The sequence below is a fragment of the Humibacter ginsengiterrae genome (assembly GCF_054780115.1).
On the sequence record NZ_BAAGWY010000001.1, the window covers coordinates 341,960 to 457,302 of the forward strand.

Annotated in this window: 92 protein-coding genes and 1 tRNA gene (2 of these 93 running past the window's edge); 26 read left to right on the forward strand and 67 right to left on the reverse strand. The window is 68.2% G+C overall.

The window, feature by feature from the left end:
* On the forward strand, positions 1 to 1,334 hold the 3' portion of the coding sequence (glgB, locus tag ACYVII_RS01715; protein WP_460530523.1) for a 1,4-alpha-glucan branching protein GlgB. 856 nt of this gene lie to the left of the window's left edge; only the last 1,334 of its 2,190 coding nucleotides appear in the window; the start codon falls outside the window, past its left edge; the stop codon is at positions 1,332 to 1,334.
* On the opposite strand, the gene ACYVII_RS01720 is transcribed toward glgB, so the two are convergent.
* Both ACYVII_RS01720 and ACYVII_RS01725 read right to left on the reverse strand, forming a co-directional pair.
* The gene (locus ACYVII_RS01720; protein ID WP_460529997.1) at positions 1,335 to 2,294 is read right to left on the reverse strand and encodes a tetratricopeptide repeat protein; all 960 of its coding nucleotides are present in this window, start codon (positions 2,292 to 2,294) and stop codon (positions 1,335 to 1,337) included.
* Positions 2,291 to 4,213: a hypothetical protein gene (locus tag ACYVII_RS01725; protein WP_460530000.1), complete on the reverse strand. Its 1,923-nt coding sequence runs from the start codon at positions 4,211 to 4,213 to the stop codon at positions 2,291 to 2,293. The genes ACYVII_RS01720 and ACYVII_RS01725 overlap by 4 nt, the downstream gene beginning before the upstream one ends.
* A gap of 352 nt (positions 4,214 to 4,565) precedes the next feature.
* Between ACYVII_RS01725 and ACYVII_RS01730 the strand changes: the two genes are divergently transcribed.
* Positions 4,566 to 6,014, forward strand: coding sequence for a coiled-coil domain-containing protein (locus tag ACYVII_RS01730; RefSeq protein ID WP_460530003.1), 1,449 nt, complete (start codon positions 4,566 to 4,568; stop codon positions 6,012 to 6,014).
* A 22-nt stretch (positions 6,015 to 6,036) separates the two neighbouring features.
* Positions 6,037 to 7,077: an AI-2E family transporter gene (locus ACYVII_RS01735; protein ID WP_460530006.1), complete on the forward strand. Its 1,041-nt coding sequence runs from the start codon at positions 6,037 to 6,039 to the stop codon at positions 7,075 to 7,077.
* 10 nt (positions 7,078 to 7,087) lie between these two features.
* On the opposite strand, the gene ACYVII_RS01740 is transcribed toward ACYVII_RS01735, so the two are convergent.
* The 10 genes from ACYVII_RS01740 to ACYVII_RS01785 form a co-directional block, all read right to left on the reverse strand.
* Positions 7,088 to 7,384 (reverse strand): hypothetical protein, encoded by a 297-nt coding sequence (locus ACYVII_RS01740; protein ID WP_460530008.1) that lies wholly within the window; start codon positions 7,382 to 7,384, stop codon positions 7,088 to 7,090.
* A 49-nt stretch (positions 7,385 to 7,433) separates the two neighbouring features.
* Positions 7,434 to 9,170 carry a cation:proton antiporter gene (locus ACYVII_RS01745; protein ID WP_460530011.1) on the reverse strand — a complete coding sequence of 579 codons (1,737 nt, stop codon included), beginning with the start codon at positions 9,168 to 9,170 and terminating at the stop codon, positions 7,434 to 7,436.
* Positions 9,171 to 9,188: 18 nt separating this feature from the next.
* Positions 9,189 to 9,770 carry an aggregation-promoting factor C-terminal-like domain-containing protein gene (locus ACYVII_RS01750; protein WP_460530013.1) on the reverse strand — a complete coding sequence of 194 codons (582 nt, stop codon included), beginning with the start codon at positions 9,768 to 9,770 and terminating at the stop codon, positions 9,189 to 9,191.
* 278 nt (positions 9,771 to 10,048) lie between these two features.
* The gene (locus ACYVII_RS01755) at positions 10,049 to 10,591 is read right to left on the reverse strand and encodes a DivIVA domain-containing protein (RefSeq protein ID WP_460530016.1); all 543 of its coding nucleotides are present in this window, start codon (positions 10,589 to 10,591) and stop codon (positions 10,049 to 10,051) included.
* 84 nt (positions 10,592 to 10,675) lie between these two features.
* Positions 10,676 to 11,689: a phosphatidate cytidylyltransferase gene (locus ACYVII_RS01760; RefSeq protein WP_460530019.1), complete on the reverse strand. Its 1,014-nt coding sequence runs from the start codon at positions 11,687 to 11,689 to the stop codon at positions 10,676 to 10,678.
* Positions 11,690 to 11,696: 7 nt separating this feature from the next.
* Positions 11,697 to 12,251: a ribosome-recycling factor gene (frr, locus tag ACYVII_RS01765; RefSeq protein WP_460530022.1), complete on the reverse strand. Its 555-nt coding sequence runs from the start codon at positions 12,249 to 12,251 to the stop codon at positions 11,697 to 11,699.
* A 69-nt stretch (positions 12,252 to 12,320) separates the two neighbouring features.
* The gene (gene pyrH / locus ACYVII_RS01770) at positions 12,321 to 13,034 is read right to left on the reverse strand and encodes a uridine monophosphate kinase (protein WP_460530025.1); all 714 of its coding nucleotides are present in this window, start codon (positions 13,032 to 13,034) and stop codon (positions 12,321 to 12,323) included.
* 115 nt (positions 13,035 to 13,149) lie between these two features.
* The gene (gene tsf, locus ACYVII_RS01775; protein WP_460530029.1) at positions 13,150 to 13,977 is read right to left on the reverse strand and encodes a translation elongation factor Ts; all 828 of its coding nucleotides are present in this window, start codon (positions 13,975 to 13,977) and stop codon (positions 13,150 to 13,152) included.
* Positions 13,978 to 14,015: 38 nt separating this feature from the next.
* On the reverse strand, positions 14,016 to 14,987 hold the full coding sequence (gene rpsB / locus ACYVII_RS01780) for a small ribosomal subunit protein uS2 (protein WP_460530032.1): 972 nt from the start codon (positions 14,985 to 14,987) through the stop codon (positions 14,016 to 14,018).
* A 258-nt stretch (positions 14,988 to 15,245) separates the two neighbouring features.
* Positions 15,246 to 16,739 carry a sugar porter family MFS transporter gene (locus tag ACYVII_RS01785; protein WP_460530035.1) on the reverse strand — a complete coding sequence of 498 codons (1,494 nt, stop codon included), beginning with the start codon at positions 16,737 to 16,739 and terminating at the stop codon, positions 15,246 to 15,248.
* Positions 16,740 to 16,905: 166 nt separating this feature from the next.
* On the opposite strand from ACYVII_RS01785, the gene ACYVII_RS01790 reads away from it, so the two are divergent.
* Complete coding sequence (locus ACYVII_RS01790) at positions 16,906 to 17,496, forward strand: murein hydrolase activator EnvC family protein (protein ID WP_460530038.1); 591 nt, start codon at positions 16,906 to 16,908, stop codon at positions 17,494 to 17,496.
* A 201-nt stretch (positions 17,497 to 17,697) separates the two neighbouring features.
* On the opposite strand, the gene ACYVII_RS01795 is transcribed toward ACYVII_RS01790, so the two are convergent.
* The 12 genes from ACYVII_RS01795 to nirD form a co-directional block, all read right to left on the reverse strand.
* Positions 17,698 to 18,603, reverse strand: a complete 906-nt coding sequence (locus tag ACYVII_RS01795; RefSeq protein WP_460530041.1) for a tyrosine recombinase XerC — start codon at positions 18,601 to 18,603, stop codon at positions 17,698 to 17,700.
* A 45-nt stretch (positions 18,604 to 18,648) separates the two neighbouring features.
* A complete protein-coding gene (gene dprA, locus ACYVII_RS01800; RefSeq protein ID WP_460530044.1) occupies positions 18,649 to 20,025 on the reverse strand; it encodes a DNA-processing protein DprA in 1,377 nt (458 codons plus the stop codon).
* Positions 20,022 to 21,557, reverse strand: coding sequence for a YifB family Mg chelatase-like AAA ATPase (locus ACYVII_RS01805; protein WP_460530047.1), 1,536 nt, complete (start codon positions 21,555 to 21,557; stop codon positions 20,022 to 20,024). Before ACYVII_RS01805 ends, dprA begins: the two co-directional genes overlap by 4 nt.
* A complete protein-coding gene (locus ACYVII_RS01810; protein ID WP_460530050.1) occupies positions 21,557 to 21,922 on the reverse strand; it encodes a YraN family protein in 366 nt (121 codons plus the stop codon). Before ACYVII_RS01810 ends, ACYVII_RS01805 begins: the two co-directional genes overlap by 1 nt.
* A 168-nt stretch (positions 21,923 to 22,090) precedes the next feature.
* Positions 22,091 to 22,414, reverse strand: a complete 324-nt coding sequence (locus tag ACYVII_RS01815) for a DUF2469 domain-containing protein (RefSeq protein WP_170024148.1) — start codon at positions 22,412 to 22,414, stop codon at positions 22,091 to 22,093.
* Positions 22,415 to 22,511: 97 nt separating this feature from the next.
* Entirely contained in the window at positions 22,512 to 23,354 is an 843-nt protein-coding gene (locus ACYVII_RS01820) for a ribonuclease HII (protein ID WP_460530053.1), read from the reverse strand.
* Between the two features lie 10 nt (positions 23,355 to 23,364).
* Positions 23,365 to 24,129: a S26 family signal peptidase gene (gene lepB / locus ACYVII_RS01825; RefSeq protein ID WP_460530056.1), complete on the reverse strand. Its 765-nt coding sequence runs from the start codon at positions 24,127 to 24,129 to the stop codon at positions 23,365 to 23,367.
* 113 nt (positions 24,130 to 24,242) lie between these two features.
* Positions 24,243 to 24,590 carry a 50S ribosomal protein L19 gene (gene rplS / locus ACYVII_RS01830; protein WP_460530059.1) on the reverse strand — a complete coding sequence of 116 codons (348 nt, stop codon included), beginning with the start codon at positions 24,588 to 24,590 and terminating at the stop codon, positions 24,243 to 24,245.
* A gap of 213 nt (positions 24,591 to 24,803) precedes the next feature.
* Complete coding sequence (locus ACYVII_RS01835; protein WP_460530062.1) at positions 24,804 to 25,295, reverse strand: MFS transporter; 492 nt, start codon at positions 25,293 to 25,295, stop codon at positions 24,804 to 24,806.
* Between the two features lie 97 nt (positions 25,296 to 25,392).
* Positions 25,393 to 26,079, reverse strand: a complete 687-nt coding sequence (gene trmD, locus ACYVII_RS01840) for a tRNA (guanine(37)-N(1))-methyltransferase (RefSeq protein ID WP_460530065.1) — start codon at positions 26,077 to 26,079, stop codon at positions 25,393 to 25,395.
* Between the two features lie 31 nt (positions 26,080 to 26,110).
* Positions 26,111 to 27,748 (reverse strand): acyl-CoA dehydrogenase family protein, encoded by a 1,638-nt coding sequence (locus ACYVII_RS01845; protein WP_460530068.1) that lies wholly within the window; start codon positions 27,746 to 27,748, stop codon positions 26,111 to 26,113.
* A 101-nt stretch (positions 27,749 to 27,849) separates the two neighbouring features.
* A complete protein-coding gene (nirD, locus tag ACYVII_RS01850; protein WP_460530071.1) occupies positions 27,850 to 28,230 on the reverse strand; it encodes a nitrite reductase (NAD(P)H) small subunit family protein in 381 nt (126 codons plus the stop codon).
* A 327-nt stretch (positions 28,231 to 28,557) separates the two neighbouring features.
* Here nirD and nirB point away from each other — a divergent pair, with 327 nt between their 5' ends.
* The 7 genes from nirB to ACYVII_RS01885 all read left to right on the forward strand — a co-directional run bounded on the left by nirB (position 28,558) and on the right by ACYVII_RS01885 (position 38,920).
* On the forward strand, positions 28,558 to 31,182 hold the full coding sequence (nirB, locus tag ACYVII_RS01855; protein ID WP_460530074.1) for a nitrite reductase large subunit: 2,625 nt from the start codon (positions 28,558 to 28,560) through the stop codon (positions 31,180 to 31,182).
* A complete protein-coding gene (gene cobA / locus ACYVII_RS01860; protein ID WP_460530077.1) occupies positions 31,179 to 32,012 on the forward strand; it encodes a uroporphyrinogen-III C-methyltransferase in 834 nt (277 codons plus the stop codon). Before nirB ends, cobA begins: the two co-directional genes overlap by 4 nt.
* Positions 32,009 to 33,148 carry a uroporphyrinogen-III synthase gene (locus ACYVII_RS01865; RefSeq protein ID WP_460530080.1) on the forward strand — a complete coding sequence of 380 codons (1,140 nt, stop codon included), beginning with the start codon at positions 32,009 to 32,011 and terminating at the stop codon, positions 33,146 to 33,148. Before cobA ends, ACYVII_RS01865 begins: the two co-directional genes overlap by 4 nt.
* A 139-nt stretch (positions 33,149 to 33,287) precedes the next feature.
* Positions 33,288 to 34,679 (forward strand): MFS transporter, encoded by a 1,392-nt coding sequence (locus tag ACYVII_RS01870; RefSeq protein WP_460530083.1) that lies wholly within the window; start codon positions 33,288 to 33,290, stop codon positions 34,677 to 34,679.
* Positions 34,679 to 36,310, forward strand: coding sequence for an FAD-dependent oxidoreductase (locus ACYVII_RS01875; RefSeq protein ID WP_460530086.1), 1,632 nt, complete (start codon positions 34,679 to 34,681; stop codon positions 36,308 to 36,310). Before ACYVII_RS01870 ends, ACYVII_RS01875 begins: the two co-directional genes overlap by 1 nt.
* A gap of 71 nt (positions 36,311 to 36,381) precedes the next feature.
* A complete protein-coding gene (locus tag ACYVII_RS01880; protein ID WP_460530089.1) occupies positions 36,382 to 38,418 on the forward strand; it encodes a molybdopterin oxidoreductase family protein in 2,037 nt (678 codons plus the stop codon).
* A gap of 328 nt (positions 38,419 to 38,746) precedes the next feature.
* Positions 38,747 to 38,920, forward strand: coding sequence for a hypothetical protein (locus ACYVII_RS01885; protein ID WP_460530092.1), 174 nt, complete (start codon positions 38,747 to 38,749; stop codon positions 38,918 to 38,920).
* Positions 38,921 to 38,959: 39 nt separating this feature from the next.
* On the opposite strand, the gene ACYVII_RS01890 is transcribed toward ACYVII_RS01885, so the two are convergent.
* From ACYVII_RS01890 to aroA, 8 genes are all read right to left on the reverse strand, one after another.
* Positions 38,960 to 40,372 (reverse strand): PQQ-binding-like beta-propeller repeat protein, encoded by a 1,413-nt coding sequence (locus tag ACYVII_RS01890; protein WP_460530095.1) that lies wholly within the window; start codon positions 40,370 to 40,372, stop codon positions 38,960 to 38,962.
* Positions 40,373 to 40,601: 229 nt separating this feature from the next.
* Complete coding sequence (gene rimM, locus ACYVII_RS01895) at positions 40,602 to 41,261, reverse strand: ribosome maturation factor RimM (RefSeq protein ID WP_460530098.1); 660 nt, start codon at positions 41,259 to 41,261, stop codon at positions 40,602 to 40,604.
* 6 nt (positions 41,262 to 41,267) lie between these two features.
* Positions 41,268 to 41,495: an RNA-binding protein gene (locus tag ACYVII_RS01900; protein ID WP_460521038.1), complete on the reverse strand. Its 228-nt coding sequence runs from the start codon at positions 41,493 to 41,495 to the stop codon at positions 41,268 to 41,270.
* A 4-nt stretch (positions 41,496 to 41,499) separates the two neighbouring features.
* The gene (gene rpsP, locus ACYVII_RS01905) at positions 41,500 to 41,919 is read right to left on the reverse strand and encodes a 30S ribosomal protein S16 (RefSeq protein ID WP_460530101.1); all 420 of its coding nucleotides are present in this window, start codon (positions 41,917 to 41,919) and stop codon (positions 41,500 to 41,502) included.
* Positions 41,920 to 42,093: 174 nt separating this feature from the next.
* Positions 42,094 to 44,187, reverse strand: coding sequence for an FAD-dependent oxidoreductase (locus tag ACYVII_RS01910; RefSeq protein WP_460530104.1), 2,094 nt, complete (start codon positions 44,185 to 44,187; stop codon positions 42,094 to 42,096).
* A gap of 11 nt (positions 44,188 to 44,198) precedes the next feature.
* Positions 44,199 to 45,062, reverse strand: a complete 864-nt coding sequence (locus tag ACYVII_RS01915) for an SDR family oxidoreductase (protein WP_460530107.1) — start codon at positions 45,060 to 45,062, stop codon at positions 44,199 to 44,201.
* Positions 45,063 to 45,127: 65 nt separating this feature from the next.
* Positions 45,128 to 46,315 carry an acyl-CoA dehydrogenase family protein gene (locus ACYVII_RS01920; protein WP_460530110.1) on the reverse strand — a complete coding sequence of 396 codons (1,188 nt, stop codon included), beginning with the start codon at positions 46,313 to 46,315 and terminating at the stop codon, positions 45,128 to 45,130.
* Positions 46,312 to 49,422, reverse strand: a complete 3,111-nt coding sequence (aroA, locus tag ACYVII_RS01925; protein ID WP_460530114.1) for a 3-phosphoshikimate 1-carboxyvinyltransferase — start codon at positions 49,420 to 49,422, stop codon at positions 46,312 to 46,314. Before aroA ends, ACYVII_RS01920 begins: the two co-directional genes overlap by 4 nt.
* Before the next feature lie 246 nt (positions 49,423 to 49,668).
* Here aroA and ACYVII_RS01930 point away from each other — a divergent pair, with 246 nt between their 5' ends.
* Positions 49,669 to 50,835, forward strand: a complete 1,167-nt coding sequence (locus ACYVII_RS01930; RefSeq protein ID WP_460530117.1) for a glutamate--cysteine ligase 2 — start codon at positions 49,669 to 49,671, stop codon at positions 50,833 to 50,835.
* Positions 50,836 to 50,884: 49 nt separating this feature from the next.
* On the opposite strand, the gene ffh is transcribed toward ACYVII_RS01930, so the two are convergent.
* Genes ffh through ftsY form a run of 3 tightly spaced genes read right to left on the reverse strand, consistent with a single transcriptional unit; the run spans position 50,885 to position 53,907 of the window.
* Positions 50,885 to 52,480: a signal recognition particle protein gene (gene ffh / locus ACYVII_RS01935; RefSeq protein ID WP_460530119.1), complete on the reverse strand. Its 1,596-nt coding sequence runs from the start codon at positions 52,478 to 52,480 to the stop codon at positions 50,885 to 50,887.
* 33 nt (positions 52,481 to 52,513) lie between these two features.
* The gene (locus tag ACYVII_RS01940) at positions 52,514 to 53,014 is read right to left on the reverse strand and encodes a DUF2004 domain-containing protein (RefSeq protein ID WP_460530122.1); all 501 of its coding nucleotides are present in this window, start codon (positions 53,012 to 53,014) and stop codon (positions 52,514 to 52,516) included.
* A 20-nt stretch (positions 53,015 to 53,034) separates the two neighbouring features.
* Complete coding sequence (gene ftsY / locus ACYVII_RS01945) at positions 53,035 to 53,907, reverse strand: signal recognition particle-docking protein FtsY (protein ID WP_460530125.1); 873 nt, start codon at positions 53,905 to 53,907, stop codon at positions 53,035 to 53,037.
* 57 nt (positions 53,908 to 53,964) lie between these two features.
* On the opposite strand from ftsY, the gene ACYVII_RS01950 reads away from it, so the two are divergent.
* Positions 53,965 to 55,323 carry an FAD-binding oxidoreductase gene (locus tag ACYVII_RS01950; protein WP_460530128.1) on the forward strand — a complete coding sequence of 453 codons (1,359 nt, stop codon included), beginning with the start codon at positions 53,965 to 53,967 and terminating at the stop codon, positions 55,321 to 55,323.
* A gap of 10 nt (positions 55,324 to 55,333) precedes the next feature.
* Here the strand turns inward: ACYVII_RS01950 and smc are convergent, their stop codons facing one another.
* The gene (gene smc, locus ACYVII_RS01955; RefSeq protein ID WP_460530131.1) at positions 55,334 to 58,891 is read right to left on the reverse strand and encodes a chromosome segregation SMC family protein; all 3,558 of its coding nucleotides are present in this window, start codon (positions 58,889 to 58,891) and stop codon (positions 55,334 to 55,336) included.
* 138 nt (positions 58,892 to 59,029) lie between these two features.
* On the opposite strand from smc, the gene ACYVII_RS01960 reads away from it, so the two are divergent.
* Complete coding sequence (locus ACYVII_RS01960) at positions 59,030 to 60,103, forward strand: GNAT family N-acetyltransferase (RefSeq protein ID WP_460530134.1); 1,074 nt, start codon at positions 59,030 to 59,032, stop codon at positions 60,101 to 60,103.
* Positions 60,104 to 60,106: 3 nt separating this feature from the next.
* Here the strand turns inward: ACYVII_RS01960 and ACYVII_RS01965 are convergent, their stop codons facing one another.
* Positions 60,107 to 60,823: a hypothetical protein gene (locus ACYVII_RS01965; protein WP_460530137.1), complete on the reverse strand. Its 717-nt coding sequence runs from the start codon at positions 60,821 to 60,823 to the stop codon at positions 60,107 to 60,109.
* Between the two features lie 200 nt (positions 60,824 to 61,023).
* On the opposite strand from ACYVII_RS01965, the gene ACYVII_RS01970 reads away from it, so the two are divergent.
* Genes ACYVII_RS01970 through ACYVII_RS01980 form a run of 3 tightly spaced genes read left to right on the forward strand, consistent with a single transcriptional unit; the run spans position 61,024 to position 64,204 of the window.
* Complete coding sequence (locus ACYVII_RS01970) at positions 61,024 to 61,752, forward strand: response regulator transcription factor (RefSeq protein WP_460530140.1); 729 nt, start codon at positions 61,024 to 61,026, stop codon at positions 61,750 to 61,752.
* 1 nt (position 61,753) lies between these two features.
* Positions 61,754 to 63,157 (forward strand): sensor histidine kinase, encoded by a 1,404-nt coding sequence (locus tag ACYVII_RS01975; RefSeq protein WP_460530143.1) that lies wholly within the window; start codon positions 61,754 to 61,756, stop codon positions 63,155 to 63,157.
* 24 nt (positions 63,158 to 63,181) lie between these two features.
* Positions 63,182 to 64,204 carry an alcohol dehydrogenase catalytic domain-containing protein gene (locus tag ACYVII_RS01980; protein WP_460530145.1) on the forward strand — a complete coding sequence of 341 codons (1,023 nt, stop codon included), beginning with the start codon at positions 63,182 to 63,184 and terminating at the stop codon, positions 64,202 to 64,204.
* Positions 64,205 to 64,284: 80 nt separating this feature from the next.
* Here the strand turns inward: ACYVII_RS01980 and mutM are convergent, their stop codons facing one another.
* From mutM to ACYVII_RS02025, 9 genes are all read right to left on the reverse strand, one after another.
* The gene (mutM, locus tag ACYVII_RS01985; RefSeq protein WP_460530148.1) at positions 64,285 to 65,244 is read right to left on the reverse strand and encodes a bifunctional DNA-formamidopyrimidine glycosylase/DNA-(apurinic or apyrimidinic site) lyase; all 960 of its coding nucleotides are present in this window, start codon (positions 65,242 to 65,244) and stop codon (positions 64,285 to 64,287) included.
* Positions 65,222 to 65,965 (reverse strand): ribonuclease III, encoded by a 744-nt coding sequence (gene rnc, locus ACYVII_RS01990; protein WP_460530526.1) that lies wholly within the window; start codon positions 65,963 to 65,965, stop codon positions 65,222 to 65,224. The genes mutM and rnc overlap by 23 nt, the downstream gene beginning before the upstream one ends.
* A 58-nt stretch (positions 65,966 to 66,023) precedes the next feature.
* On the reverse strand, positions 66,024 to 66,227 hold the full coding sequence (gene rpmF, locus ACYVII_RS01995) for a 50S ribosomal protein L32 (RefSeq protein ID WP_022899781.1): 204 nt from the start codon (positions 66,225 to 66,227) through the stop codon (positions 66,024 to 66,026).
* A gap of 4 nt (positions 66,228 to 66,231) precedes the next feature.
* A complete protein-coding gene (locus ACYVII_RS02000; RefSeq protein WP_460530529.1) occupies positions 66,232 to 66,744 on the reverse strand; it encodes a YceD family protein in 513 nt (170 codons plus the stop codon).
* Between the two features lie 120 nt (positions 66,745 to 66,864).
* On the reverse strand, positions 66,865 to 69,231 hold the full coding sequence (locus tag ACYVII_RS02005; protein ID WP_460530151.1) for a transglutaminase family protein: 2,367 nt from the start codon (positions 69,229 to 69,231) through the stop codon (positions 66,865 to 66,867).
* Positions 69,224 to 70,558, reverse strand: coding sequence for a DUF58 domain-containing protein (locus ACYVII_RS02010; protein WP_460530154.1), 1,335 nt, complete (start codon positions 70,556 to 70,558; stop codon positions 69,224 to 69,226). The genes ACYVII_RS02005 and ACYVII_RS02010 overlap by 8 nt, the downstream gene beginning before the upstream one ends.
* Positions 70,559 to 70,568: 10 nt before the next feature.
* Positions 70,569 to 71,600: an AAA family ATPase gene (locus tag ACYVII_RS02015; RefSeq protein WP_460530157.1), complete on the reverse strand. Its 1,032-nt coding sequence runs from the start codon at positions 71,598 to 71,600 to the stop codon at positions 70,569 to 70,571.
* Positions 71,597 to 72,079, reverse strand: coding sequence for a pantetheine-phosphate adenylyltransferase (coaD, locus tag ACYVII_RS02020; protein ID WP_460530160.1), 483 nt, complete (start codon positions 72,077 to 72,079; stop codon positions 71,597 to 71,599). The genes ACYVII_RS02015 and coaD overlap by 4 nt, the downstream gene beginning before the upstream one ends.
* Positions 72,080 to 72,161: 82 nt before the next feature.
* Positions 72,162 to 74,390: an ATP-dependent DNA helicase RecG gene (locus ACYVII_RS02025; protein ID WP_460530163.1), complete on the reverse strand. Its 2,229-nt coding sequence runs from the start codon at positions 74,388 to 74,390 to the stop codon at positions 72,162 to 72,164.
* 163 nt (positions 74,391 to 74,553) lie between these two features.
* Between ACYVII_RS02025 and rsmD the strand changes: the two genes are divergently transcribed.
* On the forward strand, positions 74,554 to 75,150 hold the full coding sequence (gene rsmD / locus ACYVII_RS02030) for an RsmD family RNA methyltransferase (RefSeq protein WP_460530166.1): 597 nt from the start codon (positions 74,554 to 74,556) through the stop codon (positions 75,148 to 75,150).
* Here rsmD and thiL read toward each other — a convergent pair.
* On the reverse strand, positions 75,120 to 76,190 hold the full coding sequence (gene thiL / locus ACYVII_RS02035; protein ID WP_460530532.1) for a thiamine-phosphate kinase: 1,071 nt from the start codon (positions 76,188 to 76,190) through the stop codon (positions 75,120 to 75,122). The two genes, rsmD and thiL, sit on opposite strands and share 31 nt — an antisense overlap.
* Positions 76,191 to 76,235: 45 nt before the next feature.
* Here thiL and ACYVII_RS02040 point away from each other — a divergent pair, with 45 nt between their 5' ends.
* Positions 76,236 to 76,781: a DUF3515 family protein gene (locus ACYVII_RS02040; protein ID WP_460530169.1), complete on the forward strand. Its 546-nt coding sequence runs from the start codon at positions 76,236 to 76,238 to the stop codon at positions 76,779 to 76,781.
* 5 nt (positions 76,782 to 76,786) lie between these two features.
* On the opposite strand, the gene ACYVII_RS02045 is transcribed toward ACYVII_RS02040, so the two are convergent.
* The 17 genes from ACYVII_RS02045 to ACYVII_RS02125 all read right to left on the reverse strand — a co-directional run bounded on the left by ACYVII_RS02045 (position 76,787) and on the right by ACYVII_RS02125 (position 105,504).
* Positions 76,787 to 77,872: a D-alanine--D-alanine ligase family protein gene (locus tag ACYVII_RS02045; RefSeq protein ID WP_460530172.1), complete on the reverse strand. Its 1,086-nt coding sequence runs from the start codon at positions 77,870 to 77,872 to the stop codon at positions 76,787 to 76,789.
* Complete coding sequence (locus ACYVII_RS02050; protein WP_460530175.1) at positions 77,775 to 78,863, reverse strand: NAD(P)H-dependent glycerol-3-phosphate dehydrogenase; 1,089 nt, start codon at positions 78,861 to 78,863, stop codon at positions 77,775 to 77,777. Before ACYVII_RS02050 ends, ACYVII_RS02045 begins: the two co-directional genes overlap by 98 nt.
* Before the next feature lie 25 nt (positions 78,864 to 78,888).
* Positions 78,889 to 79,767 carry a lysophospholipid acyltransferase family protein gene (locus tag ACYVII_RS02055; RefSeq protein ID WP_460530178.1) on the reverse strand — a complete coding sequence of 293 codons (879 nt, stop codon included), beginning with the start codon at positions 79,765 to 79,767 and terminating at the stop codon, positions 78,889 to 78,891.
* Positions 79,768 to 79,945: 178 nt separating this feature from the next.
* A complete protein-coding gene (gene murA / locus ACYVII_RS02060) occupies positions 79,946 to 81,316 on the reverse strand; it encodes a UDP-N-acetylglucosamine 1-carboxyvinyltransferase (protein WP_460530181.1) in 1,371 nt (456 codons plus the stop codon).
* Complete coding sequence (gene leuD, locus ACYVII_RS02065) at positions 81,316 to 81,915, reverse strand: 3-isopropylmalate dehydratase small subunit (protein ID WP_460530183.1); 600 nt, start codon at positions 81,913 to 81,915, stop codon at positions 81,316 to 81,318. Before leuD ends, murA begins: the two co-directional genes overlap by 1 nt.
* A gap of 1 nt (position 81,916) precedes the next feature.
* A complete protein-coding gene (leuC, locus tag ACYVII_RS02070) occupies positions 81,917 to 83,437 on the reverse strand; it encodes a 3-isopropylmalate dehydratase large subunit (protein ID WP_460530186.1) in 1,521 nt (506 codons plus the stop codon).
* Between the two features lie 165 nt (positions 83,438 to 83,602).
* Entirely contained in the window at positions 83,603 to 84,088 is a 486-nt protein-coding gene (locus tag ACYVII_RS02075) for an FHA domain-containing protein (protein WP_460530189.1), read from the reverse strand.
* 7 nt (positions 84,089 to 84,095) lie between these two features.
* Positions 84,096 to 86,459: a transglutaminase family protein gene (locus ACYVII_RS02080; RefSeq protein WP_460530192.1), complete on the reverse strand. Its 2,364-nt coding sequence runs from the start codon at positions 86,457 to 86,459 to the stop codon at positions 84,096 to 84,098.
* Positions 86,460 to 86,539: 80 nt separating this feature from the next.
* Complete coding sequence (locus ACYVII_RS02085; RefSeq protein WP_460530195.1) at positions 86,540 to 87,829, reverse strand: DUF58 domain-containing protein; 1,290 nt, start codon at positions 87,827 to 87,829, stop codon at positions 86,540 to 86,542.
* An 8-nt stretch (positions 87,830 to 87,837) separates the two neighbouring features.
* Positions 87,838 to 88,806, reverse strand: a complete 969-nt coding sequence (locus ACYVII_RS02090) for an AAA family ATPase (protein WP_460530198.1) — start codon at positions 88,804 to 88,806, stop codon at positions 87,838 to 87,840.
* A 45-nt stretch (positions 88,807 to 88,851) separates the two neighbouring features.
* Entirely contained in the window at positions 88,852 to 94,116 is a 5,265-nt protein-coding gene (locus tag ACYVII_RS02095; protein ID WP_460530201.1) for an Ig-like domain-containing protein, read from the reverse strand.
* A gap of 204 nt (positions 94,117 to 94,320) precedes the next feature.
* Entirely contained in the window at positions 94,321 to 99,597 is a 5,277-nt protein-coding gene (locus ACYVII_RS02100; RefSeq protein ID WP_460530204.1) for an Ig-like domain-containing protein, read from the reverse strand.
* A 93-nt stretch (positions 99,598 to 99,690) separates the two neighbouring features.
* Complete coding sequence (locus ACYVII_RS02105) at positions 99,691 to 100,389, reverse strand: hypothetical protein (RefSeq protein ID WP_460530207.1); 699 nt, start codon at positions 100,387 to 100,389, stop codon at positions 99,691 to 99,693.
* Positions 100,386 to 102,125, reverse strand: coding sequence for a serine/threonine-protein kinase (locus tag ACYVII_RS02110; protein ID WP_460530210.1), 1,740 nt, complete (start codon positions 102,123 to 102,125; stop codon positions 100,386 to 100,388). Before ACYVII_RS02110 ends, ACYVII_RS02105 begins: the two co-directional genes overlap by 4 nt.
* Entirely contained in the window at positions 102,122 to 103,564 is a 1,443-nt protein-coding gene (locus tag ACYVII_RS02115; protein ID WP_460530213.1) for an FHA domain-containing protein, read from the reverse strand. The genes ACYVII_RS02110 and ACYVII_RS02115 overlap by 4 nt, the downstream gene beginning before the upstream one ends.
* Positions 103,565 to 103,625: 61 nt before the next feature.
* Positions 103,626 to 104,441 carry a PP2C family protein-serine/threonine phosphatase gene (locus tag ACYVII_RS02120; protein WP_460530216.1) on the reverse strand — a complete coding sequence of 272 codons (816 nt, stop codon included), beginning with the start codon at positions 104,439 to 104,441 and terminating at the stop codon, positions 103,626 to 103,628.
* Entirely contained in the window at positions 104,407 to 105,504 is a 1,098-nt protein-coding gene (locus ACYVII_RS02125; RefSeq protein WP_460530220.1) for a TerC family protein, read from the reverse strand. Before ACYVII_RS02125 ends, ACYVII_RS02120 begins: the two co-directional genes overlap by 35 nt.
* 246 nt (positions 105,505 to 105,750) lie before the next feature.
* Here ACYVII_RS02125 and ACYVII_RS02130 point away from each other — a divergent pair, with 246 nt between their 5' ends.
* A complete protein-coding gene (locus ACYVII_RS02130; RefSeq protein WP_460530223.1) occupies positions 105,751 to 107,184 on the forward strand; it encodes a lipase maturation factor family protein in 1,434 nt (477 codons plus the stop codon).
* A 35-nt stretch (positions 107,185 to 107,219) separates the two neighbouring features.
* Entirely contained in the window at positions 107,220 to 108,323 is a 1,104-nt protein-coding gene (locus tag ACYVII_RS02135) for an epoxide hydrolase family protein (RefSeq protein WP_460530226.1), read from the forward strand.
* A 20-nt stretch (positions 108,324 to 108,343) separates the two neighbouring features.
* On the opposite strand, the gene ACYVII_RS02140 is transcribed toward ACYVII_RS02135, so the two are convergent.
* Entirely contained in the window at positions 108,344 to 109,519 is a 1,176-nt protein-coding gene (locus tag ACYVII_RS02140) for an AI-2E family transporter (protein WP_460530229.1), read from the reverse strand.
* A 339-nt stretch (positions 109,520 to 109,858) separates the two neighbouring features.
* Between ACYVII_RS02140 and ACYVII_RS02145 the strand changes: the two genes are divergently transcribed.
* Positions 109,859 to 110,023, forward strand: a complete 165-nt coding sequence (locus ACYVII_RS02145) for a LysM peptidoglycan-binding domain-containing protein (protein ID WP_460530232.1) — start codon at positions 109,859 to 109,861, stop codon at positions 110,021 to 110,023.
* Positions 110,024 to 110,204: 181 nt separating this feature from the next.
* Here the strand turns inward: ACYVII_RS02145 and ACYVII_RS02150 are convergent.
* Positions 110,205 to 110,277: transfer RNA gene (locus ACYVII_RS02150), tRNA-Glu, on the reverse strand.
* Positions 110,278 to 110,375: 98 nt separating this feature from the next.
* Between ACYVII_RS02150 and ACYVII_RS02155 the strand changes: the two genes are divergently transcribed.
* Positions 110,376 to 111,014: an MBL fold metallo-hydrolase gene (locus ACYVII_RS02155; protein ID WP_460530235.1), complete on the forward strand. Its 639-nt coding sequence runs from the start codon at positions 110,376 to 110,378 to the stop codon at positions 111,012 to 111,014.
* Here the strand turns inward: ACYVII_RS02155 and ACYVII_RS02160 are convergent.
* Positions 110,987 to 111,628, reverse strand: coding sequence for a DUF998 domain-containing protein (locus ACYVII_RS02160; protein ID WP_460530237.1), 642 nt, complete (start codon positions 111,626 to 111,628; stop codon positions 110,987 to 110,989). The genes ACYVII_RS02155 and ACYVII_RS02160 overlap by 28 nt on opposite strands.
* A 264-nt stretch (positions 111,629 to 111,892) precedes the next feature.
* Here ACYVII_RS02160 and ACYVII_RS02165 point away from each other — a divergent pair, with 264 nt between their 5' ends.
* The 3 genes in view from ACYVII_RS02165 to ACYVII_RS02175 are tightly spaced (at most 2 nt apart) and all read left to right on the forward strand, a layout consistent with a single transcriptional unit that may run on beyond the window.
* The gene (locus tag ACYVII_RS02165; RefSeq protein ID WP_460530240.1) at positions 111,893 to 112,660 is read left to right on the forward strand and encodes an SDR family NAD(P)-dependent oxidoreductase; all 768 of its coding nucleotides are present in this window, start codon (positions 111,893 to 111,895) and stop codon (positions 112,658 to 112,660) included.
* A 2-nt stretch (positions 112,661 to 112,662) separates the two neighbouring features.
* The gene (locus tag ACYVII_RS02170) at positions 112,663 to 114,531 is read left to right on the forward strand and encodes a glycoside hydrolase family 15 protein (protein WP_460530535.1); all 1,869 of its coding nucleotides are present in this window, start codon (positions 112,663 to 112,665) and stop codon (positions 114,529 to 114,531) included.
* Positions 114,528 to 115,343: the 5' portion of an NAD(P)/FAD-dependent oxidoreductase gene (locus ACYVII_RS02175; protein WP_460530243.1), read on the forward strand. It continues 537 nt past the right edge of the window; the window shows 816 of its 1,353 coding nt (coding positions 1–816); it begins with the start codon at positions 114,528 to 114,530; its stop codon lies off the right edge, out of view. The genes ACYVII_RS02170 and ACYVII_RS02175 overlap by 4 nt, the downstream gene beginning before the upstream one ends.

Here is a 115,343-nt window from a genome sequence, read left to right on the forward strand (position 1 = left end):
TCCTGCCGTTGGCGGAGCATCCGTTCGGCGGCTCATGGGGCTACCAGGTGACCGGTTACTACGCACCGACCAGCCGATTCGGGCATCCGGACGATCTGCGCTATCTCATCGACCGGCTGCACCGCGCGGGCATCGGCGTCTTCATGGACTGGGTGCCGGGGCACTTCCCGAAAGATGCCTGGGCCCTCGCGCGGTTCGACGGCGAGGCGCTGTACGAGCATCCGGACCCCCGCCGCGGCGAGCAGAAGGACTGGGGCACGTACGTGTTCGACTTCGGCCGCCCCGAGGTGCGCAACTTCCTGGTGGCGAATGCGTTGTACTGGCTCGAGGAGTTCCACGTCGACGGACTGCGCGTGGATGCCGTGGCCTCCATGCTGTACCTCGACTACTCGCGGGCCGACGGCGAATGGCTGCCGAACGTGCACGGCGGCCGCGAGAACCTGGAGGCGATCTCGTTCCTGCAAGAGGCGACGGCCACCGCATACAAGCGCAACCCGGGCATCGTGATGATCGCTGAGGAGTCCACCGCCTACCCCGGGGTCACGGCTCCGACGAGCGCGGGCGGGCTCGGATTCGGGCTGAAGTGGAACATGGGCTGGATGCACGACTCGTTGCAGTACATGCACGAGGACCCGATGTACCGCTCGTACCACCACGGCGAGATCACGTTCTCGTTCGTGTACGCGTTCAGCGAGCACTTCATGCTGCCGATCAGCCACGACGAGGTGGTGCACGGCAAGGGGTCGCTGCTGTCCAAGATGCCGGGCGATCACTGGCAGCAGCTCGCGAACGTTCGCGCCTACCTGGCGTTCATGTGGGCGCACCCCGGCAAGCAGCTGCTGTTCATGGGCCAGGAGTTCGGGCAGCCGTCGGAGTGGAGCGAGGAACGCGGCCTCGACTGGTGGATCCTCGACCAGCCAGCGCACCGGGGCCTGTGGGACCTCGTGGCGCGGCTCAACGACATCTATCGCGACGAGCCCGCGCTGTGGCGTTACGACCAGGACCCGCGCGGCTTCCAGTGGATCGACGGAGGAGACGCGCAGGGCAACGTCGTCGCGTTCGCCCGTCGTGCCGACGGCGATCCGCTGGTGTGCGTCGTGAACTTCGCCGGGGTGCCGCACAACGGCTACCGCCTGCCGATGCCCTTCGCCGGGGACTGGGAGGAGCTGCTGAACACCGACGCCACCGAGTACGGCGGCTCGGGTGTCGGCAACCTGGGCGTCGTCAACGCGACGGATGCTCCGTGGGGCGGGATGCAGGCATCCGCCGTTCTCGATCTGCCGCCGCTCGGTGCCCTCTGGCTGCGCCCGAAGCGCACCATCGCAGCTGACTAGCTAGTACAGCAGCGACGCCAGGCGGCCGCGTGCCTTGATCACACGCGGGTCGGTGACGCCGACGATCTCGAAATAGTCGACGAGACGCGTGCGGATCAGATCGCGAGTGGCCGCGTCAGCGGTTGCGAACAGGTCGAGCAGCCGGCCGAAGGCGTCGTCGACGTGCCCACCCGAGAGGTCGAGGTCGGCGACCGCGAGTGCCGCGTCGGCGTCATCCGGGGCGGATGCGGCGGCATCCCGAACCTGATTCGCGTCGACGGTGGAGAGCCGCTTCAACAGGTTCACCTGTGCGAGCCCTGCCACCGCCAGATCGTCTGCCGGGTTCTGTGCGATCGCCAGCCGGTACTCGGCGATGGCGCCGTCGAAGTCGCCGCGCTCGATCGCGTCGTACGCCTCCTGGTGGTGCGGCGGCAGCGGTTCGGGCTCGGGCTCGGACGCCGTGTCCGCGCTCTCCGTGCCGACCGCGTCCTCGACGCTCACACTGCCGGTCACGCCGTTCTGCTCCGCGATCTGCAGCACCTGCTCGAACACCTCGCGCACCTGCTGTTCGGGAATGGCGCCCACGAACAGCGGTGCCGGCCGGCCTCCGATGATGGCGACGACGGTCGGAATCGACTGTGCCTGGAACGCCTGCGCCAGCTGGGGGTTCGCGTCGACGTCGACCTTCACGAGCACGAGACGGCCGGCGTAGTCGTTGACCGCGCGCTCCAGCGCCGGCGACAGCTGTTTGCACGGCCCGCACCATTCGGCCCAGAGGTCGACGATCACCGGCACGGTATTCGACAACTCGATGAACTGCGTGAAGTTCTGGTCCGTGCCGTCGTAGACGAGACCGGGCAGCGTCTGGACGGGCGCGGCATCCGCGCCGTCCGTTCCGGCGGGCTGCCCCGCCGGACGGTTCGCGAGCGCGGAGAGGTCGACGGCGCCGCGGAAGGATGCGGCATCAGGGGTGTTGGTCATCCGAGTTCCTTCGCACCGAGCAACGCCTGCGTGAAGCCGAGCATCACGATCTTGTGCTTCGACTCCGCGGGCGGCACGTAAAACAGTAGCTGGTAGCCGTACGTGGTCTCGAGGCCCTTCGTGCTGTCGGTCACGCCGGTGAGCGCCTGCACGTTCGGGTTGCTGGTCGACACGGTGGCACCGGCCTCCACCGGCTTCAGTGTGGACACCTCGTTCAGGCTGGTGGCGACGATGGCGCCCGAGTCGTTCGTCGCCATGGCGATCGGCCCGTCCGTGCCGGGCTGGCTCGCGAAGTCGAGCGACGCGGTCTTCGGCAGGTTCGTGATCTGCGACGCCTTGTACGCCGCTCCCACCTGGGGCGCCAGCTTGTCGGACTTCGAGTCGAAGAGGCTGTAGTACTTGCTCTTCTCGCCGTTCTGGAGCACGTCGCCGTAGTACTCCGCCAGCTTGTTCGGCGCGACCGACAGCAGCTTCGAGTCCGGCGGCACGATCGACGTGCCGATGTTGGCCGGTGGCAGGTCCGGCACATTCGCGTCGGCCTCCAGCGCGATCGCGTACTGCACCGTGTAGTTGTCACGTGGGGCCTTCTGGATCATCACCAGGTCGAGAGGAGCCGCCTTGGAGTCCTTCGGATCGTGCACGACGGCGCTGACCACGCGTGGCCAGTCGTTCGTGGCCTCTGGCAGGGCCAGCGAGACCGAGTTGCTCGGAATCGCCTGCTCGGCCGGTGCGTCCGACTTCTTCGCGCGCAACGCGTAGTCGCCGGTTCTGGCATCCAGTGCTGGACCACTGAACCGCGTCGCTGCGAGCGTTCCGTTCAGAGCGCTGTCCGCCTTGCTCGCCACTGCAGCGATCTTGTTCACGATGTTGTCCAGCTGCGGACCGGTGACCGCCGGCGGTGGCGTGTCCTTTCCCTGCCCGGGCAGGTTGGTGGCGATCGGCGTCGAGGTCGGAGTCGCCGTCGAGCCGCCGAACTGGGGCCAGTAGTCCGACGAGCATCCTGCGAGCACGAGCGTTCCTACCAGCACAACCGGAACTGCGACGAATGCTCGGCCGATCGAACGCCTGCCCTTCGGCGACCCCTCCACCTCGTTCGTCGGCTCGTAATCGCTGGGCTTCGGCGGCTTGGAGCCGCGTGGCAGCTTCGGCGGCTTGCCTCCCCCACGACGCGGCCCGCGCGAGCGCCGCATGTGGCGGATGGCGAGCACGTACATCAGCACTCCGAACGCGGCGACGACGATTCCCCCGACGATGAGCGGACCCGCGAACGGCGTGCGGCTGTCGAGCGGCCAGTTGATGGTGATCTTGTCGGGTGCCGGCTTCGTTCCGTCAGTGGCGACGATGACGCTGACCGTCCGCGGCACGTTCATCTTCGTGATCGAGGCGGCGTCACCGCTGAACTCCTCCAGCCACAGGTCCGATCCCGCCGGATTCGGGCCGGTGCGGTTCGAGTTGTTCGCGGAGTCGCTCGAGGTCGAACCGGAACCGGCCGTTGCGCTCGGTGTCGGTGCGGGGGTCGACGTCGGGGCAGGGGTCGACGTCGGCCCAGGAGTGGCCGTGTCGGAGGGCTTCGGCGTGGATGCCTTGCTCGGCTTTGCCCTGACCACGTGCGACGACAGGGTATTCGTAGCCGGGTTGTAGGAGACCTTCGCGTACTTCTCCGTGCCGAGCCAGGCGAGCACGTCGGAGGTGCGGCCGTAGGCGACGAACGGCTTGCCTCCGCCGGAGACGGTGAGCGTCTGCTGGCCAGGACGTGCACGCAGCACGGATCCGTCGATGACGGTGAACGGCGCTCCGCCCTCAACGACGGTGCCGGTGACGATGTTCGTGGGCGGAATCCAGATGGTCCGCTGAGCGAACCCCAGGCCGATCATCACGGCCGCGGCGATGAACGCCAGGATGGCGATCAGGAATCGCACGAACTCTCCTTCGCTGTCGCATCCGCACGCTCTGTGCCGTCGCGACGGGCGCAACCGGCGCCGATGAGTGGCGCCCGCAATCAGTGTTTCGGGTGACGGCCGCCGCGGGCGGCGCCCGGCAGGCATCCCACGATACCGAAACACCCCTGGGAACCCGCTCCCAGCGGCCGGAACGGCGGGTCGCGGAGCCGCGAATCGGACCCGGGCACCCCCCCAACGGATGCCAGGCCCGACTACACTCGAAACGCCCGGCGCGTCGTCGCGCTCGGCTTCGTGCCTCTGCCGGCTCCCCCATACGGCAGCGCCGCGCGCGAACATCCAACCCCCGATACCACCCGGAGAGAAGAAGCCCGTGGCCCCCGAAGAGACAGAGTTCACTCAAGTCTTCCGCGGTTATGACAAGGACGAGGTCGACAAGGCGATCCAGGATCTGCGGCGCGAGCTGATCCAGGCGAACGCGCAGACCGCGGATTCTGCCAAAGAGATCAAGCGCCTTTCCGCCCGCATCGATGAGCTCAACGCGGAGATCGAGGAGGTCGGCAGCCCGACGTTCTCCGGTCTCGGAACCAAGCTCGAGAACACGCTGCGCGTGGCGGAGGAGCAGTCCACGCGCATGATCGCGCAGGCCGACATCGACGCCGAGAAGCTGCGTTCCGCCGTCGCCGCCGAGGTCGAGAAGACCCGCCGCACGGCCGAGGAACAGGCCCAGCGCATCCTTGCCGAGGCGCACGCTCAGGCGGACACGACGTTGCAGGACGCCGGCATCGAGGCGAACGAGCTGGTAACCGAGGCTCGAACCAAGGCAGACACGCTGAACCAGGAGTCGCAGCGTCAGGCCGCTGCCGTGCGCGCCTCGGTCGCCACCGAGGTCGCCGAGCTGCGGGCGACGGCCAAGCGCGAGGCGGCGGCCATGCAGGCCGAGGCGGAGCACGAAGCGGCCGAGACGAAGGCCGCCGCCAACCGCGAGGCGGCCGAGGCGCGAACGGATGCCGAAGGGCTGAGCCGCGAGGTCGAGGAGACGAGGGCGGCACTCGCCAGGGAGGTCGAGGCGCGGCGTGCCGAGGTCGAGGCGGAACTGGCCGACCGTCGCACCGTGGTCGACCAGGAGATCGCCCAGGCACAGCGTGACCTGGCCGCCGACACCCAGCAGGCGCGCATCGACCTCGCCAACGAGATCGAGCAGGGCCGTGCCGCTCTGGCGCGCGAGCTCGATCAGCGCAAGGCAGAGGCCGCCGCCGAAGCGGAGAAGGAGCGCAAGGCGTTCCAGCGGGCCGCGGAGAAGGCACGGAAGGAACTCGAGGAGGAGCTCGCGGGCATCCGTTCGGAAATCGCCGCAGAGTCGGAGCGGTTGGCCCACGAGGCCGAGCGTGCGCGGATGGAGCTCGAGGTCGAGCTCAAGGCACGCCGCGACGAGTCCGAGAAGGAGCACCTCGCTCGTCATCAGGAGGCGGTCGCTCAGACGCAGAAGTACCTGGATGACGCGAACGCGGAGCTGGCTGAGGTCACGAGCCGCACCAACGAGGTGCGCTCGGAGGGCGAGGCCATCGAGCAGGAGATGCGTTCGGAGGTGAAGGCGGCACGCAAGGAGGCCGAGGCCTCGGCGCGCGAGATAGTGCGCTCGGCGGAGGACCGGGCGGCCGCTATCATCGACGAGGCTGAAGAGCGCACACGCGGGCTCGTGGCTGACGCGGAAGAGCGGCTCTCTCAGATTAGGATCGAACGCGAAGCCGTCGCCGGGTACTTCGAGAGCCTGCGTAGCGTGCTGAGCCAGGCGGAGCAGGTGACTGCCGTAGACGACTGACGGTGCAGGCGAGGGGGGCCGCGTGAAGATCCAGAACGCATTCCGGGTCGGACTGATCGGGACCCTCGGAGTCGGGCTCGGCGTTCTCATTCTCACGTCGATCGTCTCGTTGTCGACGATCCTCACCTATATCGGGGCGGCTCTGTTCCTTGCGCTCGGCATCGAGCCGATCGTGGCGTTCCTGGAGCGGCGCAAGATACCGCGCTGGGCGGCCATCCTGATCGTGCTCGTCGTGCTGCTCGTGCTGCTCGGCCTGCTGCTGTGGGCGATCATCCCGATCATCGTCAGCCAGGGCACGAGCCTCGTGAAGCAGATCACGAACTTCGTGGAGAAGGGCACGTATCAGGAGTGGTATCAGACGCTCCAGAAGCAGTTCCCGGCGGTCGACTTCGACAAGTCGCTCCAAGAGATCTGGGCGAACATCCAGAAGTCGGCCGGCAGTATCGGGGCGGGGCTCCTGTCGGTCGGAATCGCCATCGTCTCCGGCTTCTTCGGCGCACTGATCGTCATCATCCTGACGATCTACTTCACGGCGTCGCTGCCGAACATCAAACGGGCCGCGTACGAGCTGGTGCCTGCGAGCAAGCGCGGCCGGTTCGCCGACATCGCAGAGCAGATCACCGACTCTGTCGGCAAGTACGTGATGGGACAGGTCGCGCTGGCGCTGATCAACGGCATCCTCAGCTCGATCTTCCTCACGATCATCGGCGCGCCGTTCCCGATCCTGCTGGCCGTGATCGCCTTCCTGTTCTCGCTGATCCCGCTGGTGGGCACGATCTCGGGCTCGATCATCATCGCGCTGCTGTCGCTGCTGCTGGCCTCACCGGTGACCGCGCTCGTGGCCATCATCTACTACGTCATCTACATGCAGGTCGAGGCATACGTGCTGAGCCCGCGCATCATGAACCGTGCCGTGGCGGTGCCGGGCGCGGTCGTCGTGATCGCCGCGCTCGCGGGCGGCTCCCTGCTGGGCATCCTGGGCGCACTGATCGCTATCCCGGTCGCCGCGTCGATCCTGCTGATCATCAAGCAGGTCGTCATCCCACGGCAGAACGAACTCTGACCTCACGCCCTCACGCGATGCGCCAGCATCCGCTGTGCCAGTGCCGCCTGGCCTCGAGGTCCGCGGCGTCGCCCGTCACGCCGTCGGCGCGCCACACGACCACGTGTGCGACGCCGGGTGCGATGACGCCGCCGCATCCAGGGCACGTGTAGCTCTTCGCAGCGGATGCCTCGCCCACCGGCTGCACATTCCACTCGCGTCCCCTGCGCACCTCGGTGCGGCGCCACCCGTCAAGGAGCCGACTCAGATCCCCGTGCTCGGTGTGCGCCGGCGAGCCGCGCCTGCGGGATCGGTTGTTGCGCGGCATCCGCCCATTCTACGATTCGCCGGCCGGGCCGACCGGCAGCGGGCGTGCCTCACTCCCCCACGTCGCGGCGCTCCAGGCGAGCCTCCTCCTGGTCGAGCAACGCCTGCGCCTTGCCCAGCACCCGGGATGGATACGCGCCCTTCGAGCGCGCCTCCAGCAGAGCCTCGCGTTGCGCATCGATGGCGATCCGCAGCAGCAGCCCGTACTGGGCGTGCGGGCCCACCGGGCTTTCGCCCTCGCGAATGGCCGCGCGCTCCCACGTCGACTCCGCCAGCACACCGATGTCGTCGCGAAGCCGCTGCACGACATTCGGGTCCACCGACTGCCCCTCCGGCAATTCGATGTGGGCCTCGTCGATGGCGTGGTCGGCGGCCTCGGCGATCTCATCCAGAAGCGATGCCAGCTCCCGCGTGTCGGCAGTTGCGTCAGTTCCACGGATTCCGGTCAGCCTGATGATCCACGGCAGCGTTCCGCCCTGAGCCAGCAGCGACACGATCGCGACGACGAATGCGATCAGGATGAGCTGCGGCCGGTACGGCGTGTCGTTGGGCAGTGACTGCGCGGCCGCCAGAGTGACCACTCCGCGCATGCCTGCCCAGGTGAGCACCACCCCGTCGCGCCAGCCGACGTTGTTCTTCTGCAGGTCGACCATGTCGGCATCCCGCTGTGCTATCCGATGCTCGGCACGATCGGCGCGCTGCTGGATTCGATCGTCGTCGAATCGCTCCCGCCACGCCTTCATGCGTTCCCGGAGCGTCGACAACCGTTCGCGTCCGTCGTCGGCCCGGCCGGCCGCCCTGCGAACGCGCCACAGCACCGGGGCGACGACCAGGGCGCGCACGACCAGCAGCACGACCACGACGAGCAGGCCCAGCGCGAAGGTCTCGGGAAGTCCGATTTCCGGATGCTTCACAGATGCCTGCACCAGCCCGGTGAGCTGGCCGCCCATGATGAGGAAGACGCCGTTCTCGATCACGAAGGCGATCACGCGCCAGTTCACCTGCTCGCTGATGCGCGACTGCGCGCTGAACTTTCGCGCACCCTGGTGCCCCGAGTACAGGCCGGCCACGACGACCGAGAGCGCACCGGACGCCTGCAATGCCTCCGCCGGGATGAAGGCGGCGAATGGCACCACGAACGAGATCACGGTGTCGAGCACCGGCTCGGAGAACTTCGAACGCACCCACACGGTGACGAACCCGATCACCACGCCGACGACGATGGCCACGATCACCGACCTGGCGAAGTCGCCTACAACGCTCCACAGGCTGACGGATGCCGCGGTGGCGGCGATCGCGGACTTCAGCAGCACCAGCGCGGTCGCGTCGTTGACCAGGCTCTCACCCTCCAGCAGCGTGACGTCTCGCGCGGGCAGGCCCAGCCGCTTGGCGACCGCGGTCGCTGCGACGGCATCCGTCGGACTGACGACGGCCCCGAGCGCGATGGCCGCGGCGAGGTTCAGCTGGGGCAGCAGCGCGTACAGGATGAACCCGATGACGACAGCGGAGATGACCACCAGCACGACGGAGAGCATGCCGATGCCGCCGAGATTGCGCCGGAAGTCGACGATCGGCACCTGTACGGCCGCGGCGTAGAGCAGAAGCGGCAGGAGCAGCTCGAGCACGACCTCGGGGTTCAGCGCGAGATGCAGCGCCCCTGGGACGAGCGAGTAGCCGATGCCGATGACCACGAGCAGGATGGGCGTGGCGATGCCCATCTTCTTGGAGAACGCTGCCGCGGCGACGAGCACCACGATGCCGGCGATGACCAGAAGCGCGTACTCCATGCGGTCAGATTAGTGAGGCTAGTACCAGCCGGTCGACTCCGAGTGGTCCCAGGCACCGCAGGGGGTGCCGTAGCGGCCGTCGACGTAGCCGAGTCCCCAATTCACCTGGGTGACGAAGCTGTTCTGCCAGTCGGGGCCCGCAGACGCCATCTTGCTGCCAGGAAGTGCTTGCGGGATGCCGTAGGCGCCAGACCCCGCGTTGTACGCGTAGACGTTCCAGTGAGACTCGCGATTCCACAGCGCGACGAGGCAGTTGAACTGGTCGTCGCCCATTCCCTGGGACGCGAGCACGCTCTTGGCGTACGCCTGGGCGCTGCCGGGGTCTGGTGTGCCTGCAGCGGGTGCGCCACCCGACGATCCGCTGTCGGAGGCGGATGATGACGTGACGGTCGGCTTGACGACCGGCTTCGGCGCTTCCTTGGAGCTGAAGGTGTCGATGCTGACGGTCTCGGCCATGGCCTTGCCCGAAACGTCGAGCTTCTGGATGGGCTGGTCGAGGAATCGGGAGTGCGCCGATGCGAACTCGGGAGACGCGGCGGCGCCGGAGTACGGATCCACGATGTTCACCAGGAAGAAGCCGATGGCCGCGAGGAAGGCCACACCGACGACGACTGGACGAGCACCGCGACGGAAACGCGTCCGCGACCGCCGGCCGCTGGGACGGTGCCGCTCTACCGGCTCGGCGCGCTGAACCATCTGGGGTCGCTGAACAAACGCCTCCACCGTGTTTCGGGTCGGTGTTGGCGGCTCTGCTAGGTGTCGTACTCGCCTGCCCACGATCACACTACGATAACGAAGATCGTCCCGAGGGCAAAAGCGAAGTGCACGCGATTCGCTTCAAATCCGGGATTCTGGGTTTGCGAATGCTCTGATTCAGATCACCGCACGGCCAGCATCACGTCCACGACGGCATCCAGCAGAAGGTCCACCTGCGCCTCTCGGTACCCGTGCCGCTGCTGCCGGAAGACGACCGTGCGCACCTCCTCGACCGACATCGGCATGCCGTCCCGGAAGTAGCGCACCAACCGCTTCGCGAATCGGTCGACCTCGCGCTTGTTGTATCCGATGGTGAAGATGCTCGTGCGATCGAACCGGTGGGCTTCGGGGCGGCCCAGCCGGTTGAGGATGACCTGGGCCGTGCCGCGTGCGTCGTCGAGAAAGCGACGGTCCCCCAGCTCCTGGCGGGCCTCGGTGCGCTCACGTGCGGCGAAGGCGTCCTCGAGACGCTCCAGTGCCCCGTCGACCACGTCGGGCTGGTAGCCGCCGCGCTGCAGCGCGAAACCGGTGCGACGGATGTCCTCGGCCGTGAGAGGCACGTCGGGATCGCCCTCGTAGGCGCGCCGGGCGAGCCGCAGGAACCGGTCGACCTCTTCGGGGTCGTATCCGCGTTTGCTGCGCTTGACGGTGGGAAACGTGGCCACGGGCTCATTCTCTCAAAACGGATGGTGTGCACCTCACAGCGAGCCGTGGGCGCGTGGCGGCTCAGGGCATCCGGAGCCCCCGCGCTAGCGGAACAGCGGCTCGAAGACGACGTACAGCACGTAGGCGAGCGCGACAGAGGGCAGGATCGAGTCCAGGCGGTCGAGGAATCCGCCGTGTCCGGGCAGCCATGAACTCATGTCTTTGATGCCGATGTCGCGTTTGATCAGCGATTCCGTGAGGTCACCCACGGTCGCGGACACCAGGATCAGCGCACCGAACACGAGCCCGAACCACCAGGGCGCATGCAGCATGAAGATCGCGAGGACGACGCCGGCGACGAGTGCGGTCGCCGCGGCCCCGGCGAATCCCTCCCAGGTCTTCTTCGGGCTGATCGTGGGCGCCATCGGATGCTTGCCGAACGACAGTCCCGCGGCATACGCCCCGGTGTCTACCGAGACGACGACGATGAGCGCGGCCAGCGTCCACCACTGCCCGTCGGGTTGCGCGACGAGCAGCACGGAGAAGCACGCCAGGAACGGCACGTACAGGATGGCCAGCGCCGATGCCACGAGGTCGCGCACGAGTGCCGGTGCGCCCACCCGCCTGGTCGACGGCAGGCCCTCCGCGATGCGCCACAGCCAGAGGAACAGGATGCCGGCGATGGCCACCACCCACTCCCCCGACGCGTGCAGGTAGTAGGCGGCCGGCACGAGAACGACGCCGACGACCGTGAGAGCGATGCGCGGCACCCGGAGCCCCGCGATGCGCAGGGCCGTGACGAACTCGAACCCGGCGAAACCGGCCAACGCCGCGGCGAAGACCATGAAGATCTCCTTGACCACGATCAGGCTGACGAGCAGCAGTGCGCCGCCCACCAGACCGATCAGGATCGCGAAGATGAGGTTGCGGCCCGTGCGCTGCCGGATCTTCTCATTCGTGGCATCCAGCTGCGCCTTGGTCGCCTGCACCTGGGCCTGGACCTGGCGCTCGAGGTCGGCGCGGCGGTCGCGGATGCGGCGCCCGAACGGCGACGGTTCCCCGCTGTGACGCGCGCCGTCGTCCGGCGGTGGCGGGGATGCGTCGGGCGGCAGGGTCATCTCAGGCTCAGACCTCGAGGAGTTCGGCTTCCTTGCGCCCGAGGGCGTCGTCGACCTGGTCGATGTGCTTCTTCGTGATCGACTCCAGCTCCTTCTCGGCGCGCGCCACCTCGTCGTCGCCCACCTCCGACTTGAGCGCGTCGAGCTCGTCCTTCGCCTTACGACGGATGTTGCGGATCGACACGCGGGCATCCTCCGCCTTCCCGCGCACGATCTTCACGTACTCCTTGCGCCGCTCCTCGTTGAGCTCGGGCATCGTGACCCGGATGATCGTGCCGTCGTTGTTCGGCGTCGCACCGAGGTTCGGGGCGGCGACGATCGCCTTCTCGATCTCCTTCAGCGCCGACTTGTCGTACGGCGTGATGACGAGCGTGCGCGCCTCGGGGTTCTGCAACGAGGCCAGCTGCGCCAGCGGAGTGGGCGTTCCGTAGTAGTCCACGAGGATGCGCTGGAACAGCTGCGGGTTCGCGCGCCCGGTGCGCACGGTCGAGAAGTCGTCCTTGGCCACGTCGACGGCCTTCGTCATGCGCTCTGTCGCCGCGGCGAGTGAGTCAGCGATCACCTGTCGCTCCTTCGTTCGTAGGGGTCAGCTCAAGCTTAGGGCCGCCGGGGCCGGGCGTCGGGCGAGTGCTCAGCCGCCGACGATCGTGCCGATCTCCTTGCCCAGGATGGCCGCCGTCACGCTGCCCTCCGGCTCGATGCCGAAGATCTGCATCGGCATCGCGTTGTCACGGCACAGGCTGAGCGCCGTCGCGTCGATCGCCTTGAGATCGCGTACGAGGGCGTCCTGATAGGTGATGCGCTCGAGCTTGATCGCCTGGGGGTTCTTGCGCGGGTCGTCACTGTAGAGGCCATCGACGCCGTTCTTCGCCATCAGCACCGTGTGTGCACCGATCTCCAGGGCGCGCTGCACGGCGACGGTGTCGGTGGAGAAGTAGGGCAGCCCGGCGCCGGCGCCGAAGATGACGACACGGCCTTTCTCCAGGTGCCGCTCGGCACGGCGCGGGATGTAGGGCTCCGCGACCTGCGTCATGCTGATCGCGGACTGCACGCGCGTCTCGGCACCCGCCTGCTCCAGGAAGTCCTGCAGCGCGAGCGCGTTCATCACGGTGCCGAGCATTCCCATGTAATCCGCGCGTCCGCGGTCCATGCCGCGCTGGCTGAGCTCGGCGCCGCGGAAGAAGTTGCCGCCGCCGACGACGACCGCCACCTCGACGTCTTCGGCTGCACGTGCGATCTCGCGGGCGAGCGAGCTCACCACGTCGGGGTTCACGCCGAGGGCGCCGCCGCCGAACGCCTCACCGGACAGTTTGAGAAGGACCCTCCGTCTCGTGGCAGTTGGCATGTGGCGAGTCCCTTCTCGAGCGTGTACGGAATCTAACGTAATGGCGGCCGGCTAGACGAAGCGCACAGAAAAGGAGTCCGGATCGATGGACGATCCGGACTCCCGTTCATGCTGCTTAAGCGCCGACCTTGAACCGGGCGAAACCGGTGATCGTGATGCCCGCGTCGGACGCGACCTTTCCGACGGTCAGCTTGTTGTCCTTGGCGTAGTCCTGGTCGAGCAGCGAGACCTGCTTGAAGTAGGCACCGAGGCGGCCCTCGATGATCTTCGGCAGAGCGGCCTCCGGCTTGCCCTCGTTGCGCGAGATCTCTTCGACGATGCGGCGCTCGTTCTCGACCTTCTCGGCAGGAACGTCGTCACGCGTGAGGTACTCCGGGTTGGCGAACGAGATGTGCTGTGCGATGCTGCGCGCCGTGTCTGCGTCGTCGCCGGTGTAGGCGAGGATGACGCCTACCTGCGGAGGCAGGTCCTTCGACGTGCGGTGCAGGTAGATCGAGAACGCGTCGCCGTCGAGGCTCGCAAAGCGGCGCAACTCGACCTTCTCACCGAGGATCGCGGCCTCGTCGTTGATGACGTCGGCCACGGTCTTGGTGGCAGCAGGTGCTGCCAGCGCCTCCTCGAGCGTCGTGGCGCCCGCCTCGACGACGGCCTCCTCGACCCCGCCCGCGAGGGCGATGAACTTGTCGTTCTTCGCGACGAAGTCGGTCTCGCAGTTCAGCTCGAGCATGTAGGCGCGACCGCCGTGCTCGCGGGCCGTCACGAGGCCCTCGCTGGTGGAGCGGTCCGCTCGCTTGGCGTTACCCTTTGCACCCTTCAGACGCAGGATCTCGGTGGCCTTCTCGATGTCGCCATCGGCCTCCTCGAGCGCCTTCTTGGTGTCGACCATGCCGGTGCCGAGCTGCTCGCGCAGCGCCTTGATGTCGGCGATGCTGACGTTTGCCATGGTGGTGTGAACTCCTGAATGAAGAGAAAGAAGGTGGACTACTTGGCTTCGGCGGCTGCGCCCTCGGCAGCCTCATCCGCCTCGACGACGGCCTCGGCCTCGACATCCGCACCCTCGGCATCCGCCTCGGACTCGGTGGCCTCGACCTGCTCGGCCTCCTCGTCGACGATGGCAGCAGCGTCCGCCTTGCTCTCGGCGAGATCGGCGTCTGCGCGCCTGGCAGTCTCGGCGCTGGACTGCACCGCGCCGTCACCGGTCTCGAGCAGCTCGCGCTCCCACTCGGCCAGCGGCTCCGCGCCTTCCTCACCCTCCTCGGGCTTCTGGTGGCGCTGGATGAGACCCTCGGCCGCGGCGTCGGCGACGATGCGGGTGAGCAGCGACACGGAGCGGATCGCGTCGTCGTTGCCCGGGATGGGGTACTGCACCTCGTCGGGGTCGCAGTTGGTGTCGAGGATGGCGATCACGGGGATGCCGAGCTTGCGCGCCTCGTCGATGGCGAGGTGCTCCTTCTTGGTGTCGACGACCCAGATCGCGCTCGGGGTCTTGCTGAGGTTGCGGATGCCGCCGAGCGACTTGTGAAGCTTGTCGAGCTCGCGCTTCTTGATCAGCAGCTCCTTCTTGGTGAAGCCGCTGGTGGTGCCCTCGAAGTCGAGCTCCTCGAGCTCCTTCATGCGTGCGAGACGCTTCGACACGGTCTGGAAGTTCGTGAGCAGACCACCGAGCCAGCGCTGGTTCACGTACGGCTGGCCGACGCGCTGCGCCTGCTCGGCGATGGCGTTCTGGGCCTGCTTCTTGGTGCCGACGAACAGCACGGTGCCGCCGTGGGCGACGGTCTCCTTGACGAAGTCGTACGCCTTGTCGATGTAGGCGAGCGACTGCTGGAGGTCGATGATGTAGCTGCCGCTTCGCTCCGTGAGGATGAAGCGCTTCATCTTCGGGTTCCAGCGCCGGGTCTGGTGTCCGAAGTGCACGCCGCTGTCGAGCAGCTGGCGCATGGTGACGACGGCCATGGCCGTTCTCCTTGTCTCAAGGCTCTGCGGCGCGGGCCTGCAGCATGCCTTGGTCGGTTTCTTCGCGAGAGCCGGACGGCCCCGCGCCTAGCGCTCGACAGGAATCCGCCTCGACCGGAGTCGAAGACCGAAGGGTTCCTGTGCCGATTGGCGAAGGCTCCGAACGAATCGGGGCTCCGCCGGCGAACGGGCGCGCGTAGTCACCCCGACTCAGCGGGGTGCCCGACCATCATAGCAGCAGCGGGACGACGCCCGACTTCAGCTGGCTTCTGCGTGCTCTCGGTGCAGGCGCTTGAGCTTGGACTTGTCCTCGAGCTCGAGCCCGGTGATCTCCGGCAGGGCGGCGAACACGAACCAGAACGACAGTGCGGCGAACAGCGCGAAGCCCGCGTAGACCCAGTCCAGTCCGACCGCCTGGCTGAGGATCGGGAACAGCAGCGTGACGAGGAAGTTGAAGACCCAGTTGAAGGCCGCAGCGATGCCAAGGCCGAGGCCGCGGATCTTGTTCGGGAACACCTCGCCGAGCACGACCCACATCACCGGGCCCCACGTGGCGGCGAAGAAGATGACGAACAGGTTGGCGCCGATCAGGGCGATGACGCCCCACGGCTGCGGCAGCGTCACCGTGCCGCCGGAGGTGTGCGCCTGGGAGAACGAGATCGCTGCGAGCACGAGCCCGACGAACATGCCGGCGGAGCCCCAGAGCAGCAGTGCCTTGCGTCCCACCCGGTCGACGAACAAGATCGCGACGAACGTGAGCACCACGTTGATCACCGACGTGATCACGGAGGTGACGAACGAGTCGCTGGAGCTGAAGCCGACCGACTTCCACAGTGTCGTCGAGTAGTAGAAGATCGCGTTGATGCCGACCAGCTGCTGGAAGGCGGCCATGCCGATTCCCACCCAGAGGATGGGTTGCAGGCCCAGGGCCTTTCCGCGCAGGTCGCGGTAGCGGGCGCGGCGCTCACTCTCCAAGCTCTCTTCGATCTCATCGATGCGCTTGTCGATGTCGATTGCGCCGGTCACCTCCCGCACGACCGTTCTCGCGTCGTCTCGCCGCCCCTTGCGCAGCAGGTATTGCGGCGATTCGGGGATGGAGAGCGACAGGATGCCGTAGACCACGGCGGGGACGACGCCGACGAGAAGCATCCAACGCCAGGCCGGCAGCCCGAACCAGAGTGCGCGCATCGCGTTGCCTTCGGAGCCGGCAAGCGCGGCATCCGACAGAAGTGCCAGGAAGATCCCGAGCGTGATCGCCAGCTGCTGCAGCGAGCTGAGGCCACCGCGCAGCTTCGCGGGTGCGATCTCGCCGATGTAGGCCGGCGCGATGACGGAGGCGATGCCGATGGCGAGTCCGCCGATGAATCGCCACGACATCAGGAACCAGTCGGCGAATGCGAGCCCGGATGCGATCGAGCTCGCCACGAACAGGATGGCCGCGAGCAGCATGACGGACTTGCGACCCCAGGCGTCGGCCAGCTGCCCCGCGAACCACGCGCCGACCGCGCAGCCGATCAGGGTGATGGCCACTGTGAAGCCGATGGCCGCCGACCCCAGATTGAACGTGTGCTGGATCGAGTCGACCGCGCCATTGATCACGGACGTGTCGAATCCGAAAAGCAGTCCGCCCAGCGCCGCCGAGATCGTGACACCGAGCACCTTGCCGGTGTGCGCGGTGCCCATCTTGGAACTGGAGGCCGTGACCGGCCCGCTCTCTGCCTCGTCCTGCTCGTTCGTCTGACGGTCTGACATCGAGATCGCCCCCCTCGCTCTCTCGTTGGCACGCCAACAGTTAGCACGCTAACACCACGGGGTCCGGCAGGGCGTCTTCCCCTCCCCCGTGACCGTGCCCGGCGGTCCATCCACAGCGCGCCATCCACCGCCCTTTCCGGGCAGCGTTCGGTGTCAGGATCTCGTCATGTCGTCGCCGCGCCGTCTCATCGCAACCCGAGCGGTGAGCGCCGTCGCGGCGGCGACGCTGGCGCTCGCGCTCACCGGCACCCCCGAGCCGGCGAGCGCGAGTCCTTCCCCGTCTGGTTCCATGGCTCGCCCGCCTGCCGCCTCATCGACATCGGTCTCGACCCCGGCCGTCCATCAGGATGCCGGATGGGTGTGGCCCGTTGCCGGGCCCCGCACCGTCGTGCGCCCCTACGAGGCGCCGGCATCCCGTTACTCGGCCGGACATCGCGGTATTGACATCGCAGCGCCGCCCGGCGTTTCGGTGCTCGCCCCGGAGTCGGGAACCGTTCGGTTCGCCGGTGTCGTCGTCGACCGGCCCACCGTCACAGTGCAGGCAGGGCCTGGCGTGCTGATCAGCATCGAACCCGTCGCCACGACGCTGTCGGCCGGCGACGCCGTGACTCGGGGTGGTGCGCTCGGAGCGGTTGCGACGGGCGGGCATTGCGATACAAGGTGCATCCATCTCGGCGTGCGAGTCGACGGCGAGTACGTCTCGCCGATGCGGTACTTCGGCGGGGTGCCGCGCGCCGTGCTGCTTCCGTTGAGGTGACTGCCGAGCTTCCACCGCAGCGTCAGAGATCTCGCGGGACCGGCCGGCCGGACCGAGTCGAGTGCACCGGGCGGCCGGACCGAGTCGAGGCACCGGTTCTCGCGCGAGGGCGGCCCGCATTCGGACACGCGTGCAGCGGTTCAGGCGCGAGGGCGGCCCGCGTTCGGACATGCGTGCAGGTTGAGAGGCGAGGGCAGCGGTTCAGGCGCGAGGGTGCGCCCTCTGGTAGCTCTCCTTGAGTCGTTCCGCCGATACGTGGGTGTAGATCTGCGTCGTGCCCAGGCTGGCGTGGCCGAGCAGCTCTTGCACCGCCCGAAGGTCGGCCCCGCCGTCGAGGAGATGCGTTGCGGCTGTGTGTCGCAGAGTGTGCGGTCCCGAGGGTCCAGAGCCGGGGAGTTCCTCGAGCAGGGAAGAGACGAGCCGGTACACCGTCCGCGTGCCCAGTCGTCCACCCCGAGCACCGAGGAACAGCGCGGCGGCGTCGGACCCGGTCGCGAGTGCCGGGCGTGCGGTGCGCAGATAGTCCACGATGGCGTTCAGCGCGGGCACGCCGAACGGTACGACTCGCTCCTTCGACCCCTTGCCGGTGACACGCACCGTGAGACGGTCGAGGTCGACGTCGTCCACGTCGATGCCGGTCAGTTCGGAAACCCGCAGGCCCGACGCGTACAACAGTTCGACCACGGCGAGGTCGCGCAGGGCACCGGGCTCGCCGCCGGCGGCTCTCGCCTTCAGACTGTCGAGCAGAGTGGATGCCTGGCCTCGCGTCACCACTCGCGGGAGCCTCCGGTCTGCTTTCGGAGCACGGAGGCGACGACCGGCATCCGCCGAGGCCGCGCCCGACCGTTCCAGCCAGGCGGTGAAGCCGCGGGCAGCAGCAGCCCTTCGCGCTATCGACGCCTTCGCGAGGCCGTCCTGCTGAGACCTCCAGAGCCAGTCCCTCAGCAACGGAAGCCCGAGGTCGCAGGGTGACCCCGCTCCCGCGTGTTGCGCGAAACCGGCGAGCGACCCCAGGTCGGAGCCGTACGCCCGTACCGTGCTCGGGGAGTATCCGCGCTCGGTGCGCAGATGGGACTCGAAGTCTGCGATCGCCTCTTCCCACGACATGCTTCCAGCTTGGTCCCGCACGAACCCGCGGTCGGCGCGACACTCTCAGGCGCGACGTGGAACGGCCCGCCAGCCATCGGCATCCTCCCGCACTCTGGCCTCGACCTCGAGGGCGCCGAGCACGCCGACCACCACGCCCACCGTCAGACCGGATCGGGCAGCGATGTCTCCTGGCGGGCGCGACACCCTCGTGCCGAGCGCATCAAGTACGCGCACCGTTTCGGGGCTATCTCGCGTTGCGCCCTCGCCCATCGCATCGACTCCGTGGGAGCCGGCCCCGCTCGCAGGACCTTCCGATCCGGTGTGGTCGGCCGCTCCTCGGATGCCGCGCGGGCGCGGCGGGGCGAGTTCGGCGATCTCCCTGGCGTTGGTGACGCAGACGGCGTCGTACTCGCGCAGCAATCGGTGGCATCCCGCCGAAGCGGGCGATGTGACAGGTCCGGGAAAGGCGCCGAGCGGCCGGCCGAGGGCCGAGGCGTGCCCCGCGGTGTTGAGCGAGCCCGAGCGGGCCCCGGCCTCCACGACCACTGTGGCCTCGCTGCACGCCGCGATCAACCTGTTCCGCTGCAGGAACCTCCATTTCGTGGGTGCTGCACCGCACGGCAACTCGGACAGCACCACGCCGTCCTGGGTGATGCGACGCAAGAGGTCGTCGTGACCTGCCGGGTAGAAGCGATCGACCCCGCCGGCGAGGAACGCCATTGTGAGCCCGCCCGCCGCCAGAGCGGCGCGATGGGCCATTCCGTCGATTCCGTATGCGGCACCGGAGACGATCGCAAACCCGAGTTCGATGAGACCCGCGGATGCTTCGCCCGCCACGTGCTCGCCGTACCCGGTGGCCGCGCGAGCGCCGACGAGCGCCACGCCGGCACGCTCCTCGGCGATCAGGGCCGGATCCCCGCGCACCCACAGGGCAATCGGTGCGTGCGGGCCGAGGTCGTCGGCGCCCACGGGCCAGGGTCCGCGCTCGCTGCCGGGTACGAGCATTCGGGCGCCGACGTGTGCCGCCAGCAGCAGCGCGCGCTCGACGTCTCCGGAGCGCATCCGGGGACGCCAGCGGTCGAGCCCGGCCTTCAGCTCGGCCGAGTCGATCCCGGGCCCTCTCGCCGCGTCCGTCGCACTCTGCGGCTCATCAGTCACACCGCGTGAGGTGCCGGAGAGGTCCGGGGACCCGGGAGGTGCACCCGGGGTTGTGCGACTCCGTGCATCGCCCAGCGCGAAACGCAGTGCCTCGGCGGCGCCGCGCTCGGCGATCAACGCTCCCGCCGTGCCGTCACCGGGCTCTGTGATCACGGACCACGCTGCGCGTGCGAACCGATCCGCCACCTGCCGGTCATCGAGGTCGACGTCCTTCTCCCGAGACCAGCAGACGCTGGTGACGAGCTCCCTCACGTGTTCCCGATCGAGTCCGAAGACGGTCATGTCGCGATTCCCCTTCTGAGGTAGAGGGCAGTATGGATGTGCTCGGCGGTGGGCTGCTCCGCCCCCGCGACATCGGCGATCGACCAGGCGAGGCGCAGCGACCGGTCGTAGCCGCGCATCGTGATCGCGCCGCGCTCCAGCGCGCGGTCGAGCACCGAGGTCGCACCGCGTGGCAGCATCCGGACGCTCTCACGGAGCCATGAACCGGGCACCTGAGCGTTGGCACTCCACGGCGTGTCGGCCAGGCGGGCGGCGGCCGCTTCGCGCGCCCTCACGACCCTCGAGCGGGCCTCGGCCGTGCTGGTACGGGGAACGTCTGCAGCGAGCTTCAGTTGCGCCGCCGTCACCCGGCGGACATTGAGCCGGATGTCGACGCGGTCGAGCAGCGGACCCGAGATCTTGCCCAGGTACCGGCGGATGGCCGAGGGCGCACAGGTGCACTCGGCGTCGCCGACGTTGTACTGGCCGCACGGGCACGGGTTCGCCGCCATGATCAATTGGAAGCGGCCGGGGAACGTCGCCGTCGCGTTGGCGCGGTGAATGCGGATCTCGCCCGACTCGAGCGGCTGGCGCAACACGTCGAGCACAGAGCTCGGGAACTCTGGCGCCTCGTCGAGGAACAGCACACCGTGCGCTGCCCTTACGGCCGCTCCCGGACGGATCTGCCCGCTGCCGCCGCCCACGATCGCGGCAGCGGTGGCGGTGTGATGCGGAGCCTCGAAAGGCGGTCGGGTGACCAGGCCGGTGACGGAGCCTCCGGCCAGAGAGCGGATCGAGGTGGCCTCGAGCGAGGCATCCGTTTCGAGGTCGGGAAGGAGCCCTGGCAGCCGCTCCGCCAGCATCGTCTTGCCCGCGCCGGGCGGTCCGAGCAGGAACATGTGGTGCCCGCCTGCGGCAGCGATGATGAGCGCCTCGATAGCCTCTTCGTTGCCGACGACCTCGGCGAGATCCGCGTGTGCCGCACCGGTATCATCCAGTGCCGCCGTCGACGTCCACGCCTCGACCGGAACCGGGTCGAGGTCGGCTCCGTGCCGGATCGCCGCATCGCGCAGCGACGCCACAGGGATGACCTGCATTCCGGGCACGAGGCTCGCCTCATCCGCATTCGCGGTCGGCACCATCACCCGGCGGAGGCCGGCGCGAGCTGCCCCGATGACCGCCGGAAGCACACCGGGCGTCGGCCGCAACCTTCCGTCGAGTCCGAGCTCCCCGAGATGGACGGTGGATGCCACCGAGTCGGGCGGCACGTCTCCGGCGGCAGCGAGCGCGGCCAGCGCGACACCCAAATCGAACCCGCTGCCATGCTTGGGAAGCGCCGCTGGCGACAGGCTGACCGTGAGCTTGCGGGACGTGATCGGCAGGCCGGAGTTGGACGCGGCGGCACGCACACGATGACGGGACTCGCCGAGCGCCGCATCCGGAAGGCCGATGACCGAGAACGCCGGCAGCCCCGGCGAGATGTCGGCCTCCACGTCGACGATGTGTGGAGTGAGACCCACAAGGGCTATGCCCCTGGTGTGCGCGATCGCCATCAGCACACTCCGATCAGGTGCTCGATGACGACGTCGGCATCGGCGATGCCGGCGGGGGCCAGCACGGCAATGGCGTCGATGCGCAACGACCGCGGAGGGTGCGCGGATGCCTCGCACCAGAGCCCGGCAAGCAGGCGCAGTCTGGCGGCCTTCACCGGTGTGATCGCGTCGAACGGATGCCCGTACACGGTCGAGGAGCGCGTCTTCACCTCGACGACCGCCAACTCGCCGCCGCGCTCGGCGACGATGTCGATCTCACCCTGCGGGCAGCGCCAGTTGCGCTCTATGACGCGGTATCCGCGCGCCTTGAGGTATCGGGCCGCGAGCTCTTCACCGCGCCTGCCCAGTTCGTCCTTCTTCGCCATCGGGTGCCTCCGCCGACAGCATGTCGGGAAGGAGACAGGCGAAATCGCGTGGGAGCGCCGGGTCGGGACAACCGGCCGATCCGCGCACCTTGGGACGGAAAGCTGACCCGTGCAACCGTGGAAAACCGAGGCGACGCGATCACTGGGGAAGGCGATCCGCAGACGCGCCTACTCGTCGAGCGCGAGCTCCTTCGGCAGTTCGAACTCCTTGCTCGAAAGCTCCTCGATGTTGACGTCTTTGAACGTCAGCACACGCACGGACTTCACGAAGCGATCGGCCCGGTAGACGTCCCAGACCCAGACGTCGTGCATCGTGATCTCGAAGTAGAAGTCGTTCGCGGTATCGCGGCGCACGAACTCCACCTCGTTCGCCAGGTAGAACCGGCGCTCGGTCTCGATCACGTACTTGAACTGCGAGACGATGTCGCGGTACTCGCGGTACAGAGCAAGCTCGACCTCGCGGTCGTAGTCGTCGAATTCGTCCTCGTCCATCGCAGACAAGCTTAGAGGCGATTGAGGGTTGCGCGGGCGAGCTTGCTCGCACGTGCAGCCCGATTGAGTCAATGAGCGGCGCAGCCGCGATAGAGAGCTAGGCTGCCGTCTCGTCGGCGCCGTCCGCAGTCGAGATCTCGGCGTCTGCTTCTTCGCCGAGGTCGAGCTCCAGCTGCACCTCGGTGCGCTCGCGGTGCAGCCACGTGCGGCGGTGCAGTGCGCTCGGGCCGAGGCGGTCGATGGCCTCGAAGTGCGCTTCGCTCGCGTACCCCTTGTTGCTCGCCCAGGCGTAGCCGGGGATGACGGCATCCTGCTCGATCATGATTGCGTCGCGATGCACCTTGGCGATGACGGATGCCGCCGCCACTGATGCACAGGACTGGTCGGCTTTGATGCGCGACACCACGGGCACGCGTATAGGAAGTGCACGCGTCAGGTAGTCGTAATTCCCGTCGAGGATGATCGTGCCCGCGTCGAGCGGCGCACCAGCGGCCTGCAGGGACGCGAACGCTCGTGCTCCGGCCATGCCGAGGCAGGCCATGATGCCGTACCTGTCGATCTCCTCCGCCGACGCCAGCCCCACCGCGTGGTGGCGCACCCACCGCATGCAGAGCGGAGCGAGCTCCTCGCGCTTGGGCTCCAGCAACAGCTTGGAGTCGCGCAGCCCCTTCGGCCACCGGCCGACTTCGGCATCGACCACGACCATTCCTACGGCCACCGGGCCCGCGAGTGCACCGCGGCCCACTTCGTCGCATCCGATCACGACAGCGCTGCCCGCGGTGTGCAGCTCGGTCTCGAACCGGTAGTTGGGCGCGGGCAGTCGCTTACGCTTGCGGGCAGGCTTCGTCGCCGTGCGGATCAGCGGCGAGCTCTCGGTCGACGCGCTGTCCTGCGCGGAGCCATCCAGCTGCGTGCGGGCATCCGTTGCTTTCACTGCCACGCCTTCGACGTTACTTCTTCTCACTCTCGACGCCGCTGAACACGTCCGGGTAATTCGAGAGCCAGGTCCAGCGACTGATCGGCCAGCTGATCAGGATGGCCCGACCCACGACATCCTTCTCGGGCACGAAGCCCTTGCCTGGCAGATTCTGGTTGCGGGAGGAGTCCTGCGAATCCCACCTGTTGTCGCCCATGACCCAGAGATCGCCTTTGGGAACGGTGACGCTGAAGTGCAACGAGGCCGCCTCGTTCTCCCCAGGTGGCAGCTTGATGTATGGCTCGTTCAGCGGCGACCCGTTCACGCTCAACTGGCCCAGCGCATTGCAGCACGATACGTGGTCGCCTGGCAGCCCGATCACCCGCTTCACCAGGTGATCGTCGCTGTCCGGAGCCGCCAGTCCGATCAGAGACAGTGCCCACTCGACCGGGTTCGTGTTCGTGTTCTTCTCGGTCGACGGCGGCAGCCATCCACCCGGGTCGGTGAAGACGACCACGTCGCCGCGGTGGATCGGCATGAGGTTCGGCTCGAGCTCGTTCACGATGATCAGATCGTTGATCTGCAGCGTGTTCTCCATCGAACCGGACGGTATGTAGAACGAACGGACGATGAACGTCTTGATGAGGAACGAGACGAGGATCGCGACCAGGAAGATGATCAGCAGATCGCGCAGGAAGTACTTGATGCTGCGCTGTTTGGTCTTCTTCTCCGATGCGGCGCGGTCGGACCGCCTCGACAGGGACTCGTCGTGCCGGCCGGGCAGAGATTCGTCTGTCATCTGTGTGTGAATTCCCGCCCTCGAACACTCGAGCCGGCCCCTCAACGACCTGAGCTCCCGCCCCATCATAAGGGGGTCGGGAGCTCAGGATCGCGATTCCGGTTGAGCGCGGCCTACGCCTCGCGTTTCTCCTTGATCTTGGCCTTCTTGCCACGCAGTTCACGCAGGTAGTACAGCTTCGCGCGACGAACGTCACCGCGCGTGACGATCTCGATGTGGTCGATCACCGGCGAGTGCACGGGGAAAGTGCGCTCCACGCCGACCTGGAAGCTGACCTTGCGCACGGTGAAGGTCTCGCGCACGCCCTCGCCGCTGCGGGCGATGACGACACCCTGGAAGACCTGGATGCGGGAGCGGTTGCCCTCGGTGATGTTGACGTGCACCTTGACGGTGTCGCCCGGCCGGAACTCGGGAATGTCGCTGCGCAGCGAGGCGGCGTCGACGGCGTCGAGGATGTGCATGATGATTCGCTCTCTGCGCCCGCCACCGGTCGAACGCGGATCAAGTGGATGAAGAATCTGGATGTCGTGCCGTTCGCGCTTCGATCATGAAGCGCAGTGCGTGACTCCCCGGAGGCAGAGCACGTGCCGCGGCACAGTCTTCCATTCTGCCATGAAGCGGATGCCCCGCCAAAACGGCGAACGGCCTCACGGCATTCGCGCCGGTGGCCGCGCTCAGCGACCCGGCTCGTGCACGATGATCACGTCGCCGTCGTCCGGTCCGCGACGTCGACTTTGCCCTTCGGCGGCCTGCTGCCGTGCATCGGCAGCGGATGCCCGTGACACCGCCGACGAGACCCGGTCGCGCCACTCGTGCACGAGCTCCCACAGGGTGAGCCAGAACGTCGCGAGGCCGAGAACTACCGCGGCGACGCCGAACGCGACGCCCGTCGCACCGAAGAAGCCGAGGCCCACGAGGGCGAGATGGAAGGCGAGTGTGGCTGCGGCATCCCACCAGCCCGGAGCCTTCTCCCCGCGAACGCGAGGACGCAACCTCGTGAGCCCGGCAAGTACGGCGAGAAAGACGAACAGCACTCCGGAGCCGAGGAAGAGCAGGAAGAACCCGCCGACACCGCCGCCGAAGACGCCGAATCCCACCAGGAGCCACAGCGGCAGCACCGGGACGGCGAACAGCTGCCACCTCAGAAGAGCCCTGCGGAGCGCCATGCAGCAAGGCTAGGCGCCGGCTATGCGCATCGGCTGGGAAGCCGGGCGAGTTCGCCCAGGGCGTGACGCGACTGCGGTGGAGTCGCCCGAGAGACGCTCAGTCCTCGTCGAGCAGGTCGGGCCGCACGCGGCGAGTGCGCTCGAGCTGCTGCTCGCGCCGCCACGCTGCGATCGCGCCGTGGTTGCCGCTGAGCAGCACGGGCGGCACCTCGCGGCCCCGCCAGACCGGCGGCTTCGTGTAGGACGGATACTCGAGCAGGCCGTCCTCGTGCGACTCCTCGACGAGGCTCTGCGGGTTGCCGACCACGCCGGGAATGAGTCGTGCGATGGCCTCGACCATGGCCATCACGGCAACCTCTCCCCCGTTCAGCACGTAGTCGCCGAGGCTGACCTGCCGCACACGGGCGCGGGACTGCGCATCGTCGAAGACGCGCTGGTCGATTCCCTCGTAGCGTCCGCACCCGAACACGAGGTGTTCCTCTTCTGCGAGCTGCCTGGCCATGGCCTGGGTGAAGACCTCGCCTGCGGGTGACGGGAAGATGACGACGGGGTCGCCGTCACGCAGAACGTCGTCCAGCGCCTCGCCCCAGGGCTCCGGCTTCATCACCATTCCGGCCCCGCCACCGTACGGAGTGTCGTCGACCGTGCGGTGGCGGTCGTGCGTGTACGACCGCAGGTCGGTGACGCGCAGGTCGATGATGCCGTTCTGCCTGGCCTTGCCGAGCAGCGAGATGTCGAGCGCGTCGAAGATCGCGGGGAAGATCGTCACGATGTCGATGCGCACACCGTGAAGTCTAGGAGGGGCGTGGCGCTCGTCAGGCGCGAGCCAAGATCGTCTCCACGTCGACGCCGGACGGCAGCGTGCCGTACAGTGCACCGCCGCCGTTCGCGAGACGGGAGACGCAGAACGCGTCGGCGACGGCATCCGGAGCGCCTTTGACGAGCACGGCCGCCTGCAGCGCCAACGCGAGATCCTCGGCTAGCCGGCGGGCGTCGAAGGCGACGTCGTCCGGCTCGCGTGCGGACGCCCGGGCAAGTCGCTCATCGATCGAGCGCAGCGCCTCGGCGAGGCGACGATCGGCGGAGGCAGCGGAGGCGAGCTCGTCGCGGACCGCTGCCACGGCATCCGGTTCCCGGGACAGCACGCGCAGGATGTCGAGCGCGATCACGTTGCCCGAGCCTTCCCACACGGCCATCACCGGCTGCTCCCGGTAGCGGCGGGCGAGCGGATAGTCCTCCGTGTAGCCGTTGCTGCCGAGGCACTCCAAGGCTTCGTACGCGTGGCCCGGGCCGCGCTTGCAGATCCAATACTTGGCCACGGCGGTGGCCAGCCGGCGGAACGCGGTATCAGAGTCGGAGGCATCCTCGTCGTGCGCCCTCGCCAGGCGCAGCCCGAGCGCGGTGGCCGCTTCGGACTCCAATGCCAGGTCGGCGACCACGTTGCGCATCAGCGGCTGGTCGATCAGCGTGCGACCGAACGCCGCGCGGCGTCGCACGTGCCACGCCGCCTCTGCCACGCTCTGCCGCATGCCGGCTGCCGTGCCGAGCACGCAGTCCAGCCGCGTGCGCGCCACCATCTCGATGATCGTGCGGATGCCCCGCCCTGGCTCGCCGACCGCGTATCCGACGGTGCCGTCGAACTCGACCTCGCTCGACGCGTTCGATCGGTTGCCGAGCTTGTTCTTCAGTCTCTGGATGCGGAACACGTTGCGCGTCCCGTCGTCGAGCACGCGCGGGACGAGGAAGCAGCCGATACCGTCATCCGTCTGAGCCAGCACGAGGAACGCGTCGCTCATCGGCGCCGAGCAGAACCACTTGTGGCCCGTCAGAAGCCAGGCGTCGCCCGCGGCTCGGGCGACCGTCGTATTGGCGCGCACGTCGCTGCCGCCCTGCTTCTCGGTCATCGCCATGCCGAACAGCGCGCCCTGCTTGCCGGGGCGGAGCCGGCCGTCATACTCGCGGCTCAGGATGCGGGGAATCCACTTCGCTGCGAGCTCGGGTTGCTGACGCAGCGCGGGGACTACCGCGTGCGTCATCGAGATCGGGCACGCGTGTCCGGGCTCGACCTGCGCGAAGAGCATGAACGCGGCGGCGCGCGCCACGTTGGCACCCGGTCGCGGTCGCGCCCACGCCGAGGTGTGCGCACCATGGGCGACCGCAGCGCCGATTATCCGGTGGTACGACTCGTCGTAGTCGACCTCATCGATGCGGATGCCGTGCCTGTCGAACGCGTGCAACGTCGGCTCGTTAGCGTTCGCCAGCTCCGCATCGCGCTGGAAGCCGGCGCTCCCGACGAGCGTGCCGATCTCCGTCAGTTCGGCGATCGCCCACGCGGCATCGTGTTCGGCGACGCCTTCGACGAGTGCCGCGTTCGTCGTGAACTCGTCGATGCCGACGCGATCGGGCGCCTGATTGGCGACCTCGTGTGTGACGTGCGGTGCCGGTCTCGTCATCGAAACCCGTCCTTCCGGCCGAAGCGTGCGCATCCATCCTCGCCCAGGGGCGGGACGAACGAGCACTCTCGGTGGGAAGAACCCGCACCCTCGCGGGTGTGTCAGGCGGCGAGTGCGATCTCGATGTAGCCGGCCACGATCCTGGTGGGGTAGGTGGCGAGGGCGGGGCCAGGCTCGCTCAGGCACTCCCCCGTCGCCAGGTCGTACACCTGCTTGAGCAGCGGCGAAGCCACTGTGGTGCGCTCGCCCTTCGATCCCACGATTCCCCTGGCGATAACCGGTGCTGAGGTCTTCGGGTCGATGTGGTCGACGGCGTACAGCTCGCGGTCGTCGAGACGGAAGAGGGCGACCTGTCGCTCGGCGACGAGCACAGCCTCGCCCCATCCGGCCTCGAGGTCATCGACGCGGCACACCCGCTTCCACGGATTCGGCGGTGCATCCGGTGCTGTGCGGGTCGCGGGTCGCTCGACGGTCAGCGTCATGGTGCGCTCCTCTCGGCCGCCGGACGAACGCCTTGCTGGTGTGGCGGGCATCCGTCGCGGCATCGATCGTGATGTCGTGATCGACCGTAGGAGTCGCGTGTTACGGCCGATCGCACCGGTGTTTCGCGTGCGTGAAGTCCATCTCACCGTGCACACCACGCGGTTGAAGGTGCGCCGTAACCGCTGTTCACAACCACGAAAAGCGTTCGAAACAGGGCACTCATAGCCTCGAGCACAGTTCGGGCACAGCGGCCGTGCGCTCCGGCCGCGAACGCGGTCGGTGTCTTCGCAGCGATCCGCGGCAGGCCCGTCGGGAGGGGGACGCCCATGGCGAACACAGGCGCAACCGCAGGCGAGATGCATGGCCGGCCGCGACGGGTGGTGGTGATCGGAGCGGGTCCCGCTGCGCATCGGCTGGTGGATGCCGTCGCCTCCCGCGACGAGGCCCTTGCCGTGCATCTCACCGTCGTCGGTGAGGAGCCATACCTGCCGTATGACCGTGTGTCGCTGAGCCACCGGCTGCACGACCAGGAGGATCTCACCCTGCAGCCCTCCGCCGTCTGGGATGACTCGCGCGTGAGCCTGCGCACCGGTGTGCGTGCGATCTCCATCGACCGTCACGAGCGGATCGTGCACACGGACGACGGTGAGCGGCTCCCCTATGACGATCTCGTGCTCGCGACCGGATCCAGCGCACCGGTCCCCGGCATCCGGGGCAGCGAGCACGCCCGCGTGTATCGCACGATCGACGACGTGGACGCCCTCGTCGCCGAGTGCGAAGTCGCACGTGAGCGGCGGGGGCGCGCGCCGAAGGTGCTCGTCGCGGGCGGTGGTCTGCTCGGACTGGAAGCGGCCGGCGGGCTGGCGCAGCTGGGTGCTGAGGCGTCCGTCGTGCACTCCGGCGGCTGGCTCATGTCGGCGCAGCTGGACGAGGGTGCCGGACAGGCGCTTTCCCGCCTCATCGCGGGGCGGGGCATCCGGCTGCATCTCGGCACCCGGCCCCAGGAGATCCTCGTGGACGAGGCCGGTGTGAGCGAGGTCAAGCTCACGAACGGACAGCGAGTCGAAGCGGACATCGTGGTCTTCGCCATCGGTGTGACTCCCAGGGATGAGCTGGCGCGAGAAGCCGGACTCGAGCTCGGCGAGCGGGGCGGCGTCGTGATCGGAACCGATTGCCGCAGCTCCGACCCGCACGTGTTCGCGATCGGCGAGGTCGCCAATGTGTTCGGCCGCTGCGTCGGCCTCGTCGCCCCAGCCAACGCCATGGCCGAGACCGTCGCCGACCGCCTGCTCGGCGGCGACGCCGAGTTCTTGACGATCGATGACGCGACGAGCCTCAAGCTCTCCGGTGTGGACGTGGCCAGCTTCGGCGACGCGTTCGGCTCGACATCCGGCGCCCTGGAGATCGTCTACGCGGACCCCGCGCGTGGTCTGTACCAGAAGATCGTCGTCACCCAGGATGCCAAGACCCTGCTCGGCGGTGTGTTCGTCGGAGACGCCGCACCCTATTCGGCGCTTCGCCCGCTGCTCGGCCGCGAGCTCTCGGCCGAGCCGGCCGCCTACCTCTGCGCAGGCGGCGAACTGCCGGACGGCACCGATCTGCCCGACGACGCACTGGTGTGCTCGTGCAACAACGTCTCGGTCGGCGCCATTCGCGACGCCGTGCACTCCGGAGGTGAGGACGGGGCAGGATGCCACGATCTCGGCGACCTGAAGTCGTGCACGCGTGCCGGCACGCAGTGCGGTTCGTGCGTGCCGCTCGTCAAGAAGCTGCTGGAGAAGGAGCTCTCCTCCGCGGGAATCGCCGTGTCGACGGCGATGTGCGAGCACTTCCCGATGAGCCGCCAGGAGCTGTTCGAGGGCGTACGGATGCTCGGGCTCACCTCGTTCGACGACATCGTCGCCCGATTCGGCACCGGCCGCGGCTGCGACATCTGCAAGCCGGCGGTGGCATCGATGCTCGCCAGCCAGCACGGCGGTTACATCCTGGACGGCGGCCGGGGCACCCTGCAGGACACGAATGACCGCGCCCTCGCGAACATGCAGAAGGACGGCAGCTACTCCGTGGTGCCGCGGATTCCCGGGGGCGAGATCACTCCGCAGAAACTCGCCGTCATCGCGGCTGTCGCCGAGGAGTTCGGGTTGTACACGAAGATCACCGGTGGCCAGCGCATCGACCTGTTCGGCGCGCGTCTCGACCAGCTGCCCGACATCTGGCGCAAGCTCGTCGACGCCGGGTTCGAGTCCGGCCACGCGTACGGCAAGGCGCTGCGCAATGTGAAGAGCTGCGTCGGATCCACGTGGTGCCGGTTCGGAGTACAGGACTCGGTGGGCATGGCGATCCGCCTCGAGCTGCGCTATCGCGGGCTCCGCGCCCCGCACAAGCTGAAGATCGGCGTCTCCGGATGTGCGCGCGAGTGCGCCGAGGCCCGCGGCAAGGACGTCGGCGTGATCGCCACAGCCGAGGGCTGGAACCTGTACGTCGGCGGCAACGGCGGAATGCAGCCTGCCCACGCCCAGCTGCTCGCATCGGATCTCGACGACGAGACTCTCATCAGATACATCGACCGCTATCTCGTGTACTACATCCGCACCGCCGACCGCCTTCAGCGCACCGCCCGGTGGATGGAAGACCTCGACGGGGGACTCGACCACGTGCGCAGCGTCGTCGTCGATGACTCCCTCGGCCTGGCCGAGGAGCTCGAGGCGACCATGCGCAGGCATGTCGACGACTACGAGGACGAGTGGGCGGCCACCCTCGCCGACCCCGACCGGCTCAGACGCTTCCGATCCTTCGTCAACGCACCGGACGCACCCGACACCGGCATTCCCCGCGTGATCGAACGGGGCCAGGCACGCCCCGCCCGACCCGGCGAACGGGCCGTCGCGCTGGGCATGCCCTCGACCCGACGCGCGGATGCTGGAGCGGCCCGGGAAGGCGTTCGACAGTGAGCGGCAATGCGTCCGGCGCCGGGGGTGAGGTCACTCTCGTCGGCGGCGGCCCGGGCAGTCTCGACCTCATGACCGTCGGCGGCCTCGACGCACTGCGCCGCGCCGACGTCGTGCTATACGACCGCCTCGCCCCGCACGAACGGCTCGACGAACTCGCTCCCGACGCGCTGCTGGTGGATGTCGGCAAGCGGCCGGGCCATCACGCTGTTCCACAGGACGAGATCGAACGGATGCTCGTGCGGCACGCTCTCGAAGGATGCCGCGTGGTGCGGCTCAAGGGTGGTGACCCCTTCGTACTCGGACGAGGCGGCGAGGAGGCGGCCGCGTGCCGCAAGGCGGGCGTGCCGGTGCGCGTCATTCCCGGGGTGACGAGTGCCACCGCGGTGCCGGCAGCTGCCGGCATCCCACTCACGCACCGTGGTGTGAGCCACCTCTTCACCGTCGTGTCGGGGCACGCCCCGCTCACCGACGACGAGCACCGCCACCTCGCCGGGCTCGGGGGGACGATCGTCGTCCTGATGGGCGTGGGCACGTTGCCCGGTCTCGTCGCCGGACTTGCCCGTCACGGGCTGGATGCCGGCACTCCGGTCGCGGCGATCGAGCGCGGATTCGCGCCCGACCAGCGCACCACGATCTCCGACCTCGGCGGCATCGTGACGGCATCCGTCGTCGCAGGTGTCAGTTCACCGGCCGTCATCGTGATCGGCGAGGTCGTGCGCCTGGCGACGGGAGGCGACCACGTCGCCGCCTGGCAGTTCGAGCGCGCGCACGAGCTCGCGCGGCAACCGGTCTCGTCGTACAGCGTGGGATCCGCGGAGTCGGCCCGATGACGACCGAGGCGGCCACGGTGCCCGGATTCCGGCCCGACCAGCTGCACGGCTTCCGCATCGGGGTGACGAGCGATCGACGCAGCGCCGATCTCATCGACGCGTTCGAGCGGCGCGGCGCCCAGGTGCTGCACGCGCCGACGATCCATCTCGTGAACGCCGATGCCGACGACCCGGTCATCTCCGACACCAGGGCGGTGATCGACGCGGAGCCGCAGTTACTGCTGGCGACGACTGCGTATGGCATCCGCCGCTGGTTCGAGGTGGCGGATGCCTCAGGGCTCGGTGACGCGCTGCTGGGAACGCTGGCGAGCGCAGACATCCTCGTTCGAGGCCCGAAAGCACGGGGCGGTGTACGCGCTGCCGGACTCGACGACTCAGGGATGAGCGACGAAGAGACCACCGCATCCCTCGTCGATCGGGTGGTCGAGCGGTACGAGCCGGGACTCACGATCGTGGTGCAGGTACACGGGCACACCGATGAAGCCCAGCTGGAACGGCTGCGCGCTGCGGGGCACCAGGTGCTCACCGTCGCCCCCTATCGCTGGCGCGCTCCCGACGCGGCCGACCGGCGAGTGCAGCAGCTCATCGAGGCGGCCTGTACCGACCAACTCGACTGCGTCACGTTCACCAGTGCCCCCGCGGCCGAGGCGCTCCTGGATGCGGCAGACGAACACGGGCGCCGCGACGAGCTGCTGGATGCCTTCACCAACCAGGTCATCCCGGCCGTCGTCGGACCGGTGACGGCCGCTCCACTGATTGCCGCAGGCATCCAGCCGATCCAGCCGGAGCGATTCCGCATGGGCGCCCTGGTGCGGCTCGTCTGCGAGGAGCTGGAGAGCCGCAGCGCACACGGACTTCGAACCGCGCACGGCGACCTGCAGCTGCGCGGCACCGTCGTGCGGATCGGCGAACGCGCCGTGCCGCTCACGCCGGCCCAGCTGGCCGTGTTCCGGCCGATCTTCCGTGCGGGAGGAGCCGTCGTGCCGCGCGACCGGTTGTCACGCATCCTCGTCGGCTCCCCCGACGACCACGTACTCGACATGGCGCTCAGCCGGCTGCGATCAGTGCTCGATGCGCCGGGACTGGTGTCGACGGTGGTCAAGCGCGGGTATCGGATCAACGTGCTGGAGGAGTGAGCCGCCTCGCCTCACCGCGGAACCGGAGCCCGGTGCGGACAACGTTCCGCGGCGGTTACCCGCGGCGCGATTCACCGAAACGGCGCCTCCGTAGCGTCACAGGCATCCGCTTCTCCCCCCTATCGCATAGGAGGTTCCCATGACGGAAATGGTCGACACCGAAACCGCTGCACAGGCCACCGGAAGCACGCTCGCACAGCGGCCGGGTCGCTGGATAGACGGCTGGAATCCGGAGGATGCCGCGCAATGGCAGACCGCAGGCAGGGCGATCGCGCGCCGCAACCTCGGCTGGTCGGTTTTCGCCGAGTTCCTCGGGTTCGTGGTCTGGCAGCTCTGGTCCATCGTGGTCGTGCTGCTGCCTGGCGCCGGCTTCCACTTCACCACGACCGAGAGCTTCTGGCTGATCTCGCTGCCCAGCCTGGTCGGGGCGACGTTGCGCATCCCGTACTCGTTCATGGTTCCGCTGATCGGCGGCCGCAACTGGACGATCATCTCCGCCGGGCTGCTGCTCATCCCGGCCGTGGGTCTGGCGCTGGCCGTCAGTTCCCCGCACACCCCGTTCTGGGTACTCATCACGGTGGCTGGGCTCGCCGGGTTCGGCGGAGGCAACTTCGCCAGCTCGATGTCGAACATCACGTTCTTCTTCCCACACGCGCAGAAGGGCTGGGCCCTCGGGCTGAACGCCGCAGGAGGCAACCTCGGTGCCGCGGTGGCGCAGTTCACGGTTCCCGTCGCGGTCGCACTGACCGCGGGGCTCGGGCTCGGCGTGGCCGGCTGGATCTGGGTCCCCCTGATCGTGGTGGCTGTGATCGGGGCGTGGAAGGGGATGGACAACCTCTCCAGCGCCCGCAACGACTTCTCCGCCTCGCTGTCCGCGTTGAAGGAACCGCATCTCTGGCTGCTCGCGCTGCTCTACATCGGCACCTTCGGTTCGTTCATCGGCTTCTCCGGCGTGTTTCCGAAGCTCATCGCCGACCAGTTCCCCTCCTTCGCCACGATTCCGATCGGCACGATCGCCGTCTCGCTGGCCTTTCTCGGCGCGCTCGTCGGCTCCCTGAGCCGGCCCTACGGCGGCAGGCTCGCCGACCGATTCGGCGGCGCGAAAGTGGCTGCCGGGTCGTTCGCGGTTATGGGGGTCGTCGCGCTGTCGGTGGTGCTGACGCTTCGGCTCGGATCGTTCTGGCTCTTCCTCGGATGCTTCCTGGTGCTCTTCGCCGCCAGCGGCGTGGGCAACGGCGCGACGTACCGCATGATCCCCACAGTGTTCCTCGCGACAACCGGTGCGATCTCGCCGGATCACCCCCGCGCGCTGGATGCCGGCCGCCGGTCGGCTGCAGCGCTCGGTATCGTCTCTGCGATCGGCGCGTACGGAGGCTTCGTGATCCCGCAGGTGCTGAGCGCATCCGTGGCGGCGACCGGCGGCTACGCGTCCGCGTTCCTCGGCTTCGTCTGCGGCTACGCCGTGCTGCTCATCGTGACGCTGACCGTCTACGCCCGTCCCCGTGGACGCCTGACGGGGCACCGCATCTGATGCGGGTGCTCATCGTCGGTGCCGGCCCGGTGGGAGCACGGCTGGCCGAGGATCTGCTGCCGGCCGTGCGCTCAGGGTCGATCGATCTGACGATCGTCGGCGCCGAACCGGTTGCCGCCTACAACCGGGTGCTGGTGGCTGAGCACGCGGTCGGGACCGTCTCCCTCGAGGAGATCATGCTGCAGGATGCCGGCGAGCTCGCATCCGCCGGCGCAGACGTGCGGCTCGGCGCACGCGTGACCCGTGTGGACACCTCGCGGCGGATGGCGACCGTGGACGACGGCACGGCGCAGCCGCAGTACGTGCCGTACGACCGAATAGTCTTCGCAACCGGGGCACGCGCGAACATACCCGCGCTGGACGGCGTTCCACGAGCGGCGGACGGCAGAGACCCACTCGGGCGCCAGGGCGCGCAGCCGATCGGTGTCGACGATCGTCTGCCCCCGGGGGTCACAACACTGCGAGATCTCGCCGACGCGGCCCGCGTGGCGGCAGCGGTGCGGCGGCGCGATCGCATCGTCGTGCTCGGCGCCGGGGTGCTCGGCCTGGAGTTCGCACTTCTGGCCGCGCGATCCGGATGCGAGACGGTCGTCGTGCATCACGGCCCGACGCCCATGCCGCGCAACCTCGACCGCGGCGCGGGTCTCACGCTGGCGCGGTCGCTGAGGGCGGCGGGCGTGACAGTGCTTCCGCACTCCCGAGCGGAAGCGATCAGTCTCCGGCACGACTCGGCCGATGGCCAGGACGAGACGGCTCGCTTCGATGCGCTCATCACTGCCGACGGAAAGCACGTGCACGGCCGGCTGCTCGTGCTCTCGTGCGGAGTCGGAGCACGCAGCGAACTCGCCGCCCTCGCGGGATTGCGGGTGGCGCGAGGCATCCTCGTCGATGGCACGCTCACATCGTGGAGCGATCCGAACGTGCACGCCATCGGCGACTGCGCACACGTCGCCGATCCTGCCGCGAATGATTCGGGAGACACCGTTGCGGGGGGCCCGAGCGGTCTCGTCGGTCCGGGGTGGCAGCAAGCGGACTGGCTGGCCGCTCGGATGATGGCCGAGGCGGACGGGCATCCGTTCGACCGGGAGCCGCCTAGGGAGCGACCGGCGATCGTCATGCTGAAAGGCGAGAACGTAGAGTGCGTCGCGGTCGGCGACGTCACCCCGGACCCCTGGGACTACGGGCCGCAGCACGGACCTGAGGGCGGGCGGAGTGTGACGCTCTGGACCGATCCGGAGCACGGCGCGTACGTCAAGACTGTGACCGACCACGGAATGCTCACGGCGTTTGCGGCGGTCGGGATGCCGAGAACGGCCGCCGAGCTCACGCTTCTGTTCGAGCGCGGCGCCCAGCTGCCGGCCGACCGGTCGCTGATCTTGCGCTACGACGGGGTGGACCGCGAAGCCCTCGGGGCCACGGACGCGGACCCGGACGCAACCGTCTGCTGGTGCAACGGCGTCAGTGCCGGGCAGATCGCCGACGCCGCACTCACTGCCGGAGAAACGCAGCACGGCGTGTGCACCGTTGCGGACATCGGAGCTGCCACACGCGCAGGCACCGGATGCGGCGGATGCCGAGGTCGCATCCAGTCGATCCTCGACGGACTCACGGATGCCCGGGTGCCGGCATGAACGACGCCGCTCCGAGACCGCTCCCCTCGGGTACGGCCACCCACTGCCCGTACTGTGCGCTGCAGTGCGCGATGACGTTGAGCACGCCGGCGCTGCGCGACCCGGGCGCTCCGCTGCTCGAGGTCGCAGGGCGTGACTTCCCCACCAACGGCGGCGGACTCTGCAAGAAGGGGTGGACATCCGCCGTCGTGCTCGATGCACCTGGCCGGCTGACGGAGCCGCTGATGCGCGATGCGAGCGAACACCTCGTGCCGGTGGCGTGGGAGACCGCGCTGGATGCCGTGGCCGAACGGATCGCGGAGGCGCAGGCATCCTACGGGCGCGACGCCGTCGGTGTTTTCGGTGGCGGCGGCCTGACGAACGAGAAGGCGTATCAGCTCGGCAAGTTCGCCCGCGCCGCTCTAGGCACCTCGCGCATCGACTACAACGGGCGGTTCTGCATGTCGTCCGCCGCCGCGGCCGCGAACCGCGCGTTCGGCCTCGACCGGGGGCTGCCGTTCCCGGTGACCGACCTCGATTCTGCCCGGACGGTGCTCGTGCTCGGGTCGAACATGGCAGACACGATGCCGCCGTTCTTGCGCCACCTGCAGGGCGCGCGGGCGGCGGGCGGGCTCATCGTGGTGGATCCGCGTCGTTCGTCGACGGCGAAGCTGACGGTCGACGGGGCCGGGATGCACCTGGCTCCGGCCCCGGGGACGGACCTCGCGCTTCTTCTCGGGCTCGCGCACCTCGCCATCGCCGAGCGGCTGGTCGACCTCGAGTTCGTCGAGTCGCGTACCGCGGGCTACGAGGCCGTGCGCCGCAGCGTGACCGAGTGGTGGCCGGAGCGCACCCAGGCGGTCACGGGCGTGCCCGCCGAACGGATGCGCGCGGTCGTGCGGCGGCTCGCCGAGGGCGACGCGTACATCCTCACCGGTCGCGGGGTCGAGCAGCACTCCGACGGCACCGACACCGCGACAGCCGCGATCAATCTCGCGTTGCTGCTCGGGCTGCCGGGGCGTCCGGGCAGCGGTTACGGCACGATGACCGGCCAGGGCAACGGGCAGGGCGGGCGCGAGCACGGGCAGAAGGCGGACCAGCTGCCCGGCTACCGGTCGATCACCGATCCGGATGCCCGTGCTCACGTCGCGGCCGTGTGGGGCGTGGACGCGGACGACCTCCCCGGCGCGGGTGTGCCGGCCGTGCAGCTGTTGGAGACCGCCGGCGCGCCGGGCGGTGTGCGCTGCCTTCTGGTACACGGGGCGAACCCGGTCGTTTCCGCGCCCAACGCAGGCGTGGTGCGTGAGGCGTTCGACCGGCTCGACACGCTCGTCGTGTGCGATTTCGTGCTCAGCGAGACCGCCCAGCGCGCACACATCGTGCTGCCCGTGACCCAGTGGGCAGAGGAGGACGGCACGATGACGAATCTCGAGGGGCGGGTGCTGCGCCGTCGGCGTGCGATCGCTCCTCCCGGGCAGGCGAGGAGTGAGCTGTGGATCCTCGCCGAGCTCGCCAGACGCCTTGCTCCGCACGTGAGCTTCGACTCGGAGCCGGAGGAGGTGTTCGAGGAGCTCGCACGGGCATCCGCGGGCGGCAAGGCCGACTACTCGGGCATCCACTACCGGATGCTCGAGAGCGGCGAGCCCGTGCATTGGCCGTTCCCCGCAGGCGGGTTGTCGACGCCCCGTCCGTTCACTGAGCGCTTCTGGCACGAGGATGGGCGCGCCCGATTCGTGCCCGTGCGGCGCCGACCGGGAACCGAGACACCGCGCGGACGAGACGAGCTGTGGATGGTGACGGGACGGCTGCTCGAGCATTACCAGTCCGGCGCGCAGACCAGGCGCGTGCCCGAGTTGATGACGGCGCGCTCGCGGCTCGTCGCGGTGCTGCATCCGGCGGCGGCGGCAGCGCGCGGCCTGAGCGACGGCGATCTGGCGGTCATCGAGAACGGCAGGGGCCGGGTGACGGCTCCGGTCGAGTTGGATGCGGGCATCCGCGCCGACACCGTGTTCCTGCCGTTCCACTTTCCCGACGCCGACAGCGCCAACCTCCTCACGAGCGACGCCGTCGACCCCGTGTCGGCGATGCCGGAGTTCAAAACGGCGGTGGTGACCGTGTCGCGGGCCTGAGCGCGCTGCTCGGCAACGCCGTATGGCCGGTGCGACCCATGCTCCGAATGCGACCGCAGCGGATACTGGCATCATGCGGTGTCGAAGCGTGATCGCACTGGCAGGGTCGGCCGTTCTGGTCACTGCGCTGACCTCATGCTCTGCCTCGCCTCCGGCAGCGTGCACCGCGATCGGGGTCTCCTACACAGTTCGCGTGCGGGTCTCAGGCGATACCTCTCGCGTCGCCGATGTCGGATTCTGCGGAGGCGCGGCCTGCACACCGCAGAGACTTGCCCTGGCGCTGTCCGGCTCAACACCGAGTCCGCTCCCCCTCAAGCACAAAAGCGACGTGTGGCCCGTACCCACCGGACACGCGAGACCGGGAGTCGGCCACGTCGCCGCATTCGACACTCACGGCAGCATCATCGCCGACAGTCGCGTGCACCTGGTGTGGCACAACAAGGGCACCGAAACGTGCCCGGGCCCTTACGAGGCATCCACTTCGCTCCTCGTCGAGGGTTGATGCGTTGGAGGAACTGCCGCGGACCCGCACGCGCGACGATCACCTGCCGAATGCGATGACGCCCGTGCGTGTGCCGATGAAGAGCATTCCTGCGGCGAACGATGGGGTGGCGAAGGTCGGCAGCGCCCCCGTGTCGAGCGACTGCCGGTGTGTGCCCGAGTTCGCCGTGTAGCCGGTGAGTCCTCCCGCCGGGTACTGCGCCGCCCACACCGTGTCGCCGACCACGATCGGGGCGCCGTTCGCACCGGGGAGCCGCGGACCCAGCATCCGCTTGGCGACGTCGATGACCTGGATGCCGCCGCCACGGCAGGGCACGAACAGTCGCTGTGTCGTCGGGTCGTACGCCGGGCCGCCGTCGGGGTCACTGCCGCAGACGTCACGGATCACGGCGACACGACCGAGATCGGATGCCCGCAACAGGTATCCGGCATCCGTCTTGCCGACTGCGAAGACGAGCCCGCCGGGCAGCAGAACCGGATTGCCGGTGGCGAGGTCTTCGTCGCCGCTCGCCGTCCGGTCCTTGAACGAGGCGAGCACCTTCAGGCTCGGCGACAGCTTCACGACGCTCTCGGTGTACTCGAACCGGTCCTGACCAGGGGGAAACGGGTTGGCGTTGCCCGTGGTGATGTAGACGCTGCCGTCGGAGCCGATCGCCGGCGCGCCGCCGGAGAGCCAAATCGCTCCGCCTTCGCCATCGCGCGCCACCTCGAAGCTCACGAGGTCGCCGGGCGTGGTCTCCGATGCTCCCACGAGCCAGCCGTGGTAGCTGCCGCAGTCTCCGATGTTGCCGCCGTAGCCGATGTAGACCCGGCCGTTGCCGATCGCGAGACCGGCGCGCTGCAGCAGATGGATGCTCTTCTCCCCCGCAGGCAGGGGCGGGTCCACGTTCTCGTTCAGCAGTTCTCGCCCGGTGTCGACCGCGAGGCCCACGAGCTTGTGCTGCACCGAGTCACCGTCGACGACCTCACCGACGGCGAAGACTTCGCGTTTGCCGACGTCGATCGCGAGTGTCGAGGTGATGCCGAGTGGATCGATGTTGCCACAGCCTGCTCGCTCGCTGACGTTCGTGAGCGGTGCGCCGAGCCGATACGACCAGAGCCGGCGTCCAGAGCTGCGGTTCAGTGCCACCACCTCGTTGGATTCCGTACCCACGATGACCGTGTCACCGATCACTACCGGCTGGCCGTAGACGGCGGCGCCGAGGTCAGCTTTCCACGCACTTTGTGCCGGGTCCGGTACGGAGCCGGGCACCGCCGCCGTCCGCGCCTGGTCGGCGTGGTAGCTCGGCCACAGCGGCGTGGTGCCCGTTGCGGAGGGCGGCGTGACCGGTCCGGTCGCTTGCATCGTGGGGCGAAACGTCGCGGGCTCGTGCGGCCCGCCGCCGCTGCACGCGGTGAGGGCGAGTGCCGCGCCGCACGCGATGGCGGCGCGGAACAACCGTTGCCATCGCATGCCTTCAGTCTCCCCGGATCGACGCCGCGAGGCCACGGGGGCATCAGATCGACGGCGAATCGGCGGCTTGCCCGCGACGGAACACGGATCCGCTACACCTATCGGCATCCGCTACAGGATCATTGTGTGGCGGATGCCGATACGTGTGGCGGATGCCGATACGTGTAGCGCGAGCGTTCTCTAAGGACGTCGCGAGCAGCGTCGAGAAGGACGCGAGCAACCTCGGCTGTTACTCCGCGAAGCCCTCAGTGTCGGGCGCGGTCCGTTCGTCCGACTCGACGGCATCCGTGATCGACGCGTCGGGCTCCCCCGCCTCAGCACCGCCGGCATCTGCGTCCTCCGGCACGTCCTCGAACAGCCCCGTCGGAGGAGTCACCGTGACGGTGCCGGCCTTGATGTCAACCTCCGGGACTATCGCGGAGACGAACGGCACGAGCACCTCGCCGTCATGCGTCTTCACCGCGAGCAGATCTTGAGCTGGCAGGTGGTCGACCCGGGCGATCGTGCCGACCTCGGTGCCCTCGCGCAGCACCCGAAGGCCGACGAGTTGGTGGTCGTACCAGGCATCTTCTTCGACCGTGTCGTCCTGGTCGACCCAGAGGATCGCCTTGATGAGCGTCTCGGCCTCGGTGCGGTCGGTGACACCCTCGAAGAATCCGACAGGATGCCCGTTATACCAGCGCATCTCCGCCAGGCGGATGGTCTTGCCGTGCCACTTCGATCCGGTGGGCACCTGCAGCGAGAACTCGGCTCCCGGCACGAAGCGACGCTCAGGGTCGTCGGTGTAGAGCTCGAGCTTGATGGCGCCCTTGAGACCGTGCGCCTTGGTCAGTCTGCCGACGCGAAGCTGCTGCCTCGGCTGTTTCGGCTCGGTTCGCTTGCCGCTCACCGTTCGTCAGTCGATGAGGTCGACGCGCACGCGACGACCGTCGGCCAGCGCGTTCACGACGGTGCGAAGAGCCTTCGCCGTGCGACCGGAGCGGCCGATCACGCGGCCGAGGTCCTCGGGGTTCACACGAACCTCGAGGACCTCTCCGCGCGATGACTCCTTCGCCACGACATGCACGTCGTCGGGGTGGTCGACGATTCCCTCGACCAGGTGCTGAAGAGCGGGAGCGAGCAAGGTCTTACGCCTCGGTGGTCTCGTCGGCGGGGGCGTCAGCCTCGGCTACCGGCTCCGCCTTCGGCGCCGGCTTCTCGCTCTTCGGCTTGAGAACCGGCTTCTTCTTCTCGTCGGCGACGAACGCGACCTTCGCCTCGGGGGTCTTGACGGTGCTCGTGGCGTTCTTGTCGCCCTTGAACTTGCCCCAGTCGCCGGTCAGCTTCAGGATGGCCAGCACCTGCTCGGTCGGCTGCGCGCCGACACCGAGCCAGTACTGCGCGCGGTCGGAGTCGACCTCGATGAACGAGGGCTCCTCGGTGGGGTGATACTTGCCGATCTCCTCGATCACACGACCGTCGCGCTTGGTGCGCGAGTCGGCGACGACGATGCGGTAATACGGGGCACGGATCTTTCCGAGCCGCTTCAGGCGGATCTTGACAGCCACTTTTCTCCAGAGTTTTCGTGTTTCGCGCGAACTGACTGCCGAGGGCGTGGGGCACACGCGGCAGGAGGTCTGATGAGTGAGTCTCCCCACGAAAGATAGAGGGTCGTTCCGTGAGAACTCGACTGATCATTCTTGCAGATTCCGCGCCCCGACCGATAATCGTGGCTCACGCTGTCAAGCGGCGATGCGGCGCGCGGCGGCGAGGCCCTCGGTCGTCGCCCGCACGGCGTCGACGCGTGAGGCATCCCTTGCACCGCCGACGACTTCGAAGCGGATGCCTCGCGCATCCAGCTCGTGCCGCAGCGGGTCGTGAGACTCCTGACCCGCACACACCACGACGGTCGCTGCCGGGACGAGCTCCACCGAGCCGTCGCCGGTTTCGATCTCCACGCCATCCGGCGTGATGCGCCGATAGGACAGCCCGCTCAGCATCCGCACGCCGGCATCGCGCAGCCCGCCCAGTACAACCCAGCGCGCGGTGATCCCGATCCCTTGCCCGAACTTGCCGGAACGGCGCAGAACGGTCACCTCGCTCCCCGGGCGCACGCTGTTCGACGGGTTGCGATTCGCCCACGCCCCCCGCTGCTCCTCCAGAAGGTCAGCGGACCAAGGCAGACCGAATCGCGTGGCGAAGCCGGCGGCCCGCTCACGGGCATCCGCCGGCTCGACGAGCATGGTGGCGACGTCGACTCCGATGCCCCCTCCGCCGATCACGGCCACCGGACCCTCCGGCACACCGGAGAGAATCGCTCGCTCGTAGTCCATGACGTGCGGCAGGTCGGCACCGGGGATGTCAATTCGCCGCGGGCGCACGCCGGAGGCGAGCACGACCCCTTCGAAGTCCGCAAGACGGTCGGCGGTGGCGATCGTCGAGGCGGCGATGACCGCGCCGAGCCTGCCGAGCTCGGAGGCCACCGACCGGGGGGTCGCCGCGTAGTCCTCCTTGCCCGGAATGCGCGCGGCCAGCGCGAACTGGCCACCGAGGGCGTCCGCCGCCTCGAACAGGGTCACCGCGTGCCCGCGGCGCGCGAGATCGAGCGCCGCCGCCATGCCTGCCGGACCTCCGCCCACCACCGCGATCCGCGAGCGCGTGCGTGTGGCCAGCAGCGGATACTCGCTCTCACGTCCGGCCCGCGGGTTCACCAGGCACGACACCGGCTCGAAGACGAGCGAACGATCGATGCACGCCTGGTCGCAGCCGATGCAGGTGTTGACTGCGGCGAAGTCGCCCGCCCGCGACCGTTCGATCAGCAGCGGATCGGCGAGGAACGGTCGAGCCAGTGCGACGGCGTCCACGGTACCGCGACGCAGCACCTGCTCCACATCACGCAGGTCCGTGAACCGATTGCTGGCGATGACCGCCGCGCTCCGACCGGCATCCGCGAGCGCCGACGAGACGCGTTCGGCAGCTGCCAGCCACGCACCGTGCGGAACGGATGCCTGCACCGTCGGCACGCGCGACTCGTGCCACCCGATGCCCACGCTGATCGCATCCGCTCCTTCGGCCGCGAGCCGCACGGCCAGCCGCGCGTACCGGTCCGGCGCGGGAGCGCCCGGCATGAGGTCGTCGCCCGAGATCCGCACCGTGACCGGCAATTCCCCCACCGCGTCGCGCACGGCACGGACCACCTCGATCGCGAACCGCTCGCGGCCTTCCTGATCGCCGCCCCACTCGTCGTCGCGGAGGTTCGTGACCGGCGAGCAGAACTGATTGATCAGATAGCCCTCCGAGGCCATGACCTCGACGGCGTCGAACCCGATCCGTTTCGCGGCGGCCGCCGCCGCGGCGAACTGGCGGACGATCTCCCCGACCTCCGCGGTGGGCAGCTCCCTGGGCACCTCGCCTCTCGCCGCCGCCCAGGGGACGGGCGACGGCGCCACCGACTGCAGCGGCGCCCCGGCGTCGCCGGTCAGCCCGCCCAGCACGGCATAGCGGCCTGCGTGGAACAGCTGAGCACACACCGCACCGCCGGCCTCGTGAGCGGCGTGCACCGCGAATGCGAGGCGCTCCTGCACCTCGGGGTCGGACAGCACGACGTAATCGGGACCGCCGCGGCCCTCGGGCGAGACCGCTAGCCCGCCGGTGACGATGAGGGATGCTCCTCCCGCGATCCGCTCGCGGTAGAACGCGGCGAGGCCCTCGCCCCCGTCGTCCCGCGCCTCCAGCCCGGTGTGCATGCTGCCCACCACCACGCGGTGCGGCAGGGACAGCGAACCCAGCGACCACGGGGTGAAGGTGCGGGCGAGCAGCTCGGCCGGGGCGGGCATCCGTCGGCGTTCTACCGGTCGGCGGGCTCTGACGACGCCGACTCCGAGCCGTACACGGCAGCACGCAGTTCACCGCTGGTGTCGGCCCAGAATGGGGGCGCGACGACGGTGAGGCCGCCGTCGACGGTGAGGATCTGCCCGGTGATATAGCCGGCGTGCGCACCGAGCAGGAACTCGACGGCAGACGCCATGTCGTCCGCCGTTCCCGGCCGGCCGAGCGGCACCTTCTCGATCACGCTCGACATGGGTGCCATCCCGGGCACGCGCTGGTAGAAGTACTCGAGCGAGTCCGTGTCGATGAGGCCGCCGTTCACCGCGTTCACCGTGATGTTGCGGGGACCGAACTCCGCGGCCATGAACTTGACGTACGACTCGACCGCGGCCTTCGCCGCGCCCAGCGAGGCGTACGTGGGGAACGCTCGCAGCGATCCGTAGCTGGTCAGGGCAACGATGCGTCCGCCGTCGGTCATGAGCTGCGCCGCACGCTGCCCGCCGAGCACGAACGAGCGCACGTTCATCGCCCAGTTGCGGTCGAGGTGATGCAGCTTGAGCGCCGAGATCGGCTTGAACGCGCTGGCCGCGGCGTTGGCGACGAACCCGTCGAGGCGACCGTACTCCTCGCGTACCTTCTCGAACAGCGCGTCGATGTCGTCGGGCTCCTCGATGTTCGCCTGCACGGCGATGCCGCCACCGCCCGCCGCACGCGCCTCGCGGACGACGTCTTCGGCCAGGTCGGCGTTCGTCTTGTAGTTCACCACCACGTGCTCGCCGCGGGCGGCGAGCTTCAGAGCCAGCACGCGGCCGATGCCGCGGGAGCTGCCGGTGATGAGGGTGACGCGGGGGGAAGCGCCGGAGTCGGTCGGGGCGGACGTCATGGGCTGAGGTGCTCCTGTTCGGTTCGTTCGTTCGTTCGGGGAGATGGGGCGGTGATGGTGAGCGGTCAGACCTGACCGGTCAGCACGGCACGGCCGACGACGAGTTTCTGGATCTCGTTGGTGCCCTCTTCGAAGCGCTGCGCGCGGGCATCCCGGTACACGCGCTCGATCGGGTTGCGCTTCCAGTAGCCCTGGCCGCCGTGGATCTGCAGCGCCTTGTCGGTCACCCTGGTCAGCATGTCGACGGCGATCATCTTGCTGGCGCTGGAGAGCACGCCCGCTTCGGGTTCGTCGTTCTCGTAGGCGCGTGCGGCCTCGAGCACGAGTGCCCTCGCGGCACGGATGTCTGCGAAGTTCTCCGCGAGCAGGAACTGCACAGCCTGCCGCTCGGCGAGCTTCTTGCCGAACGTCTCGCGGCGCTGCGCGTACTGCACCGCCAGTTCTTGCGCCCGCTCCGCGAGCCCGATGCAGCTCATCGCAACGGAGACGCGGCTCGGCAGCAGGAATCCGCCGAGCATGACCTCGAGCCCCTGGTCCTCCTCGCCGACCCGGTTCGCGACCGGCACCGGGGTGTCGTGGAAGCGCAGGATCGCGTGGTCGGTTCCGTGCACGCCCATCGTCTCGGAGTCGTCGATCACCTCGGCGCCGGGCAGCCCGGTGTTCGGCACCATGAGCGCCACGACGCCGTGCTTGCCGCTGGAGCCCTCCAGTCGCGCTGCCAGCAGCCACCAGTCGCACTTCACGCCGAACGTGATCAGGTGCTTCTCGCCGTTCAGCAGATATGTGTCGCCCTCGCGGCGCACGGTGGTGTGGATGTCTGCACCGGTTCCGCCCGTCGCCTCGGTGAGTGTGAAGGCGACGAGTTTCTGACCCGTGACGGAGGGCACGACGAACTCCGCGCGCTGCTCGTCGGTCATGTACGGGTCCATGGCGCGCCAGGTGCCGTTGATCACGTGCACGAGCATGCGGATCGACGCGTGCGAGCGGGAGAAGATCTCCATCAGCTCCAGGTACTGCGGGAACGGGATGCCGCGCCCACCGAGCCGCTCGGGAGCCGCCAGCGAAAGGTAGCCGCGGTCACGCAGCTCGCCGAACAGCTCGGGCGGCAAGGCGCCGGCGGCCTCGATCCGCTCCGCGTAATCCTCACCGGGACCGGTGACCCAGTCGGTGACCTCGCGCTTGAGAGCGGCGAACTCGTCTTCCCCGAACGGACTCGCGACGGTCTCGTACTCCGTGCCGGCGACCTGGCTCATGCATTCTCCTTCTTGTGCGCGGCGGTGCTGTTCTCGTGCTCGGCGGCCACGAGCGCGGCCGCCTGCTCGCGCAGCAGGTTCTTCTGGATCTTCCCCACCGCATTGCGAGGCAGCGCGTCGATGTGCTCGATGCGCTCGGGCCAGTAGTACTTCGACGTGCCCGCACGACCGAGATAATCCTGCACCTCGGCAAGGGTCAGAGGCGAACCGTCGGCCGCGGGGACGACGAAGGCGCACGCCCGCTCGCCCAGACGCGGGTCGGGCATGGCGACGATGGCGACGTCGGTGACCTTCGGATGCTGGTACAGCAGGTTCTCGATCTCGACAACGGGAATCTTCTCGCCGCCGCGGTTGATCACATCCTTCACCCGGCCGGTGATGTGCAGGAATCCGGCCTTGTCGAGGTAGGCGAGGTCACCGGTGCGGTACCAGCCGTCGGGGGTGAAGACGTCGGAGGTGAGGTCGAAGCGGTCCAGGTATCCATCGAACACGGTCGGCGACCGCAGCTCATAGTTGCCCTCGACATCGGCCTCCACCGCCTGACCCTGGTCGTCGACGATGCGCACGTCGACGCCGAAGAGGGCGCGACCGTCGCTGCCCCAGGCATCCTCGGGCTTGTCGTCGGCGCCCGCCAGGGTGCCAAGGCACGTCTCGGTCGTGCCGAACGCGCCGAGCACCTTGGTGCCGAGCACGTCCGTCGCGCGCTGCGAGAGCGCGCGTGGAACGGCCGCACCCGTCGCGACGAAGGTGCGCAGGCTGCTCGGCGCCGGCTCGCCGGCCTCGACGAGCGTGAGGAGGTCGGACAGGAACGGCGTGGCCGCCTGCACGAACGTGGCCTTCCCCTCGCCGAACGCCCTTTCGAGTGCCACCCGACCGTCCCAGATGGGCTGGATGACCACCGCGACTCCGAGCCGCCAGGCCAGCAGCATGCCATAGAGGAATCCGGTCTGATGGGCCAGCGGAGACGGAACGTAGATGCGGTCGTCGTGCGTGAGGCCGAGGTGCCGCACCTCCATGGCCGTGGCGAGGCCGAGACTGCGGTACGTGTGCTGCACACCCTTCGGCTCGCCGGTCGTGCCAGAGGTGAACAGCAGCTGGCAGTAGTCGTCAAGCCGCGGGGCGACACGCGCGAGGACGTCGTTGTCGACGGTCACCGCCTCCAGCGCCGCGTCGTAGTAGCGCCAGTTCCAGTCCGTCGCCCTTGCATCTTCGAGGGCGTCGTTCGGGATCGGCGGAACCTCCACCGACGAGTCCGCGCCGCGGCGGTTCTCACTGCGCAGCACGACCACGTGCTCGATCGAGAGCCGCCTGCCTCGTGCCTCGGCCTCGTCGATAGTGGCAAGCAGCTCCACGACCGGCTGCCGCCCTCGGAAGTAGTTCGGCAGGAACACGACGCGGGCGCGCGACCGGCTCAGGGTCATCGAGGTCTCACGCGGTCCGAACACGGGCATGATCGGCGTCACGACGGCGCCGACCTGCATGATGCCGAGCGCGATCGCGACGAACTCGCTCCAGTTCGGCAGCTGCACCGCGACGGGCTCGCCGCGGCGCACACCCATCTCCAGCAGCAGTGCGGACACCTTGTCGGCCTCCTCGCCCAGCTCACGCCAGGTGAGCGAGGTGAGGGCGTGGCCGTCCGCCTCCAGCACGGCGGGGGCATCCGGCTCGGCCGCCCTAGTCGCTGCGACGGCCTGCGTGAGAAGCAGCGGTTCGGCGAGGGCGCCGAGCGAGGCCGCCAGGTCGTCGGCGGTCGCGGCGTGCTCCTCGCGCTCGTCCTCGACCGGCTTGGTGCCGACATCCATGTGCAGTCCGATGCCGTTCATCTCGTCGAGGAACATCGGATACGAGATGCGATAGGCGTGCGGATACGTGAGCGTCGACCGGCCCTCGGCACGCGTGGCCGCCACGGCCAGCGCCATCAGCACGCGATGGTCGTTGAACGACGACATCGCGGCACCGGTCAGCGAATCGACTCCGGTGATCCGAAGCTCGTCGGGGCTCTGCTCGAGCCGGCCGCCCATGCGGTTCAGCTGCAGCATGGCCGCCACGCGGTCGGACTCCTTGAGCCTGATGTGCTTCACGTTGTGCAGTCGCGACGTGCCGTCGGCGAACGTGGCGAGCGACGAGAGCACCGGCAGCAGGTCGGGAATCGGCCCGCAGTCCACGTCGATCGGCTTCAGCTTCAGGCCGTCGTGGGCAATACGCACGAACCCGGTCTTCTCGTCCCTGATCATCGGCACGCCCATCTCGGCCGCGAGGTCGAGGAACTCGGCTTCGGGATGGTCCGTCTCGGCCGCGCGCGTCGCCGAGAGTCCGCGGAGCAGCACATCGCCCGGGTGCAGCGCCGCCGCCGCGATCCCGAACGCCGCCGACCCGATGTCCGGCGGGATGGTGTACTCGGTAGGTGTCGCGGTCTGGCCCGCGGGAACCCGGTAGGTGAGCCAGTCGTCGGAGACCTCGACCCGCAGCCCGAACATGCGCATCATGCGAACGGTCAGGTCGACGTAGGGCTGCTCGTTCAGGTGGCCACCCGTGACATGGATGGTGGTGTCGTTCTGCGCGAACGGTGCGAGCAGCAGCAGGCCGCTCAGCCACTGGGAGAGCGTTCCTGCGATGGAGACGTCTCCGCCCTGCGGTGCCTGCGGCTGCACCGTGATCGGCGGGCAGTCGTCAGTGCTCTGCAGCTGCACGCCCATCTGCCGGAGCGAGTCGAGCAGGGCCTTGATCGGCCGGCGCTGGAAGTACTTCATGCCGGTGAGCGTCATCGGACGATCCGCCAGCGATGCGAGGCCGACCATGAAGTACAGCGTCGTGCCGCTGGAACCCACGTTCAGCACACCGTCCGGGCCGCTCGACCCCCGCTCGACGACGTCGGACGCCCGGTACCTGCCACCGTGCACGATGTACGAGTCCCCGTCGATGTCGATCTGCGTGCCGAGCGCGCGCAGCACGCTCACCGTCCACTCGATCTGCCGGGTCGCCGACAGTCCCCTCACCACGCTCGTGCCCTCAGCCAGCGACGCCAGCACGAGGGCACGGTGTGCGTGATATTTCGAAACGGGGATGTCGAGTTCGTTCTCCAGCCGATCCCGGGTTCCTTGCACCATCAGTCGCATATGTGTCTCTTCCGTTCCGCTCACGCCAGGTCGGGACCCCTCCCCTGAAGTCGCGACCCTGCGACACCGACGGGACCGGCCGTGGCGCCTGTACCGAGCCTCCCACGATGGTGAACTCAGCGAACGATAGGCTAGCCCGAAGTCCCGGTCGGGAAATCTGTCACGTCCGTCAATCGCAGGATCGACGGCGCGAAAGAGACTCTCGACTCGACGATGACACCGCGAAGGGGACGGCCCATGCGGATCGAGTTCGCCGAATCCGAGCGCTCCACAGTGGGCATCGAGTGGGAGATCGCGCTCGTCGACCGTGACACCGGCGACCTGGTGCAGGTGGCCGACGAGGTGCTTCCGGCACTCGGTCCTGGCGATGGCAGCGAGCATCCGCAGATCACGCACGAGCTGCTGTTGAACACCATCGAGCTGGTCAGCCGCGTGCACCGCAGCGTTCCTGACGCCGTCGCCGACCTGCAGGGGCTCATCGGCCTGGTGCGCACCGTCACGGACGAGATGGATGTCGAGCTCATGTGCGCCGGAACGCACCCGTTCGCGCAGTGGTTCGACCAGCGCTCGACGCAGTCGGAGCGCTATGACCACCTGCTGGAACGCACGCAGTGGTGGGGGCGGCAGATGCTCATCTGGGGTGTGCACGTGCACGTGGGCATCGATGACCGCGACAAGGTGCTCCCGATCGTGAACGGGCTGCTCACGTACTACCCGCACCTGCAGGCGCTCAGCGCGTCCAGCCCGTTCTGGGGCGGAGTCGCGACCGGGTACGCGTCGAACCGGGCACTGATGTTCCAGCAGCTGCCCACAGCCGGACTGCCCTGGCAGCTGACCGAGTGGAGCGACTACGAGGGCTACGTCGACGACCTGATCACCACGGGCGTTATCAGGGACTACACCGAGGTGCGCTGGGACATCCGGCCGTCTCCGCACTGGGGCACGGTGGAGATGCGGGCGTGCGACGGGGTGTCCACCGCGACGGAGCTCGGAGCCCTGGCGGCCGTAATCCACTGCCTCGTCGACCGGATGTCCGACCAGCTAGACAGCGGAGAGTCGCCGATGGTGCTGCAACCGTGGTTCGTGCGCGAGAACAAGTGGCGGGCTGCGAGGTGGGGCATCGACGCGGACATCATCGTGGATGCCGGCGGAGCGCAGGGCGCGGTGGCCGACGGCATCCGCTCGCTCGTGTCGGAGCTGGCGCCAACGGCAGAGCGACTCGGATGCGCTAGGGAGCTGGCCGACGTGGAGCGCATCCTCGAGCGAGGCATCAGCTATCAGCGACAACTCGCCGTCGCCGACGCGAACGGCGGAAGCCTGCCGGCCGTCGTCTCCTCGCTCACGAAAGAGCTGCGCAACGGGCTCGACTGGCACCCGGCGGCAAGCGGAAACGGCGCCGGCTGACTCGGTCGGCTGAGAGCCAGGTCGGCCGGACGGGAGGGGCCGGGGCCCGCTAGCCGCGGCCGAAAAGCCGCTGCACCGCCGCGAGTTCCTCGCCTGTCGGAGGCTGCTGGCCGCCCTTCTGACCTGCCGCCGGTGCCGTGCCCTGCTGCCCGCCGAGGCCGAAGCCCGATCCGCCCGCTGAGGAGCCGCCGGGCTTCACTCCCGCCGCCAGCGCCGCGTTCTCGGCGGCGCGCTTGGCCGGGTTGCCCGAGCGCGACGACTTGCCCTTCTTCTGCTGCTGCTTGCGTCCGCCGTAGCCGGCGCCCGGGATGGGCCCCATGCCCGGCACATTCGGCACGCCGCCCTTGGCGACGGTCTTCATCATCTTCGAGGCCTGCTCGAACCTCTGCACCAGCTGGTTGACATCCGTCACCGTCATGCCGGCGCCCTTGGCGATGCGCAGACGCCGGGAACCGTTCAGGAGCTTGGGGTTGTGCCGCTCGGCGGGAGTCATGGACTGGATGATCGCCTCGGTGCGCACGACCTCCCTCTCGTCGAACTGGTCGAGCTGCTGCCGCATCGCGCCAGCGCCGGGCAGCATTCCGATCATCTTCTTGATCGAGCCCATGTTGCGCAGCTGCTGCATCTGCTTCAGGAAGTCGTCGAGCGTGAAGCTGTCGGTCGCGAACTTCTCAGCGACCCTGCGCGCCTCGTCCTCGTCGAACGCCTGCTGCGCCTGCTCGATGAGCGTGAGCACGTCGCCGAGATCCAGGATGCGGCTGGCCATGCGATCCGGGTGGAACGGCTCGAAGTCGTCGAGCCCCTCACCGGTGGACGCGAAGATGATGGGCCTGCCGGTGACGGAAGCGATCGAGAGCGCCGCGCCGCCTCGGGCGTCGCCGTCGAGCTTCGTGAGCACGACGCCGGTGAAGTCCACGCCCTCCTGGAACGCCTTCGCCGTGTTGACCGCGTCTTGTCCGATCATCGCGTCGATGACGAACAGCACCTCGTCGGGGTTCGTCGCCTTGCGGATGTCCGACGCCTGCTTCATCAGCTGGGCATCGATGCCGAGGCGGCCGGCCGTGTCGATCACGACGACGTCGTACTGCTGTCTCTCGGCCTGCTTGACGGCATCCTTCGCCACCCGGACCGGGTCGCCGACGCCGTTGCCGGGCTCGGGCGCGAACACCGGAACTCCCGCCTGCTCGCCGACGACCTGGAGCTGGGTGACCGCGTTCGGACGCTGCAGGTCGGCCGCGACCAGCATCGGGGTGTGGCCGTCTTTCTTCAGCCACTTGGCGAGCTTGCCGGCCAGGGTGGTCTTACCGGCGCCCTGCAGACCGGCCAGCATGATGACGGTCGGCGGGTTCTTCGCGAACTCGAGCCTGCGCTGCTGCCCGCCGAGGATGCCGATCAGCTCCTCGTTGACGATCTGCACCACCTGCTGCGCGGGATTCAGCGCCTGGTTGACCTCGTCGCTGAGCGCGCGCTCGCGCACGGTCGCGGTGAACTGCTTGACGACATCGAGCGAGACGTCCGCATCGAGCAGGGCGCGACGGATCTCGCGGACGGTGCCGTCGACATCCGACGCCGAGAGCTTGCCCTTGGTGCGGAGGTTCTTGAAGGTCTCGGTGAGCCGGTCGGAGAGCGTGCCGAAGGTAGCCATGGTGGGCTCAATGGTAGTAGAGCGTGCTGAGCCCTACTCGCCGTCGTCCACGGCCACCACGTCGCCGCGGTCGTCGAAGCTCACCTGCAGCACCGCATCCGTCTCGTCGGGGTCGATCGAGTAGGTGAAGACCGCGAAGGCGTCGTCGTCTCCGGTGACATCCGGGCGCAGCGACACGGCGAGAAGCTGCAGGGAGCGCAGCACATCCATGGCGATGTCGCCCGAGTTGTGCACGAGCAGGTCGAGCAGCGACTCCCCCATGTCGTCGACCCGGTGGTCGATGTACTGCGTCGTCACCGAACCGCGCTCGCTGAGTTCCGCGATGAGCGCGTCACGGGCGCGGGCATCCAGTCCCTCCAGCGAACGGATGACCGTGGCAGCGGCATCAAGACCGCTCTCGGCGACGTCGCCGGCGGCCGGTGCCCTGAGCTCGACCTGCACGGGCTGTTCAGCCACTTCGACGGTCTCGCTCCAGTACAGACCGCCCGTGGAGTCCTCCTCGACGATGCCGAAGAAGTCGTGCTCTATCGCCATGCCCGTATCCCTTTCCGCGGTCAGCCGACCAGCTGCTGGGCGAAGACGTGCGGCGTGAATCCGGTGAGGTCGCCGATGCTTTCACCCTGCCCGACCAGCTTGATCGGGAGCCCGGTGCGCTCCTGCACTGAGAGAACGAATCCGCCCTTGGCCGAGCCGTCGAGCTTGGTCAGCACGAGCCCCGTCACACCGGCGTGCTCGATGAATGCCTGCGCCTGGGCGAGCCCGTTCTGGCCGGTCGTCGCGTCGAGCACGAGCAGCACCTCCGAGATCGGCGCCTGCTTCTCCACAACGCGCTTGATCTTCGCCAGCTCGTCCATCAGTCCGCCCTTCGTGTGCAGGCGACCGGCCGTGTCGATGATCACGATCTCAGTTCCGGTGTTCTTGGCGTACTCGATGGTCTGGAAAGCGACGGATGCCGGATCCTGCCGCTCCTGCTGCGGCCGCACGATCTCGGCGCCCGCACGCTGCGCCCAGGTCGCCAGCTGCTCGACCGCGGCGGCGCGGAACGTGTCGGCGGCACCGACGACGACGGAGCGATCGAAGTTGCGCACGAACTTGGCGAACTTTCCGATCGTGGTGGTCTTGCCGACGCCGTTCACCCCGACGACTATCACGACGGCCGGACGCTCCGTGAGCTTCAGGGTGGGATCGAAGCGGGCGAGACGTTCCTCGATGGTCTCGCGGAGCATCCGTTGCAGATCGGCGGGGTCCGTCGTGCGGTAGCGGTCGACCTTCCGACGCAGCTCATCGACGATCTCCTCCGTGAGCGCGGGGCCGAAGTCTGCTGTGATGAGGGCGGTCTCGAGGTCGTCCCAGGTCTCGTCGTCGATCGTGCGCTTCGCGAACATGCCACGGAGCGCGCCGGCCAGGGACCAGGAGCGTTCAGCCATGCGTCAAGACTATGGGCAACGGCGCCGACGTCAGTGGGTGCACGTACTGTCGAGCGCATGCAGACGACCTCCTTTCTCGACGAGCTTCGCTCCAGCCTCTCCGGCACCCTGTTCCTTCCCGACAATGACGGATATGACCAGGCGCGGCTCGCCTGGAACCTCGCCGTCGACCAGCGTCCGGTGGCAGTCGCGGTTCCGGCGGACGTCTCCGATGTGGAACGCGTCGTGCGAACGGCCGCCGCAGCCGGGCTCGGCGTGCTGACCCAGCCGAACGGGCACTCGGCCGCCCGCGACCTCTCCGGCATCATCCTGATCAGGCCGAGCGCGTTCGACGAGGTCTCCGTCGACGTGGAGCGTCGCACGGTTCGCGTGGGTGCCGGCGTCAACTGGGGGCGGGTGCTTCCGCTTCTGGAAGGCACGGGCCTGATCGCGCTGGCCGGGAGCAACCCCGAGGTGAACACCGTCGCCTATTCGCTGAGTGGCGGGCACTCGATGTTCGGGCGCGCGTACGGGTTGCAGGCTCCTGCGCTCACGGCGGTGGAGCTCGTGGATGCCGCCGGCGACGTGCGGCACATCAGCGACGACAGTGACCCTGAGCTGATGTGGGCGCTGCGCGGCGCAGGTGGGCTGTTCGGTGTGGTGACCGCGATCGAGTTCTCGTTGTTCGACGGCGACGAGCTCTACGGCGGCAAGCTCATGTTCGCCCCCGAGCGTGGCGCCGATCTGCTCAGCGCCGTGTTCGAACTCGCGAACACCGAACCCGCGCTCGGCCTCTCGTTCGGCATGATCAACTTCCCCGATGCGCCGGCACTGCCCGAGGCGCTGCGGGGCAGAACATTCGCCTCGGTGGACGCCCTTCACCTCGGAGACTCGAGCTCCGGCGCCCGGCTGATCGAGCCGTTGCGCGCAGTGGGAACGCCGATCGCCGATACGTTCAGCACGTTCGGCATCGGGTCGCTCGCAGCAGTCGCCGCCGAACCCACCGACCCGATGCACTACGAGGACTGGGGCAGAGCGACAGCCGGCGTCGATACCGCGTCGGCCGAGCGTCTGGTCGACGCGTTCCACCAGGCATCCGCACACGGACTGTTCCGATTCGAGGTGCGCCCGTTCGGCGGGTCTCTCGTCAGCGGCGACCGCTCGCGCTCCGTCGCGGCGCACGTCGCTGCTCCGGCGTACGTGGGCGCCAGCGTGATGGTTCCCGGTGGCCCGGGAACGGCGGAGGTCGATGCGGCATTCGCACCGCTGACATCCGCGGTGGGCGCCACGCCCGCCACAGGGAACGTGCTCACCTTGACGGATGCGAGCGCCACGATCGCGGATGCCTACGATCCGGATTCGATCGCGCGCTTGCGCCGTCTCAAGGAGCGGCACGATCCGAAGGGAGTCATCCGAGCGGCACGGGAACTGCCGTAGGCCGTCAGGCTCAGGCGGTCTGCCGCTCCTCCTCGACGGCCTCGGCTCGGGGCTCCCGCTCGGCGACCCGCTGACCGACGACCGCCGATACGCCGTCCTGGCGCATCGAGACGCCGTAGAGCGCGTCCGCGATCTCCATCGTGCGCTTCTGGTGCGTGATGACGATCAGCTGGCTGTCCGCTCGGAGGTCTTCGAACGTCGTGAGGAGGCGGCCGAGGTTGGCGTCGTCGAGCGCGGCCTCCACCTCGTCCATGATGTAGAAGGGGCTGGGTCGCGCCTTGAAGATGGCCAAGAGGAACGCCACAGCCGCCAGCGAACGTTCGCCGCCCGAGAGCAGCGAGAGCCGCTCGATCTTCTTCCCCGCGGGCCGAACGGTGACCTCGATGCCCGTCGTCAGCAGATCGTCCGGGTCGGTGAGACGGATGCTTCCGCTGCCGCCAGGGAACAGCACGGGAAACACCTCGGCGAACGAGCGGCGAGTGTCTTCGAACGCGTCCGAGAAGATGCCCTGCATGCGCTCGTCGATGTCGGCGATGATCGTGAGCAGGTCCTTGCGGGTGTTCGTGAGGTCGGTCAGCTGCTCGGTGAGGAACTTGTGTCGCTGCTCGAGTGCGGCGAACTCCTCCAGCGCGAGCGGATTCACCCGGCCCAGCCTGCCCAGCTTGCGCTCGGCATCCTGCAGCCGCTTCTCCTGCTCGGCGCGCACGAACGGCCGCTCATCGCCGTCTTCGGTCTCAGCGGGAATGGGCGTTTCGGGCCCGTACTCGGCCACGAGCACGTCTTCGACGAGCCCGAGCTCGCTGCCTGCACGTTCGAGCAGGGATGACAGGTGCAGCTTCTTCTCATAGATCTGCAGCTCGAGTCCGTGCACGCTCTCGCTGACCGCCTGCAACCGGTCGCGTAGTGCGGCCTCATCGCGGCGCAACGCCGTCAGTTCCTCGTTCTGGCCGGCCCGGGCGGCCTCCGCGGCCGCCAGCTCCGTGCGTGCGCTGCTCACGGACCGGTCGACGGAGTCGAGCACACTCGGCAGCGACGCGATGACCCGCTCGGCGGCATCCACCTGGTGCCTGCGGACGACCTCACGCCGCGCGGCCTCCGCCGCCGCGGTGCGTTCCTCATCGAGCCGTTTCACGAGCGAGGCGGTTCGCGTCTCCTCGGCGCGCACTCGCTCCCGCGCGGTCTCCGCGGCCATCCGGGCCTGAACCTCCGCTTCGCGGCACGATTCGAGCTCGGCCGAGACGGCATCCCGCTCACCGACATCGAGAATGGGCCGCGGCTTCGACGCGTGCGTCTCGTGGGCGCGTTTGGCGGCGGCGGCCGCCTGCTCGGCCTCGGCGACCTTGGCCTCCGACTCGGCGATGCCCCGGTCGATACGGCCGGCCTCCGCGTTCGCCGCCTCGAGCTGAGCCGTCAGCCGGCTGGACCTCTCGGTCTGCTCGGCGAGTTGTGCGTCGTAGGCCCGCAGCTGGGTCAGAGCCGCCGCGGATGCCTGCTTGGCCGCCTGCAGCGCCTCGCGCTGCCCGTCGTGCTCCGCCTTCGCGGTCGCGATGGCGGACTCCAGCTCGTCGAGACGCGCGGCGGCGGCGTCCCGCTCGGCCAGCAGCTCGATACGGCCGGCTCCCTTGCCCGAACCGCCCTTGAGCGTGTGCTTCGACAGCACCTCGCCGGTGCGTGTCACGAGCACCGTGTCGTCGCCCGTGCTCGGCCAGATCCGGTGGGCCTCGTCCAGGCCGGCGACGACAACCGTCTGCCGCAACAGGTCGCGGATGCTGTCCGTGCCTGCCAGCAGCAACTCCTCGGCGCGCCGTGCGCCCTTCGGCATGTCGGTCAGCGCATCGGCGTCAGCTCCGGCGCTCCTGCTGGTGATGCCGGCTCCGACGACCAGCTCGATCGAGCCGAGATCCTCCTCGGCGGCGAATCGGGCGGCTCCGACCGCGGCATCCCGGTCGGCCACGAGCACGGCATCGGCCAGTGAGCCCAGCGCTGCCGCGATGGCCACCTCGAATCCCGGCTCGACCTTGATCGCGTCGGCCACGCGGCCCTCGACTCCCGTGCGTGCCGCGGCGATGAGCGCGGCCGAGCCGTCCCTGGCTTCCAACGCTCGACCGAGTGCGTTCACTTGGCCGGACAACGCATCGCGCTCCCGTTCCAGCGCGCGCAACTCGTCACGGAGCCGTTCGATCTCCGCCTCGGCCTCGAACACCGCCGCCTGCGCGACCTCGTACGCCTCGGCCAGCTCGCTCTGCGCGTCCGCTCCCAGCGGGGAGTCGCCCTCGCTGTCCGAGAGCGCCTCCTCGGCCGCCGCTCTCCGCTGTTCGGCCGCCTCGAGCTGGTTCCGCTGCCGGAGCACCTCACCGCGGAGAGCCGCGAGACGCTGCGCTGCGGCATCCGCCTGCCCGGCCAGCTTGGTGAGCTCGAGGTCGTGCTGCGAGACGAGCGCACTCTGCGCGGCGATCTGCTCGTCGAGCGCATCGAGGCGCGAACGCGCGGCACGGGTGGCGGCCTGCGCGGCTGACACCGCGGCATCCGCTTCGCCTACCCCGTCGCGCAGCAGAGCCGCCTCCGCTTTCGACGCCTCGATCATGTCGGGGGTGACGGTGCGCGCCGACTCGGAGAGGTCTGTCTGCGAGCCCAGGAGCGCCAGTCGCTGGTTCGCGAGTGTATAGAGGGAGCGCAGTCGTTCCTGCGCCGACTCCAGCGCGAAGGCGGTGCGGCGGGCCGCATCGACCGCGTCGCCGACCTGCTCCTGCTCGATGCGCGCGATCCGCAGCTGCTTCTGCTCGAGCTGTTCCTGCAGCACGATGCGTTCGCTGTGCCGCTGCGATTCGTCGCGCGAGTAGTCGTCGAGCGCAGTACGCAGTCCGACCACCTCGTCTGCCAGCAGTCGCGCGCGCGCGTCGCGCACGATCGCGGCGATGGTCTGCGCCTCCCTCGCCACCTCGGCCTGCGCACCGAGCGGCTTCAACTGACGTCGGATCTCGCCCGCGAGGTCGCTGAGGCGCGTGAGGTTGGTCTGCATCGCCTCGAGTTTGCGCAGGGTCTTCTCCTTGCGCCTGCGATGCTTCAGGATGCCTGCCGCCTCCTCGATGAAGCCTCGCCGGTCGTCGGGGCTCGCGTGCAGAACGGCATCCAGCTGTCCCTGACCGACGATGACGTGCATCTCGCGCCCGAGGCCGGAGTCGCTCAGCAGCTCCTGCACGTCGAGCAGACGGCACTGCTTGCCGTTGATGGCGTACTCGCTGCCGCCGTTCCGGAACAGTGTGCGACTGATCGTGACTTCGGAGTACTCGATCGGCAGCGCACCGTCGGCGTTGTCGATCGTGAGCGTCACCTCGGCACGGCCAAGCGGCCCCCTGGTCGACGTTCCGGCGAAGATGACGTCTTCCATCTTCCCGCCGCGAAGCGTCTTGACGCCCTGCTCCCCCATCACCCAGGCGAGGGCATCCACGACGTTCGATTTGCCGGATCCGTTCGGCCCGACGATGCACGTGACACCGGGTTCGAAGACGAAGGTCGTCGGCTGAGCGAAGGACTTGAAGCCCTTGAGCGTCAAGCTCTTCAGATGCAACCGGCGCCCCCTTCTGAAGCCTCATCTCGTCCCGTTTGCGTCGACGGGGCGCGAAGCCGTCTCTACGGTACCCGACGCCTGGCGGCCAGGCGGGCAGCTGGATAGGCTGTTCGGCTAATTGCCGTTGCAGGGAGTCTCATGCGGGTGACGATCGAGCGGGTGGCCGTGCCCGAGAGCATGGCTGCCGACGCCGACGACTTCACCGGATTCGTGGATGTCGGCAACGACTGCGCCCTTCACCTGTGGCACAACGACGACTTCGTCTACAACCCATCGGACCAGCTCGCCTGGTACCGGGACAGCTCGTTCCGACTGCGGATGCTCTACCTCGCCCGGCTCGACGGCGTTCCCACCGGGCGCCTGCTGGTCACGGTTCCGCTCGAGGAGGACGCGACCACCGCCGAGATCGAGGTGCACGTCATCCCGGCCGCTCGCCGGCACGGCATCGGTGCTGCCCTGCTCCGCCAGGGCGAGGAGCTGGTCGCCGACGCCGGCCGCGTCGACATCTCGACGTTCACCGAGCACGTGCTGGCGGACATCCCGCCGGATGCCCGCACCGTGGCTCCTGAGGCGGGCCCCACGGGGCTGCCGATGGACGACGCGACGAGGTTCGCCCTCGAATCGGGTTACCGGCTGGGCCAGGTGGAACTGGTCAGCAGGCAGAATCTACCGTTGCCGGACGGCCTGCACGATCGGCTCCAGCGGGAAGCAGACGAGCACGGGACCGGGTATCGGATCATCACGTGGTGGCGGCGTTGCCCGGACGAACTCGTCGACGGCTACGCCGCGGCGCGTGCCCGCATGGTGCTCGACGTGCCGCACGAGGGCATCGTGCTCGACCCAGAGCACTGGGACGCGCAGCGGGTGCGCGACGAGGAGCAGCGCTGGATGCACGCCGGAGAGCCCACCCTCGTCGCCGCGGCGGTGCACGAGGCAACCGGTGAGGTGGTCGCGTACACGATCCTGCTCGTGGCCGAGGGCTCGAAAAAGGTCGAGCAGTGGGACACGCTCGTAGTGGCCGCGCACCGCGGGCACCGACTCGGCCTCGCGGTGAAGCTCGCCAACCTGCAGGCGCTGAAGCGGGTTGCGCCTGGTGTGGAGCGCGTTCTCACTTGGAACGCCGCGGAGAACGGCCCGATGCGGGCGATCAACGATGCTCTGGGCTACGAGTCGATGGCGCTGAACGGCACCTGGCAGAAGCACCTGGCCTGACGGTCAGGCTCCTGTCGTCGACGTCGGCGCGGGTGTGCTCGTGCTCGGCGTGGGCGTGCCGGTGGACGGCGTGGTCGGCTTGCTCGTCGATCCGGAGCCCTGCGCGCGCGCCACGCACGCGTCGAGCCGCGTCTTCGCCTTGTCGACGGCACCCTTCACACGGTCACCGTAACCTCCGGACTCCGCCTTCGATGCGATGGCCTTCAAGTCGGACGTGCGGGTGTCACCGCTTGCGTCCTTCGCCTTCTTCAGGTCGTCCCGCAACGAGGACGGCAGACGATCCCATGCTGCCTTGAAGCCCGCGGGCGTCTTCTTGTCCTTCGCGACCGACTCGACATCCGTGCCATAACCGCCGGACTGCGCCTTCTTCAGCACGTTCTCCAGGGCCGTGCGCTTGGCGGATTTCGAGGACTGATGCCGGGCGGATGCCACGTCCTTGCGCAGGGCATCGGGCAGCCTGTCGTAGTCGCGCTTCACCACGAGCAGCACCGCACCGCAGAGGCGACCCTTGGTCCCGGACGCGCTCGCGGCGGGAACGATCGGCGAAGTGGCCGCGACCGTGCGCATGGCCACCGTCTGCGCCGACGCCGGCACTGACGCCGCGGCGACACCGCCGACCACTGCTGCAACCGCCGTCACCCCGGCCACGGCAAGCGCGAGTCGTTCCTTGGCGACCCGGCGGCGAAACCCGCCGGCGATGTCCTTGTTCGGTTCCTTCATGGTAGGGATTCCCTTCGCTCTGCTCCCGGCTCTGCCCGGGAACGCCTGCCGGGCGAGCGCGGCGCTCGCACGGTACGACCCATCAAGACTCGCAAACCCGTGTGCGGCAGCCGTCGGGCGCGTGTTCGAGGAACGTAAGGGTTGTCTGAGAGGCGCGGGAAGCCGGGGCACGGGCATTCTGCACCGGCTTGAATGGAGCCATGGATGCGCCCTCCGGACTCGTCGTCGTGGTCGAAGACGAGCGTGCGATCGCCGACCTCGAACGGCTCTATCTCACGCGCGCCGGTTTCGGAGTCGAGGTTGTAGGCGACGGGGATGCCGCGCTTGGCGTCATCCGTTCTCGTCGTCCGGTGGCCATCGTGCTGGATGTCGGCCTGCCGGGCGTGGACGGGGTCGAGCTGTGCCGACGGCTTCGGGCGGACGACGACTGGACGCCGATCATCTTCGTGACGGCGCGCGACGACGAGATCGAGCGGCTCGTGGCGCTCGAACTCGGCGGCGACGACTATCTCACCAAGCCGTTCTCACCGCGGGAGCTTGTGACCCGGCTGAAGGTCGTGCTTCGCCGCGCTCACGGGGTGCCGAGTCGCCATGAGGTGCGCCTCGGCGCTCTCGTGCTCGATCAAGACACCAGGTCGGCCACGTTCGACGCCGCGGAGTTGTCGCTGACGGCGACCGAGTTCGACCTGCTCTCCTACCTGGCGCGGTCCCCCGGGCGGGTGTTCACCCGTGAGCAGCTGCTCTCCGCAGTATGGGGTCACGCCGACTACGCGTCCGGCAGGACCGTGGACGTGCACATCGCTCAGTTGCGGGCGAAGCTGGGGCCCGCGTCGGGCATCCGCACGGTGCGCGGCGTCGGATACGCGATCGACGCGCAGGCGACACCGGTGACGGATGCCAGCACCGGTGCGCCGCGATCGGCTGTCTGACATGCGCGTCCTCCCCCGCACCCTCGCGGGACGCATCGTGTTCACCACGGTCGCCGTCGCCCTGGTCTCCGCGGTGGTCGCCGGCGCAGTGTCGCTGGGTCTGGTGCGCGCGGCTTCGCTCGGAGATGCCCGGTCGGAGGCATCCACGCTCGCCGATCAGCTCGCGGCGCTGCCGCAGAACCAGCTCGAGCAGCGCGTGAACGACCAGACCACGGCCTCCGCCGAGCCGAAGGTCGCGCTGATCAACGCAGACGGCACAGTCAGCGGATCCATCGGCGTCGTGCTGCGGCCCAAGGTGCGGCAACGCCTCGAACGAGGCTCCACGCTGTCCACGACGGTCGAGCTCGGTGGACGTCGCTTCATCGTGGAGGCGCGTCAGAGCCTCGCCGGAGGAACCGTCGTCGTCGCCCGATCGCTGACCTCGGTGGACGCCGCCGTGTCCCGGGTTGCCGGTCAGCTGCTCATCGCTCTGGCGATCGGGCTGACGGTCGCGATCGGGGCGGGCATCCTGCTCGCACGGGTCGTGTCACGGCCGCTGTCGCGAACGGCGGCGGCGGCCCGCAGGCTCGCGAAAGGCGATCGCAATGTCGAACTGCCGCACACCGCGACCGCGGAGGTGTCCGACGTGGTGAACGCGTTGGACGAGCTGGACGACGCGCTCACCGTGAGCGAGGCACGGCAGCGCGAGTTCCTGCTCTCCATCTCGCACGACCTGCGCACGCCGCTGACCGCGCTGCGTGGATACGCGGAGGCCCTCGCAGACGGCGTCGTCGGCGCGGAGGATGCCCGCGAGGTGGGATCCACGATGCTCACCGAGACCCGCCGCCTCGACCGTTTCGTCGCCGACCTGCTCGAACTCGCACGGCTCGAGGCGCACGACTTCGCCGCCGAGCTGACACCGGTCGATATCGCCGGGGTGATGGCAGAAGCCGCCGCCGCCTGGCGCGCTGTCGCCTCCTCGGCTGGTGTCGAGTTGCGCACGGACGTGCCACCCGGAGTCATCGCGAACACGGATGCCCACCGCTTGCGGCAGATCGTCGACGGCCTGCTCGAGAACGCGCTGAGAGCGACGCCGTCCGGTGGCGTCGTCGCCGTGGAGGCGGACACCGTCTCGGCGACGGATGGCGGCATCCGCGTCGCCGTGACGGTGAGCGATAGCGGTGCCGGACTCACCGCCGAAGACCGCGATTCGGCCTTCGTGCGCGGAGCGCTGCATGGCAAGTACCGCCAGACCAGGGCTGTGGGCACCGGTCTCGGCCTCTCGATCGCGCAGCGGCTCACGGCACGCCTCGGCGGCACCCTGAGCGCGGTCGACACGACCGGAACGCCGTGGGGTGCGTCGTTTCGGCTGGAGCTGCCTGGCATCGATGCTCAGGAGAGCCTTCCTCCCGGCGACACGGCATAGCTGAACACGGCATAGGTTGGTCGGATGGGTGCTGCGACAGTTGGTTCCGGATCCATGCGCGCCGCCGTCGTCCATGAACTCGGTCCGGCAGAGTCCATCCGGTTGGAGACCGTGCCCGTGCCGCGTCCTGGACCGCGCGACGTGCTCGTGCGGGTGAGCGCCACCACCGTCAACCCGGTCGACACCTTCGTGCGCAGCGGCGCCTATCGCACTCTGATGACGTTCCCGTTCGTCGTGGGGCGGGACGTCGTGGGCGTTGTCGAAGAGTCGGGGGCCGCCGCCAGCGGCTTCGAGGTGGGCGACCTTGTCTGGAGCAACAGCCTGGGGCATGGCGGGCGTCAGGGCGCTGCCGCGCAGTTCGCTTGCGTCCCGGTCGACCGGCTCTACCGTCTGCCTGCCGGCGTGGACCCCGTCGAGTTCATCTCTGTGGTGCATCCGGCGGCGACGGCGTGGCTCGCTCTTGTCGAGCACGGGGCTCTGACGCGGGGTGGAACCGCGTTCGTCGGTGGCGGAGGCGGCAACGTCGGCTCGTGCGCCGTGTCGTTCGCGCGCTGGATGGACTGCCACGTCGTCACCACGGCCGGTGCCCATGACCCCGAGCGCCTCACCGCGAGCGGTGCGACCGCCGTGGACTACCGCGGCGAGCGAGCCGACGCCGAGGTTGAAGCCGCCCTGCACCCGGCGGACTCGACACGGCACCCGGGAGCGGATGTCTGGCTCGACACGTCCGGCACGCTCTCGCTCTCACGGGCAGTGCCGTTGCTGGCCGAGCGCGGCCGTATCGTGCTCATCGCGGGCATTGCCCGGCACGACGTGCTCGAGTTCGGCGAGCTGTACACGCATGACCGTTCGATCGTCGGATTCGCGATCAGCAACGCCACCGTCGACGAACTCGCCCGCGCCGCGGACGCCATCGTGCGCGCCGTGACGGATGGAGCGCTGCCGACACCACGCATCCGTAAAGCTCCGTTGGACTACGCCGCCGCCGCACACGCCGCGATCGAACATGGAGAGGTGCACGGCGAGCGCATCGTGCTCGTCCCGTGATGGACGCGGCAGGTTGGTCGTTTATGGCGTCAAGCTCGTCGGTCACAGGATGATCCGTTGCACCGAGCAAGACCGAGCGATCAGCGGAGCCGCTGACAGCGCGGGCAGTAGTGCGACGACCGGTTCATGAACGACGCCCGCACCATCTCGGTCCCGCACCGCGGACACGGCTGGCCGTCGCGTCCGTACGCGTTGAGGCTGTGCGCGAAGTATCCGGATGCGCCGTTCACGTTCACGTACTGCGCGTCGAAGCTGGTCCCGCCTTCGGCAAGCGCCTTGTGCAGCACCGCTCGCACCTCGGCGAGCAACTCGCGGGCCTTGCGGGTCGACAGAGTGGCGGTCGGCTGGTCGAAGTGGATGCGGGCCGCCCACAGCGCCTCGTCGGCGTAGATGTTGCCGACGCCGCTGACGAGCGTCTGGTCGAGGAGCGCGCGCTTGACCGTCGTGCGCCGGGAGGCCAGCGAGGTCAGGAATCGTCGGTCGTCGAATGCCGGGTCCAGAGGATCGCGCGCGATGTGCGCCACCTGGCTCGGTACCCGCGCCTGGTCGACGCCGAATCCGCCGGGCGCGCCGTCGGGAGTCGGCTGCATGCGGTCCACGGCGAGCGAGCCGAACGTGCGCTGGTCGACGAAGTGCACGGCCAGCTCCCCGTGCAGCGGATGCTCCACCATCAGCCGCACCCGCGCGTGGCGCTCGAGAGGCGCACCCGCTTCCCGCAGCAGCACCTGGCCGCTCATCCCCAGGTGAAGCAGCAGCGCGTCCTCTTGCGTCTCGGATGCCTCATCCCGTTGCCCGGATGGTCCGGCCTCGCTGTAGTCGGCCGCCGCCGTGCGACGGTCGAGCGGCAGCCACAGGAACTTGCCTCGGCGGGCGGCGCCGAGCATCCGCCGCCCCGCCAGCAGCGCGGAAAGATCGCCGCGCGCGCGATCGTGCCGGGTGACGGCGCGTTCGTCGAGCACCTCGACGGAGGAGATCACGGCAGCGGCGACCGCCGGTTCGAGACCGGCTCGCACCACCTCAACCTCTGGAAGCTCTGGCACTACTGTCGTCGGCCGTCTCATCGGCCGCACCGGAGTTGGCCATCGACCACGCCCGAAGCGCTGCCGCCATCTCCGCGTTCTTCTTGCTCGTTCCTTCGCCGGTTGCGGTCACCACTCCCTCGACCGTCACCCTGGCATGGAACGTTTTGTTGTGATCCGGTCCGGTGTCGGTCACCACATACTGCGGCGGAGGCGCGGAATGACGGGCCGCCAGCTCTTGCAGGCTGGTCTTCGGGTCCATCGCGGCGCCGAACCTGTCCGGGTCGTCCAACAGCGGTTCGATGAGACGCAGCACGAGCGCCGTCGCGACCTCGCCACCGGCATCCAGGTACACCGCTCCGATGATCGCCTCGACCGTGTCAGCGAGGATCGACGACTTGTCGGCACCGCCGCTGGATGCCTCGCCTCGACCGAGCAGCACGAACTCGCCGAGCCCGATTCCTCGCGCGACCTCGGCAAGCGCGACACTGCTCACCAGTGACGCACGACGCTTGGCCAGCCCGCCTTCCTCGAGACGCGGATAGTCGCGGTACAGCTTGACCGTCACAGCCTGCCCGAGGATCGAGTCGCCGAGGAATTCCAGCCGCTCGTTGTTGGGGATGCCGCCGTGCTCGTACGCGAACGAACGATGCGTGAGGGCGAGCGTCAGCAACTCCGGAGCGATTCGAACCCCAAGGCGTGCCTGAAGCTCATCCGTCGACTCGGCCGCAGCACGACTCAGGCGCACACCGTCATCGATGCGCGCCTGCGACTGCGCACGCTGAGCGTGCGCCGCGTGACTAGACGTCGGCGACCTTGCGGCCCTTGTACTCAAGGAACAGCGGGGTGCCGGCCGAGTCCTCGACGACCTTCGCGTGATGCGGAAGGCTGTAGGTCACTTTGCCGTTCTCGACGGTCTTGACCAGGTTCGGAACCTGGGCCTTCCACTGGGAACGACGCGCGTGGGTGTTGGCGCGCGACTTCTTCCGCTTGGGAACAGCCATGTCTCTACTCTTCTCTGTCTGGGGAGCCGGCCTGTTCAGGCGAACTGCTCCGGCCGGCGGCGTCATCGGAAGCGGGGAAGTCGGCGAGCGCAGCCCACCGCGGGTCGATGGGGTTCCTGGGTTCGCGATCCGGCAGATCGGCCAACCGTTCGCCGGTCTCAGGGTCGAGACCAGGGCAATCCGGTCGGCACACCGGCTGGAACGGCAGTGCCAGCACCACCGCATCCCTGACAAGAGGTTCAAGATCCACGTGGTCGTCGTGAACCTCGGAGTCAAAAGCTTCCCCAGAAGAATACGCGAAAAGCTCCTGGAAGTCGACTTGGACGGGCTCCGCGATGTCGGTCAGGCAGCGCCCGCAGACACCCTTGGCGATCGCCGAAGCCTCCCCGGAGACGAGGATGCCCTCGTGCACGGATTCGAGGCGAAGGTCGAGTTCGAGAGGCGCGCCGGCCTCCACGCTCACGAGGCCCTCCCCGAGCTTCTCCGGCACGTCGACGGTAAGAGACTCCTCGCGCATCTCGCCCGGCCTGTGCATCAGGTCGCGGACGCCGAGGGAGTAGGGATTGCGAGCGGCGGGAGACACGAACAACGATTCTACCCGTCGCGCCTCGGCATCATGCGGAGGAGGCAGCGGGCGTCACGCACCGGCGCGGGCGGCCGAGGGAGCTCGCAGCCGACCCTCGAGCAGCGACACCGGGACCATCGTCGCGCGTATCCGTCTGGCCAGTCCTGCGGTCGCGGCGAGGGCCGATACCACCGTGACGACGTCATCGGCGAGCACGGGATCGGCCCAGCGGCCGCCAGGCGGCCCATACCGCTCCTGCTCGATCGCCTCCACAAGTTCGGTCAGGGCGAGGGATGCCGCATCCTGCGACGACGCATCGGGCGCGTTCCCCGATGCGTCCGTCCACGTTCGACGCAATCGGTCCGCGAATGCGCGCGGGGTCTCCGTGGGTGGTGCTGCGAGGCCGAGGTCCAGGGTCGACGCACGCAACTCCGCCCACGCCATCCGCGCCGTTCCTCCGCCCTGCCGCACCGTCGCAAGCCGCTTCGCACGCATCCGGCGCCTCACCACGGCGGGCGTCAGCACCATCGCCAGGATGAGCAGCCCGACCGCCGCGACGCTGCTGCTCGAAGAGAACGCCGCCGTCGCAGTATCCACGGCGCTGCCGCCGGCTACCGGTTGATCGGTGGGAAGCCTCCGCTGGGCGCCGCCGGCCGCACCGGCGCTCGACGTATCGGTCGGCACGGGCGTCGCCGCGGCGGCCGTGCTGTAGTCCGGGACGGTTCCGCGGCCCACCGTCGGTTCGAACGGCACCCAGCCGACGCCCGGGAAGTAGAGCTCCGGCCAGGCGTGCAGGTCGTCGGACGTGACCTGGTACTGCGTGGTCGAGCCCGATGTGCCGGTGATGACCCCGGGCAGGTATCCGACCGCGATCCTGGCCGGAATGCCGAGCTCGCGCGCCATGAAGACCATGGCTGCCGCGAAGTGCACGCAGTACCCTGCCTTCTGCTCCAGGAACGTCGCGATCGTGCCCGGCGTGTCACCGTCGTAGCCGCCGTTCTTCGGAGCATCCAACGAGTACCGGAAGTCGCCGTCGTGAAAATAGGACTGCAGCTCCACCGCCATGTCGTACGGCGTTGTCGCGCCCGCCGTGACGGAGAGCGCCGTCGCACGGATGACCGCCGGCGCGTTGCGGGGAACGCTCAGGTCGTCCTGCACCGAGTCCGGATAGTTCGTTCCCGCGTCTCTCAGTTGCCTGGCCGTGGGCTGCACCGCCTTCGAAATCGCCGTGTATTGCTGGTCGACGGTCGTGGCCGTGAGACCGGAGATCGTCAGGTCGTTGCGTTCCCACGCCCAACTGCCGTTCAGCCCCTCGACCTTCGACACCGGGTACGGGGCCGGCAGCCACTGACTGGTCATGTTGTGCACCTGCACGTCGGTGACGACCGTGCTGGTCTTCACGTGCTTGCTCAGGCCGGGAGCCGTGCCGATCGAGGTGGACGAGCTGAAGAACGTGGACGGAGACTTGGTGTGCCGCCACACCTCGCCGGAGAATGCGTCGAGCGTCGTCATCTGGAGATAGCCGGGAGAGGGCGCGGTGGTCGAATAGTCGATCACCGTCACCGGCACCGGGCGCCTGAGGTCGGCCCCGAGATCGATCAAGGGATTCACGCCCTGGCCGAACAGCACGCCCGCTGCAGGGATCGCCTGCCTGCCGATCTGCTGGAACCCTGGTGCGGTCGTTCCGATCACGAGCGCGACGACGATCGCCCCGGCAGCGATGGACAACGACGTGGTGATCTCCGCCCCGGTGCCCCTCCTGGCGCGCACATCCACTCGCAGCAGGAGCAGGTACGCGATCAGACACAGAATGAGCGACACCGGTGAGATGCCGCCGTCCAGTAGCGAGGCGGGCGCGATGAGCGCTGAGGCGACAACGATGCCCACCAGCGCGGGGCGGCGGAGCACGATCGCCACGAGGTCGGAAGTCCACGCGATGACGCCTCCGACGGCCACGATGAGGAACAAGAACTCAGGCAGCGGATCGGCGGGGACTCCCTGGTTGTAGAACGAGACCCTGGCCCGGGAAACGAGGTCGCCGAACTCCACGGCCGTCGCGGGCGTCGGGATGAACCCGAGCAGCGCGGTGCGTGGGGCGAACATCGCCGTCACGAGCAGCACGAGCGCCACGAGGGAGAGCACCGGTGCAAGAGCGCGCGGCAGAGCGAGCGCACGGCATCCTGCCGCCACGCCGAGTACCACGATGAAGGTGAGCAGCAGTTCCCACCACCATTGCGCGCCCGAGATGAGTCCGACGAGCGCGACCGCGAGTGCGGCCATGAGCGCCAACAGCGCGCCGCTTCGCCTCGGGTCGGCCTGGCGCGTCGACAACCGTGGCACGTCATCGAATCGTCCGCGCGACGACGGCGGGCCGGAGACCCCGGGCAATCTGCTCCGCGCCGGGGCACCCGATGCGGTGGACCGCGTCGTGTCAGCCATGGTGCACCACTGCCGAGCGGATGGCCGCCCGCTGCCACGCGGCACTCGGCCGCTCTCCCACTTCCACGTCGACGCAGGTCCAGCCGCGTCGCTCATAGTGCTCGCGCAGCTCGGCGCGCTCACCGACGAAGAACGCCACGGCCGGGTCGCACAACGGGCGCAACGACGCCACAGCCGCCAGTTCGTCATGGTCGCCGTCGACGACGATCACGAACGTCGGAACAGCCTGCGGATTGCGACGAAGCGCAGCGCCGAGAACGCCGGCTGGATCGGCGTTGTCGCGTCTGAGCTGTTCCGCGGCGGCAAGCCCGATCAGAAGCGAGTGGGCGCCGCCTGGCGGATCGTACGCCGAGACCGCGAGGCCCGCCAGTCCAGCGCGACCGGTGCCCGCCCTGCCCTGAAGCTGCAACGGCGCGGACTCGGCCACCCCCAGCACGTAGCCCTGATCGATGAGATGAGCGCCCAGCGATGCCGCCAGATCGACCGCCGTCTCGAATCGGTCGTTTCCGGTGTCGGCGTGCAGGTGCCGGTGCTCGAGCCGCGCACCTCCGTCGGTGTCCACCAGCATCCACGTCTCCGGATTGCTGCGCGGCTCCTCCTGCCGCACCATGAGCTTGTCGTGCCGTGCGGTCGCCCGCCAGTGCACGCGTCGCATGGGGTCGCCTGGACGGTAATCGCGCGCGATCAGCTCGTCCGCGTTCGGGATGCTGTGCTTCACCAGTTCGTGCTCGTACCCCTCGCTGCGGGAGACGTCGAACTCGCCCTCCCCCAGGTCGTCCACGTGCGGAACGACGATCAGAGGCTTACCCGAGCCCACCGCGTACAGGCAGCGAACGAGACCGAACGGATCCGTGCGCTCCAGTAGTAGCGGGCCGACCGAGAAGACACCCCGGCGCGTCGTACCCAGCGAGTACCGCACCGTCGCTGAATCGGAGTGGTCGCGGCTGGCGATGGCGTGCTCGCCCAGCGGGGGAAGCGGTGCGAGGGAGGATGCCGTGAGTGCGGGCGGGCAGGCATCCCGCCACCGCAGGCTGGGCGCGCGCCGGCTCGCCTCGTTGCGCACCGTGACAGACACGTGAGCGGGTTCGCCGGCCGTGACGACATCGGACTCGAACTGGCGGGTGACGCTGATCCACGGCCGGTCGACGGTCACCGCGATAGCTGCGGCGAGCGGAAGAAGCAGCAGCACAAGGCCGAGCACGAGCAGGTCCACCCTGCCGTACGTCGCGGCGCCGACCATGGAGACGGCGCCGGCCAACGCCAGCCCGGCGCCTCGCCAGGTCGGTCTCGGCCGCTGCGCTGCGGACCGGGCACGCGTGGCCCTCATGCGGCACAGGCTACTTCGGTTGCCCCGTGGGCACGGGGGTGGCCGCGACGATACGGGAGACGACATCGGCGAGCACGGCAGCCCGCTCGTGATGCTGTCCCATCGCGCGGCTGGTGGGCAGCAGCCGGTGGGCCAGAACGGGAACCGCAAGCGCGTCGACGTCGTCGGGCAGCACGAAGTCGCGTCCTTCGAGCGCCGCTCGCGCCTTGGCGGCGCGGACCAGCTGAAGGGTCGCGCGCGGGCTCGCCCCGAGCCTGAGGTCGGCGTCGTCGCGCGTGCCGTGAGCGATGGCGACGGCGTACTGCTTGAGGGCATCCGAGGCGAAGACGCGCCTCGCCAGAGCCATCATCTCGCGCAGCCGGTCGCTGCTGACGACGGCGCCGATGCGGGAGAGCGGACTCGACGTGTCCCGGCCCGTGAGCATCTCGATCTCGGCCTGTTCGTCTGGGTACCCCATGGCGATGCGGGCCATGAAACGGTCGCGCTGCGCCTCGGGGAGCTCGTAGGTGCCCTCCATCTCGACGGGGTTCTGGGTGGCGATCACGATGAACGGGTCGGGAAGCGGATACGTCGACCCGTCGACGGTGACGTGCCTCTCTTCCATGCACTCCAGCAGGGCGGACTGCGTCTTCGGGCTGGCGCGGTTGATCTCGTCGCCGATGACGATGTTCGCGAACACCGCGCCGGGCTTGAACTCGAACCGTCGTTCCGGCTGGTTGTACACCGAGACGCCCGTCACGTCGGAGGGAAGCAGATCTGGGGTGAACTGGATGCGACTCACGGTGCAGTCCACCGACTTCGCCAGCGCCTTCGCCAGCATCGTCTTGCCCACGCCGGGTACGTCCTCGATGAGCAGGTGACCCTCGGCCAGGAGCACGGTCAGCGCGACCCGCACCGCCTCGTGCTTGCCATCGATCACCGCCTCAACGTTGGCCGCGATCTGCTCAGCCTCTTCACGCAGGTGGTCGGGTGTGATGCTCGGTTCGGTGTCGGTGGCCTCGGCCGAGGCATCCGTCGGTTGTTTGGTCGGGAGCGTGTTCATATTTCCTGCAGATAGTCGTATACCGCACGCGGCACGTACGGGCTCACGTCGCCGCCCAGCGCGGCGACCTGACGCACCAGCGAACTCGACACGTGAGCGTTCGCGGGATTGGGCAGCATGAAGACCGTCTCGACACCGGCCAGATCGCGGTTCACGATCGCCATCGGCGTCTCGTACGCGACATCGACCTGGGAGCGGATGCCCTTGACCAGCGCGTTGGCTCCGACATCGGTGCAGTAGTCGACGAGCAAGCCGACGCTCCACGCCGCCACGATGATGTTGCCTGGCAGTCGTTCGTCGGCGATGGATCGCTCCAACAGCGAGACCCGCTGAGCGATCGGGAGCATCGCACTCTTGTCGGGATTGTGCACCACCAGCACATGGATCTCGTCGAACAGCCTCGCCGAACGGGCGATCACATCAAGGTGACCCAACGTGACCGGGTCGAACGAACCGGGGACAACGGCGATCCTGCTCATAGGGCTCCAGTGCTCATAGGCTTTCAGAATAGCGGCCGGGGTTTACCTGATCGTTACCATTCAGCGGATGCTCGGCGTCGGGTCACGCGCGCGCCATGAAGTCGCGGGAACGTTCCGTCAGCCGGTCGGCGATGGCGGATGCCAGTGCCGGGTGCGCGGACAGCCTCGGGTCGCTCTCGAGCAGCGCGGCGGCATCCGCTCGCGCCCTCTCGATGACGGCGCCGTCGCGGGCGACCCGCAGCAGTCGCAGCGAGGACCTGCCGCCGGACTGGTTGCTGCCGAGCACGTCGCCCTCCCGCCGGAGATCGAGGTCGGCCTCGGCGAGTGCGAAGCCGTCGAGCGTCGCAGCGACCGCGTCCACGCGCTCTCGCGCGAGCGTTCCCGCCTCCGCTGCGGTGACGAACAGGCAGAGCCCCGGCACGCCGCCCCGGCCGACGCGGCCGCGCAGTTGGTGCAGCTGCGAGACGCCGAACCGGTCGGCGTCGAGCACGATCATGGCTGACGCGTTCGGGACATCGACGCCCACCTCGATCACCGTCGTCGCCACGATGAGGTCGAGCGCACCCGCCGCGAAGGATCGCATCACGGCGTCCTTCTCGTCGGCGGGCATCCGTCCGTGCAGTGCGGCGATGCGCGCACCCGACAGTAACGGGTTCGCTTGGACCGAGGCGAGGGTCTGCTCGACCGAGGCGACAGGCGTGGCCGTACGGTCGGCATCCGTGTCGCCCGGCTCTGCAAGCTCGTCGTCCTCGGCCTCCTTGGCGCTGATCGCCGGACAGACGACAAACACCTGATGACCTGCGGCGATCTCCTCGGACGCGCGCTCCCAGATGCGCTCTTCCCACCGCGGATGCTCCGCGAGCGGTACGACGAAGCTCTCGATGCGCTGCCGGCCGGCCGGAAGCTGTGCGATCGTCGACACGTCGAGGTCGCCGAACACGGTCATGGCGACGGTGCGCGGGATCGGCGTCGCGGTCAGCACAAGCTGGTGCGGCGGGGTGGATGCCTTGCCACGCAACACGTCTCGCTGCTCGACGCCGAAGCGGTGCTGCTCGTCGACCACGACAAGTCCCAAGTCGAAGAACGACACGTTCTCACTGAGCAGCGCGTGCGTGCCGACCACGATCTGCGCCTGCCCGCTCACCGCGCGCAGCAGTGCCTTCTTGCGTTCGGCAGCTGTGAGACGCCCGGTGATCAGCGTGGGCATGAGTTCAGCGGAGAGATCCGGGCCGAGAGCGGCAGCGATCGACCGCAAGTGCTGCGATGCCAGCACCTCGGTCGGGGCGAGAAATGCGGACTGCCCGCCGTTGTCCGCGACCTGCAGCATGGCCCTCAGCGCGACCACCGTCTTGCCGCTGCCCACTTCTCCCTGCACGAGCCGGTTCATCGGAAACGGCTGGGCGAGGTCGTGCGCGATCTGCTCGCCCACCGTGCGCTGGTCATCGGTGAGCTCGAACGCGAGCGCCTTCTCGAAGCGAGCCGCATATCCGTCGGGCTTCGGCAACCGCACGGTCGCGGCGGTCTCGCGCAGCCGCTCGCGCTCCTGGAGCAGCGCGGCCTGCAGCACGAACGCCTCCTGGTACCGCAGTGTGTGCCTGGCCCGAGCCCAGTCGGCGTCGTCGACCGGAGTGTGGATGCCCCGCAACGCCCTCTCGAGGCGCTCCAGCTTGCGGTCGCGTGCGATGGCATCCGAAACCGGGTCGTCGATGGCGCCGAGCCTCGGCAGCACCTCCTCGCGGATGACCTTGGCGATCTTCCAGCTCGCCAGCGTCGATGTCGCCGGATAGATCGGGATCGGCCGGCTCTGCCAGCTCTCGGCGTCGCCGTCCGTTCCCTCCTCGAAGAGTTCGTACTCCGGGTGCGTGAGCTGAGGCACTCCCTTGTACCGGTTCACCTTGCCGGCGAAGATGCCGCGGCGACCCGGGACCAGCTCGTTCTCACGCCACTTCTGGTTGAAGAACGTGAGCGACAGCATGCCGGTGCCGTCGGAGATCACCGCCTCGACGATCGTGCCGTGGCGCTGTCGCATGGCTCGAACGCTGCAGTGCTTCACCTCCGCCACGATCGTGACGTCCTCGTCCGTCGGCAGGTCGGCCAGGGCTGTCAGCTCACCACGGTGCGCGTACCGGCGAGGGTAGTGCGCAAGGAGATCGCCGACGGTGCGGTGCCCGAACGCGCGTGCGAACAGTGCGGCCTCCCGTTCGCCGAGCAGCGCCCGCAGCGGGGTCTCGAGGTTCACTGCGGGGGGTGCGGCGCGGCCAGCGGACGACGCGACGGATTCGCCCGTGAGTTCCGTAGGCGTCCGCGGCATGACACCAGGCTAGAGCAGGCGGCCGACACCGCTCGCGCGAGCTCGGCTTGGCGGCGGCGTCGTCAACAGGACGGATTGCGCTCTCGCGCCGAGAACGTGGTCGTTCGCCCTGGATTCGCTCGGCCGTCCTGGCGATGCGCGTGGGATCGATACCCTCGAACTCATGACGCGCATCGTGTCCGGCTTCGCCGGGTCCTTGACGCTCGCCGTGCCTCGGGCCGGCACTCGTCCGACCAGCGACCGGGTGCGCGAGGCGATCTTCTCCTCGCTCGACGCGATGGATGCCGTGCGCGGCATGAACGTTCTCGACCTGTATGCCGGGTCCGGTGCGCTCGGGCTCGAGGCGGTGAGCCGGGGCGCCGCATCCGCGGTTCTCGTCGAGCAGAACGGCCATGCGGCCGGTGTCTGCAGGTCGAACGCCGCAGCCGTCCTGAAGGCCGGCGAACGCGCACGCGCGGGAATCAGTCCGCGGGTCGACGTTCGCCAGGCTTCGGTGCGCTCGTACCTCGGGCAGGCCGCCGGCCGGTCGTTCGAGCTGGTCTTCCTCGACCCGCCGTACGACGTCAGCGACGATGAGCTGGGCGACGTGCTCACCGCACTCGTTCCCCTGCTGAACGACGACGCCCTGGTGGTCGTGGAGCGCAGTGCACGGTCGCCCGAACCCCACTGGCCCGAGGCGCTCGAGCTGCTTCGTTCGAAGACGTACGGAGAGACGGCCGTGTGGTTCGCTCAGCCGGCCGCGCCGTCCCAGCCGGAGTAGGGGTCCCAGCCGAGAGCGCCGCCGTATGGATGCCCGTCGACACTGACCAGCAGACCCCTCTCGTCGGATGCTCCACCGGCCACCGTTCCGCCACCGGCGGGGCCCGGGAGGACGACTCCGATCGCGCGGAACGGCGACGGCAATGCGGCCTCCATTGGGAAACAGGCGAGCAGCGCGTGGTCCTCTCCCCCGGCAAGTGCCGAGACGGGGTCGTCACCGAGGGCATCCGCATGCAGGTCGATCCGCACACCCGATGCTTCCGCGACCCGTCCAGCGTCCAGTGCGAGCCCGTCGCTCACATCGAGCATGGCGGTCGCCCCAGCTGTCGCGGCGATGGCTCCCGCGAAGATGGGCGGCTGCGGACGACGCTGCACGGCCACCTCGGGAACACGCGCGGCAACGTCCGCGGCGAGGCGGGCATCCGGCATCCCCTCGGCGTCCACGGCGTCGGCGAACAGCGCGCGCAGACCGCGTGCCGCACGCCCCAGCGTTCCCGCCACCGCCACCACATCACCTGGCCGTGCGCCGGAGCGGAGCACCGGCCGGCGTCCTTCGAGATCCCCGAATGCGGTCACGGCGAGCGTGAACACATCCGAGACCGAGAGGTCTCCCCCCACGACGCCGCAGCCCGGCGCGAGTGCCTCACACGCGCCCCTGAACCCGTCGGCCACCGCCTCCAGGGTGCCGACCGGGGTGTTGGTCGGCGCGGCGATCGCCACCACGAGCGCGGTGGGACGCGCCCCCATGGCGGCCACGTCGGCGAGGTTCGTCGCAGCGGCCTTCCAGCCGATGTCCGTCGGCGACGACCATGCCCACCGGAAGTCCGGACCGGCGATCATCATGTCGGTCGTCACGACGTAGCGACCATCGGGCGCGGCCAGCACCGCCGCGTCGTCGCCGGGCCCGACGATGGTCGCCGATGCCTGCGGGAGCCGCGGGAAGATGCGCCGCAGGGTGGCGATCTCGCCCACGGATGCCACCGTGTCGGCATCCGCCACTGCGGCCTCCCCCACCTGGGAGTGCTCGCCGTCGTGCTGCATGCCACGCCCAGATTGCGTCATGTCTCACACGTTAGTGTGAACGCGATGCCCTCCCGTTCCCGCCGCTTTTTCGGCGCCCTGCTCGCCGTCGGCGCCTCTGCTCTGCTCCTGACCGCGTGCGCACCGACGGTGGCGATGCAGCCCGCTGCTGACGCCAACGATCCGCGCTGCGCGGACGTCATCGTGCACCTGCCCGACTCGATCGCAGGCAAGGCCCAGCGCGAGACCAATGCTCAGGCCACGAGCGCCTGGGGCGACCCCACGGTCGTGTTGCTGCGTTGCGGTGTGGCACCGATCGGCCCCACGACGAAGCCCTGCATCACCGTCAACGGCATCGACTGGGTGCTGGAGAACGACCCTGCCGCTTCCGCCCTCCGCTACATCACCTTCGGCCGCACACCGGCCACCGAGGTTGTGATCCAGCACGGCAAGGGCGGCGTCGCCGATGCTTCGGTGCTGCCGGCACTCGCCGACGCAATCGGCGAGATCCCCCAGCAGAAGAACGAGAAATGCCTGGGCACCTCCGACGTGACCTCCCCGACCGGAACCCCCACGCCGACGCCGACGAGCACTGCGACCCAGTCCGGCTGAGCGGCCTAGCGCTCCAGTGACAGCTCGATGAGCTCGTCGATCAGTTCCGGATAGCTGAACCCGGATGCCTGCCACACCTTCGGGAACATCGAGATCGGCGTGAATCCCGGCATCGTGTTCACCTCGTTGACGACCCACCCGTCGTCGGTGAGGAAGAAGTCGACGCGTGCCAGCCCGGCACAGTCGATCGCCTGAAACGCGCGCACCGCGAGGCTCTGCATCTCGGCGAGCTGCTCATCCGTGAGGTCCGCAGGGCACACCAGGTCGATGCCTGGGGCATCCAGATACTTGGCCTCGAAGTCGTAGAACCCGCGTCCCGACACCACGATCTCGCCGGCGACGGATGCCCGTGGCTGCTCCCCGCTGCGCCCGCCGAGTACTCCGATCTCCACCTCGCGCCCACGCACAGCCGACTCGATCAGCGCCTTGTCGTCTTCGGCGAACGCGGTCTCGAGCGCATTCGACAGGCCTTCCGCCGACGTGATCTTCGTCACGCCCACACTCGACCCCGCGCGCGCCGGCTTGACGAACAGGGGCGAGCCGAGAGCGCGCACCCGGTCGGCGACGGCATCCTGGCCCCGTTCCCACTCGTCGCGCGTCACGGTGACCCAGGGTGCGACGGCGATGCCCTCTGCCTGCAATACGATCTTCGTGAAGTGCTTGTCCATGCCGAGCGCGCTGCCGAGCACGCCGGATCCGGCGTACGGGATGCCGGTCAGTTCCAGCAGTCCCTGGATCGTGCCGTCCTCACCCCACAGTCCGTGCAGGATCGGCAGCACCACGTCCACCTCGCCGAGAGACGTGACGACCCCGTCACGCTCGACGGTCAGCTCTCTGAAGAGGGTCGACTCCGGCCAGCGCACCCGGCTGCCGTCGTCGCGCACCTCGGGGAGGGCATCCGGATTCAGCGCGAAAGCAGTCGGGTCGTCGCGCTCGAGCACGAACGCCCCATCGCGGGTGATCCCGACCGGGACGACGTCGTAACGGTCGCGGTCAAGCGCCCCGAGCACCCCGCCCGCCGTGGCGCAGCTGATCGAATGCTCGCTCGAACGCCCGCCGAAAAGAAGCACGAGGACGCGCTTGTGAGTCATCCGTAGTCCTTTCACCACGAGGGGTGTCGTCGGTGGTCAGGTGGGGGGCCAGATCAGCCGGTGCAAGCGTACCGGCAAGCACCTGTCCCACCTGTTCGACGATGGGCATCTGAACACCCTTGGCCTTCGCCAGGGCGAGGATCGGAGCGACGGATGCCAGTCCCTCCGCGGTCTGGTTCATCTGCTTGACGACCTCCGCGAACGCGTAACCCTGCCCGAGGAGTCGACCGGCGGTGTTGTTCCGCGACAACGGTGACTGGCACGTGGCGATCAGGTCGCCGAGGCCCGCAAGACCGGCCAGCGTCTCACGCTCCGCGCCGTGCGCGACCGCGAAGTCGGTCATCTCGACGAGTCCGCGCGTGATGATGGACGCCTTCGTGTTCTCCCCGTAGCCGACACCGTCGACGATGCCGATCGCCACCGCGATCAGGTTCTTGAGCACGCCGCCGAACTCCGTGCCAATTACGTCGGTGTTCACGAACGAGCGGAAGTACGGGTTGCGAGCGGCCAGGGCGACCTCATGTGCGGTCTCCATGCTGACCGATGAGACGACGGCGGCGGTCGGCTGCTTCTTCGCGATCTCCAGAGCGAGGTTCGGTCCGGATGCCACGGCGATGCGCTCAGGATCGATCGCCAGCACCTCGGCGATCACCTCGCTCATCCGAAGGCCGGTGCCCTTCTCGACGCCCTTCATCAGGCTGATGACGGGGATGTCCTCAGGTAGCAGGGGCCCCAGCGCGACCAGATTCTCACGCAGCGTCTGGCTCGGGACGGAGATGAACAGCTGATCGACCCGCGTCAGCGCGTCCTTCAGGTCGGACGTGGCGGTGAGATTGCGGGGCAGGTTGATGCCCGGCAGATACTGGCTGTTGCGCCTGGCCTCGCGGATCTCACGCGCCGCCTCCGGACGCCTGGCCCACAGGGTCACGTGGGAGCCGCCGTCGGCCAGCACCTTCGCGAACGTGGTGCCCCAGCTGCCGGCGCCGAGCACTGCGACGCGCCTCGCCGGCGCCGGCTTAGCCCTCAAAACGGCCCGTCTCACTCTGCGCGTGCTCGGCCGGATCCCAGCGCTTCGCCGGCGCCTTCTCGCCGCGCAGCTTCTCCAGCTCCTGCGTGATCGCCTGCATGATCGCATCCGTCGCACCCGCCAGCGCTGTCGCCGTGCGCGGTCCCTCGCGGTAGGCGGACAGATCGACGGGGGCACCGATCGAGAACGTGATGGTCTTGCGGGGAAAGACGCTGATCTTCTTGGAGTAGCGGGCCATGATCTGCTGCGTGCCCCAGTGCGCCACCGGAATGACCGGGATGCCGTAGTCGAGCGCGAGCCTGGCGGCCCCGGTCTTGCCGCGCATCGGCCAGAGGTCGGGATCGCGGGTGAGTGTGCCCTCGGGGTAGACGATCACGACGCTGCCGTTGTCGACGATGTGCTGAGCCTGGGCGATCGGCGCACCACGGCCGCCGTGGCTGCGGCTGACCGGCACCTGCCCCGAACGCTTCAGGAACCATCCGACGACGGGAACCGAGAACAGGCTCTCCTTCGTCAGGAACCGCGGAGCACGGCCACGCCGCCAGATCATCGTCCCGACCACGAGCGGATCGATCTCGCTGTAGTGGTTCGGGGCGATGATGTACGCGCCGGTCAGCGGAAGGTTCTCGCGGCCGTGCACCTTGAACCGGGCGGCCGCCCCGATGATCGGAACCACAACCCCTGCCATGGCCCAGAACACACCGGGCCGCGTCGTCTCCTTGCGCACCCGGCGAGGCGTCCCGGCCGCATCGGAGTTGCGCGGGCCCAGCACGGCAGCAGCCGGTTCGGCCCTCTCGCGCGGCTCGCCGTCGCGAGGTTCTACGTCGTCGTGAGGTGCGGCATCCGGCTCTTCGGGTGTTTTCGGCACCCGCCCATTATCCGCTATCGCGTATGCGCGGCTGAGCCGAGAGCCGTCCGCGACACTAGGCGTTCGCGATGACACCAGGTGCACGGCACCTGGTGTCATCGCGAACGCCTAGCCTCACCGCGGAGAGCGCGCGCGAAACAGCGCGGGCGGCGCCGGGCGCCGTCGCGCTGAGTGCCGCCTACGGCTCGAAGACGAAGTCGGCGCCGAGCTGCTCGAGCTTGCCGATGAAGTTCTCGTAGCCGCGGCTGATGATGCCCACGTTGCTGACCGTCGACGTTCCGTTCGCGGTCAGCGCCGCGATCAGGTGACTGAAACCGCCGCGAAGGTCGGGCACCTCGATGTCGGCGCCGTGCAGCTCGGTGGGTCCGGAGATCACGGCAGAGTGGTCGAAGTTGCGCTGACCGAAGCGGCACGGATGCCCGCCGAGGCATTCCTTGTGGATCTCGATCGTCGCACCCATCTCGACCAGGGCATCCACGAATCCGAATCGCTGCTCGTACACCGTCTCGTGCACGATCGAGACGCCTCTGGCCTTAGTGAGAGCGACCACGAGCGGCTGCTGCCAATCGGTCATGAAGCCAGGGTGAACATCCGTCTCGATGATCACCGGCTTGAGCTCGCCGCCCGGGTGGTAGAAGCGGATGCCGTCATCGTGGATATCGAACGCTCCGCCGACCTTGCGGAACACGTTGAGGAAGGTGAGCATCTCGGCCTGGTGCGCACCGCCGACGAAGATGTCGCCCTCGGTGGCGAGTGCGGCGGCCGCCCAGCTTGCGGCTTCGTTCCGGTCGAAGAGCGCGGTGTGGCTGTAACCGGTGAGCCGGTCGACACCCTCGATGCGGATCACCCGGTCGGTGTCGACGGTGATGATGGAGCCCATCTTCTGCAGGATGTTGATGAGATCCATGATCTCGGGCTCGATCGCGGCGCCGCGCAGCTCGGTGATGCCGTCGGCCTTCGTGGCCGTGAGCAGCACCTGCTCTGTGGCCCCGACGCTCGGGTACGGCAGCTCCACCTTGGCGCCGTGCAGGCCGTTCGGCGCGGTCATGCGGATGCCGCTGGGCAGCTTCTCCACGACCGCGCCGAACCGGCGCAGCACCTCGAGGTGGTAGTCGATCGGGCGGTCGCCGATGCGGCATCCGCCCAGGTCGGGGATGAACGCCTCGCCGAGCGCGTGCAGCAGCGGCCCGCAGAACAGGATCGGGATGCGGCTGGATCCGGCGTGCGCGTCGATGTCTGCCATGTGGGCGCTCTCGACACCGGTCGGGTCGAGCAGCAGCACGCCCTCGTCCGGTCCGTCGGTGACCTTGACGCCGTGGATCTCCAGGAGCCCGCGCACGACTCGAACGTCGCTGATGTCGGGCACGTCGCGCAGCTCGCTCGGTCCGTCGGCGAGGATTGCGGCGACCATCGCCTTCGTGACGAGGTTCTTCGCCCCCTTCAACCGGATGCGTCCGCGAAGCGGTCGTCCACCGTTGATGGTGATCTTCTCTGCTGTCAGCCCCACTCGGGCTCCCGCGGCCTGCGCATCCTGAAGAAGTGAGTTCACTAGATTTTCACCGGCAATGTCTTGGGCCGCCAAGACTCTCGGCGGGCTTCGAATTCTGTGATCTGCGCCTCATCACGCATGGTGAGGCCGATGTCATCGAGCCCCTCGAGCAACCGCCACCTAGTGTAATCGTCGATGTCGAAGTCGACGGTCAGGTCGGCGAGTCGCGCCTTTCGTTCAACCAGGTCGACGGTCACCTCTATTCCGGGGTTCGCGTCGATGGCCGCCCACAGCTTCTCGAGGTCGTCCTCGGAAATCGTCCCGGTGAGCAGGCCCTGCTTGCCGGAGTTGCCGCGGAAGATGTCGCCGAACCGCGGGCTCAGCACGGCGGTGAATCCGTAGTCGCGCAGGGCCCAGACGGCGTGCTCACGGGATGACCCGGTGCCGAAATCGGGACCGGCGATGAGGATGCCGCCGCTCTTGTACGGCTCCTGGTTGAGCACGAAGCCGGGGTCCTGCCGCCAGGCGTAGAACAGGGCGTCGTCGAACCCGGTCTTGGTGACCCGCTTCAGGAACACGGCGGGGATGATCTGGTCGGTGTCGACGTTCGACCGCTTCAGCGGTACCGCCGTTCCCGTCAGCGTGGAAATCTTCTCCATGTCAGGCACCTGCCTTCGAATCGACGCTCTCGAGATCCCAGGGACTGGAGAGCGTGCCACGGATGGCCGTGGCCGCCGCCACCACCGGTGACACCAGGTGTGTGCGTCCGCCCTTGCCCTGTCGTCCCTCGAAGTTGCGGTTGCTGGTGGAGGCGCACCGCTCACCCGGCGCCAGCTGGTCCGGGTTCATGCCCAGGCACATCGAGCATCCGGCGAAACGCCACTCGGCTCCGAACTCCTCGACGATCTTGTCGATGCCCTCGGCCTCGGCCTCCAGGCGCACTCGCGCGGAGCCAGGGACGACCATGACGCGCACGCCGTCGGCCTTCTTCTTGCCCTTGATGATCGAGGCGAACGCGCGCAGGTCTTCGATGCGCGAGTTGGTGCAGGAGCCCATGAACACGGCATCCACGTGGATGTCCTTGAGCGGAGTCCCCGCCTTCAGGTCCATGTACTCGAGCGCCCGTTCGGCGGCCGCACGCGCGTTCGGGTCATCGAAACTTGCCGGCTCCGGCACGACGTCGCTGAGCGACACGCCCTGCCCGGGGTTGGTGCCCCACGTGACGAACGGCTCGAGGGCGTCGGCGTCGATGAACACCTCGGCGTCGAACACCGCGTCGTCGTCCGTGGCGAGCGTCTTCCAGTACTCGACAGCGGCATCCCAGTCCTCGCCCTGCGGCGCGTGCGGACGCCCCTTCAGATAGGCGAACGTGGTCTCGTCCGGAGCCACCATGCCCGCCCGGGCACCCGCCTCGATGGACATGTTGCAGATCGTCATGCGGCCCTCCATGGAGAGCGCACGGATGGCGCTGCCGCGGTACTCGAGCACGTAGCCCTGTCCCCCACCGGTGCCGATCTTCGCGATGACGGCGAGGATGATGTCTTTCGCCGTGACCCCGGGACGCAGCGTGCCCTCCACGGTGATCGCCATCGTCTTGAACGGCTTCAGCGGAAGCGTCTGAGTGGCCAGCACATGCTCGACCTCGCTCGTGCCGATCCCGAACGCCATCGCGCCGAACGCGCCGTGCGTCGAGGTGTGCGAGTCGCCGCACACGACGGTGATGCCGGGCATGGTGAGACCCAGCTGCGGGCCGACGACGTGCACGATGCCCTGTTCGACATCGCCGAGGGAGTGCAGCCGGATGCCGAACTCGGCGCAGTTCTTGCGCAGCGTATCGATCTGCGTGCGACTGGTGAGGTCGGCGATCGGCTTGTCGATTCCGATCGTCGGCGTGTTGTGGTCCTCGGTGGCGATGGTGAGATCGGGACGGCGAACCTGCCGGCCCTCCGCACGCAGCCCGTCGAACGCCTGCGGGCTGGTGACCTCATGCACCAGGTGCAGGTCGATGTAGATGAGGTCGGGCGAGCCGTCCTCGCCCTTGACGACGAGGTGGTCTGCCCAGACCTTCTCGGCGAGCGTTCGGGGCCGCGTCGCGCCGAGCGCCTCGGTCTGTGACCTTGCGCCGGACTGCTGCGCGTCAGCCGCGCCGTCCGTGCGCACGGCATCGGATGCTGTGCTCATGCTGTCGGTTTCTCCTTGCGTGTGGGGTCCGGGTGTACGGCCCGGGAAAGAAGCCACGAAAGAACTCCGCGACGAGGGAGGCCTGAGGAACTAGGACTCGTCGCGGCGGCTAAGGAGGAGTGAGACGACCAGCACCCGTTCAGGGTAGCACCCAGGACTTGAGGTTCAGGCGGTGACGACCTGCACCCGGTAGCTGCCGAACAGCACGGTCGTTCCGGCACTGAGGGGGATAGCGACGCCCGATGCGAGCGTGGTCGCCGAACCTGCGGCATCCAGAACGCTCACGCCGTTCGTGGAGTGCAGATCGGTGATCCGGATGCCTTCGGCCGACTCCTCGAGAACCGCGTGCGTCTTCGAGACGCTGCGCGCCGGGTCGTCGACCGGCAGCAGCTCGGCTGCCGTCCACGGCTCGAAGCGCACCGGGTTGCGTCCGACCAGTAGAGCACCGTTCACGGGAACCCGCGCACCGGTGGGCAGCACGACGAGCCATGACGGCGAGGCGTCAGCCTGCGCACCCTGCTGGCTCGCCGTCGGCGGATTGAACACGGGGAGCGACTGCGAGCGCGGAGGCATCCGCTCGGTGTGCGTGTCGGTGTCGTGGCGCGGCGGGATCAGGCCGGGAGGCGGCGTGATGAAACCCGACGAGTCCACCGGGACACTATACCGAGGCTGCCGAGCCGGACGCGGGCGCACCCGATGTCGCCGCACCTGACGCACGAGATCCCGGCGCACCGGATCGCGACGACGGCTTGCGGTGCCGGGTGAACCGATACGAGGCGAGGCGCCTCCGCAACCAGCCAGCAGATGCGTACACCGACGCCAGCGTCTGTTCGACGCTGTGCCACAGCTGCGTGCTGCGCTCCTCGGAGACGTCGGTTCCGTCGAACACGGCGGCGTCGGCATCCGCCGCAAGCGCAGACAGCGCGCCGGTCTCGAGCGGGATGCCCTGCTCGGCCGACTGCGTCTCGAGCGACGCGGCCGTCTGACGTCTCGTCGACACCCTCGGCACGCTGTAGCCCAGCTCGCCGAAGCCGTCGACGAGTTCGTCCCAGGCGCCTGCCGCGCGCCGGTCTCCAGGACCCCTGACACGCCTCAGCCTTCTGCGCTTCTTGAGCAGAGCGACGATTCCCATCGGCACGAAGATCGCGAGCGCGATGAGCAGCAACGAACCCATGACGTAGTACGCCCAGGCCGGAAGCACGAACGCGTGCTTGTCCTGCGGCGGCTTGTTGTCTTTCGTCTTCACCGGGGTGAGAAGGTCGTCGGCCTTCGGTGGTGTGTTCGGTGGCTGCCGCACCTGCGGCTGCGGCTGCAGCTTGGGCTTGACGGTCTGGTCCTTCGGGGCGTCGGTCTTGGTAGGCGTGGGAAAGAACGGCACCCAGCCGACGCCCTGGAACGCCACCTCGTCCCACGCCGTCACGTCGTTGCCGGTGAACGTCACGGTGCCCTTACCGTCGCTGTGCGACTTGAAGCCCATGACGATGCGAACCGGGTAGCCGAGGTGACGGGCCATCAGCGCGAACGCGGACGTGTACTGCTCCTGGTCGCCGACCATCGGCGTCTTCTGCAGCAGGTCGTTCATGCGGTCGGCGCCCTCGCCCGCGCGAGAAGGCACCGGGTCGGAGGCGCGGCCGTGGCTCAGGTAGCCGAGCTTCTTCAGCGACCGCTCGATGTTACGCAGCTTCTGGATGGCGCTGGCCGAGCCGCCCGCGTACTGCTCCGCCTTCGTGGCGATCACGTCGGGCACGTTCGTGATGCTCGGCATCGCCACGGTCGCGACCGGCACGTTCTTCAGCGCCTTGTCGTTCGGGATCTTCTGCGCGGTCGCCTGCACCGTGTACGTCAGCCCGCGGGAGACGCCGCTCGTCACTGCGGTGGTTCCGGTGGCCGCATTCACGCGCACGGTGTCCCGCGGATCCACGGCGCCCGGGTGAGAGTCGAACTGCAGCTCGTCGGTGTAGCCGAGGTTGGGAAGCCACACGTTGTCGTACCCGAGCACGGAGAACTTCGACGTGGTCTTCGCCCCCGGCGTGAACAGCGGCGGCGTCGGAATGGTGCTGCCGAGCAGTTCGAAGCTGCCGGAGCCGTCCGTCTGCTCTCCAGGGCCGGTCACGCTCCAGACGATGCCGTTGTAGCTGTCCATCGTCGCCAGCCGGATGAGGCTGCCGCTGGGCAGGTTCGTCGCCGTGAACAGCTTGGTCTTCTGCAGCTCGTTCGTGTACTTGCGGAACCCGGCCAGCGGCGCCGGGTAGTCCAGGGGGTTGAACGGCGGCTGCACGGCGTCGCGCACCACCAGGCGCGACGAGGACGACGGCGCGACGAACGTTCCGAGCGCGCCGCCCACCACGACGGCGACGAGCACGACGACGGCGGATCCGGCGATCGCGCGCCGGGTCAATCCGGGGTCTGGCGCAATGGAGCGTTTCGAGGAGCGGATGCGCCAGCCCAGCCAGCCGAGCGCGATGGCCGCGAACGCGACGCCGCGGATGCCGGCAAGGTAGGCATCCCTCGTTCCCAGCAGGATGGCCGCGAGGAACAGCAGCGTCGGACCCGCAACGAGCAGAGAAGCGCGCAACGTTGCGCGGCGACCATCGGAGGGCATCCGCATGGCAAGCGACACGCAGGCGAGCGAGACGACGAGCGTCGCCGCGAACGGTACGACGGCGAGGTACGGGGGCGCCTCGAGCGGCGCGCGCAGGGTGACGGCATCCGACCACCCGAAGACTGCCCCGACGGCGAGGTCGCTGAGCGACGTCAATGTGGGGACGACGCCGAGGATGCCCTCGCCCGGCAGGGCGAGCGCCGTTCCGAACACGAAGTACGCGCCGATGCCGATCAGCACCGTGGCCACCATCGGCAGACGCAGCAGCACGCCGGCGATCGCGACGGCGCTTCCGACGAGGAGCCCGCCGATCGAGGCCACCAGGTAGCCGAGTTGACCGAACGCCGGGCCGAAACCGAGAAGAGCGATCAATGCGAGCACGGCGAACACCAGGATGTCGGCCCACGCCGATGCGCGCACCGCGGAAAGCCGTCCCGTGCTCGTGCGCGCCGGTCTGTTGGCGGCCCGTGTGCGCGCGGGTGTCGTAGGAGCGGCGGCAGTCATCGTCCCGCCCTCTGCAGCAGGCCGGCGAGCTCGGGCAGCTTCGTGATCGTCGCGACGAACGCGTCGCCCACCTTGCGCAGACCGGCACCCTCCGCCGCCGCTCGTACGAAGATCACGGGCGTGTCGGAGGGGTAGAGCGTTGAGAGCCCGTGCAGCTCACGGTGCGTGACGTTGCTGCCGACGACAGCGATGACGAGGCTCGGGTCCGCCAGCCTCGCACCGACCGTGCGGGCGAACTCGCGAAGGGACTCGTACCGGCTGTCGACCTGCTGGATGCGGCAGGTGTCATCCAGGAGGGTCATCGGGGTGCGTTCGCGCAATCTGCCGTTCTCCCACACGACGTCGAGCTCGGACTCCTCGGCGATCACTTCGACGGCGATGGATGCGAGTGCGGACACGGCGAGCTCGAACTCGTCATCGGAGGCGTAGAACCGACGGTCGGCGCTCATCATCAGCAGCAGCTGGGAGCGTCGGGTCTCCTGGTACTGGCGCACCATGAGCTGCCCTGTGCGCGCCGAGCTGCGCCAGTGCACGTTGCGGATGTCGTCGCCCGGCTCGTAAGACCGCAGGGCGTGGAATGCGAGGTCGCTGTCGGTGATCGCCTTCGTCGTCTGGCCCTCGAGGTCTTTCACGAGGCCGCGCGCCGTGGCGGCGATGCGCGTCACCTTCGGGTGCACGAACAGCTCGACCTGCTCGGTCCATCGGGTGGTGCGGCGCAGCAGTCCGAGCTGATCGCCGCGCACGCTGATCGCGGGACCCGCGACGATGAGCGCGCGCCGCTCGGTCGGGATTGCGAACAGGCTCTCGTCGTCCGCGCGCGGCGCGAGCCTGGGAACGACGAACTCCGCGAGTCCTTCACCGACGGGCAGTTCCATGCGTGTCGGGAGCACGGGCCGAGGTCCGGTGTTGACGACCTCCATGCGACCCATGGCGCGGTCACCCGCGGTCACGCGACGCGGATTGAGCTCGATGGCGACCCGGTAGGTAGCGCGACCGAACAGGAAGGCGCAGGCTGCGAGCATCCCGCCCGCCAGGGCGAAGCCGATGAAGGAGAACTCGGCCCAGCCGAGCACGAAGGCGAGCAGGAACGAGACGACGGCGGCGCAGACGACGATCCAGCCGAGCGGCGTCACGGTCTTCGCGGCGCGAGATGCGACGGCCAGCGGCTTCTCGAGCACCCGCAGAAGCGCACGCCACAGGCCGAGCACTCCGGTCAGCACGGCGCGCAGAAGCTCTCGCAGGGCGAAGGATGCCTGCGAGCGCGTCCGCTCGTCCGCCGTCGTCATTCCGCTGGTCACGCTGCCCGGTACACCGGCGGGTTCACGGTGGCGACCGCGCGGTCGACGATGTCTTCGGCCTTCACGCCCGCGAACTCCGCTTCGGGGTCGACGATCACGCGGTGGGCGAGCACGGGGACGGCGAGCTCCCTCACGTCGTCAGGGGTGACGTAGGTGCGCCCGCTCGCGATCGCCCAGGTCTTGGCGGCCCGGGCGAGCGCGAGGGCTCCCCGGATGCTCACGCCCAGTGCAGCATCCTTGTCGGCGCGCGTCGCGGTCACGAGTTCGCTCAGGTAGCCCATCACCGCTCCGTCGGTGTGCACGTCGGCGGCGAGCTGGGCCATGGTCGTCACGGAGTCGGAGGCGATGATCGCCGAGACGGATGCCGCACGCGCCCGGTTCGAAGATTCCATCAGCAGCCGAACGGTGGTGTCGTGATCGGGGTAGCCGAGGGAGGTCTTGATCAGGAAGCGGTCCAGCTGCGCCTCGGGCAGCGTGTAGGTTCCGGCCTGCTCGATCGGGTTCTGTGTCGCGATGACCATGAACGGACTGCCGACCGGGTGGCTGACGCCGTCGACCGTGACGATGCCCTCCTCCATCACCTCCAGCAAGGCCGACTGAGTCTTCGGCGAGGCGCGGTTGATCTCGTCTGCGAGCACGATGGAGGCGAAGATCGGTCCCTGGTGGAACTCGAACCGTCCTGTCGACTGGTCGTAGATCGTGACGCCGGTGACGTCGGAGGGCAGCAGGTCTGGCGTGAACTGGATGCGAGACTGCGTGCCCTGGATCGTGTTCGCCAGCGCCTTCGCCAGCACGGTCTTGCCCGTTCCGGGGACGTCTTCGAGCAGCACGTGTCCGCCGGAGAGCATCGCCGTGACGACGAGCCTGATGGCGTGCTCCTTGCCCAGGATCGCCTTGTCGACGTTCGCGACCAGCTGCCCGAAAGCGCCCGCGAACCAGGTCGCCTGTTCTTGCGTTACTGCCATGGTGATCATCCTTCGTCTTCTCGTCGGTCCGCGCTCGTCAAAGCATCAGAAGTTCACGGTTGGGCTTCGGACGCCCCCGATGATGATGTAGCCCGTCTCGTTGGTACCGCAGTTCGGGTGGTGGTTGCCGTAGTACGAACTCGTATCGATGTTGCCATTGGCGTCCGCCGCCACCGTGGGGCTGGTCAGCTGAGACCCGCCGCAGAAAGTCTGGACCGTGTACTGCTGACCAGGACTGAAGTGCTGACCCTTGATGAGGAAGTAGTGACAGGTGCCGCCACCGATCTGGCAGGCCACGGAGTGCGCGGTGTCCGGTCCGGTTTGCGCGGCCGGCTGCGGATCGGCGATCGAACCGTTCCCTGTTCCGGTTCCGCCCGTGCCGCCGCCGCCGTCGTTGACCGCGTAGACGCTGAACGAGTAGTTGCCCGCTCCGACCGAGCGCGTCGTGACGCTGGTTCCCTTCGTGGTGCTGGAGCCGCCGCCACTGAACGACCAGTGATAGGTCACGCTTCCGCCGCCGGTGTTCGACACCGGGTCCCAGCTGACAGTGAAGGAGTTGGGCGCCGTGCCGTTGGCGTGCATCGTGACGTTCTGCACCGTGCTCGGCTTGCCGTACGGGGTGACGGGTTGAGAATTGCCGGACGCGGGTCCCCACCCATCCTTGTTGTGCGCCTTGACCTGGAAGATGTATGTGGTGCCGTTGGTCAGGTTCTTGATCGTGTTCGATCCGACCTGAGCCGCGTAGCTTCCACCGTGGTTGTCGGTGATCTGGTACTGGTCGATCGGTTTGCCGTTGTCTGCCGGGGCCTTGATCGACATGGTCGCCTGGCCGCTGCTCGCCGTGACGTTGGAAGGCGGCGAGGGCTGCGCCGGCACGTCGTGCACGACGACGTTGTACTGCCCGATGGTGGCGGCCGTTCGTGCCGGATCCTTCGTCGCGTCCTGCACGTTGAACTGGATGTTCACGGTTCCGATCGCCGCGCCGCTCCCGACGGCGACGTTGATCGAGCTGCCGGTGAAGGTCACGGTGACACCGGATGGAGCACTCACGGCCTTCGCATTCGTGATGGTGAGGGGCTGCCCTGGGAACGGGTTGACCCAGTACTGGTCACTCGTGGCGTTGTTCCACGGGATGGAGTGGCCGCGCTGCACGTCCTGAACGAAGGGCGGGTTCTTCTGCTGCGCCAACGGTCGTGTCGAGCTCACCACGCGCACGTTGACCGACCCGTCGATCGAGGTGGTCGGCGAGTTCACCTTGAAGTGGATCGTCGACGTCGTGCCCGGTTGCACGCCGAACGGTGCCGACAGCGACAGCGTCGATCCGCTCGGGCTCGCGACGATCCCGCCGGACGCACCGGAGAAGTCCGTGTACGTGATCTTGCTCAGGATCTGCGGGTTCGGGTGGTACGTGGATGCCCGCAGGTCGACCACCGTCGGACTCTCGCCCGCCTGGATCGTCACGTTCGGCGGCGTGAACGTGGGCGGAACATCCGACTGATCCGGATTGCCCACGGTGATCGGCAGCACCAGCGATGTGACCCGGTCGTGCGATGCACCCGGCTCGCGGCCGTCGTTCACCTCGAACGTGACGGCAGCGGGCCCGCGGTAGTCCTTCTGCGCCGTGAACGTGAGCGTCTGGTCATCCACGTAGCCCGACACCGTCGAGTGGGTGGAACTGACGCCGCTGTGGCCGGTGATCTTCGCGGGGCGCCCCGAAGGAACATCAACGACGTCGGCGAGCTTCCACGTCTTCGTGCCGTTCATCGACACGATCTGCTGCGGCACCTTCACCTTCGGCGGCGGCGTGCCGTCAGAGGCAGGCGGCACCACGATGAACGCTTCTCCCGTCAGCCCGGTCGCCGGGTCCGTCAGCGTGTAGGCGACGGCCATGCGTGAGTGCTGGGGCTTGACCGCGACAGAGCCGTTGCTGCCGACCGTGGCGTACTTCGCGTTCGGTCCCGTGACGCCGACCTTCAGCTCACTCACGAGGTTCGACGGGTTCACCGCACCCTCGTACACGTTCACCTTCACCGAGCTCTTGCCCGCGGCCTGGTCCGCCTGCACGATCTGATCGATCGCGGCCGGATACACCGGCTTCGCGTTCTCGGTCACGATCACCTGAACGTATGCGCTGTCCTGTCCGCCCTGGCCGTTCGTGATCGTGTAGCGCGCGACGTACACGCCCTCCTTCTCGGGTGCCTGCACCAGCACGATCTGACCGTGCACGGATGCCTTCAGCGCCGTATCCACATCGCTCAGCTTCTTCTGCACCGAGATCGTGTACCCGTTCGGATCCGAGTCGTTGGCGAGAACGGGAACGGATGCCGTCCTGCCCGGCTTGACCTCCACGGTGTCGTTCACTGCCACGGGAGGCTGCAGGCTGGTGGGTCGCGGAACGACGCCGACGCGCACCGTGCCGGTTGCGCTCTTGCCGTAGGTGTCGGTGACCTTGTAGGTGAACGTGTCGGTGCCGCCCGATCCCGGGTACGCCTCGTAGGTGAACGAGTTCGAGGTCGAGCTGACGATGCGGCCGAGGCTCGGCTGGCTCACGATGCCGTCCAGGCTGACCGAGTCGCCGTCCGGGTCGATGCCGTTCAGCGGAACCGTGACGGGGATGCTCGAGCCGGCGAAGGCGCGCACCGTGAGCGCCGATGGGGCCGGTGCCTGGTCCTTGCCGTCCTTGCCCGTCACGACGAAGGTCACGGTCGCGACCGCCGTCTGCTGCCACTTGTCGCTGATCGAGTACGACACGGAGTACTGCCCCGGCGTCGTCGGCGCCTGGTAGCGCACCGTCTTGCCGCTGACGAACGCGGTTGCGCCGGCACCCTCGTTCGACGTGTCCTTGAGCTTCGGATCCAGGTTGAACGGTTCGTTGTCGGGCGAGTAGTCGTTGTCGAGCACGCCCACCGTGGCGACGTCGCCCGCCCGCACGGTAGCGGTGTCGTCAACGGCCACAGGCGGCTGATGAACCACGAGGGGCGGAATCGGCACGACCGTGATCGTCGACGTCGCCTCCTTCACTCCGTCCGAGACCACATAGTTCAACTGCACCTGCTGCGGCAGAACGACCGGCGACGTGACCTTGACCACCTGGTTGTCGAGCAGCTCGACGTTGAGGTCGGCCGCGGCATCCGTCTTCGTCACAGTCCGGACGGCGAGAACGCGGCCGGACGGCGAGGAGTCGTTGGCCAGCGGATCCACCGTGGTGGTCTCCCCCGGCCGCACGTAGGCGACATCCGCGACCGCGACCGGGCCGGCCTCGCCGCCGCCGTCTGCGACATCCACCCGGATCAGTCCGGTCGTGGTCTTCGCGCCGGCGGCGAGCGTGTACTTCAGGTAGAACTCTCCTGCGGTGCTTGCCGTGACGGTCACCGTGCCCTTCTGGGCGTCGCTCGCCAGCGTGGGCTGCGAGGGACCGGAGTCGTTGTTCGCTCCGACGAGCGTCAGCTCATCGCCGGATGGCGACAGATCGTTGTCGAGTGGGCTGACCTTGATGGCCTCGCCGGCCACACCGGACGCGAAGTCGGGCGTTGCCACGGGATCGAGCGAGCCCTGCGGCTTCACGGTGACCATGAGCGATCCGGAAGCGCTGGCGTGCCCGTCGGTGACGGTGTACCGCACCTCCTTGACACCGGTCTGCCCGTTTTTGCTGAGGAAGGTGATCTTGCCGTCCGGCTGGAACTGCACCTGGTCGTCGGTGGTCGACTGGGCCGACGACAGCGATATGCCATCGCCATCGGGATCGCTCCAGTCGTTCAGCACGTCGTACGTGACCGACTGTCCCACCTCGACGGAGGCGTCGCTCTCCCGCTTCGACACCGGCGCGGCGTTCACGTTCGACGGATGCACCGTCGCGTTCACCTGGGCCGTCGCCGTCCCGCCGCGGCCATCGTCGATCGTGTACCGGAACGACACACTGCCCGTGACCCCGTCGGGAACCGTGAGTTGCACCGCTCGGCCGCCCTGGATCACGTCGAGATGGCCCTCGGCGGATGGCACAGGCGTCACCTGGGTGACCGTGAGCACGTCGCCGTCCTGATCCGTGTCGTTGTCGAGCACCGGCAGCACGGTCGAGCGGCCCGCCCTGACGCCGAAGTTGTCGTCCACCGCGACCGGCGGATGGTTGATCTTCGTGCGGTGCGCCAGCGTGTCCTGGAAGGACTGAAGAACCGGCTTCTCCTGCCCGGTGTTCCCGTTCACCTGCGAGTCGTTCGGCTTCAAGGTCGCCCAGTTCTGCACCAGAACCATGTGACTCGACACCACCCACGCGTCCCCATTGCGCAGGTTATTCAACGCGATCACGTTGTGGTTCACCCGGAAGCGCAGGTCATCACCGCTCACCTGCTGCGCGATGTCGACACCGACGGATGCCTTGCCATCACACGCATACAGGTACCGCGCCGCGCCCGCCCACGCTCCATACGAGCATCCATTCAGCCAGACCGGAGCGGTGACCTGATCCGGTTTCGTGACGGCGTGCTGGATGCCTGCACCCACGATGTCGATGTGACCGCCGCCGAGCGGTACCTGCAGGAGTGCACTCCCGGAGGCGACGAGGGCGTACGAGTTCGCCTCACCCGGCTGCTGCAGCTGCAGCCCTTTGGACGGGAGGTCGACGGTCTTGTCGATACCGATGAGGAGCCGATTCGCCATCGTGTCCAGCACGACCGGTTGGTCGCCAACGGCGGACAGCTGGAACGAACGGGAGACCGCTAGGTTCGAGGACTGTCCCTGCGAACCGGGGTGGTCGAAGCGCACGAGCTCGTGCTTGCTCGGCGAGACGCTGTAGGCGTGGCCCGACTTCGTGACGACCGTCTGTGTGCCGGCACCGAGCTTCGCGGCAGGCTTCGTCTTGGACGGGTCGAACGTCAGCCGCGACGAGGCATCCAGAACCCACACCTTGCCATCCGGCGATGTGATCGCCGCCGTGCTCGCGCCGTACGACACCTGCGATCCGGCCGGGATGCTCACCCGATCGACCAGCGACACGAAGGCCGGGTCGATGCGCTCCAGGGTGCCGTTCTTCGAGTCCGTCAGGAAGTAGGCCGAACCATCCTGCAGCACATCGAGGTCGCTGGATGCGCCGGTCACCGCGGCATCCAGCTGGTTGATCTGGTGGTTCAGGCGACCGCCCATCAGCTTCTGGCCGTTCGTCACCCACACATCACGGGCGTCCAGATTGACGTCGTCGGTTGGGAAACCCTTGTGCAGCAGCGCGAAGGTGAGCGGAACGGACGCGACAAGCGCGATGACGACAGCGGATGCGATGGCCTTATGGGAGCGGATCCACGCGGCGAGAGGCCTGAGCACTGTGCTGCGTTCTCCCTGAATCCGTCCTTGCGTTCACGACGAAGCGAAGCCCGCCTTCTGGCCCGAAACCGCTCCCCCGAGCGCGTACAAGCTAGCACACCCCCGATCACGGGGCGAACCGGGAGGTCCGCCCGTCACGCGCATCCGCGCCGGCGCTATGAATGGAAACGCGCCAGCTTGCCACGCACCAGGTCGCCACGGGACTTAGTTGTTTCTGAAATCCGCTTGATTGCTCTGGACGCCGTCGATCGTTACGTAAGTGCCGTTATAGCCGCAGTTGAAGCGCGAGCCGTTCTGGGAATTGAAGGACCCACTTCCGTTCGCGCCCACGTTGATGGTGTCGGTATAACTGACAGGACCGTTGCATGTGTAGTGAACGGTGTACGAGCCGGGATCGAAGTTCTTCACCGAGATCAAGTAGTAGAAGCACCCGTTATTGCAGGACGAGCTGTAAACCGGCCCCGCCCCCTTGCTGATCGACACTGAACGCTGCGGTGGTGGCGTAGGAGCGATCGAACCGTGCCCGGTGGCGGACCCGCCAGTACCGCCGCCACCGTCGTTCACGGCATAGACGGTGAACGAGTAATTGCCTGCGCCGACCGAAGCGGTGGTCACGGATGTGCCCTTGGTCGTTCCGGAACCGCCGCCACTAAACGACCAGTGGTACGTCACCGACCCGCCACCGGTGTTGGACACCGCTGGCCAAGTCACGTCGAACGAGTTCGGTGCTGTTCCGTTCGGTTTCATGTTCACGCTCTGCACCGCGCTGGGCTGGCCGTAGGGTGTCACCGCCGATGAGGGATCCGACAACGCGCTCCAGCCGTCTGCGTTGTGCGCCCTGACCTGGAAGGTGTAGCTGGTGCCATTAGTCAGGGGTTTGATCGTATTCGAGCCAACCTGCGCCGAGTAGCTGCCGCCGTGATTATCGGTGATCTGGTAACGATCGATCGGCAAGCCATTTTGGTTCGGAGCTCTTACGGACATCGTGACCTGGCCGCTGCTCTCCTTCAGGTTGTATGGCGGCGCCGGCTTGTCCGGCACGTCGTGGATCGTGGCGTTCAGCTGCCCGATCGTCGACGCTGTCCGCGCCGGATCCTTCGTCGCATCCTGCACGGTGTACTGCACGTTCACCGTGCCGATTCCCGCTCCGCTGCCTGCACTCACCGTGATCGAGTCGGAGGTGTATGTCACCGTCGCGCCGCTCGGCCCGCTCACCTGCTTCGCGCTGGTGATGGTCAGCGGCTGCCCCGGGAAGGGATTCACCCAGTACGTCTCGCTGGTCGCCCCGGAGAGGGTCTTGCTCTGCCCGCGTTTCATGTCCATCGTCTGCGGCGGGTTCTTCTGCTGCGCCAACGGTCGTGTGGAGCTCACCACGCGCACGTTCACGGATCCATCGATCGAGACGGTCGGCGAGTTCACCTTGAAGTGGATCGTCGACGTCGTGCCCGGCTGCACTCCGAACGGTGCCGACAACGACAGCGTCGATCCGCTCGGGCTCGCGACGATCCCGCCGGACGCACCGGAGAAGTCCGTGTACGTGATCTTGTTCAGGATCTGCGGGTTCGGGTGGTACGTGGATGCCCGCAGGTCGACGACCGTGGGACTCTCGCCCGCCTGGATCGTCACGTTCGGCGGCGTGAACGTGGGCGGAACATCCGACTGATCCGGGTTGCCGACGGTGATCGGCAGCACCAGGGATGTGACGCGGTCCCGGGACGCGCCGGGTTCCCGCCCGTCGTTCACCTCGAACGTGACGGCGGCGGGCCCGCGGTAGTCCTTCTGCGCCGTGAACGTGAGCGTCTGGTCATCCACGTAGCCCGACACCGTCGAGTGGGTGGAACTGACGCCGCTGTGGCCGGTGATCTTCGCGGGGCGTCCCGACGGCACCTCGATGATGTCCGACAGCTTCCACGTCTTCGTGCCGTTCATCGACACGATCTGCTGCGGCACCTTCACCTTCGGCGGAGGCGTGCCGTCCGACGAGGGCGGAACCACGATGAACGCCTCCCCTGCGAGCCCGGTCGCCGGGTCCGTCAGCGTGTACGCCACCGCCATGCGCGAGCGCTGCGGCTTGACCGCCACAGAACCGTTGTCGCCCACCGTGGCGTACTTCGCGTTCGGTCCCGTGACGCCGACCTTCAGCTTGTTCACGAGGTTCGACGGGTTCACCGCACCCTCGTAGACATCCACCTTGACCGAGCTCTTGCCGGCCACCTGGTCCGCTTGCACGTCCTGGTCGATCGCCGTCGGGTAGACCGGCTTGGCATCCTTCGTGACGATCACCTGAACGTAGGCGCTGTCCTGTCCGCCCTGGCCGTTCGTGATCGTGTAGCGCGCGACGTACACGCCCTCCTTCTCGGGTGCCTGCACCAGCACGATCTGACCGTGCACGGACGCCTTCAGCGCCGTATCCACATCGCTCAGCTTCTTCTGCACCGAGATCGTGTACCCGTTCGGATCCGAGTCGTTGGCGAGAACGGGAACGGATGCCGTCCTGCCCGGCTTGACCTCCACGGTGTCGTTCACTGCCACGGGAGGCTGCAGGCTGGTGGGTCGCGGAACGACGCCGACGCGCACCGTGCCGGTTGCGCTCTTGCCGTAGGTGTCGGTGACCTTGTAGGTGAACGTGTCGGTGCCGCCCGATCCCGGGTACGCCTCGTAGGTGAACGAGTTCGAGGTCGAGCTGACGATGCGGCCGAGGCTCGGCTGGCTCACGATGCCGTCCAGGCTGACCGAGTCGCCGTCCGGGTCGATGCCGTTCAGCGGAACCGTGACGGGGATGCTCGAGCCCGCGAAGGCGCGCACCGTGAGCGCCGACGGGGCCGGTGCCTGGTCCTTACCGTTCTTCGCCGTGACGATGAAGGTCACGGTCGCCACTGCGGACTGCTGCCACTTGTCGCTGATCGAGTACGAAACCGAGTACTGGCCGGGCGTCGTGGGCGCCTGGTAGCGCACCGTCTTGCCGCTCACGAAGGCGGTCGCTCCCGGACCCTCGTTCGACGTGTCCTTGAGCTTCGGATCCAGGTTGAACGGTTCGTTGTCGGGCGAGTAGTCGTTGTCGAGCACGCCCACCGTGGCGACGTCGCCCGCCCGCACGGTAGCGGTGTCGTCAACGGCCACAGGCGGCTGATGCACGACGATCGGCGGGATCGGCACCACCGTGATCGTGGACGCCGCCTCCTTCACTCCGTCCGAGACCACATAGTTCAACTGCACCTGATTCGGCAGAACGGACGGCGATGTGACCTTCACGATCTGGTTGTCGAGCACCTGCACATTGAGGTCGGCCGCGGCATCCGTCTTCGTCACGGTCCGCAGCGCGAGCACGCGGCCCGATGGCGACGAGTCGTTGGCGAGCGGATCGACGGTGGTGGTCTCTCCCGGCCGCACGTAGGCGACATCCGCGACCGGGACCGGGCCGGCATCGCTCCCGTTGTCGAGCACGTTGACGCGGATCAGGCCAGTCGTCGTCTTTGCGCCGGCCCCGAGGGTGTACTCCAGGTAGTACTCACCCGGTGTGCTCGCCGTCACTGTCACCGTCTGCTTCTGCGCATCCGTGACGATGGCGGGCTCCACCGGGCCGCTGCTGAAGTTCGCTCCCACCAGGCTCAGCTCGTCGCCGGAGGGCGACAGGTCGTTGTCGAGCGGGTTCACGACGATCGGCTGCCCGGCGAATCCGGAGGCGAAGTCCGGCGTCGCGACCGGATCCAGCGAGCCCTGCGGCTTGACTGTCACGTACAGCGATCCGGTGGCGCTCGCCCTGCCGTCGGTGACCGTGTACCGCACCTCCTTGACACCGGTCTGCCCGTTCTTGCTGAGGAACGTGATCTTGCCATTCGGCTGGAACTGCACCTGATCATCGGTGGTCGACTGGGCGCCCGACAGCGAGATGCCATCGCCGTCGGGATCGCTCCAGTCGTTCAACACGTCGTATGCGACCGACTGCCCCACCTCGACGGAGGCGTCGCTCTCCCGCTTCGACACCGGCGCGGCGTTCACGTTCGACGGATGCACCGTCGCGTTCACCTGGCCCGTCGCCGTCCCGCCGCGGCCATCGTCGATCGTGTACCGGAACGACACACTGCCCGTCACGTTCGGCGGCACGGTCAGTTGCACGGCACGACCGCCCTCGATGATGTCGAGATGGCCCTCCGCAGCAGGCACCGGGGTGACCTGCGTGATGGTCAGCACGTCGCCGTCCTGGTCGGTGTCGTTGTCGAGCACGGGCAGCACTGTCGAGCGGCCCGCCCTTACGCCGAAGTTGTCGTCCACCGCGACCGGCGGATGGTTCGCCGCGGTTCGGTGCGCGAGGGTGTCCTGGAAGGACTGCAGCACCGGCTTCTCCTGCCCGGTGTTCCCATTCACCTGCGAGTCGTTCGGCTTCAAGGTCGCCCAGTTCTGCACCAGAACCATGTGACTCGACACCACCCACGCATCCCCATTGCGCAGATTGTTCAACGCGATCACGTTGTGGTTCACCCGGAAGCGCAGGTCATCACCGCTGACCTGCTGCGCGATGTCGACACCGACGGATGCCTTGCCATCACACGCATACAGGTACCGCGCCGCGCCCGCCCACGCTCCATACGAGCATCCATTCAGCCAGACCGGAGCCGAGACCTGATCGGCTCTGGTCACCGCATGCTGGATGCCCGCACCCACGATGTCGACGTGACCGCCATCGAGCGGCACCTTCATCAGCGCACTGCCGGAGGCGACGAGCGCGTACGAATTCGTCTCGCCGGGTTGCTGCAGCTGCAGGCCTTTCGACGGCAGGTTCACAGTCGTGCTGGTGCCGATCAGTACCCGGTTGTGCGCGGTGTCGAGCAGGATCGGCTGGTCGCCGACCGCCGACAGCTGGAACGAGCTCGGCACGGCGAGGCTCGACCTCGTGCCCTGCGCTCCCGGGTGGTCGAAGCGCACGAGCTCGTGCTTGCTCGGCGAGGCGCTGTAGGCGACTCCGCCCTTCGTGACGACCGTCTGAGTGCCCGACCCCAGCTTCGCGGTGGGCGCCGTCTTCGACGGGTCGAACGCGAGCCGCGACGAGGCATCCAGAACCCACACCTTGCCGTCGGGCGACGTTATGGCGATGGTGCTCGCACCGTACGACACCTGCGACCCCGGCGGGATGCTCACCCTGTCGACAAGGGACACGAAGGCGGGGTCGATCCGCTCCAGCGTGCCGTTCTTGGAGTCGGTGAGGAAATAGGCGGTGCCGTCCTGCAGCACATCGAGGTCGCTGGATGCGCCGGTCACCGCGGCATCCAGCTGGTCGATCTGGTGGTTCAGGCGACCGCCCATCAGCTTCTGACCGTTCGTCACCCACACATCACGGGCGTCGAGATTGACGTCGTCGGTCGGAAAACCCTTGTGCAGAACGGCGAATGTCGCCGGAACGGAGGCGATCAGCGCGATCGCGATCACAGAGGCGACGGTCTTATGCGAGCGAATCCACGCGGCGAGGGGCGCCAGGACCGTCACCGTATCCCCCGCTTCCCTGCCAGCGTTCGCCCAGGTCGTCGCCCCCGGAGCGCGTAAACGGTAACACACCCCCTGTTTACGGGCGAAGGACCGTTATTCGGATGCCTCGTCGCGGTCCAACAGAGGAAGATCCTCGGCGCCTACCAGGTGCGTGGCGACCGCGTACTCGACCAGCCGCGTGCGTCTGCTCGTCGCGAGCTTGCCTGCACCGCCGCGCAACCCGGCGACGCCGAGCTTGTCGAGCTTGTCGCACACATTGTCGAGCTTGCGGTTGAACGTGGTGAGCGACCAGCCGAGTCGCGCCGCGGCAGCCGCCGAGGTGGGAACCTCGGCTCTTCCGGGCAACTGCTGTCTGAGCACACCCTCAGCGAGCGCGACGATCAGCTGGCGCTGACTCGTGGTGAGCGTGACGGGCAGGATCGTGGTCGATCCCCCGGACTCCTGAAGGATGCGCGAGGTCGTGTAGAGGTCATCCGCGTTCTGGATCGTGAAGTCGTACGTCGTGGGGCCGGCGCTGAACATCACGTGCATCGTCTCGAACACGATGGGAAGACGGGCTCCGGGAGCAAGCCATGCCTGCACTCCCCCGGTGCCGTCCGTGACGGTGGCAGTCAGAAGCGTTCCGACGTTTGCCAGCCACCACATTCCGTGCTCGTCGAACACGCGCAGGAAGCGCCGGTGGAGATACGGGTTGTCGTCGAGGGTGAGGTCGGACTCGCGGCCGATCGTGAAGTCGCCCGGGCTGTCGACGCGGTACTCCTCGCCGCAGAACTCGATGGTCACGGACTTCATGACGTGCACGCCTTCAACGGGTTCGGCGACGTGCGGCCGTCGCGCACGATGGCGACGACGATGCAGACGCCGGAACCGGGCGTGAGACCCGTGACGGTCGCCTGTGCTGTCTTCGTCGTCGTGGCCCCATGCGTCGTGCCCTCTTCGACCCACTGGTAGTAGTCGCCCGGCTTCGGCTTCGGGTTCTTCCACGTGAACGTGACGCTCGTGCCGTCTGCGCTGCGCACGGCTGAGCCGAGGGTCGGATCCGGCACGGACGAGACGTCGATCTGCCCGTCGCCGCTGCCCGGGGCATCCGTATGCGCCGGCCCGGGCGTTGCATGCGGGATGAGCAGGGCGGCAGCGGTGATGCCGCCGGCGATGACCAGCACGCAGGCGGCGACGATGCCGGCGATGATCGCGGTTCGGCGGGGCCGTGCCGGCGCATCCGTCTGCGGCTCGTCGGTGGCCGGGGAGTCCTGGTCGGTCCCCGGCGCCGGGGCGCTGATCTGCTCGTCTCGGGCCGGCTCCACTGCCACCGCCGGGGCGCGCCGGATGACCGTGCGTTCACCGGGTCGGATGATTGTGGCCTCGTTTGCGACCGGGATCTGCGCCTGAACCGGCTGCACATCGCGCAGGCGTGTGGAGTCTGCGTTCGGCGGCGACGAGACGCGCACGGGAGACGGCGGCGGAGGCTGCGGCCCGCGTTCCTGTGGCGCGGCGCGTGGGGCGGGCGGCTGCGCGACGATGGTGGCGACCTGCCGCACCCTGGTCTCGTCCGCGGGGTCGGCGCCGTCCGAGTCCGGTCGCGACGAGGCGACCGCCAGGTTCGGCACCTCGATGCCGGTCGGGGAATATCCGAGTTCGAGCTCCACGCGCTGCAGCGCCCTGGCGAAGTCGACGGCGGACGCGAAGCGGTCCTCGCGCCGCGCGGCCATGCCTTTGGCGAGCACCGCGACCAGCGTGCGCGGAGCATCCGGTCGGTTCAGTGGGGTGATCGCACCGCGTTCGATGCGGCCGATGAGGTCGAGCGTGCCGTTGGATCTTCCGGGGACCTCGAACGGGGTGTGCCCGGCCAGCAACGTGTAGATGGTCGCGGCGAGCGAGAACACGTCGCTGCGCACGTCGGGCTTCGGATCGTCCTCGAACATCTCCGGCGGCGACCATGGCACCGAGAGCCCCACGGACTGCTTCGAGGTCGTGTCGCTTCCGCTGCCGGCCGGCAGGCGGGAGAGCGTCGACGTGGTGTGGATGGGCAACTCGTCCTCGAGCGTCGAGGAGATGCCGAAGTCGGTGAGCGCCGGCCACCCGAAGTCGTTCGTGAGCACGTTCGCGGGCTTGATGTCGCGGTGCAGGATGCCGGCGGCATGAGCGGTCGCGATGGCACCGGCCACCCGCACCCCGATGCGCAGCGCGTCTTCGACGCCGAACCGCTCGCGCTTGTACCGTTCACCGAGCGACGGCCCTGAACAGTACTCCATGACGAAGTACGGGCGGTCGTCCTTGGACACGTCGGCGTGGTAGATCGTGACGATGTACGGATGCGCCGACAGCTGCGCCATCACGTTCGCCTCGGCGACGAAGTGCGCCCGGGACTGCTGGTCCAGCTGGTCGGTGAGCAGCACCTTCACGGCGACCTTGCGTCGTGGCAGCTTCTGCTCGTACAGGAAGACGTCGGAGAAGCCACCCGAACCGAGCAGCCGTTGAAAGGTGTAACCGGGCAGCTCGGGCGCTTCGGATGCGACGCGCCTGCTCATGCCGGCACGACGCCCAGTGTGACTCCGCTGCCGAGGTCGATCACCGTGCCCGCGATCACCGAGGTCGGTTCACCCGCACGCAGCTTCTGCGGCGACTTGCCGGGAAGCGCGATCAGGGTTCCGTTCCGGGAGTGCAGATCGGTCACCACCACCGTTCCGCCCTCTACGGTGAGTTGCACGTGATTGCGGGAGATGTCGTGCTCCGCACTGTCGACGGTCACCAGGCGCGGCACCCGGCCGCCGCCCATCTTGCTCACGCTGGGAGCGCGGCCGACCACGACCATGCCGTCGATGGGCTCGGTGCGCCCGTCGGGCAGCTGCAGTGTGAAGCCCCGGTCTTCATCGACCGTTGCACCGGCCTCAGACGGCGCATCCGACGCAGCGCCGGTCGCGTGTGCGGATGCCTCGCGCATCGCCTTCAGGTCGCCGCTCAGCACCGTGAGGCCGTCGTGGTCGCCCAGCATTGCCGGCTGCTGGGCGGGAGCCGCTGCAGCCGCCGGAGCGACGGGCGGGAGCGGAGGGATGACCGTGGGAGCCTGCTGAACAGCGGCCTCGCCATCCTCCGTGTCGGGGCGGGCTGCGGCATCCTCCACGCTGCGAAGCATCGTGGCGCCGAACAGGTGGTCGTACGCCGTGGTCTCGTGCGGCACCTCGGGAGCGGATGCCTGGGCTGCGTCGGGCTCCCCGGTCGCGGGCTGCTGCAGGACGGCAGGTTCCTGTGCCGCGGGCTCCTGCACTGTGGCGGGCTCGGCGGACGGCTCGGCCGCATCTTCTCCGGCGACGGTGACTTCGAGATCGGCGATGGTGCGGTCGAGGTCTTCCACTGGCGTGGCCGGAACGGGGTCTGCCGGCTCCGTCGTCGCCGTCCCGGGGGCAGCCGCCGCAGGCGCCGGCACCGCTTGGGTCCGCGTCGACGCCCCGGGCTCCTCCGTTCGCCGTGTCGAGGGGCGCCGCGACGCCTCGTCGTACGATTCGGCGGCGCTGCCGAACGACAACGCACTCACCCAGGCCACTCCCTCTATGAATGGCAGGGCGGTCCCGCCGGGCAGCTGCGCAGGAGCGCACTCGATGCGAAACCCGCGCACCCCGCTCACCGGGCGCTCCACCCACGTGGAGACACCGTTCGCCGTGATGTCCTCGTCGCCGCTCCCCGTCTCCACGGCGACCCCGGCGCCGCCGCGCACGATGAACCGGCCGTCGAACGCGTCGCCTGCGTCGTCCCACTCGGCGAGCACGAAACCGGGCACCGAGGTGAGGCCGTTCCTGGCCAGCTCGTCGAGCACGTGACGGATGCCGTCCTCGTCGTTCAGCGCCGCCCACAGCCGAGCCGCGAACACGGCATCCGGCTCGGGATGATGCACCACGGCCAGTCGTCCGGGTATCACGGCGGCCAGCCAGCCGCCGGGGGCTGTAGGTTCGGCTGTGATCACGGTGGTCATCCTTCGATCTTCGTGGTCGTGAGAGTTCATGGCTTTCTCCCCGGGAGCCGGCTGTCGCCGCTCAGACGCGCGGCCGGGTGTCCTCGAGGTACTGCCGCTGCTCCGGTCGGTCAACGGTATCCTGATCGGTTTCGGCCGGAGCGGGCCACGACGAGACGATCACCGCAGTCACGTTGTCGCGACCGCCTGCGGCGATCGCGGCATCCGTCAGCACGTCGGCGAGACGCTGATCATGGGTGTTCTCGCGCAGAATGGCTGCGATCTCATCGTCGGCGAGCTCCTTGCTGAGACCGTCGGAGCAGATCAGGAACGTCTGCTCTCCCCCGGCAGGCAGCATCCACACGTCCACATCGACGTCGTCGGAAGCGCCCAGCGCCCGGGTGATGACGTTGCGTTCGGGATGCCCGCCCGCCTCGTCCGCGCTGATCACGCCTGCGTCGAGCAGCTCCTGCACGGCTGAATGGTCCACGCTCAGCTGCGTGAGGCGTGCGCCGTCCCAGCTGTACACCCGGGAGTCGCCGATGTTGACGATCATCCAGTACCGGGCTCCGTTGTCGCTGCCGTTCACGGCCACGATGCCGGCGAGCGTGGTGCCTGCGACCGAGATGCCGGAGGCATCCGCCGTTGAGAGAGCGCGCACGGCCTCGTTGGCCGACGCGATGGCATCGAGCACGTCGTTCGGTGTGACGAACGCGCCCTCAGGGATGCGCTCGCCCATCACCCGTACCGCGGAGCTGCTCGCAAGATCTCCGCGCGCGTGCCCGCCCATGCCGTCGGCCACGATGAACAGGGGGTCGCGCGCCAGCACGGCGTCTTCGTTGACCGTGCGAACCGCACCCGCGTCAGTGCGGGCGCTCACCGCGAGCGTCAGCTTCACCGAACGCCTTCTCCTGCCTTGTACCCTCGTGCTCTCCGGCACGGCTCACGGACTGCGCCCCCGCAGTGCTCCCCTCTGGAAAGTTCGCGGACCGGCGGTCTACCCACATCCTGATCAGACTTGCCATGGTAGCGACAAGCATGGCGAGCGCGATGAATCCGAGCGACGCCCAGGTGCCGATCTCCGGTGCCCACTCCACCGGATGCCCGCCGTTGATGAACGGCACCTCGTTCTGGTGCAGTGCGTGGAAGACGAGCTTGACACCGATGAAGACGAGGATCGCCGCGATGCCGTACTTGAGGTACACGAGCCGCTCGACGAGGTGCCCTAGCAGGAAGTAGAGCTGCCTCAGACCCATCAACGCGAACACATTCGCCGCGAACACGAGGAAGGGACTGGTGGTGATGCCGAAGATCGCAGGAATGGAGTCGAGCGCGAACAGCAGATCGGTCGTGCCCAGGGCCAGGAACACCAGGATCATTGGCGTGAAGAACCGCTTGCCGTCGACCGTGATGCGCAGCTTCGCGCCGTTGAACTCGTCGTGCACGCGCAGGCGCTTGCGCGCGAATCGCACGAAGGCGGGGTCCTTCCCGCCCTCCTCCTCCGGATGCCCGAACGCCTGCGTATAAGCGGTGTAGAGCAGGAAGGCGCCGAACAGGTAGAAGATCCAGCTGAAGCTGTCGATGAGCCCTGCGCCGATCACGATGAACACACCACGCAGCACAAGCGCGATGAGGATGCCCACCATCAGCGCTTCTTGCTGGTAGCGCACCGGGACGGCGAACCTGGCCATGATCACGATGAACACGAACAGGTTGTCGATGCTCAGGCTGTACTCGGTGAGCCAGCCGGCCAGGAACTGCCCGGCGTGCTCGGAGTCGCCCATCCAGAACAGGAGCAACGCGAACAGCACGGCGAGCACCGAGTAGAAGACGATCCAGATCGCTGCTTCCGCCGGTTTCGGAACGTGCGGACGCTTGAGCGCCAACAGCAGGTCGGCGGCGAGGATGAGGCAGAGCACCACGATCGACGTGATCTCGAACCAGAGCGGGAGCTCGGTCATGTGGCCAGGCTTTCGGAGGTCTCGTCACGACGCGGGTACGCGTACGCGACAAGAGTCTCTCCCGCGTGTGAAACGCTGCACGCCCGGAGCCCTCGCGTCGTTGACGCTGGGTGCTCGTGATGACGACCGTGCGCGCGACCGTGACGGCCGCTGGGATACTCCCCCTCGCGTATTCCATGCTACCCGACGCCGCTGGGCGTCAACCCGCCCGCCGGTCACGCCACGAACGCTTAACGTGGGCATCGTATGGGCTGGTTCGACGCGACGGAGTATGAACTGGCGCGGCAGGTTCTCGAGCGGGGCGTGGCCGCGGTATATCTCGTCGCCTTCCTGTCGACGCTCGCCCAGTTCCCGGTGCTGTTGGGCGAGCACGGACTGCAGCCGGCGCCCACGTTCATCCGTCGCATGGGCGACCGGCTTCCCCCGACGCTGTTCCGATGGCGGTACTCCGACCGGCTCCTGCGGTGGGTGGCCGGAGTCGGTGCGCTGATCGCGGCATCCCTTGTCGCCGGGCTACCGCAGCTGGCGCCCTCGTGGGCCCCGATGGTCGCGTTCCTGCTCATCTGGTTGGGCTACCTGTCGATAGTCGACATCGGCCAGTCGTTCTACTCGTTCGGATGGGAGAGCCTCTTGCTCGAGGCCGGATTCGCCGCCGCGTTCCTCGGCTCGAACGACCAGGCGCCGCCGTGGGTGATGATCGTCTTCTTCCGCTGGCTCGTGTTCCGGCTCGAGTTCGGAGCCGGCCTGATCAAGATCCGCGGCGACCGGTCATGGCGCGACCTCACTGCGCTGTACTACCACCACGAGACGCAGCCGATGCCGGGCCCGTTCAGCTGGTTCTTCCATCACCTGCCTGCCTGGGCGCACCGCGTGGAGGTGCTCGGCAACCACTTCGCGCAGCTGATCGTGCCGTTCTTTCTTTTCGCCCCGCAGCCGGTGGCGAGCATCGCGGCCGGGATCGTAATCCTCACCCAGCTATGGCTCGTGGCATCCGGCAACTTCGCCTGGCTCAACGTGCTGACGATCATCCTGGCGTTCGCCGCGATTTCGGATCCCGTCGCTCATTTCGTGATCCCGGCGATGCCGGCGCACACGGATCATCTGGTGACACCCATCTGGTTCTTCATCATCATCTGCGTGGTCGGGCTGCTCCTTCTCTGGTTGAGCTGGTGGCCGCTGAAGAACCTGTTCTCGCGGCACCAGCTGATGAATGCCAGTTTCAACAGGTGGCATCTCGTGAACGCTTACGGCGCGTTCGGGTCGGTCACGAAGGAGCGGTACGAGGTGGTGGTCGAGGCCACCGATTCCACCGATCGCGCCACGGCGGTGTGGCGCGAGTACGAGTTCAGGGGAAAGCCTGGGGATACCCATTACTGGCCCCGCCAGTTCGCCCCGTACCACCTCAGGCTCGACTGGCTGATGTGGTTCCTCGCGCTCGGCTCGCGCGGCGAGAGTTGGTTCTATCCGCTGTTGCAGAAGCTGCTGGAGGCCGACCCCGCGACGTTGCGTATGCTCCGCAAGGCTCCATTCGGCGCCGAACGTCCGGCGATGGTGCGGGCGTCGCTGTACCTGTACCGCTTCTCCAGCTGGAAGGAGCTTCGCCGCGACCGTGTGTGGTGGGTGCGGGAACGCGTCGCCGAACTCGTGCCGCCGGTCACGCTGACCGGGCCCCGGCGCTGACTTTCGTTGTCGGTGGTCGGCGTTAGCGTCGGCGGATGGAACCGTTCACCGCCGAGGTGTCGCAGGTCGAGCTCGATGACCTCCGTGACCGCCTGCGACGCACACGACTGCTTGCCGACAGCCCCGGACGGCCGTGGTCGGGAATGACGCGTGACTACCTGGGCGAGCTCGTCCAGTCATGGTCGGAGTTCGACTGGCCAGCGCGACAGGAATGGTTGAACCGGCATCCGCAGTTCATCACGCCCATCGATGGGGCGGCGGTTCACTTCGTCCATCTGAGGGCAGATCGCGAGGATGCCCCCGCGCTGCTGGTGATGCACGGTTGGCCGCACACGTTCGCGATGCAGCTCGCCTACGCCGACCTTCTCTCCGACTTCCACGTCGTCGTGCCGAGCCTTCCCGGATTCGCCTTCTCGTCGGCATATGCCGCAGGCGGCATGAGTGAGGAACGGCTTGCCTCCACGATGCACGCCCTGATGACAGAGGTGCTCGGATCCGACCGGTACCTCACGTACGGGGAGGACGTGACGGCTAACGTCAACGATCTGATCGCGGCGCGGCACCCGGAAGCGGTTCAGGGTATCCTCGTCACATACGCGCACTTCCCGACCCCGGCGGAGCGTGAGCGGCTGGTCGCACCGGACGCCGTGGCGTTCTTCGGCGCGCTCCGCAGCCGACAAGAATCGATGGGCGGCTACGCGCACATGCAAGGCACCCGCCCCGACACGCTGGCGACAGGGCTGAACGATTCACCGGTAGGACTACTCGCCTGGCTGGTGGAGAAGTTCGTCGAATGGAGCGACACGCCCTCGGGCGACCCGCGCCGAGTCGAGCAGCGGCTCTCGCGGGAACGCCTGCTCACGGAAGCGATGATCTACTGGACGACGCAGTCGATCGGCACCTCGTTCCGGCCGTACTTCGATGACATGGATGGCGACATTCCGCCCGTCAGCGTGCCGGCGAGCGTGCATATCCAACGGCATGAGCACGACTACCCGGAGTCAGTGGCACGGGAGTTCTACCGCGACCTGCGCACCTTCGAGCGGCTGGAGCAGGGCGGGCACTTCGCCATCGCCGAGGTTCCGGGCGACATGGCAAGACGCACGCGCGCGTTCGCGAACGAACTCGGCCTGCTCTGAGGCTGCGGAGTAGGAGAGTTTCAGCCCTGGCCTTCGTGGGCACCGGGCGGCTCCGTGACCTCGCTCTCATGATGCGGTGCCGTCTCGGTGTCGCCGTGCTCATCGATCGGCGCCGGGCGATCATGCGAGTGCAGCATGGCCGTGATCATGGCGTTGGCAACGGCGAGGAACGGCACCGCGAACAGCGCGCCGGGCACACCGGCGAGGCCGGTACCGGCCGCGACGCCGACCACGACCGCGAGCGGATGCACCTTCACCGCGCCGCCGACGAGCAGCGGCTGCATCACGTGCGCCTCCAGCAGGTGCACGCCAAGCACGCCTGCCAGCATGATGATGGCCTGGATCGGCCCGGCGAAGATCAGCGCGATTGCCACGGCGACGATGCCGGAGACGATCGCGCCGATCACCGGGATGAAGGATGCCAGCAGAACGATCACCGCGATCGGAACGGCCAGCGGCAGTCCGAGGAAGAACGCCACAAGTCCGATGCCGACGGCGTTGACGACGGCGACGAGAATCTGCACGCGCACGAAACTCGTGAGCGTTCGCCAGCCGGCGTCGCCTGCGGCGGTCAGCCCTGGCTTCGCCGTCTTCGGGAAGATCCGCACGATCCAATTCCAGATGCCGCGGCCATCGATCAGCATGAAGACGGTCGCGAACAACGCGATCAGCGACCCGGTGAGCACATGTCCGGTCGCTGTCCCCACTTTGAGCGCTCCGCCGAGGATCGTCGCGGAGTCTTTCTGAAGAAACGCCCCGATCTGCGAGAAATAGCCCGCAAGCTGATGGTCGCTGATGCTGAACGGCGGCTGCCTGAGGGCATCCCGCACCCGGTTGTATGCCGCCACCGACTCCCGCTCGAGCTGTGGAAGACCGGCACGTACCTGCCAGACGATGAGGAGTACGAGCCCACCGAGGATCGCCGCCAGGGCGACCAGGCACACCACGATCGCGAGCCACTTCGGCCATCGGTGCCGGCGCAGCGTTCCGACGGTCGGTGCGACCAGCGCGCACACGAGCAGCGCGACCATCAGCGGCACCACGATGTCTTGGAAGACGACGACCAGATAGACCACGACACCGGCGAGAACGATGATGACAAGCAGCCGCCACGCCCAGTCGGATGCCACTCGCACGCCCCGCGGAAGACTCGCGCTCACGCGGCCGGGCCGGCCCTCGCTCTCGACCTCACCCATCCGCCACTCCCCCTCCACCACGCGACTCGTGGTTCGCCGGCCAGCGATGCTACCGCTGAGACACGAAACCCGGCTCCCCAGAGAGTCGAATCCGGCGTGTCGCCCGGCGCGGCGTCGATCGTTCAGGGATCCGCTTGCGGACGGTAGGGTCGGCTCGTGTCGAAGCGATTCTGGGTTGTGAGCGCGGTTGTCGTTCTTGCCTTTGCCCTCAATGGGTGTACGTCACCGAGTAGGGCCGTAAACACGGCAACGGCCACAGCGAAGGGCGCACCTCATCCGTCCACGCTGGCGACGTCGACAATCGCCGATCACGGCCCGGAAACGGGAGCCGAAGGAACCGTGATCGACGACGCGGCCGGCGATCCTGTTGCGTACGTCGTAGCCAGCGGCGACAATCTCTCGAGCATCGCCGATCGTCTCGGGATCACCTTCGACGAGCTCACCACCAACTCCGGGGCGTACGAGATGCTCCAGCCGGGCCAGAAGCTCGACCTCCGGCCCTGACTGCGCGCGGATGGATCCGCTATCGAGCCCCGTGCTCGGTCAGCGACTCAGGCAGATTTGAGGAATGACGGCTTCTTCCTCTCAGCTCGGCCCTCGTTGTCACAGACCCACTTCTCGGCCAGCTGGGCCGAGCAAGAAAAAGCCCGCTTCCCCTGTGTCTGCAAGGGAAGCGGGCTAAATGTGACCCCAGCGGGATTTGAACCCGCGTTACCGCCGTGAGAGGGCGACGTCCTAGGCCGCTAAACGATGGGGCCGTTCGTGCCGAGAAGGCAACTCACCGAGTATGCCATACCGCCCGATGCACCCTCAAATCGCCACCGGGACGCCGGACAGACGGGGTCAGAATGGTGACATGAAACTCACCAAGCTCGAGCACGCGGCACTCATCCTCGAAGACGACGGCGCCAGGCTGTTCGTCGATCCGGGATCGTTCACCACGCCGATCACCGATGCGACCGGCACCGTCGCGGTCGTCGTCACGCACGAGCACGCCGACCACTGGACGCCGGAGCAGCTCAAGCGCATCCTCAATCAGAGTCCCGACGCCGTCATCCTGGGACCTGAGGGCGTCGCCAGGGCCGCCTCGGACTTCGACGTGCGCGTCGTGCACGCCGGCGACACGGTCGAGGTCGCGCCGTTCACGCTGCGGTTCTTCGGCGGCAAGCACGCGGTCATCCACTCCTCCATCCCGGTCGTCGACAACGTCGGGGTCATCGTGAACGACAAGCTCGTGTACCCGGGCGACTCGTTCGCCGCTCCCGATCTCGCCGACATCGACGTGCTCGCCGTGCCGTCGTCGGCTCCTTGGCTCAAGGCATCCGAGTTCATCGATTACGTGCTGCATCTGGGGCCCAAGCACTCGTTCTCCACCCACGAGATGGTGAACTCGGTCATCGGCAAGCAGATGGCGGATGCCCGCATCCAGTGGGCGACGGAGCAGGGCGGCGGCCGCTACCTCGGCCTTCAGCCGGGCGACTCGTACGAGCTCTGAGGCACCTTCGCCCGGTGACTGACGGCCGGTACCGCCCAGGCGGTCCAGACCAGCTGGCTGAGCAGGAACAGGCGCTCCACCATGCCCGAGGCATCCCAGGCCGCGGCGCCGGCGAGTGCCAGCAGGAAGACGACGCCGAGTGAGGCGACCACCAGCAGTCCGACCCCGGTTCCCTGAGATACCGCCTGCCGCCGGATGACCGCGAACGACATCGCCAACGTCGCGATCGCCACCGCGACGAAGCCGAGGAACGCCAGCGCGAGGTGCACTGCTTCGCTCGGCACGCGGGGCAGCCCAGCGACGTTCGTCGGAAAGAACGTGAGGAGTGCGGACGAGAGGGCCCAGACGCCGAACAGCGCAGCGGTCCAGGTGCGAGCGATCCCGCGCCGGACGAGCACGATCAGTGCGAGCGCCGAGAGCACGCCGCGAATGACGAAGTTCACGTCCATGAGCCACGCGAACCGACCCCGCCCGTAATCGCTCTCGAAGTCGCTCACGATGCTGTAGTCGGGCCGCAGGATGCCGAGCGCCACGTCGATCAGCACGTAAACGACCACCAGTGCGATCGTCACGATGACCAGGACGCGATCGCGCGAACCCGGTGGGGCGTTCATGCTGACGAATCCTCCCGTCATCGTGATCATCACACCCGCGACGTGCATGAACACGGCTTGAGCAGCCGTCTGTCTGAAGCCTCAGGGAGCCTCGACATCGTCGTCGTGGCCCCGCAGGCGACGACTTCGCTCCTCATATCACTCATCCGCGAGGTCTGCACAGGATTGCGGCGACGGCCGCGAAGTGGTCGAGTCGAAGGGTTCCATCACGAACACCGCGTTCCTCGCGAACGCCGAAGAGAGGGATTGGACGGAAGCGAGCAGATGCAACTGAAAGACAAGGCCGCCATCGTCACGGGCGGCAACAGCGGAATCGGCGAGGCCATCGTCAAGCGGCTCGCACAGGAGGGCGCCAGCGTCGTGATCGACTACGTTGCCCGACCGGATGACACCGCCGACCTGGTCAAAGACATCACGTCGGCCGGCGGCAAGGCGATCGGCGTGGAGGCGGATGTCTCGAAGCCGTCCGACATCCAATCGCTCATCGACGCCGCCGTGCGGGAGTTCGGGCGGCTCGACATCATGGTCAACAACGCTGGAATCGAGAAGCGCCACAGCTTGATCGAGTCGGACGAGGACGCGTTCGACACAGTCATGGCCGTTGACATGAAGAGCGCGTTCTTCGGCACCCAGCTCGCGGCGAAGCAGTTCATCGCGCAGGGCGGCGGTGGCGTGGTCGTCAACATCTCGTCGGTGCACGAAGACTGGCCGATGCCTGGCAACATCGCCTACTGCGTCGCCAAGGGCGGCATGCGGATGCTCACCCGCACCGCCGGCGTCGAGCTCGGTCCCCAGGGCATCCGTGTCGTGAACGTGGCTCCCGGTGCGGTGGCGACGCCGATCAACACTGAGACCTTGAACGATCCGGACGAGCGCAAGAAGCTGGAAGACGCCATCCCGCTGGGCAAGGTGGCCGATCCCTCCGAAATCGGGGACGCCGTGCTCTTCGTCGCCTCGGATGCCGGCCGATACCTCACCGCGACGACGGTGTTCGTCGACGGCGGCATCATGCAGTCGAGCGTCGGTCTGTGACGATGGCCGCTGCACCGAACGACGTTCCGAAGAACAACACCGCGACGGGCGAGGAGTCGGCCCGGATAGAGGACTACGCGATCATCGGCGACCTGCACACCGCAGCCCTGGTGTGCATCGACGGATCGATCGACTGGCTGTGCCTCCCCCGCTTCGACTCGCCGTCCTGCTTCGGAAAGCTGGTCGGCACCTCAGACAACGGCTTCTGGCGCATCGCTCCCGACGGCGCCGGTCGCTCGACGCGGCGCAGGTACCGGCCGGACACTCTCATCCTCGAGACGGAGTGGGACACCGAGGACGGCCGGGTACGCGTGACGGACTTCATGCCGGTCCGCGACGACGTCGCCGATCTCGTCCGAGTCGTCGAGGGGCTCAGCGGCTCGGTTCGCATGCGATCGGAACTGGCGCTCCGCTTCGACTACGGGCACGTTGTGCCGTGGGTGACGCGCAACGAGAGGGGCATCCGCGCCGTGGCCGGCCCCGACGCCGTGACCGTCAGCACGCCCGCTCCGCTGAAGGGGCAGGACATGCGAACCGTGAGCGAGTTCACGATCGACGAGGGCGAGCGCATCCCCTTCGTCATGACCTGGAACCCGAGCCACCTGCGGCCCCCTCTACCGGTGGATGCGCTCAACGCTCTGGAGTCGACGGACGGCTATTGGGACACGTGGTCGCGCGCCAGCAAGGTGCACGGCCCGTACGCCGAAGCGCTGCAGCGTTCGCTCATCACGCTCAAGGCGCTCACCTACGTGCCCACGGGGGGCATTGTGGCCGCCGCCACGACCTCGCTGCCTGAGCAGCTCGGTGGTCCGCGCAATTGGGACTACCGCTACTGCTGGTTGCGCGACGCGACACTCGCGTTGCAGTCGTTGCTCACCGCCGGCTACACCAGCGAGGCCAAGGCGTGGCGCGACTGGCTGCTGCGGGCCGTCGCCGGAGACCCCTCAAAGCTTCAGATCATGTACGGGCTGAACGGGCGGCGCAGACTGCCCGAGGCGTCACTCGACTGGCTCAGCGGCTACGCCCACTCCAGGCCGGTGCGCGTGGGGAATGCAGCCGCCGATCAGCTGCAGCTGGATGTCTGGGGCGAAGTTCTCGACGGCCTCGCACTGACCCGCGCCACCCTGCGCACCGGCGACGACGCATCCTGGAACCTGCAATGCGCCCTCATCGAGCACGTGCAGAAGATCTGGCGCGAGCCCGACAACGGCCTGTGGGAGATGCGCGGCCCGCGCAGGCACTTCACGCAGTCGAAGCTCATGGTGTGGGTAGGCGCCGACCGCATGGTGCGCGCCGCGGAGAGGTTCAACCTCAAGGGCCCCGTCGACAAGTGGAAGCGGTTCCGTGCCGAGGTACGCAAAGACATCCTCACGAACGGGTACGACGCCGACAAGAACACCTTCGTGCAGTCGTACGGCAGCACCGAACTGGATGCCTCGCTGCTGCAGATCCCGCGCGTCGGGTTCCTGCCTGGCGACGACCCCCGCGTGATCGGCACCGTCGAGGCCATCCAGCGCGAGCTGACCGAAGACGGCTTCGTGCTGAGATACCGGCCACAGGCATCCGACGACGGCCTTCCCGGCGGCGAGGGCGTGTTCCTGGCGTGCTCGTACTGGCTCGTCGACGCACTGATCGGTGCCGGCCGCAGGGACGAGGCGACCGAGCTCTTCGAACGCCTGCTGACGCTGCGCAACGACGTCGGGCTGCTCAGCGAGGAATGGGACACGAAGAACAACCGCCAGCTCGGCAACACACCGCAGGCCTTCAGCCACTTCGCGCTCGTGCGCAGTGGCTTCCATCTTCTTGCCGACGAATCGCCCACCAGTGACCGCCCCATGTCCATTCCGTCGAACGGAGGTCGGAACCGATGACAGACCAGGCACACATCCTCGTCCTCGGCGGAGGCTACGCCGGATTCCACGTCGCCAGAGGGCTGCGTCACGCGGTGAAGGCGGGCCGGGTGCGCGTCACCGTGGTGGAGCCGCAGCCATACCTCACCTACAAGCCGCTGCTCCCCGAGGTCGCGGGCGGCGAAACGCAGCCGCGCGACGCCACCGTGACTCTGCAGGGCGCGCTGAAGCACGCCACCGTGATCGCGGGCGAAGCCATGGCGGTCGACCTGGATGCCTGCACTGCGGTGGTACGCGCGGAAGACGGCGTCGAACGCCCGCTCTCGTACGACCACGTGGTGTTCGCGCTCGGCTCGATCACCAAGGCGCTGCCCATCCCGGGTCTCGAAGAGCAAGGCGTCGGTTTCGGCACCCTGGAAGAGGCGGTGTACCTGCGCAATCACGTGCTGGATCGCATCCGCTTCGCCGCGACCACGAGAGACGACGCGGAACGCGACAGGGCGCTCGCCTTCGTGTTCATCGGTGGCGGCTACACCGGCGTCGAGGCGATCGCCGAGCTGTATGAACTGGCCAGGCACGAGGTCGCCACCTATCCCTCGCTGGCCATGCTCGACATGAACTGGCTGCTCGTGGAGGCCGCGGACCGGATCGCGGCGGAGGTCGGCAAGCCGCTATCGCAGTGGACGCTGAAGACGTTGCGGCAGCGAGGCATCCGGGTCCTCTTGAAGACGGAGATGAAGAACTGCGAGAACGGGGTCGTGCAGCTCAGCGACGGCAGCACGCATCCGTCCGACACGATCGTGTGGTCGGCCGGTGTCACGCCGAATCCGATG

What these genes read in the sequence shown, in the direction of transcription:
- ACYVII_RS01720 (WP_460529997.1), bottom strand. Translation starts at nt 2,294, where the DNA reads ATGACCAACACCCCTGATGCCGCATCCTTCCGCGGCGCCGTCGACCTC.
- ACYVII_RS01740 (WP_460530008.1), bottom strand. Translation starts at nt 7,384, where the DNA reads ATGCCGCGCAACAACCGATCCCGCAGGCGCGGCTCGCCGGCGCACACC.
- ACYVII_RS01745 (WP_460530011.1), bottom strand. Translation starts at nt 9,170, where the DNA reads ATGGAGTACGCGCTTCTGGTCATCGCCGGCATCGTGGTGCTCGTCGCC.
- ACYVII_RS01760 (WP_460530019.1), bottom strand. Translation starts at nt 11,689, where the DNA reads ATGACCCTGCCGCCCGACGCATCCCCGCCACCGCCGGACGACGGCGCG.
- pyrH (WP_460530025.1), bottom strand. Translation starts at nt 13,034, where the DNA reads ATGCCAACTGCCACGAGACGGAGGGTCCTTCTCAAACTGTCCGGTGAG.
- tsf (WP_460530029.1), bottom strand. Translation starts at nt 13,977, where the DNA reads ATGGCAAACGTCAGCATCGCCGACATCAAGGCGCTGCGCGAGCAGCTC.
- rpsB (WP_460530032.1), bottom strand. Translation starts at nt 14,987, where the DNA reads ATGGCCGTCGTCACCATGCGCCAGCTGCTCGACAGCGGCGTGCACTTC.
- ACYVII_RS01785 (WP_460530035.1), bottom strand. Translation starts at nt 16,739, where the DNA reads ATGTCAGACCGTCAGACGAACGAGCAGGACGAGGCAGAGAGCGGGCCG.
- ACYVII_RS01790 (WP_460530038.1), top strand. Translation starts at nt 16,906, where the DNA reads ATGTCGTCGCCGCGCCGTCTCATCGCAACCCGAGCGGTGAGCGCCGTC.
- ACYVII_RS01795 (WP_460530041.1), bottom strand. Translation starts at nt 18,603, where the DNA reads ATGTCGTGGGAAGAGGCGATCGCAGACTTCGAGTCCCATCTGCGCACC.
- dprA (WP_460530044.1), bottom strand. Translation starts at nt 20,025, where the DNA reads ATGACCGTCTTCGGACTCGATCGGGAACACGTGAGGGAGCTCGTCACC.
- ACYVII_RS01805 (WP_460530047.1), bottom strand. Translation starts at nt 21,557, where the DNA reads ATGGCGATCGCGCACACCAGGGGCATAGCCCTTGTGGGTCTCACTCCA.
- ACYVII_RS01810 (WP_460530050.1), bottom strand. Translation starts at nt 21,922, where the DNA reads ATGGCGAAGAAGGACGAACTGGGCAGGCGCGGTGAAGAGCTCGCGGCC.
- ACYVII_RS01815 (WP_170024148.1), bottom strand. Translation starts at nt 22,414, where the DNA reads ATGGACGAGGACGAATTCGACGACTACGACCGCGAGGTCGAGCTTGCT.
- lepB (WP_460530056.1), bottom strand. Translation starts at nt 24,129, where the DNA reads ATGACAGACGAATCTCTGCCCGGCCGGCACGACGAGTCCCTGTCGAGG.
- rplS (WP_460530059.1), bottom strand. Translation starts at nt 24,590, where the DNA reads ATGCACATCCTCGACGCCGTCGACGCCGCCTCGCTGCGCAGCGACATT.
- ACYVII_RS01835 (WP_460530062.1), bottom strand. Translation starts at nt 25,295, where the DNA reads ATGGCGCTCCGCAGGGCTCTTCTGAGGTGGCAGCTGTTCGCCGTCCCG.
- ACYVII_RS01845 (WP_460530068.1), bottom strand. Translation starts at nt 27,748, where the DNA reads ATGACGAGACCGGCACCGCACGTCACACACGAGGTCGCCAATCAGGCG.
- nirD (WP_460530071.1), bottom strand. Translation starts at nt 28,230, where the DNA reads ATGACGCTGACCGTCGAGCGACCCGCGACCCGCACAGCACCGGATGCA.
- nirB (WP_460530074.1), top strand. Translation starts at nt 28,558, where the DNA reads ATGGCGAACACAGGCGCAACCGCAGGCGAGATGCATGGCCGGCCGCGA.
- ACYVII_RS01865 (WP_460530080.1), top strand. Translation starts at nt 32,009, where the DNA reads ATGACGACCGAGGCGGCCACGGTGCCCGGATTCCGGCCCGACCAGCTG.
- ACYVII_RS01870 (WP_460530083.1), top strand. Translation starts at nt 33,288, where the DNA reads ATGACGGAAATGGTCGACACCGAAACCGCTGCACAGGCCACCGGAAGC.
- ACYVII_RS01875 (WP_460530086.1), top strand. Translation starts at nt 34,679, where the DNA reads ATGCGGGTGCTCATCGTCGGTGCCGGCCCGGTGGGAGCACGGCTGGCC.
- ACYVII_RS01880 (WP_460530089.1), top strand. Translation starts at nt 36,382, where the DNA reads ATGACGTTGAGCACGCCGGCGCTGCGCGACCCGGGCGCTCCGCTGCTC.
- ACYVII_RS01890 (WP_460530095.1), bottom strand. Translation starts at nt 40,372, where the DNA reads ATGCGATGGCAACGGTTGTTCCGCGCCGCCATCGCGTGCGGCGCGGCA.
- ACYVII_RS01910 (WP_460530104.1), bottom strand. Translation starts at nt 44,187, where the DNA reads ATGCCCGCCCCGGCCGAGCTGCTCGCCCGCACCTTCACCCCGTGGTCG.
- ACYVII_RS01915 (WP_460530107.1), bottom strand. Translation starts at nt 45,062, where the DNA reads ATGACGTCCGCCCCGACCGACTCCGGCGCTTCCCCCCGCGTCACCCTC.
- ACYVII_RS01920 (WP_460530110.1), bottom strand. Translation starts at nt 46,315, where the DNA reads ATGAGCCAGGTCGCCGGCACGGAGTACGAGACCGTCGCGAGTCCGTTC.
- aroA (WP_460530114.1), bottom strand. Translation starts at nt 49,422, where the DNA reads ATGGTGCAAGGAACCCGGGATCGGCTGGAGAACGAACTCGACATCCCC.
- ACYVII_RS01930 (WP_460530117.1), top strand. Translation starts at nt 49,669, where the DNA reads ATGCGGATCGAGTTCGCCGAATCCGAGCGCTCCACAGTGGGCATCGAG.
- ffh (WP_460530119.1), bottom strand. Translation starts at nt 52,480, where the DNA reads ATGGCTACCTTCGGCACGCTCTCCGACCGGCTCACCGAGACCTTCAAG.
- ACYVII_RS01940 (WP_460530122.1), bottom strand. Translation starts at nt 53,014, where the DNA reads ATGGCGATAGAGCACGACTTCTTCGGCATCGTCGAGGAGGACTCCACG.
- ftsY (WP_460530125.1), bottom strand. Translation starts at nt 53,907, where the DNA reads ATGGCTGAACGCTCCTGGTCCCTGGCCGGCGCGCTCCGTGGCATGTTC.
- ACYVII_RS01950 (WP_460530128.1), top strand. Translation starts at nt 53,965, where the DNA reads ATGCAGACGACCTCCTTTCTCGACGAGCTTCGCTCCAGCCTCTCCGGC.
- ACYVII_RS01960 (WP_460530134.1), top strand. Translation starts at nt 59,030, where the DNA reads ATGCGGGTGACGATCGAGCGGGTGGCCGTGCCCGAGAGCATGGCTGCC.
- ACYVII_RS01965 (WP_460530137.1), bottom strand. Translation starts at nt 60,823, where the DNA reads ATGAAGGAACCGAACAAGGACATCGCCGGCGGGTTTCGCCGCCGGGTC.
- ACYVII_RS01970 (WP_460530140.1), top strand. Translation starts at nt 61,024, where the DNA reads ATGGATGCGCCCTCCGGACTCGTCGTCGTGGTCGAAGACGAGCGTGCG.
- ACYVII_RS01975 (WP_460530143.1), top strand. Translation starts at nt 61,754, where the DNA reads ATGCGCGTCCTCCCCCGCACCCTCGCGGGACGCATCGTGTTCACCACG.
- ACYVII_RS01980 (WP_460530145.1), top strand. Translation starts at nt 63,182, where the DNA reads ATGGGTGCTGCGACAGTTGGTTCCGGATCCATGCGCGCCGCCGTCGTC.
- rpmF (WP_022899781.1), bottom strand. Translation starts at nt 66,227, where the DNA reads ATGGCTGTTCCCAAGCGGAAGAAGTCGCGCGCCAACACCCACGCGCGT.
- ACYVII_RS02000 (WP_460530529.1), bottom strand. Translation starts at nt 66,744, where the DNA reads ATGCGCGAGGAGTCTCTTACCGTCGACGTGCCGGAGAAGCTCGGGGAG.
- ACYVII_RS02005 (WP_460530151.1), bottom strand. Translation starts at nt 69,231, where the DNA reads ATGGCTGACACGACGCGGTCCACCGCATCGGGTGCCCCGGCGCGGAGC.
- ACYVII_RS02010 (WP_460530154.1), bottom strand. Translation starts at nt 70,558, where the DNA reads ATGAGGGCCACGCGTGCCCGGTCCGCAGCGCAGCGGCCGAGACCGACC.
- ACYVII_RS02015 (WP_460530157.1), bottom strand. Translation starts at nt 71,600, where the DNA reads ATGAACACGCTCCCGACCAAACAACCGACGGATGCCTCGGCCGAGGCC.
- coaD (WP_460530160.1), bottom strand. Translation starts at nt 72,079, where the DNA reads ATGAGCAGGATCGCCGTTGTCCCCGGTTCGTTCGACCCGGTCACGTTG.
- ACYVII_RS02025 (WP_460530163.1), bottom strand. Translation starts at nt 74,390, where the DNA reads ATGCCGCGGACGCCTACGGAACTCACGGGCGAATCCGTCGCGTCGTCC.
- rsmD (WP_460530166.1), top strand. Translation starts at nt 74,554, where the DNA reads ATGACGCGCATCGTGTCCGGCTTCGCCGGGTCCTTGACGCTCGCCGTG.
- thiL (WP_460530532.1), bottom strand. Translation starts at nt 76,190, where the DNA reads ATGCAGCACGACGGCGAGCACTCCCAGGTGGGGGAGGCCGCAGTGGCG.
- ACYVII_RS02040 (WP_460530169.1), top strand. Translation starts at nt 76,236, where the DNA reads ATGCCCTCCCGTTCCCGCCGCTTTTTCGGCGCCCTGCTCGCCGTCGGC.
- ACYVII_RS02045 (WP_460530172.1), bottom strand. Translation starts at nt 77,872, where the DNA reads ATGACTCACAAGCGCGTCCTCGTGCTTCTTTTCGGCGGGCGTTCGAGC.
- leuD (WP_460530183.1), bottom strand. Translation starts at nt 81,915, where the DNA reads ATGGAGAAGATTTCCACGCTGACGGGAACGGCGGTACCGCTGAAGCGG.
- leuC (WP_460530186.1), bottom strand. Translation starts at nt 83,437, where the DNA reads ATGAGCACAGCATCCGATGCCGTGCGCACGGACGGCGCGGCTGACGCG.
- ACYVII_RS02085 (WP_460530195.1), bottom strand. Translation starts at nt 87,829, where the DNA reads ATGACGACGGCGGACGAGCGGACGCGCTCGCAGGCATCCTTCGCCCTG.
- ACYVII_RS02090 (WP_460530198.1), bottom strand. Translation starts at nt 88,806, where the DNA reads ATGGCAGTAACGCAAGAACAGGCGACCTGGTTCGCGGGCGCTTTCGGG.
- ACYVII_RS02105 (WP_460530207.1), bottom strand. Translation starts at nt 100,389, where the DNA reads ATGAAGTCCGTGACCATCGAGTTCTGCGGCGAGGAGTACCGCGTCGAC.
- ACYVII_RS02110 (WP_460530210.1), bottom strand. Translation starts at nt 102,125, where the DNA reads ATGAGCAGGCGCGTCGCATCCGAAGCGCCCGAGCTGCCCGGTTACACC.
- ACYVII_RS02115 (WP_460530213.1), bottom strand. Translation starts at nt 103,564, where the DNA reads ATGACCACCGTGATCACAGCCGAACCTACAGCCCCCGGCGGCTGGCTG.
- ACYVII_RS02125 (WP_460530220.1), bottom strand. Translation starts at nt 105,504, where the DNA reads ATGACCGAGCTCCCGCTCTGGTTCGAGATCACGTCGATCGTGGTGCTC.
- ACYVII_RS02130 (WP_460530223.1), top strand. Translation starts at nt 105,751, where the DNA reads ATGGGCTGGTTCGACGCGACGGAGTATGAACTGGCGCGGCAGGTTCTC.
- ACYVII_RS02135 (WP_460530226.1), top strand. Translation starts at nt 107,220, where the DNA reads ATGGAACCGTTCACCGCCGAGGTGTCGCAGGTCGAGCTCGATGACCTC.
- ACYVII_RS02140 (WP_460530229.1), bottom strand. Translation starts at nt 109,519, where the DNA reads ATGGGTGAGGTCGAGAGCGAGGGCCGGCCCGGCCGCGTGAGCGCGAGT.
- ACYVII_RS02155 (WP_460530235.1), top strand. Translation starts at nt 110,376, where the DNA reads ATGAAACTCACCAAGCTCGAGCACGCGGCACTCATCCTCGAAGACGAC.
- ACYVII_RS02160 (WP_460530237.1), bottom strand. Translation starts at nt 111,628, where the DNA reads ATGAACGCCCCACCGGGTTCGCGCGATCGCGTCCTGGTCATCGTGACG.
- ACYVII_RS02165 (WP_460530240.1), top strand. Translation starts at nt 111,893, where the DNA reads ATGCAACTGAAAGACAAGGCCGCCATCGTCACGGGCGGCAACAGCGGA.
- ACYVII_RS02170 (WP_460530535.1), top strand. Translation starts at nt 112,663, where the DNA reads ATGGCCGCTGCACCGAACGACGTTCCGAAGAACAACACCGCGACGGGC.